The 115343-nt window shown below is 44.3% G+C and carries 104 protein-coding genes, 1 tRNA gene and 2 riboswitches (1 of these 107 running past the window's edge); of the genes, 70 read left to right on the top strand and 35 right to left on the bottom strand.

Translation table 11 applies throughout. The annotated features are described in order from the left end of the window. A protein-coding gene (locus tag B3S93_RS07615; protein WP_292357371.1) for a PFL family protein crosses the window boundary here: on the top strand, positions 1-83 show its 3' portion. It extends 1291 nt beyond the left edge of the window; 83 of the gene's 1374 nt are visible here — the last part of the coding sequence; its start codon lies beyond the left edge, outside the window; the stop codon is at positions 81-83. Between the two features lie 73 nt (positions 84-156). Here B3S93_RS07615 and B3S93_RS07610 read toward each other — a convergent pair whose 3' ends face one another. After that, the gene (locus tag B3S93_RS07610; protein ID WP_292399186.1) at positions 157-762 is read right to left on the bottom strand and encodes a VPLPA-CTERM sorting domain-containing protein; all 606 of its coding nucleotides are present in this window, start codon (positions 760-762) and stop codon (positions 157-159) included. A 15-nt stretch (positions 763-777) separates the two neighbouring features. After that, positions 778-855, bottom strand: a riboswitch (cyclic di-GMP riboswitch). A 122-nt stretch (positions 856-977) separates the two neighbouring features. Here B3S93_RS07610 and B3S93_RS07605 point away from each other — a divergent pair. From B3S93_RS07605 to B3S93_RS07595, 3 genes are all read left to right on the top strand, one after another. Further along, positions 978-1457, top strand: coding sequence for a hypothetical protein (locus tag B3S93_RS07605; protein WP_292399183.1), 480 nt, complete (start codon positions 978-980; stop codon positions 1455-1457). 404 nt (positions 1458-1861) lie between these two features. Then, positions 1862-5188, top strand: coding sequence for a bifunctional diguanylate cyclase/phosphodiesterase (locus tag B3S93_RS07600; RefSeq protein WP_292399181.1), 3327 nt, complete (start codon positions 1862-1864; stop codon positions 5186-5188). A gap of 329 nt (positions 5189-5517) precedes the next feature. Further along, positions 5518-6801, top strand: a complete 1284-nt coding sequence (locus B3S93_RS07595; protein WP_292399179.1) for a GGDEF domain-containing protein — start codon at positions 5518-5520, stop codon at positions 6799-6801. Between the two features lie 5 nt (positions 6802-6806). Here B3S93_RS07595 and B3S93_RS07590 read toward each other — a convergent pair whose 3' ends face one another. Together B3S93_RS07590 and B3S93_RS07585 are read right to left on the bottom strand one after the other, a co-directional pair. Further along, positions 6807-9722, bottom strand: coding sequence for an EAL domain-containing protein (locus tag B3S93_RS07590; protein WP_292399176.1), 2916 nt, complete (start codon positions 9720-9722; stop codon positions 6807-6809). 179 nt (positions 9723-9901) lie between these two features. Then, positions 9902-10366 (bottom strand): DUF3592 domain-containing protein, encoded by a 465-nt coding sequence (locus tag B3S93_RS07585; RefSeq protein WP_292399173.1) that lies wholly within the window; start codon positions 10364-10366, stop codon positions 9902-9904. 465 nt (positions 10367-10831) lie between these two features. Between B3S93_RS07585 and B3S93_RS07580 the strand changes: the two genes are divergently transcribed. Then, on the top strand, positions 10832-12940 hold the full coding sequence (locus B3S93_RS07580) for a TonB-dependent receptor (protein WP_292399171.1): 2109 nt from the start codon (positions 10832-10834) through the stop codon (positions 12938-12940). A gap of 121 nt (positions 12941-13061) precedes the next feature. On the opposite strand, the gene B3S93_RS07575 is transcribed toward B3S93_RS07580, so the two are convergent. Together B3S93_RS07575 and B3S93_RS07570 are read right to left on the bottom strand one after the other, a co-directional pair. Beyond that, complete coding sequence (locus tag B3S93_RS07575; protein WP_292399168.1) at positions 13062-13514, bottom strand: SRPBCC family protein; 453 nt, start codon at positions 13512-13514, stop codon at positions 13062-13064. Positions 13515-13958: 444 nt separating this feature from the next. Beyond that, a complete protein-coding gene (locus B3S93_RS07570) occupies positions 13959-15581 on the bottom strand; it encodes a L,D-transpeptidase family protein (protein ID WP_292399165.1) in 1623 nt (540 codons plus the stop codon). A gap of 240 nt (positions 15582-15821) precedes the next feature. Between B3S93_RS07570 and B3S93_RS07565 the strand changes: the two genes are divergently transcribed. Next, positions 15822-16559 carry a murein L,D-transpeptidase catalytic domain family protein gene (locus B3S93_RS07565; RefSeq protein WP_292399162.1) on the top strand — a complete coding sequence of 246 codons (738 nt, stop codon included), beginning with the start codon at positions 15822-15824 and terminating at the stop codon, positions 16557-16559. A 227-nt stretch (positions 16560-16786) separates the two neighbouring features. On the opposite strand, the gene B3S93_RS07560 is transcribed toward B3S93_RS07565, so the two are convergent. After that, a complete protein-coding gene (locus B3S93_RS07560) occupies positions 16787-18550 on the bottom strand; it encodes an autotransporter outer membrane beta-barrel domain-containing protein (protein WP_292399159.1) in 1764 nt (587 codons plus the stop codon). 533 nt (positions 18551-19083) lie between these two features. On the opposite strand from B3S93_RS07560, the gene mltF reads away from it, so the two are divergent. Beyond that, entirely contained in the window at positions 19084-20451 is a 1368-nt protein-coding gene (gene mltF, locus B3S93_RS07555) for a membrane-bound lytic murein transglycosylase MltF (protein WP_292399157.1), read from the top strand. 373 nt (positions 20452-20824) lie between these two features. Continuing rightward, positions 20825-21406 carry a type 1 glutamine amidotransferase domain-containing protein gene (locus B3S93_RS07550; RefSeq protein WP_292399154.1) on the top strand — a complete coding sequence of 194 codons (582 nt, stop codon included), beginning with the start codon at positions 20825-20827 and terminating at the stop codon, positions 21404-21406. Between the two features lie 203 nt (positions 21407-21609). On the opposite strand, the gene B3S93_RS07545 is transcribed toward B3S93_RS07550, so the two are convergent. The 4 genes from B3S93_RS07545 to B3S93_RS07530 form a co-directional block, all read right to left on the bottom strand. Then, positions 21610-22050: a YqaA family protein gene (locus B3S93_RS07545; protein ID WP_292399151.1), complete on the bottom strand. Its 441-nt coding sequence runs from the start codon at positions 22048-22050 to the stop codon at positions 21610-21612. A 422-nt stretch (positions 22051-22472) separates the two neighbouring features. Then, positions 22473-23291, bottom strand: a complete 819-nt coding sequence (gene hutG / locus B3S93_RS07540; RefSeq protein ID WP_292399148.1) for an N-formylglutamate deformylase — start codon at positions 23289-23291, stop codon at positions 22473-22475. A 318-nt stretch (positions 23292-23609) separates the two neighbouring features. Then, positions 23610-24185, bottom strand: a complete 576-nt coding sequence (locus tag B3S93_RS07535; RefSeq protein ID WP_292399145.1) for a DUF1415 domain-containing protein — start codon at positions 24183-24185, stop codon at positions 23610-23612. 183 nt (positions 24186-24368) lie between these two features. Then, positions 24369-25463 (bottom strand): hypothetical protein, encoded by a 1095-nt coding sequence (locus B3S93_RS07530; protein WP_292399142.1) that lies wholly within the window; start codon positions 25461-25463, stop codon positions 24369-24371. Positions 25464-25875: 412 nt separating this feature from the next. On the opposite strand from B3S93_RS07530, the gene B3S93_RS07525 reads away from it, so the two are divergent. Then, positions 25876-27879, top strand: a complete 2004-nt coding sequence (locus tag B3S93_RS07525; protein ID WP_292399140.1) for a tetratricopeptide repeat protein — start codon at positions 25876-25878, stop codon at positions 27877-27879. Positions 27880-27906: 27 nt separating this feature from the next. On the opposite strand, the gene B3S93_RS07520 is transcribed toward B3S93_RS07525, so the two are convergent. Further along, a complete protein-coding gene (locus tag B3S93_RS07520; RefSeq protein WP_292399137.1) occupies positions 27907-28461 on the bottom strand; it encodes a Smr/MutS family protein in 555 nt (184 codons plus the stop codon). A gap of 89 nt (positions 28462-28550) precedes the next feature. Further along, positions 28551-28656: riboswitch (TPP riboswitch) on the top strand. A 106-nt stretch (positions 28657-28762) separates the two neighbouring features. On the opposite strand from B3S93_RS07520, the gene thiC reads away from it, so the two are divergent. The 5 genes from thiC to thiE are packed head-to-tail and all read left to right on the top strand — an operon-like array spanning position 28763 to position 34135. Continuing rightward, positions 28763-30574, top strand: coding sequence for a phosphomethylpyrimidine synthase ThiC (gene thiC, locus B3S93_RS07515; RefSeq protein WP_292399134.1), 1812 nt, complete (start codon positions 28763-28765; stop codon positions 30572-30574). 21 nt (positions 30575-30595) lie between these two features. Then, entirely contained in the window at positions 30596-31666 is a 1071-nt protein-coding gene (locus B3S93_RS07510) for an NAD(P)/FAD-dependent oxidoreductase (RefSeq protein WP_292399131.1), read from the top strand. After that, positions 31656-31877, top strand: coding sequence for a sulfur carrier protein ThiS (thiS, locus tag B3S93_RS07505; RefSeq protein ID WP_292399128.1), 222 nt, complete (start codon positions 31656-31658; stop codon positions 31875-31877). Before B3S93_RS07510 ends, thiS begins: the two co-directional genes overlap by 11 nt. 1 nt (position 31878) lies before the next feature. Then, entirely contained in the window at positions 31879-32676 is a 798-nt protein-coding gene (locus B3S93_RS07500; protein WP_292399126.1) for a thiazole synthase, read from the top strand. Beyond that, positions 32669-34135 carry a thiamine phosphate synthase gene (thiE, locus tag B3S93_RS07495; protein WP_292399123.1) on the top strand — a complete coding sequence of 489 codons (1467 nt, stop codon included), beginning with the start codon at positions 32669-32671 and terminating at the stop codon, positions 34133-34135. Before B3S93_RS07500 ends, thiE begins: the two co-directional genes overlap by 8 nt. Here the strand turns inward: thiE and B3S93_RS07490 are convergent. Both B3S93_RS07490 and B3S93_RS07485 read right to left on the bottom strand, forming a co-directional pair. Continuing rightward, positions 34124-34966, bottom strand: coding sequence for an OmpA family protein (locus B3S93_RS07490; protein ID WP_292399120.1), 843 nt, complete (start codon positions 34964-34966; stop codon positions 34124-34126). The genes thiE and B3S93_RS07490 overlap by 12 nt on opposite strands. After that, positions 34966-35481, bottom strand: a complete 516-nt coding sequence (locus B3S93_RS07485) for an adenine phosphoribosyltransferase (RefSeq protein WP_292357324.1) — start codon at positions 35479-35481, stop codon at positions 34966-34968. Before B3S93_RS07485 ends, B3S93_RS07490 begins: the two co-directional genes overlap by 1 nt. Before the next feature lie 109 nt (positions 35482-35590). Between B3S93_RS07485 and B3S93_RS07480 the strand changes: the two genes are divergently transcribed. From B3S93_RS07480 to B3S93_RS07445, 8 genes are all read left to right on the top strand, one after another. Continuing rightward, positions 35591-36232 carry an ABC-type transport auxiliary lipoprotein family protein gene (locus B3S93_RS07480; RefSeq protein WP_292399116.1) on the top strand — a complete coding sequence of 214 codons (642 nt, stop codon included), beginning with the start codon at positions 35591-35593 and terminating at the stop codon, positions 36230-36232. Between the two features lie 150 nt (positions 36233-36382). Continuing rightward, positions 36383-38962, top strand: coding sequence for a DNA gyrase subunit A (gene gyrA, locus B3S93_RS07475; RefSeq protein ID WP_292357320.1), 2580 nt, complete (start codon positions 36383-36385; stop codon positions 38960-38962). Positions 38963-38967: 5 nt separating this feature from the next. Continuing rightward, complete coding sequence (serC, locus tag B3S93_RS07470; RefSeq protein ID WP_292399113.1) at positions 38968-40047, top strand: 3-phosphoserine/phosphohydroxythreonine transaminase; 1080 nt, start codon at positions 38968-38970, stop codon at positions 40045-40047. Between the two features lie 2 nt (positions 40048-40049). Next, on the top strand, positions 40050-41138 hold the full coding sequence (pheA, locus tag B3S93_RS07465) for a prephenate dehydratase (RefSeq protein ID WP_292399111.1): 1089 nt from the start codon (positions 40050-40052) through the stop codon (positions 41136-41138). Continuing rightward, on the top strand, positions 41139-42101 hold the full coding sequence (ispH, locus tag B3S93_RS07460; RefSeq protein WP_292357315.1) for a 4-hydroxy-3-methylbut-2-enyl diphosphate reductase: 963 nt from the start codon (positions 41139-41141) through the stop codon (positions 42099-42101). Positions 42102-42109: 8 nt separating this feature from the next. Further along, positions 42110-43519, top strand: coding sequence for an ABC transporter permease (locus tag B3S93_RS07455; protein WP_292399108.1), 1410 nt, complete (start codon positions 42110-42112; stop codon positions 43517-43519). Continuing rightward, complete coding sequence (locus B3S93_RS07450) at positions 43516-45549, top strand: ABC transporter ATP-binding protein (RefSeq protein ID WP_292399105.1); 2034 nt, start codon at positions 43516-43518, stop codon at positions 45547-45549. Before B3S93_RS07455 ends, B3S93_RS07450 begins: the two co-directional genes overlap by 4 nt. Further along, on the top strand, positions 45527-45772 hold the full coding sequence (locus B3S93_RS07445) for a DUF1244 domain-containing protein (protein ID WP_292357309.1): 246 nt from the start codon (positions 45527-45529) through the stop codon (positions 45770-45772). The genes B3S93_RS07450 and B3S93_RS07445 overlap by 23 nt, the downstream gene beginning before the upstream one ends. Positions 45773-45805: 33 nt before the next feature. On the opposite strand, the gene B3S93_RS07440 is transcribed toward B3S93_RS07445, so the two are convergent. Next, positions 45806-46045, bottom strand: a complete 240-nt coding sequence (locus B3S93_RS07440) for a zf-HC2 domain-containing protein (RefSeq protein ID WP_292357307.1) — start codon at positions 46043-46045, stop codon at positions 45806-45808. A 1-nt stretch (position 46046) separates the two neighbouring features. Then, positions 46047-46667 carry an RNA polymerase sigma factor gene (locus tag B3S93_RS07435; RefSeq protein ID WP_292357305.1) on the bottom strand — a complete coding sequence of 207 codons (621 nt, stop codon included), beginning with the start codon at positions 46665-46667 and terminating at the stop codon, positions 46047-46049. Positions 46668-47003: 336 nt separating this feature from the next. Between B3S93_RS07435 and B3S93_RS07430 the strand changes: the two genes are divergently transcribed. From B3S93_RS07430 to B3S93_RS07385, 10 genes are all read left to right on the top strand, one after another. Then, positions 47004-47297, top strand: a complete 294-nt coding sequence (locus tag B3S93_RS07430; protein WP_292357303.1) for a low-complexity protein — start codon at positions 47004-47006, stop codon at positions 47295-47297. Positions 47298-47366: 69 nt separating this feature from the next. Beyond that, a complete protein-coding gene (locus B3S93_RS07425) occupies positions 47367-48002 on the top strand; it encodes a DoxX family protein (RefSeq protein WP_292357301.1) in 636 nt (211 codons plus the stop codon). After that, a complete protein-coding gene (msrP, locus tag B3S93_RS07420) occupies positions 47989-48945 on the top strand; it encodes a protein-methionine-sulfoxide reductase catalytic subunit MsrP (RefSeq protein ID WP_292357299.1) in 957 nt (318 codons plus the stop codon). The genes B3S93_RS07425 and msrP overlap by 14 nt, the downstream gene beginning before the upstream one ends. Further along, positions 48945-49547, top strand: a complete 603-nt coding sequence (locus tag B3S93_RS07415; RefSeq protein WP_292399102.1) for a sulfite oxidase heme-binding subunit YedZ — start codon at positions 48945-48947, stop codon at positions 49545-49547. Before msrP ends, B3S93_RS07415 begins: the two co-directional genes overlap by 1 nt. 179 nt (positions 49548-49726) lie before the next feature. Continuing rightward, on the top strand, positions 49727-52381 hold the full coding sequence (aceE, locus tag B3S93_RS07410) for a pyruvate dehydrogenase (acetyl-transferring), homodimeric type (protein WP_292357295.1): 2655 nt from the start codon (positions 49727-49729) through the stop codon (positions 52379-52381). A gap of 3 nt (positions 52382-52384) precedes the next feature. Beyond that, the gene (gene aceF / locus B3S93_RS07405) at positions 52385-53710 is read left to right on the top strand and encodes a dihydrolipoyllysine-residue acetyltransferase (RefSeq protein WP_292399100.1); all 1326 of its coding nucleotides are present in this window, start codon (positions 52385-52387) and stop codon (positions 53708-53710) included. Then, on the top strand, positions 53707-55500 hold the full coding sequence (lpdA, locus tag B3S93_RS07400; RefSeq protein WP_292399097.1) for a dihydrolipoyl dehydrogenase: 1794 nt from the start codon (positions 53707-53709) through the stop codon (positions 55498-55500). Before aceF ends, lpdA begins: the two co-directional genes overlap by 4 nt. A gap of 111 nt (positions 55501-55611) precedes the next feature. Then, positions 55612-56397 (top strand): DNA adenine methylase, encoded by a 786-nt coding sequence (locus B3S93_RS07395; RefSeq protein WP_292399094.1) that lies wholly within the window; start codon positions 55612-55614, stop codon positions 56395-56397. A 50-nt stretch (positions 56398-56447) separates the two neighbouring features. After that, on the top strand, positions 56448-57659 hold the full coding sequence (locus B3S93_RS07390; RefSeq protein WP_292357288.1) for an argininosuccinate synthase: 1212 nt from the start codon (positions 56448-56450) through the stop codon (positions 57657-57659). Between the two features lie 25 nt (positions 57660-57684). Then, entirely contained in the window at positions 57685-58722 is a 1038-nt protein-coding gene (locus B3S93_RS07385) for a GGDEF domain-containing protein (RefSeq protein ID WP_292357287.1), read from the top strand. Here the strand turns inward: B3S93_RS07385 and B3S93_RS07380 are convergent, their stop codons facing one another. The 4 genes from B3S93_RS07380 to purB are packed head-to-tail and all read right to left on the bottom strand — an operon-like array spanning position 58723 to position 61995. Then, positions 58723-59325 carry a nitroreductase family protein gene (locus B3S93_RS07380; RefSeq protein WP_292399091.1) on the bottom strand — a complete coding sequence of 201 codons (603 nt, stop codon included), beginning with the start codon at positions 59323-59325 and terminating at the stop codon, positions 58723-58725. Positions 59326-59341: 16 nt separating this feature from the next. Further along, positions 59342-60124 (bottom strand): secretin N-terminal domain-containing protein, encoded by a 783-nt coding sequence (locus B3S93_RS07375; protein ID WP_292399088.1) that lies wholly within the window; start codon positions 60122-60124, stop codon positions 59342-59344. Next, on the bottom strand, positions 60121-60627 hold the full coding sequence (locus B3S93_RS07370) for a hypothetical protein (protein WP_292399085.1): 507 nt from the start codon (positions 60625-60627) through the stop codon (positions 60121-60123). The genes B3S93_RS07375 and B3S93_RS07370 overlap by 4 nt, the downstream gene beginning before the upstream one ends. After that, on the bottom strand, positions 60628-61995 hold the full coding sequence (purB, locus tag B3S93_RS07365) for an adenylosuccinate lyase (RefSeq protein WP_292399082.1): 1368 nt from the start codon (positions 61993-61995) through the stop codon (positions 60628-60630). A gap of 138 nt (positions 61996-62133) precedes the next feature. Here purB and acnB point away from each other — a divergent pair, with 138 nt between their 5' ends. Continuing rightward, positions 62134-64671 (top strand): bifunctional aconitate hydratase 2/2-methylisocitrate dehydratase, encoded by a 2538-nt coding sequence (gene acnB / locus B3S93_RS07360; protein WP_292399079.1) that lies wholly within the window; start codon positions 62134-62136, stop codon positions 64669-64671. 76 nt (positions 64672-64747) lie between these two features. On the opposite strand, the gene hflD is transcribed toward acnB, so the two are convergent. Genes hflD through B3S93_RS07340 form a run of 4 tightly spaced genes read right to left on the bottom strand, consistent with a single transcriptional unit; the run spans position 64748 to position 67479 of the window. Next, positions 64748-65380 carry a high frequency lysogenization protein HflD gene (gene hflD, locus B3S93_RS07355; protein WP_292357273.1) on the bottom strand — a complete coding sequence of 211 codons (633 nt, stop codon included), beginning with the start codon at positions 65378-65380 and terminating at the stop codon, positions 64748-64750. Next, positions 65377-66480 carry a tRNA 2-thiouridine(34) synthase MnmA gene (gene mnmA, locus B3S93_RS07350; RefSeq protein ID WP_292357271.1) on the bottom strand — a complete coding sequence of 368 codons (1104 nt, stop codon included), beginning with the start codon at positions 66478-66480 and terminating at the stop codon, positions 65377-65379. Before mnmA ends, hflD begins: the two co-directional genes overlap by 4 nt. Before the next feature lie 2 nt (positions 66481-66482). Continuing rightward, positions 66483-66848: an NUDIX domain-containing protein gene (locus B3S93_RS07345; RefSeq protein ID WP_292748603.1), complete on the bottom strand. Its 366-nt coding sequence runs from the start codon at positions 66846-66848 to the stop codon at positions 66483-66485. Beyond that, positions 66781-67479 (bottom strand): pseudouridine synthase, encoded by a 699-nt coding sequence (locus B3S93_RS07340; protein ID WP_292357268.1) that lies wholly within the window; start codon positions 67477-67479, stop codon positions 66781-66783. The genes B3S93_RS07345 and B3S93_RS07340 overlap by 68 nt, the downstream gene beginning before the upstream one ends. Positions 67480-67536: 57 nt before the next feature. Here B3S93_RS07340 and icd point away from each other — a divergent pair, with 57 nt between their 5' ends. From icd to B3S93_RS07325, 3 genes are all read left to right on the top strand, one after another. Further along, entirely contained in the window at positions 67537-68790 is a 1254-nt protein-coding gene (gene icd, locus B3S93_RS07335; protein ID WP_292357267.1) for an NADP-dependent isocitrate dehydrogenase, read from the top strand. A 9-nt stretch (positions 68791-68799) separates the two neighbouring features. Further along, the gene (locus tag B3S93_RS07330; protein ID WP_014707250.1) at positions 68800-69282 is read left to right on the top strand and encodes an FKBP-type peptidyl-prolyl cis-trans isomerase; all 483 of its coding nucleotides are present in this window, start codon (positions 68800-68802) and stop codon (positions 69280-69282) included. Between the two features lie 70 nt (positions 69283-69352). Beyond that, the gene (locus B3S93_RS07325; protein ID WP_292357265.1) at positions 69353-70261 is read left to right on the top strand and encodes a D-hexose-6-phosphate mutarotase; all 909 of its coding nucleotides are present in this window, start codon (positions 69353-69355) and stop codon (positions 70259-70261) included. A 47-nt stretch (positions 70262-70308) separates the two neighbouring features. On the opposite strand, the gene B3S93_RS07320 is transcribed toward B3S93_RS07325, so the two are convergent. From B3S93_RS07320 to purM, 4 genes are read right to left on the bottom strand one after another with little or no spacing between them, the layout of a single operon-like run. Beyond that, positions 70309-70911, bottom strand: coding sequence for an NUDIX domain-containing protein (locus B3S93_RS07320; RefSeq protein ID WP_292357264.1), 603 nt, complete (start codon positions 70909-70911; stop codon positions 70309-70311). 25 nt (positions 70912-70936) lie between these two features. Continuing rightward, the gene (locus tag B3S93_RS07315) at positions 70937-71647 is read right to left on the bottom strand and encodes a DUF3108 domain-containing protein (RefSeq protein WP_292743999.1); all 711 of its coding nucleotides are present in this window, start codon (positions 71645-71647) and stop codon (positions 70937-70939) included. A gap of 39 nt (positions 71648-71686) precedes the next feature. Then, complete coding sequence (purN, locus tag B3S93_RS07310) at positions 71687-72274, bottom strand: phosphoribosylglycinamide formyltransferase (protein WP_292357262.1); 588 nt, start codon at positions 72272-72274, stop codon at positions 71687-71689. After that, on the bottom strand, positions 72271-73332 hold the full coding sequence (gene purM / locus B3S93_RS07305; protein ID WP_292357260.1) for a phosphoribosylformylglycinamidine cyclo-ligase: 1062 nt from the start codon (positions 73330-73332) through the stop codon (positions 72271-72273). The genes purN and purM overlap by 4 nt, the downstream gene beginning before the upstream one ends. A gap of 58 nt (positions 73333-73390) precedes the next feature. Between purM and B3S93_RS07300 the strand changes: the two genes are divergently transcribed. Genes B3S93_RS07300 through recJ form a run of 6 tightly spaced genes read left to right on the top strand, consistent with a single transcriptional unit; the run spans position 73391 to position 79395 of the window. Further along, entirely contained in the window at positions 73391-74431 is a 1041-nt protein-coding gene (locus B3S93_RS07300; RefSeq protein WP_292399076.1) for a DUF2066 domain-containing protein, read from the top strand. After that, positions 74428-74985, top strand: coding sequence for a CDP-alcohol phosphatidyltransferase family protein (locus B3S93_RS07295; RefSeq protein ID WP_292357257.1), 558 nt, complete (start codon positions 74428-74430; stop codon positions 74983-74985). Before B3S93_RS07300 ends, B3S93_RS07295 begins: the two co-directional genes overlap by 4 nt. Continuing rightward, a complete protein-coding gene (locus B3S93_RS07290) occupies positions 74982-76028 on the top strand; it encodes an AI-2E family transporter (protein ID WP_292357256.1) in 1047 nt (348 codons plus the stop codon). The genes B3S93_RS07295 and B3S93_RS07290 overlap by 4 nt, the downstream gene beginning before the upstream one ends. A 10-nt stretch (positions 76029-76038) precedes the next feature. Then, positions 76039-76743 carry a DnaA regulatory inactivator Hda gene (gene hda / locus B3S93_RS07285; protein WP_292357254.1) on the top strand — a complete coding sequence of 235 codons (705 nt, stop codon included), beginning with the start codon at positions 76039-76041 and terminating at the stop codon, positions 76741-76743. Further along, positions 76736-77674: a hypothetical protein gene (locus B3S93_RS07280; protein WP_292399074.1), complete on the top strand. Its 939-nt coding sequence runs from the start codon at positions 76736-76738 to the stop codon at positions 77672-77674. The genes hda and B3S93_RS07280 overlap by 8 nt, the downstream gene beginning before the upstream one ends. After that, positions 77671-79395, top strand: coding sequence for a single-stranded-DNA-specific exonuclease RecJ (gene recJ, locus B3S93_RS07275; RefSeq protein WP_292399071.1), 1725 nt, complete (start codon positions 77671-77673; stop codon positions 79393-79395). Before B3S93_RS07280 ends, recJ begins: the two co-directional genes overlap by 4 nt. On the opposite strand, the gene B3S93_RS07270 is transcribed toward recJ, so the two are convergent. Then, positions 79392-80342, bottom strand: a complete 951-nt coding sequence (locus B3S93_RS07270; protein ID WP_292399069.1) for a 1-phosphofructokinase family hexose kinase — start codon at positions 80340-80342, stop codon at positions 79392-79394. The two genes, recJ and B3S93_RS07270, sit on opposite strands and share 4 nt — an antisense overlap. An 83-nt stretch (positions 80343-80425) precedes the next feature. On the opposite strand from B3S93_RS07270, the gene B3S93_RS07265 reads away from it, so the two are divergent. Both B3S93_RS07265 and dinG read left to right on the top strand, forming a co-directional pair. Beyond that, entirely contained in the window at positions 80426-81427 is a 1002-nt protein-coding gene (locus B3S93_RS07265; protein WP_292399066.1) for a 2-hydroxyacid dehydrogenase, read from the top strand. Continuing rightward, entirely contained in the window at positions 81428-83506 is a 2079-nt protein-coding gene (gene dinG / locus B3S93_RS07260) for an ATP-dependent DNA helicase DinG (RefSeq protein ID WP_292399062.1), read from the top strand. It abuts the gene before it with no gap. A gap of 43 nt (positions 83507-83549) precedes the next feature. On the opposite strand, the gene B3S93_RS07255 is transcribed toward dinG, so the two are convergent. Next, the gene (locus B3S93_RS07255; RefSeq protein WP_069295382.1) at positions 83550-83831 is read right to left on the bottom strand and encodes a peptidylprolyl isomerase; all 282 of its coding nucleotides are present in this window, start codon (positions 83829-83831) and stop codon (positions 83550-83552) included. A gap of 33 nt (positions 83832-83864) precedes the next feature. Next, on the bottom strand, positions 83865-84542 hold the full coding sequence (locus tag B3S93_RS07250) for a type 1 glutamine amidotransferase domain-containing protein (RefSeq protein ID WP_292357241.1): 678 nt from the start codon (positions 84540-84542) through the stop codon (positions 83865-83867). 172 nt (positions 84543-84714) lie between these two features. Between B3S93_RS07250 and B3S93_RS07245 the strand changes: the two genes are divergently transcribed. Continuing rightward, on the top strand, positions 84715-85986 hold the full coding sequence (locus tag B3S93_RS07245) for an O-acetylhomoserine aminocarboxypropyltransferase/cysteine synthase family protein (protein ID WP_292399059.1): 1272 nt from the start codon (positions 84715-84717) through the stop codon (positions 85984-85986). 38 nt (positions 85987-86024) lie between these two features. On the opposite strand, the gene pyrC is transcribed toward B3S93_RS07245, so the two are convergent. Next, the gene (pyrC, locus tag B3S93_RS07240) at positions 86025-87071 is read right to left on the bottom strand and encodes a dihydroorotase (RefSeq protein ID WP_292399057.1); all 1047 of its coding nucleotides are present in this window, start codon (positions 87069-87071) and stop codon (positions 86025-86027) included. Positions 87072-87241: 170 nt separating this feature from the next. Between pyrC and B3S93_RS07235 the strand changes: the two genes are divergently transcribed. The 10 genes from B3S93_RS07235 (at position 87242) to argF (ending at position 96952) form a co-directional block, all read left to right on the top strand. Continuing rightward, positions 87242-88984 carry an acetolactate synthase 3 large subunit gene (locus B3S93_RS07235; RefSeq protein ID WP_292399053.1) on the top strand — a complete coding sequence of 581 codons (1743 nt, stop codon included), beginning with the start codon at positions 87242-87244 and terminating at the stop codon, positions 88982-88984. Continuing rightward, positions 88984-89481: an acetolactate synthase small subunit gene (gene ilvN / locus B3S93_RS07230; RefSeq protein ID WP_292357234.1), complete on the top strand. Its 498-nt coding sequence runs from the start codon at positions 88984-88986 to the stop codon at positions 89479-89481. The genes B3S93_RS07235 and ilvN overlap by 1 nt, the downstream gene beginning before the upstream one ends. Positions 89482-89509: 28 nt before the next feature. Beyond that, entirely contained in the window at positions 89510-90520 is a 1011-nt protein-coding gene (ilvC, locus tag B3S93_RS07225) for a ketol-acid reductoisomerase (RefSeq protein WP_292399453.1), read from the top strand. Positions 90521-90637: 117 nt separating this feature from the next. After that, positions 90638-91381, top strand: coding sequence for a CDP-diacylglycerol--serine O-phosphatidyltransferase (pssA, locus tag B3S93_RS07220; RefSeq protein WP_292357232.1), 744 nt, complete (start codon positions 90638-90640; stop codon positions 91379-91381). A 165-nt stretch (positions 91382-91546) separates the two neighbouring features. Next, positions 91547-93079: a 2-isopropylmalate synthase gene (locus tag B3S93_RS07215; RefSeq protein ID WP_292357230.1), complete on the top strand. Its 1533-nt coding sequence runs from the start codon at positions 91547-91549 to the stop codon at positions 93077-93079. Continuing rightward, positions 93079-93573 carry a DNA polymerase III subunit psi gene (locus tag B3S93_RS07210; RefSeq protein WP_292399051.1) on the top strand — a complete coding sequence of 165 codons (495 nt, stop codon included), beginning with the start codon at positions 93079-93081 and terminating at the stop codon, positions 93571-93573. The genes B3S93_RS07215 and B3S93_RS07210 overlap by 1 nt, the downstream gene beginning before the upstream one ends. Beyond that, positions 93566-94045: a ribosomal protein S18-alanine N-acetyltransferase gene (gene rimI, locus B3S93_RS07205; RefSeq protein WP_292357226.1), complete on the top strand. Its 480-nt coding sequence runs from the start codon at positions 93566-93568 to the stop codon at positions 94043-94045. Before B3S93_RS07210 ends, rimI begins: the two co-directional genes overlap by 8 nt. Before the next feature lie 62 nt (positions 94046-94107). After that, positions 94108-94689, top strand: a complete 582-nt coding sequence (gene sodB / locus B3S93_RS07200) for a superoxide dismutase [Fe] (RefSeq protein WP_014707224.1) — start codon at positions 94108-94110, stop codon at positions 94687-94689. Positions 94690-94854: 165 nt separating this feature from the next. Continuing rightward, positions 94855-96054, top strand: a complete 1200-nt coding sequence (locus tag B3S93_RS07195) for an aspartate aminotransferase family protein (RefSeq protein WP_292399048.1) — start codon at positions 94855-94857, stop codon at positions 96052-96054. Between the two features lies 1 nt (position 96055). Beyond that, the gene (gene argF, locus B3S93_RS07190; protein ID WP_292399045.1) at positions 96056-96952 is read left to right on the top strand and encodes an ornithine carbamoyltransferase; all 897 of its coding nucleotides are present in this window, start codon (positions 96056-96058) and stop codon (positions 96950-96952) included. Between the two features lie 6 nt (positions 96953-96958). Here the strand turns inward: argF and murU are convergent, their stop codons facing one another. Both murU and B3S93_RS07180 read right to left on the bottom strand, forming a co-directional pair. Then, a complete protein-coding gene (gene murU / locus B3S93_RS07185; protein WP_292399043.1) occupies positions 96959-97633 on the bottom strand; it encodes an N-acetylmuramate alpha-1-phosphate uridylyltransferase MurU in 675 nt (224 codons plus the stop codon). Then, positions 97630-98619, bottom strand: a complete 990-nt coding sequence (locus B3S93_RS07180; protein ID WP_292399040.1) for an aminoglycoside phosphotransferase family protein — start codon at positions 98617-98619, stop codon at positions 97630-97632. Before B3S93_RS07180 ends, murU begins: the two co-directional genes overlap by 4 nt. Before the next feature lie 165 nt (positions 98620-98784). On the opposite strand from B3S93_RS07180, the gene B3S93_RS07175 reads away from it, so the two are divergent. Then, positions 98785-99189, top strand: a complete 405-nt coding sequence (locus B3S93_RS07175; RefSeq protein WP_292399037.1) for a hypothetical protein — start codon at positions 98785-98787, stop codon at positions 99187-99189. Between the two features lie 7 nt (positions 99190-99196). Here the strand turns inward: B3S93_RS07175 and B3S93_RS07170 are convergent, their stop codons facing one another. After that, on the bottom strand, positions 99197-99790 hold the full coding sequence (locus B3S93_RS07170; protein ID WP_292399033.1) for a Maf family protein: 594 nt from the start codon (positions 99788-99790) through the stop codon (positions 99197-99199). Between the two features lie 14 nt (positions 99791-99804). Next, entirely contained in the window at positions 99805-101439 is a 1635-nt protein-coding gene (locus tag B3S93_RS07165) for an alpha-D-glucose phosphate-specific phosphoglucomutase (RefSeq protein ID WP_292399450.1), read from the bottom strand. 88 nt (positions 101440-101527) lie between these two features. Here B3S93_RS07165 and B3S93_RS07160 point away from each other — a divergent pair, with 88 nt between their 5' ends. From B3S93_RS07160 to rpmF, 14 genes are all read left to right on the top strand, one after another. After that, positions 101528-102436, top strand: a complete 909-nt coding sequence (locus tag B3S93_RS07160; RefSeq protein WP_292399029.1) for a cation diffusion facilitator family transporter — start codon at positions 101528-101530, stop codon at positions 102434-102436. Between the two features lie 36 nt (positions 102437-102472). Next, a complete protein-coding gene (locus tag B3S93_RS07155; RefSeq protein WP_292357210.1) occupies positions 102473-103060 on the top strand; it encodes a nuclease-related domain-containing protein in 588 nt (195 codons plus the stop codon). Positions 103061-103062: 2 nt separating this feature from the next. Further along, entirely contained in the window at positions 103063-103986 is a 924-nt protein-coding gene (locus B3S93_RS07150) for a 5'-nucleotidase (RefSeq protein ID WP_292399026.1), read from the top strand. Then, positions 103983-105425, top strand: coding sequence for an HDOD domain-containing protein (locus B3S93_RS07145; protein ID WP_292399024.1), 1443 nt, complete (start codon positions 103983-103985; stop codon positions 105423-105425). The genes B3S93_RS07150 and B3S93_RS07145 overlap by 4 nt, the downstream gene beginning before the upstream one ends. 67 nt (positions 105426-105492) lie before the next feature. Next, a tRNA-Leu gene (locus B3S93_RS07140) sits at positions 105493-105577 on the top strand. A 63-nt stretch (positions 105578-105640) separates the two neighbouring features. After that, positions 105641-106939 (top strand): trigger factor, encoded by a 1299-nt coding sequence (gene tig, locus B3S93_RS07135; protein WP_292357204.1) that lies wholly within the window; start codon positions 105641-105643, stop codon positions 106937-106939. 89 nt (positions 106940-107028) lie between these two features. Beyond that, complete coding sequence (gene clpP / locus B3S93_RS07130; RefSeq protein WP_292357202.1) at positions 107029-107664, top strand: ATP-dependent Clp endopeptidase proteolytic subunit ClpP; 636 nt, start codon at positions 107029-107031, stop codon at positions 107662-107664. Between the two features lie 29 nt (positions 107665-107693). After that, entirely contained in the window at positions 107694-108965 is a 1272-nt protein-coding gene (gene clpX / locus B3S93_RS07125) for an ATP-dependent Clp protease ATP-binding subunit ClpX (RefSeq protein WP_292399022.1), read from the top strand. A gap of 145 nt (positions 108966-109110) precedes the next feature. Further along, complete coding sequence (gene lon / locus B3S93_RS07120; protein WP_292399019.1) at positions 109111-111546, top strand: endopeptidase La; 2436 nt, start codon at positions 109111-109113, stop codon at positions 111544-111546. Between the two features lie 27 nt (positions 111547-111573). Continuing rightward, positions 111574-112299, top strand: a complete 726-nt coding sequence (locus B3S93_RS07115) for an SPOR domain-containing protein (protein ID WP_292399016.1) — start codon at positions 111574-111576, stop codon at positions 112297-112299. A 111-nt stretch (positions 112300-112410) separates the two neighbouring features. Further along, positions 112411-112902, top strand: a complete 492-nt coding sequence (locus B3S93_RS07110; protein WP_292357195.1) for a CvpA family protein — start codon at positions 112411-112413, stop codon at positions 112900-112902. Positions 112903-112922: 20 nt separating this feature from the next. Beyond that, a complete protein-coding gene (gene purF, locus B3S93_RS07105) occupies positions 112923-114431 on the top strand; it encodes an amidophosphoribosyltransferase (RefSeq protein WP_292357193.1) in 1509 nt (502 codons plus the stop codon). Positions 114432-114499: 68 nt separating this feature from the next. Then, positions 114500-115057 (top strand): YceD family protein, encoded by a 558-nt coding sequence (locus B3S93_RS07100; RefSeq protein ID WP_292399013.1) that lies wholly within the window; start codon positions 114500-114502, stop codon positions 115055-115057. A 34-nt stretch (positions 115058-115091) separates the two neighbouring features. Then, the gene (gene rpmF / locus B3S93_RS07095) at positions 115092-115271 is read left to right on the top strand and encodes a 50S ribosomal protein L32 (protein ID WP_014707203.1); all 180 of its coding nucleotides are present in this window, start codon (positions 115092-115094) and stop codon (positions 115269-115271) included. The last annotated feature ends 72 nt before the right edge of the window (positions 115272-115343 follow it).

Below are 115343 nucleotides of genomic sequence, written 5' to 3'. Positions count from 1 at the left end.
CTGTCAATATGGGGAATCAGGAAAACCGCTTTGTTCGCTTAGGTGGCCGTATTCCTGCTCCGATTCAAAGCTTGGTTAATTGATCATCTTATGCTAACAATTAAAAAGCCGTGACAGAAACTGTCACGGCTTTTTTAGATAAAATAAGCGTCAAAATTACTGGCTTTTCGCTCTTCTACGCATTGCTAAAAAGCCCATCAAACCTGAACCAAATAACCAAACTGCTGCTGGTATTGGAACGGCTGAAACCCGGATGTTATCCAGCATCGCTCCAACATTATCCCCCCCGAAGTTTCTAAAAGATAATTTATCCCCATCAACCAAATCAACCAGGAAACTATAGGTATGCCAATTTTCATCCCAATCCAAGAGAAGATGATTAACAAGTGCACCTGCTCCAAACAACACCGAAACTTGGTCAGCAGGACCATTACGTTGATTACCAGATAAATCAAAACTCACTTTGTATTTACCTGCAGAAAAACCATTTTTAGAAGACAAAATCCCTGCGTCACCAGTTGAGCCGTCCAGATCTACGCAAAAGCTACCAACTGAACAAACGATTCCCCATTGATTACCGTTTTTGATCAAATCAACCGTACCGTTTGATACATCCCAATTAACGAAGCTGTTATAGTTTAAGACAGAACTCGCTTGACCTTCACCTTCAAAGCTATCATATAGGCTATTAATGGTTGCAGCAAAGGAAACTGGAGCAAAACATAATGCAGATATTGCTAAAATTTTTGTTAAGTTTTTCATAGATATATCCTCAATTTTTGTAGTTCAGCAATCTCAACTTTGAGACCGGAAACTTTCCGTCCTTAATTCGCATTAAGTTTGGCAAAAATTAAAAATAAATGTGTCTTATAAAGTTCGACACAGATTCAAAATAATCCTTATTTAGACGTTTTTTAATTGTACTTTGGTACAAATACACTTAATAAATCACTTACGGTTAGTCCGGTAACTTATTAATGCAAAAACTCGTTGTACAAATTATTATCTTTCAGTGGGATAAATCTCAGCTTTCTGATGCGCACAAAAAAGCAAGGGCAGGATTACCTGATCGCTATCCGCTAAAATCCTCCTCTTCTGTTTTGTCTAATAAGCAAATATTGCTTGATAAGCATGGGGATGATATTTCTGGAAATCGCATTCGCTATCAAATGACAGATGATTATTTTTTAATTGATCGTTATCGTGTTGGTTTAAAAGCCAAAAAAGTGGAGTTCAAACCACGATTACAGGCCGATGAACCACCGATATTACTTACTTCGCTCGAAGAAGGGTGGGTACAGTGTCAGTACCAGTGGCGTTACCGGATGGATGAAGGCGGTTATATTTACTGGCTTTATGAAAATGTGATCGTAAATGTCTGCTTCGCAGAAAAAAACGATCCAGGTGTTTTTGTAAACTCACCTCCCACCCAACGTTTTACATCTCTACTGACCTGACTCACCAAACGCTCACAAAAACCATAAGTCCACTTGCTTTTAGTTCATGCTTGAGGATGAGATGGAGAGCACAGGTTTTTGGAGAGTAAATCTCTATAATCGCATTAAATTTCTACGGGACAAATTATTTTCTTTCCTTGGAGTCAATATATTACGACCAAGGTAAAAGTCCCTGGTTTTAGTGAGAATTATCCCTTGTAATGAAAAGGTAATATGCCTAAGATGCCCCGGCATTTTAAGATCGTTAAAATCAATTAACAGTTCTGTTTAAATATTTTTAATTGCCTGTTATGAATCAGTAAGTCCTTGAAATTATTTCAACTTAATCGCTAAGTAAAAACAGACGGGGTATTGACCATCTATCTAATGACCACCTCAGCCAAAACAAAGCCAAAAAGCCTCTCGTGAACAGCTATGTAGCCGATACCTCACCGGTTGCCATAGTGAAGTTTTGTCTGCAGTCTGAGCGGCAGATAGCAATTCTCGACAGTACAGCTTCCATCGTTGATATTTTTGGTTTTACCGCAGCACAAATTATTGAAGATTCCTCGTCTGCATGGATGAGCATTGATTCAGATGATCGTGGCATTATTCTGCAGAAAATGGCTGAGTCAGCTCAAACGATGCAACCTCTGAATCTGGGTTGGCATGTGTTACACCCTCAGAAAGGTAAGGTTTTAGTGGATTGCAAAGCCATGCCTGAAGCGGATTCAGAAAACGGAATGGTATGGCATGGCTATTTTCAAAATATCACCGACCTGAAACGTACAGAGCAGGAAAATCAGTCTCATTTGTGGTTTCTTGAATGTCTGGATCAGGTCAACCGGGCTATTCAGGGCACCAATGATCTTGAGCAGATGATGAGTGATGTTCTGGCAGCGATATTGTCGTGTTTTGCATGTGACAGAGCATGGCTTTTATATCCTTGTGATCCAGCAAGTGCCACTTGGCATATCCCCATGGAGCAGACCACTCCTGACTACCCTGGTGGTCTGTCTGCTGGAACAGATTTCCCGATGACCGAAGAGGCAGCCCGAGGTCTGGAAGCCTATCTGGCCAACAGTGAACCAGTAACGCTGATTACCACTATAGAAAGTCCTGATGCACCCGAATTTCTGAGAGAGCATCATATTCGCTCAATCATCGGTACGGCCATCTATCCAAAAACCGGTAAACCCTGGGTGTTTGGTTTGCATCAATGTTCGTATGAGCGAGAGTGGACTAACGACGAAAAACGTTTATTCAGTGAAATCGGTCATCGTTTATCTGATGGCTTGACCAGCTTGCTGATATATCGTGAACAACGTGAGAGTGATGAACGCTTTCGGCAGGCGTTTGAATTTGCTGCGATTGGAATGGGGGTGTTGTCCTTGAGTGGGCAGTGGTTAAGAGCCAATCATTCCATTTATGAAATGTTCGGCTATTCCGAAACTGAACTACTGCAAATGACCTATCAGGAAATGACCCATCCCGAGGATTTGCATAAAGGACAAGCGGAGCTTGATCGGCTGATTGCTGATCAAATTCCCTATATGCAGATTGAAAAGCGCTATCGTCATCAAAATGGGGACTATTTCTGGGCAAGACTCACAACCAGCATTGTCAGAGGAAGAAACAACCAGCCGCTGTATTTCGTTTCGCAGATAGAAGATATCGAAGAGCGTAAAAAATCAGATCAAAGTATCGCCCTGTTAAATTTTGCTATCAATCAGGTAAAAGAATGCATTTATCTGCTGGATGGAAAAGGGCGCATCAGATATGTCAACGATGAAACCTGTCACACCATGGGATACAGCCGTGACGAATTAATGGCTATGTCCGTTCCTGAAGTTGACCCAGATACCTCTCAGGAGGTTTGGAACGAACATTGGCAAGAACTTAAACAAGAACGTTCCGTTCGTTTGGAAACTCGCCATAAAACAAAAAACGGCAGGATCATTCCAGTCGAGGTGAATGCCAACTATTTTGAGTATGGCGGAATTGGCTACAATCTGGCACTAACGCATGACATCACTGAGAGAAAAGCGGTTGAAATTGCTTTGCGGGAGCAGGAAGAACGTTTCCGGCAACTTGCCGATAATATTGAAGAAGTTGTCTGGCTGACCGATCTTGCTATGGGGCATCTGCTTTATATCAGTCCAGCCTATCAAAGCATCTGGGGACGCAGCTGTGAAAGTCTTTATGATAAGCCGTCGTCCTGGTTGGAAACGATTCATCCTGAAGACATAAATAATGTCAGTCAGGCTGTTGTTCAAGGCAAGATAACTGGCGAATACGATATTGAATTTCGCATTATCCGCCCGGATAGCACCATTCGTCATATTCACCAAAGAGCCTTTCCGATATTGAATGAAGCGGGCGATGTGTATCGAATTGCCGGCACTGCCCAGGATATAACGGAACGGAAAGAGCAGGAAGCACATATTGAATATCTTGCCTATCACGATTCATTAACCGCTTTACCAAACCGTTTATTGACGATGGATCGTCTGGGGCATGCGATTACCCATGCTACACGTCATGCCGATGTATTGGCCGTTTTGTTTCTGGATTTGGATCGCTTCAAAACCATCAATGATTCACTTGGTCATCAGGCAGGTGACTTGCTGTTACAGCAGGTTGGTTCACGCCTGCTTGGGGTATTACGTGAAGAAGATACCATCGGCCGGGTGGGAGGTGATGAATTTCTGATTTTGCTCCCCAGTATTAATACACCTGACGATGCGGCACATGTCGCCCAAAAGCTACTCGACATTTTATCTCCACCCTTTATGGTAGTAGGTCATCAATTACATGTTAATGCCAGCATTGGGATCAGTTTGTGCCCCCGAGATGCAGTCAATGCTGAAACATTAGTGAAATATGCTGATACAGCGTTATATCTGGCCAAAGAGCAAGGCCGAGGCGTTTTCCGTTTCTTCAGTCCCGAACTGGATGATCGTGTTCATGCACGACTGCAATTGGAAAATGATTTACGAAATGCGATGCATACAAACCAGCTGTATTTGCATTATCAGCCGTTAATGGATTTAGCGACCGGAGAATGCATAGGTACAGAAGCGTTACTAAGATGGTCTCATCCTAAAATTGGCTTCATCTCTCCAGCCACTTTTATCCCGGTTGCGGAAGAAACAGGTTTGATCTTACCGATTGGTGATTGGGTTTTACGGACCGCCTGCCTGCAGGCAAAAAAATGGTTCGAGGCCGGTAAAACGAATTTTCGGATGGCAGTTAATCTGTCACGCAGACAATTGGACTATGTCGGGCTGGCTACAGATATAAGACGAATTCTTGATGAGACAGGTTGTCCTGCACATCTATTGGAACTGGAAGTCACCGAATCCAGTGCCATGCAGAACCCTGAACAGGCTATTGTTATCTTAAACTCGCTTCATGAAATGGGCATTTGTCTGGCAATTGATGATTACGGAACTGGCTACTCAAGTCTAGCGTATTTAAAACGTTTCCCATTTGATCGACTTAAAATTGATCGATCATTTATTGATGGTATCCCAGATGATGCTGATGATATGAGCATTGTGCATACAACCATTATTCTGGCGAGACAATTGCGTTTAACGGTTATTGCCGAAGGCGTGGAAACCCAGGCACAGTGTGATTTTCTCAAGAAACATCAATGTGATGAAATTCAGGGCTATTTGTTCGCAAAACCAATGTCGAGTGAAGATGTCGAAAACCGGTTTGGATTCATCAACTCATCTTCGGCGTGATTTGAATTCTGGAGCGTTGTTTCATCCATCATTAGACGAAAATAAGGTGATCTTTAGCGCAATTGGCCAGGCCAATAAATAAAATGGCAAAAATTATAGTGGTTAACCACAGCTACGTAGCGGCCCAAAGGCTGATAAAAACTAAAACAGCAAAACCAGGACGATGCTATCAATGAATGACCGCAAGCGGTTTTTCCTGACGTTTAAGTGAATAATTCCGACGGTTCATGAATAACTGCACAGATTGATAGCACGAACAGGTCGATAGTTTGGTAGTTACAGACTGGTGAGATGCTTGTCAGATGCCCGACAACACGTAAGAATATGTTATGGATAAACCTCTTCTTGATTCATTTAGCGAATACGTAGACTTACTGCTCGACGCCATTTGTGCTGTGGATGAAGACAGCCGGATTATCTATATCAGCAATGGAGCGCATCGCGTTTTCGGCTATCCAGCCGAAGAATTGATAGGTAAAAGAATGCTGGATCTGCTTCATCCCGAAGATCACGATAAAACCCAGCAAAGTATTGATAGTGTTATGCAGGACAAACATGTCCTGGATTTTGAGAACCGCTATATACGAAAAGATGGTCAGGTGGTGCATCTGCTGTGGTCCACCAGCTGGTCAGACAAGCACAAAATGCGATTGGGCGTTGCCCGTGATATCACTCGTATTAAAGCCGCAGAGGAAATGCAAAATTCGCTGATTGCGATATCAGACACTGCGCACCGAACCAACGGCATCAAACAGATCTGCCAGCAAATTCTCTTTCATCTCGACTCTCATATCTCCATCGCGACCTTCGGTGTTGAAGTCTCGCCCATAAATGATTCTAAATGGCACACCATTTTTGAGAGTGTGGGCGGATGCATGCATATGCTGAAAAATGAGGTGAAGCTTCGCATTGCCAGTGATAATCAAATCGCGCTCGAAAAAATTGATGACAAATTAATGTTACTGGTGCCGCTGGTGTTTGATGAAGAGTCTCACGGCATTATTGGCCTGGCTTTAATGGAACAAGATTATTCGCTGAATGAAAACGATAGAGCGTTATTGACCTTCACGGCATTACAGGTTGCCACTGCAATTGAACGCCATCAACGATTTGAACGACTACAACATCTGGCTTTATATGATGCGTTAACCGGCTTGCCCAATCGGGAATTATTTCAGGATAGGGTGCAACGTTCATTATTAAGAGCCAAGCGTGAACAAAACCATTTTGCTCTGATGTACATGGACCTGGATAAATTCAAAGAGGCCAATGATACCTATGGCCACGCAGCCGGTGATCAACTGTTAAAAGAATCAGCAAGACGCATTTCGGATTGTGTGCGAGAAACCGATACCGTCGTAAGATTTGGTGGAGACGAATTTGTCGTGCTGTTGGATACTGTGGAAAACCGCAAAGGTGCATTGGGAGTAGCCGAAAAAATCCGTTTGTCACTGTCAGAACCCTATGAATGGCAAGAACATGAAATAGAACTTTCTGTCAGTATTGGTATCGCTTTGTTTCCCGAACAGGGAGAGCAAATTACCCAACTTATCGCTGCCGCCGATGAAGCCATGTACAAAGCCAAAAAGCGTGGCAAAAACTGTATTCGTTGAACAGTTCAACGATTGTTTAAGTTGCCCCTGGAAGTGCGATTTTGTTTTATCCATTTCTCTTCGAACTCACTAATGGTGAGAGGGTAGGAGAAGAAATAACCCTGAGCATAATCACAGCCTAAGATTTTTAATTCATTCGCTGTTTCTTCATCTTCAACACCTTCAGCCAAGGTTTTCATACCAAAAATCTGTGCCGTTGAAATGATGGTTTTAACGATCGCCATATTTTTACTGTCATTGAGCATATTGCGGATATAGAACATATCGATTTTGAGAATGTCAGCCTCAATGTTTCGCAGGTAGCTGAGCGAAGAATGTCCCATCCCAAAATCATCAATCGCCAGAACAAAGTTTTCCTGTTTGAGTTTTTTAATGATTTCTATCGCAGTTTCGGGGTCATACATGATTCCGGTTTCGGTCAGTTCCAGCTCAAAATCCGCCGGGCTTAAACCCGATTGTTTTACCTCGGCAATAAATTCATCAATGAAAACCAAATCATCAATACTTTTAGCAGAAATATTGATTGCCATGCGAATCCCCTGAACCGTAAACAAAGTATGACCTTGTTTTTTCCAGGCGTTCAGGGCACGAGCCGTTAACTGTAAAACCAGTTTAGTGACTTCATTGATTAAGCCGCGTTCTTCGGCAATAGGAATAAATACACCGGGTGGAACACTACCCAGAGTGCTGTCATCCCAGCGTAACAGTATTTCGGCACCGGTAAGTTGATGGGTCTGAGCATTAACTTGAGGTTGAATTCGGATAGAGAAACTATCGGGATCAAATTTCAGTGAATATTCAATCCGTTTCGCGATGAGGGAGCGGCGTTGGATTTCTTCGCCAAGTTTTACGTTAAAAAAGTAACTGGGTTGTGATTTTTCTTTAGCAATATCCAGGGCGATTGCGGCACCACGGGTAAGCGTTTCAAAGGTCTCTGCATCTTGTGGAAATAAAGCAATACCAGTTCGGGTATTCACCATGACTTTTGAGTCTGCAATCGTGAAAGGTGCCTTTAATGTATCCTGCAATCGTGCCACCATCATTGCTGCGGCATCTGCAGATTTCACTACCGCTGCCAAGGCAAAGACTTCACCATTGATTCTGGCAAGCGAATCAAATTCCCGATCAATTGCTCTTTGATCGATATCGAAATTTCTGTGGTCATCGCTAAAAACATAACGTATCAAGGTATCGGCACTTCTGATGGTACTGGCAATACGTCGGCCGACAGCGTGCAACAAATCATCTCCGGCGATATAACCAAGTGTTTCTTTCACATCTTCGTGATTGACCAAATCGAGGTAAACAACTGCGATGGTGTAGTTAAAGCGTTTAGAGAGTTCCAGCAGATGTTTGACACGATCACTAAACAGATTTTTGTTGGCAAGCCCGGTTAATTCATCAAAATACGCCAATTGTTTAATTCTATTTTCTTTGGCCCTTATTTCAGTCAAGTCGCGCCACACCACCTGAATGCAAGCCTCTCCATGAAAGATAACTGGGGTCAGGGTTACCTCGGTAGGTGTATTCTCACCATGGATGGTGTTTTGCAGCCATTCAAAGCGTTGATAGCCCTCAGTCAATGCTTTGGAAATATAATGTTTGGCAAGATTTTTACTGGATTCCCTACTTTGGTTTGCAGAAGAAATCTTTAATGGAGATAGACCGATCAAATCCTGACGTGATGACACGCCATAAAGCTTAACGGCGGCATCATTACATTCGGTAATGACCATATCTTTGTTAATGATCCCGATCGCATCAGCTGATTTTTGCAATAAAATCGCAATCTGTGTTTCATTTTGCTGACGTAATTCATCGTTTTCATGCAAAGTTTCGGTTAATTGATCACGTAGTTTCCGTGCCTCATAGAGGCTTTCCAAGGTTTCCAGAATGGGCGTCAGACGTTTTACTGTCTTCTCGGTGTAACCTTCTTCGGCATTTGCCAGCCCTATCATGCCGACAATATTGCCATTGTGATAGAAGGGGAGACCCAGATAGGAGTTCAATGTGGGATGCCCTTCGGGAACGCCCCCAGAACGGCTATCTGAATTTGGTGAGTTGGCAATAACCGGTTTACCGGTGGTCATAACGCTGCCAAGCAAGTTATGGTGGTTATGAAACTCCAGTCCATTAGCCTGATTGGATTCATACAACGCCCGGGTTTCATCATTCCATGCAATATTAGTCAGCGCTCGAAGCTTCAGGTATGGGGCATCATTCTCGTCATGTAGTACATCGCCAATCAAACCAAAAGCGCTATTGGTGAATTCGATGAGCTCGTTTAACAGCAACTCCAAAGCACTGTCATACGATGCATTCAGAATAAAAGCCTTTTGAATACGATCGATGGTTTGTTGCAGATTTAATTGATCCTCATATTTATCAGAAACTTCTTGTCTGGCAGCATGGATCGACTTATGACTTGCATACATGTATGCATCAAATGCCAGAGTAATATCTAATAAGGCAACTTTGTATAACGCGTTGATGGAGGGTTCAATTAAAGCGGGCGTTTGTGAGAGAATTTTAGCAATGTAATGGCAGGTCAGTTCTAGGTAAACGGCGTAAGAGCCAATGTACCACTGCGTTGTCAGACCCACTCGTTCATGGGCAATACCAACACGAATACGATCCTTGGCGTAATCCAGATCATATTCACCAGCAGTCAGTCTACGAAAATAAGTTTTTTGGGTGGATTGTAGTCGGGCTCGGACTTCAGGATCTGCCAGTAACTCCTGAGCAAAATCGAATGACATCAAATGGTCGTAAAATGCGTTAATCAGCTCGGTTTCATAGATCTGCAGGGGCACATGCAAGGCAAGAAGTAGCTCAATGTCTTCAGTACGTAGGCGGATCAAATCCTTGCGGTTGTGAAAACTCGTCTCATTGAGCGATATATGTCCAAATATATCTTCCATCGCGTGCATCATCCTTAACATCCATTTTTCTAAGAGCCGCTTTGCAGAGCTAAAGTTTCAACTTTTTAATCAATTGATGACTAATTTAGTCAACTATTTATGCGGTGTTTAAAATATACTGCTTTTACGTGAAAATGCATAATCCGCTATTGGGTCTGATTTCCCAGCGCCAGTTAGCGCTAGCCTATAATGCCCCTCCAACTTAGAACAGCAATGGCAACGCCGATAATGACACCTAACAAACCCAGAATTAAGTCACTGTAAGGTTTGTCTTTTCTGGGGCCAGGGATCAATACTGATTCAGATGGATTTTTCGGGTTGTAATAAATTTTGATATCACTATTAACTGGGTATTGATCGGCAAACTCTAGAGTTTCCGGGTACATCATCGTATAAAAGGCGGGTAATGTTCCAGTGTAGTTCTGGCCATTAATTTGGTAGTTATATTCTACATTCAGCTTTTCAACTTCTTTTATTTGCCCACCTAAATTTCGTGAACCCCAAAGCAGCACTTCAGTCAGTTGTCCAGTAACGCTGGGCCAACGTTGGCTTGCCACTGCTTTCTGATAACTGGTCACAGAATGCTTTAACAAATAAATGCCAAATAGGGTTAACGCCGATCCTGCTAATAAAGCTATGTTCATTGCTTTAACTCTTTAATGTCAAACGCCATGCTCAGCCTGGATTTTTAATAAAAACATCATAAAAAATATAATGTTAATAAACATAAGGCCTCGCACTAGCTTTTATCCAGATTGTTGTTAATTTTGTTCATGAATCACTACAACAATATCTTCAGCATCACCAAGAATTACCGTGGTTTTATCGAGCCGTTCAGCACCTTGGGCCCAACTGCTTATCAGTTGTAATGAGAAAATCTTTTTAAACTTTTATCTTTCCATGATTAATTGAGTAGCTCTCAGCTAATCCACGTTGAGGGTATAAACGAATTTCCACTTCCACAAATTCACCCTTTAGCAATTTTTTTTGAAAGGTAGCAATCCTTTATGGTCTGTGCAAATTTGCTAATCATCCTCTTTATATGCAATTGATAACGATTTAGATTAAGGTTAACATGTTGGGCTTTTAAAATTTAAATGGAGAAATTGATGCCACGGAAAAAGCTCTCACAACAAATGTTGTTTTTGTTACCAACGCTATCCTTATCGCTCGGGGTAATGGCCGATGAAGACGCTGTTAAACTGGACGAACTAACCATCACTTCAACCCGCTCTGACACACTGCTAAAAGATTCTCCACAGGTCGTTACCGTTATAAGCCAGGAAGAAATTCAGCAGCAAATGGAATTCTCCAGCGATACCTCTCAGGTGCTCAGCAGTTTGCTCCCATCTTTTTCTCCCAGCCGACAAAAATTGAGCAGTGCAGGGGAAACCTTTCGTGGTCGCTCTCCTCTGTTCCTGATAGATGGTGTTCCACAATCGAACCCATTAAGAGACTCTCAACGTGATGGGCACACCATTGATTTATCAATGGTTGAGCGTATTGAAGTGATTCATGGGGCAAGTGCCATTCATGGTTTGGGTGCTACCGGTGGCATTATAAATTTTATTACCAAGCGACCTACGGCCAATACACTAAAGCAACGTATGTCGGTTTCAACCACCATGCCGACCAACAAAATTGATGCTGAAACCATGGGCTATCGGGCTGATTACAGCTTGCTGGGAAGCCAGAATAATTGGGAATACAGTCTGGGCTTGAGTTATGAAACGCAAGGCCTGTATCTGGATGATGACGAGGATCCTATCGGCGTCGATAACACACAGGGTGATCTGATGGATTCACGCAGCTATGACGTCTTTGCCAAATTGGGTTACTGGTTTGATGATAATCAGAACCTGGAATTGTCCATCAACCGTTTCCAGTTGGAAGGGGATAATAACTACACCAGTGTCGATGGCAATTTGGCCAACGGTACCCCCACAACCTCCATTAATGCGACCCCAATGGGGGATGCACCGAGAAACCGGGTATTAACTACCAGCCTGACCTATAAAAACTTTGATTTGGCGGGAATGGAATTTACCGCCCAGGCTTATCGGCAGGAATTTGAAGCATTATTTGGTGTTACAGACTCCACAAGTTTTGTTGACCCGGTTCTGGCCCCGGAGGGTTTTGATCAATCACAAAATGAATCCGATAAAAACGGCGCCAAATTCACCTTAATGAAAGATGGCTTATTTGATGACAAGCTCAAACTTACAACCGGTATCGATATCCTTGAAGACACCACCGAACAGCGTTTAATGCTGACCGGTAGAAGTTATGTGCCAGAGACGCAATTCAAAAACTACGCACCCTTTATTCAAGCGCAATTCAAGCCAATGGAATCTGTAGTATTCAATACCGGTTTACGTTACGAAAAAGCCAAGTTGAATGTCGATACCTATCAAACCGTGGCAAGTAAAAATGGTGTGACAGTGGAGGGCGGTAATCCTGAATTCAGTGAAACATTATTTAATATTGGTACGGTAGTCAGCCCAACCTCCTGGTTGAGCCTGTTTGCTAACTATTCTGAAGGTTTCGGTATGCCAGATGTAGGCCGGGTTTTACGTGGAATTGATACACCAGGACTGGACGTCGATAATTTTCTCGATTTAAAACCGATAGTGACAGAAAACAGTGAAATTGGCCTTCGTATTGATTGGCAGCAAGTCAACTTTGAAATCAGCTATTACCAATCAGATTCTGATTTGGGTTCCCGACTGCAACAAGTTGGTGATGATTTTTTCATCCAACGTGAAGAAACTGAAATTACTGGTGTAGAAACGACTTTGGGGTATCAAGTAAATAAAGCCAACCATCTGCAACTCAGTTATTCACATATCAATGGTCGCTCAGATAGTGATGGGGATGGTCAGGTAGATAGAGATCTGACCGGTGCTGATATTCCACCAAATCGTTTAATCGCCAGCTGGTCAGCAAACTGGTCACCTAAAGTAAGCTCTTTTATTCAGGCTAGTCACAACTTTACTCGCCGGTTTGATGAGAACCCTGAACTGGATTTCGACAGCTATACCCTGGTCGATGCTTCAGTCGGCTATAAACTACCAGCCGGTAAACTCAACCTGGCGTTTGCTAATCTGTTGAATAAAGATTACTTCACCTACTATTCACAGTCTGCACAGGCCAATCCAACCCGTTATTTTAAAGGTCGTGGCCGGACGGTAACGTTGGGTTACTCACTGGATTTTTAACAGCAGATTATCTTGGGCTTCGTGCCTTAGTACCGACTTACCATAAACGCTCGTTCCCACGCTCTTGTGTGGGAACGCGCTTATACAAAAAATTCCAAACCTATTTAAGTCACTAAACTCTTTAATCAGGAATCTCTGCTTCAACCAGCTTGGCCAGTTGTTCAAGTGATTCTTGCCATCCCAGATAACACATTTCAACTGGAATGACCGCTGGAATACCTTCCTGAACAATACTCAATTCCGTTCCACAACTCACTGATTTTAAGTCGATTGAAACCACCATTTCACCGGGAAGATTTTCGTCATCAAAACGATCCGTGTGGCGAATACGTTCATTAGCCACAAGCTCTACAAATTCGACAGTGAAAGTATGACTGTTGCCAGTACCGAAGTTTGTGAAAGACATCCTGTAGCCACCACCAGCGCGAACATCAATTTCATGGACCGTCCCAATAAACCCATAGGGAGGGAGCCAATATTCTAAAGCGCTTTTCTCTGTAAATGCCTTATAAACTCGCTCGGCTGGAGCTCGCAAAACGCGGTGTAATCGAACTGTACCTGTTTCATTCAACATAACAATATCCTTAATTTTGATTTATTCAGATTAGGAATAAATCAGTTAGTAGCTGTAGTGGAACAGAATTTCCAACTTGAAGCTTTGGAAGACCTCTGTCTCTACTGGATTGTCGAACGAGACTTCACGAGATCGACACTGTGGGGAAAAATTACTACATAGGGGAAGGATATAAAAAGACTGAGTTGGCTAATCCACTGATTCTCAAGAACAATATTTACAATTCATATATAAATTTATAGTTGTTGAAATGCAGCAGGTTTTGACACTGTTCCACATAAGTTTTATTTGAATAAAGAATGCATGGTGGGGCGCAAAACGAATGATGATATTTCCGGAAGCAGCTGGCGCCTGCCGGCTGATAGTCGTCGATCCAATCAACCAGAATGCGCTTGTCGGTTTATAAAAACAGCTGATAATGGAAAATTCTGAACTGAAACCTGTTTACATAATTGCAGGATGTTCTTCTAATTCAGTGAAAAGGGTATTTATTATTATTCTTTGCTGTGCTTTCAAGGCTGCCATCAATTTTGCATCGCGATGATATACATCGGGTCTGAATTCCAACCGACCATCGTCTAATGCCCTAGCTGTCCAGTAGTCCATCAAGATCGGTACGCTGGCAGGCAAGGGGATATTGCGTGTCTGTTTATTAAGCAAGGCATCGTTTATTGCGTTTTGGGTTTTCTGACTTGCACCAACGAAAAGTTTGTCCGCCAGTTGTTTGGCCGCTTCCACACGTACACAGCCGGAGCTAAAGGTACGCTTGTGGCTCGCAAACAGACTCTGATAGGGAGTGTCATGCAGGAATACGGAAAAAGGGTTGGGAAAACGGAAGACCACCAGACCAAGCGCATTGCTTGGCCCCGGATCCTGACGAAGCTTAATAGGACCTGGGTTTTGCCAGTCAATAGTGGCAGGATTTAATTCACGTCCATCCCGATCCAGTACTCTGAGTCGATTTTTGGCTAGATACGCTATGCTCCGCCGAATCTCGGGCAGCTTGTCTTGACGGTAAATGGTGGGGGGCACTGTCCAAGTGGGACTGAAGGTGAGGTGGGTTATGGAGGATCGAAGGGTGGGGGTAGGGCGGCGGGCAGTCCCAACCTGCACCCTCCCTTGCCAGCCGATTTCCCCCTCATGAGTATAGGTAGCCTTTGCCCCGGCAATGTCAACCAGCAAAAGGGTGGGTGAGATTTCCCGCGCTAGCCAGCGCATACGCTCCAAGTTGATCTTTAACTGCTCCTCACGATAATTACGTGACAGATTAAGAGCGGCCAGCGTCTCGGGCCCCACAACTCCGTCTACCTTTAGGCGATGACGGGCCTGAAAATCCTTCACCATTTCCACCAGTTCTGCATCGTAGTGATCAGTGATATAAGAATGACGAACATTTTGCTGATCGAAGCCGTTGATCTGTGATGCCAATCGTTGGCGGAGAATAGAAACTCTGACATCCTCCATGCCGGGTTTCAGCAGGGGGCCAGGTGGTACGATAGGCCAACTTACCTCACTATGTAGCTCGTGCCAGTTCTTGTAAGCTGAGCGTAATTTTCGGTATGCAGGTAATTTGGGCCGGGCGCTATCAAAACTGGCGCGGATGTACTGCAGCCCCCGGCGAGCCACAACACCAAGGTTCTCAAGAGACGCGGCTTCGACCCCGCTGCTTTTATCCTCAACGAGTCGCCAGAGGGGGGCAATATCTGAACGATCGAGTAAACCATACTGCAAGTGGTAGAGCGCTGCCAGATAGGCCGTAGACGCCAATAGATCACGGCAGGCAAAGGTTTCGCCATCTGCACTGCTGATTGATCGCCATTCTTCCAGCTGCAAGAGGCCATACATCTTTGGATCCAGGCCATCCCATTTTACATCCGCAAGGGCAGCAAGCAAGGCATCATAGCGCTCAATATCCGACCACAGTGGAGCTGAGAAACTGTTACCGTATAAACTTTGCAGCCAGACCGCCTGGTACTGTGACTTGCTAGAATCCGGGACACGACAAAGTCCGCCGTCAGACATAATCGGAGCAAGATTGCTGGCAAAACCTCCTAGTGAATTATTCACCGCCAACACCTGACAGGACCATACCGAGATAGCGAAAAAGCATGCAGTTAAAGCACACCACTTTGGTAACAAAATGTACAACCTTCTTGCTCCCTTCTCCAAGCCTGTTAGAATCCCTTAACCATAACATTGTTAATTCGGGATGCGAACGAATTGTGCTGTTCGCACCATTATTGCGGTTCTGACATATTGACTCAGCCCTGATAGGGGGCACCAGAGCACTATTAGGGGAAAACATTGATGCACAAGCCCTCATCCCGGCGCCATACGACAGCTTTTATCTTTAGCCTGATGCTGCTCCTTTCCGTTCCATCTCTTGCCGCAGATAAAGCCCCAATGCTTTCGCCACTAACGGAAGACTTGGCCATTCAGGCCCCCAACATGAATCGAGCCGTACTGGACAAAGCCATTTCCGCGATGAGGTGTGCGGTCAATCATGGTGCTGACCAGGCGGACCGACTGGCGGTCATCGATTTTTCTTTACCTTCAACCGAACCACGCTTGTGGATATTTGATTTGAACAGCCGTTCACTGATTCTCGAGGAGCTGGTGGCCCATGGTCGCAACTCAGGTGACAATGTAGCGACCAAATTTTCCAATGAGGAAGGCAGCCATCAGTCCAGCATCGGTCTGTTCCGGGCTTCAGAGAGCTATATAGGCCGGCACGGTTATTCCCTGCGTATGGATGGCTTGGAACCTGGCATCAATGATCGCGCTCGAGAACGGGCAATCGTTATTCACGGTGCTGACTACGTGAACAATCAATGGATCAAACGCCATGGCCGCATCGGCCGAAGCCATGGATGCCCTGCAGTAAGCCGGGATGTTGCCGATCAGGTGGTGGATACACTTAAAGACGGCCAGTTTGTCTTTTCTTATTACCCTGATGATCATTGGCTTGCGACTTCCCCTTATCTCAACTGTCAACCCAAACGGGTGGCGGCAATTCTGCCACCAATCAACAATAAGGGTAGTTGATAGAGTCATCAGCGCGCACAAAACCAGTTTACTTGTGTACAAGCGATAACCAGTCCTGATGTCCTTAACCGTCTCATAAAGTTAGTGCTGAGATGATGTATTGTTAATGCTTCAACTTACCCCTTGATTTTCATAAAATTTAGAGTAAGCACGCATCGTTTCAATGTTCTTAATGCACTCATTAAATAAGTTTTACGCTACCAACATAATTAACCATCCAGCATTAATTACAAACCGAGTGTGTAATTCACATAAGCAGTGGCTGAGCCAGTACTTTGAAAAGGTAATTGTTGGTAGTAAAAATCTACTGCAATTCGTTGATTACTGGCGGGGCTGAAATAAGCACCAATGCTTGCCACAGGACGCGTGCGATTAAGACTGTCGTTAAAATTTTCACTGGTTAAGCCACTGACGCCCGTCGCTGTTAAATCATCTACGGAGTGAGAAAGGTCGTGTTCAATACCCACGCTACCAGTGAGATTCACTTTGTCTGTCAGTTTTTGATTGAGCTTCATACCCACTAAAGCAACGGTTGAACGGTCTTCAAGAGCTGCATAGGTTAAAGGCGAAGAGATAGAACCTTCTTCTGTATAGGCATCCTGTTTGATTCGGGTATAACGCAAAGCGGCATATGGCCTGACTAATGTTCTCGCTTGATTCACTAGGAAGCTGTAACTCAACTCACCCACATAACTTTGTGTATTGATGGACGTGTCACCAACACCGGCTTCTGAGGTATTCAAGATTTCGCGGGTGGTTGTTAAATTTTTATCTTGGTAGGCATTGGCGATTTTAAATTGATAACCCAAGTGGTCAGCATTTTGATTCCAGACTATAAATATTCCCATCAGTGGATTTGCATTTGAAATATCCACACTGTCGACGGTATCAGTATTGAAATTGTGGTTTAAAAAGCCACCAAAGCGAATGGTTGGTGTGGCTTTGTAGCCCACTACGATTACGGCAGAAGTCTCATGCGTGCTGGGATTATCCACATAGGTCTGTTGACCACCCACAGAGACACAAAAACCTCTGGTATCAAATAAATCACAGTCATAAGTGTTCATGTTGGCAAAGTTTGTAGCGATAAGCTGCTGTGAAAATCCGCCGCGTAGGTCTGATGCTAGAGATTGAACAGAGGCTTGGGTATCAACAACGGATGGACCGGCAAATTCAAATAATAGATCCCAGGCATTTAAAATGGACTCATTCGCTACCAGACTGTAGTTATAGCTGCCATAAGTACCTGTTGTGCCCGATATATCGGCTATAGACGTAAATTCTTGCAGGACATTCACATATCTTCCTTCGGAGACGACTGATGCATCGACACCGGGAACAAGTGTGGTTCCCTTATTACCATATATATTAAGGGCCATACTGCCAGAGGAACGTGTACCGTAAAGCTGACCATAATCCGTAGGGCTATTGATAATGATGTTGTAACTTTCGGGCAAATTACCCACGATTTTTATCGGGTTAGAAAGTCGTGCACCTTGTAAATTATTAAAAACCTTTATCGAGGCATTAACGTTGTTGATGCTTCCGAAAATACCGTTATAGTTGCCAAAATCACCCGTAATACGACCGACATTGGTTAATGAGTTGATGGTTGCTGCATTAGTAATACCGTATCTTACCGAACTCGACATTTGGCCAAAGTTAATCACCTCAACGTTGCCAGGCGAACTATTCCATAATCCCCATTGGTAATAGGTATCGATGGTTCCGTAATTGACTACTCTAGCTGATGTGGCGGTGGCCAAAATCACCACAGATCGACCCTTGACACCAGAAAACGCATCATTATATACCGTAACACCGGAGGCAATCGTGACATCCGCTCCGGTATCAAGGGTTAGTCCTTTTACATTATCTCCATTACAACTGGCTGTCACTTCCAGGGGAGTTGTGACTGTCACGCCGCCATTACACAGGGCAAAAGCAGGTCGGGTAAACAACACCAATAAGATGGAAATAATTAACTTCAACTCTGTTACTCCAGTGAGCAAGCATTAATACTGCAAATTTTTTGGTTGAGCAGCGGAAAGTAAAACTACGTTTTTTTATTGAGATTACTAATCGCTTAGAGTCGAAGTTGATAAGTAACTTATTATTTCAATTGATTAAATTTATTTTGCTAAATGCCTTTGGACTTCATTCTTGAGCACTTCAATTACGGCACTCAGACCAAGACTTTAGGAATTTTTCACAGGTTATCACTTTTTAAATGACGTGGTTAAAATTGTTTATAAAGTATTCCAAATTCAGCATAAAAAATAATTAAATAAGGGGGATTTGTTTTTCACTTCTTCTGTAACTTAAAAATATAATTAATGCATATAGAGAAAGCTACATATTAATAGCCATGTTTATATTTTTATCTTATAAATAGAAATCAAAACAAATTCATTGGTCGAAGACAAATTTGAGTGATAGCGGTAAACCCATTCCTAAATTTTTCTGAACGATTTACTCAATTAGTGTCAAAACATTAACTGACTAATCAATCAGAGGAGTTATTTTGTTGATTAAGGATATGCGTCCACTGCTGTTTGGTGTGCTCACCTTTTCATTAATCCCTGCCTGTTCCAGCGAATCTCAACGGGCCAAGCAAAATCTGGCAGCACCATCTGAAAGTGGTGTTTTACACGTTGCTACACGTAACGGTTCAACTACCTATTATTTAGACCGTCATGAAAATCCTGCCGGACCTGAATATGCGTTAATAACAGATTATGCTGCCGCACGTGGTTGGGAAGTGGAGTGGACAATGTATGACTCCACCTCAGCGGTAATTAAAGCACTTGACAATTCGTCAGTACATCTGGCCGCAGCAGGCCTTACTCTTAACTCACTTCGTAATGCAAAATACGCTAAGGGACCAGCACATACCGAAGTGACCGAACAACTGGTTTGTCATCGGGAACTGCGTCCATTACCTGATTCATACGATGGTTTAACTGACTTTGAGATTGTGGTGACGGAAGATTCCAGCTACGTAGACACTCTCAAAGAAATTAATGCTAATTATGCTGACATACAGTTTCGTGAAGATTCACGAACCAGTGAGTTGATTCTTACTGCGGTGGCAGAAAAAAACATCCCATGCACAGTGGCTGACGCCAATATCGTCAATATTATGCAACGGCATTTTCCCTATCTGGAAGTTGCCATGGATCTCACCGATGGCCGTAATCTCGGCTGGTATGCACCTAATAAATTCAGAGACATTGCTAACGATGCTCATGAGTGGATGAACAGCCGTGAAGGTGATGAAGCCATTGGTCGGATGGAAAGTCGTTATTACAGCTATATCAGCGAGTTTGATTTTGTTGATTTACGTGCGCTCAATCGTAGTATTGATAAACGCCTCAAACGTTATATCGATGAATTCGAAACAGCAGAAGAAAGCACTGGCATGCCTGCAGACCTGCTGGCCGCCCTGGCGTATCAGGAATCAAACTGGAATCCAAAAGCGGTATCCCCAACGGGAGTGCGTGGCATCATGATGCTAACCCAGGCAACAGCAGAAGAACTAGGCGTGGAAGATCGCACTGATCCTGAAGAAGCTATTGATGGAGGCGCGCGCTATCTTGCTGATCGCCATCAGCGCTTACCTGAATCAATTCCTGAACCCGATCGAACATACCTGGCACTTGCCAGCTACAACATTGGTCGAGGACATTTATTAGATGCCCGGCAGCTAGCCCGTGATTTAGGTAAAAATCCGAATTCCTGGTCAGATATGCGTGAGGTCCTGCCATTGAAAGCGGACAAACGATATTACCCCAGCACCCGTTATGGTTACGCTCGAGGTTATGAACCTGTTCATTTTGTGCAACGTATTCGTAACTATCGTGATGTGATTAAGCCGGTTTTTACAGATTAACATCACAAAGAAAACGGGTAGGTTGGGTTGAGTTTACGAAACCCAACAATTCCATACATATCCTGTTGTCCTGTTGAACTTGTAACGTTTAAGAGAATTGTTGGGCTTCGTACCTCAGCGCCAACCTACCATACACCTCGTTCCCTTGCTCCTGCGTAGGAACGGACTTAAGCTGTAAATCTTACTGGCAAAGTTGTAAAAAGTTCATTTCCTGAGAATCTGAAATGTTGGGCTAGAAACCAACAGGCACGGCCAGTAACCATCTCCGAGGTATATTTTCAACTGGCATTGTCCTTGCGTTAATTGCTGGTAGACAACTTAAGCGCTTAGACCATAAGTAAGGTTAGCGCTCAACTTATCAGGAGGACAACCAATGCAAAATTCAGCGAATAATAGTAAATCTCTGCAAGGCAAAAAAATTGCGTTTCTCGTGACCGACGGCTTTGAGCAAATCGAATTGACTACGCCTTGGGAGCAAATCAAGCTTGCCGGCGCCGAAACAGAGTTGATAGCGCTCGAAGAAGGCAAAGTTCATGGCTTTAACCATCTCGACAAAGGGGATGCGTTTCAAGTAGATAAAAGCGTCGCAGATGCATCAGCCGATGATTATGATGGTCTGGTTTTACCTGGTGGCGTAGCTAATCCGGATGCACTGCGAACCGACGAAAATGCGGTTGATTTTGTCCGTGCTTTCTTCACTGAACAAAAACCTGTGGCAGCAATCTGCCATGCTCCATGGACGCTAGTCGAAGCAGACGTTGTTCACGGAAGAAAACTCACATCATGGCCAAGCCTGCGGACCGATATTAAGAATGCCGGTGGCAACTGGGTAGATCAGGAAGTAGTGGTGGATCAAGGGCTGGTGACCAGCCGGAAACCAGACGATTTAGAAGCTTTCTGTAGCAAAGCTATCGAGGAATTCGCCGAGGGTAAGCATGACCGCCAGCGGGCCTGATTAGACAGATTCGAGATCGAAAAGGGGGCGGGTTTATTTTAGTTAAATAAATCCGCCCCTTTTTTTTAGTTAATTGACACCTGGATTTTCAAAATAGGGTAGGTTGGGTTGAGTCTACGAAACCCAACAATCTCTTAAATAATAAAATAAGCGTGGATTTTTAATTGAGTCTGACCTCTTTGATCATTAAGCACGGTATCAGTTCAATTTACTTTCAATACCATGTAACTAATGACGATATATCGCAGAAATTTACCTGCAGTAACCAATATAAGAAACCACTTTAAGCGAACCCGCAAAACACCTGCCATAACGGTTAATGGGTCACCGATTATTGGAACCCAAGCAAAACACAACGCAAACATGCCGTATTTAACAAAGCGCTGTTCTGCTCGCACGAAATCAACTTCTGACATCCTTAACCACTTTTTTACCACAACCAAGCTACCCCAGTAACCTAGAGCGTAGTTTGTGAGTGAACCCAAAACATTTCCTGTTGTTGCAATGATGACTAGCGTAGTGGGGGATAAACCATTCAGCAATAAAGCACTCAAAACAATTTCTGAGCTTAAAGGTAAAATCGTCGCGGCTAAAAATGCAGAGATAAAAAGACCAATATGTCCGAGTTCTGATAAATATTCCATGATGCTTAATGTCTGTAGCACGGACAAAAATTGAAATAAATGGGGTCAGTTACCATTGATAGTTGTGAAGCAAATTTCAATCGACTCTGACCCTATTGTTCCACATGCTGATTAGTGGCAGTGATAAGGTTTTGAACCTGCATGGCAACATTTTCCCGGAGGGCTGTCTTTACGGCAGCCACCGCTATGAGCTAGAGCTGTTGATGTGAAGACTACAATTGAAAGAAGTAGCAAAAACTTTTTCATGGGTATTCTCCGATATAGTTATTGGCATATATCTAAACCTCCATGTTTAGTAAAAACACAATATCACCAGAACTATGATTTAGCTCACTTTTTGGCCGGTGTTGCCAGTTTTGCACTCCGACCATATTGATCTGCATTAGCAGGTGATGTGAATTTCAATTGAATTTTCAAGTTGGCTAACCCCTTGATACACAGGACTGAGCCCAGTTCAACAGCTTAACAAACAGACCTTTCAGTTCTGACTGCAATGCAGCAGCACGGGCAGCAGAATATGGAGCAGGAGAGTCACCTTGAACTTCGTGCATGTAGCTTTGCTGAGCTATTTCCAACTGCAACCCGTGAACCTGACTGGAAGGCTGGCCATAATGACGGGTTATCCAGCCACCTTTAAACCGACCGTTATGCACGAAAGAAAAATTACCACCGGATAAATGCTTTTCGACCAGAAGGGCAAGGTCTGGTGCGCAGCTTCGACCACTATTCGTACCCAGGTTCAAGTCGGGCAAAGTGCCGTCGAACAGTCGTGGACATTGTGAACGAATCGAGTGGGCGTCAAACAGAATGACAATGTCGTGATCCAGCAACAACCGCTCCAACTGGCCCCGAATAGCGGCATGGTAGGGTTCAAAATACTGCTTTTTACGACGTTCAACCTCTGCGTCGTCAAGAGGCGCTGAATACAGCGGCTGACCATCAAAACGGGTTGTTGGGCAAAGCTCTGTAGTGGCCTGTCCAGGGTACAATGACTGACCGGAAGGATCGCGGTTTACATCGACCACGCAGCGGGAAATAGTAGTACGAACAGTGGATATTCCCATTGAGCTGACAAAATCGTACAACTGGTGCACATACCAGTCGGTATCTGTCAGGGCTTGTTCGGTCGAACAGGCAAGCTGAGATTGGATAGAGTCGGGGATTTGCGTTCCGGTATGCGGTAAGCTCACCAGTACGGGGGCGCTACCCTGATTGATTTCAAGCCATTCGGTTGTCATCATTGAAGCTCCAAAATAAAACTTTGAGTTGTGTCCTTTCTCAGACCGTAAGCCAAAGGTGGGAGAGAACCTTGCAACCAAATCGTGCATCAATGGGGTCAGACACCATTGATTGTTGCTTGGAGCGACTAGATTTGAAGTGAATTTCAATCGAGTCTGATCCCTTTGATCTCTCTGAATTTTTAAAAATAGGGTAGGTTGGGTTGAGTTTACGAAACCCAACAATCTCGTGAGTAATTAATCAAGCGTGGAATATCAATTGAATCTGAACCTTTTGATTTGCATATTTTCAAGTTTGCAACCCCCTTGATTTACTGCTCCCTACAGCTTAAATAAGCTCTCAAATAGTGCCTGCAGCTTATTGTGTCCCAGACTATTCATTAGCGCCACGTTTCGTATTGGAACTTGATCGACATCAGGATATTCCACAATAGCTCGCTCAAGACTCGCCTCCCGAATTAGATGCAACAAGGGGTAGGGAGAGCGGTTTGTATAATTCTCTGCATCCTCCGGATTTGTTCCACCAAATTGGTAATCTGGATGAAAACTGGCGATCTGATAGGTACCTTCCAGTCCCATTTCCAAAAGGAGGTTATCGGCATTACTCAAAAACTGATTGTAGTCATAAAAGTCCTGCAATACATTTGAGTGTATCAGCAGCGTAGTTTCAACTGACGGATCACTATTGAGCAGTTCCAGCTCGTCTTGCAGTGACATCAACAATTGTTCTTCCGTTATCGCTCTTGTGGTAGCAAAGCGCACCCGATTGTTCAGCATCTCATACTTAGCAAACGGGCAAAGATTCATTTCCATCACAAAAGTGTTAACCCACTGCCGGACCGATAGAACAATTTCCTCGTCATTTCGGATCTCACTTGGTCGTGATAATTTCTTCATTTGTCTTTCATATATCGTTACCCAAAATAAAACACTCTGACCCTATTGATTCACTGACCCCATTGATTCATTGTCTGTAGCAAGGGCAAAAATTGAAATAAATGGGATCAGATACCATTAATTGTTGTGAAGTGAATTTCAATTGTTTCTGACACCTTTGAAATGCCACCTTTTATGTCCACCTTATACTAAAGTCTCTAAGAATTTCGAAGCGCCATCAAAACTGAAAGTTACTTCCCTATTCCCGAAAAATTTTAACCAGTGCTGTTTTAATCCATCTTGCTCAATTGGATTGAGAAAATCAACGACATGAATTTTGGCATTTTTACGGGTCATTCTCGACAGTAATTGGCGCATCTCGAAATCGGCATAAGGCAATGAATAACCAATAAAAACAATTTGATCTGCTTCGGAAATCTCTATCCCAGCATTTTGCCAAATAATCCTGTATTGAGGATTAGATAGGTCTTTTAAATAGGTGGGCATTATTAAGTTGGCTGTTAGTAGATGTTTGCCTTTCTCTTCTGGAAAATTAGTATCGCAATGACGACAAGATGTTGGATCGAAGAAATTATCCAAAGTTTGCTTTATAAAAAACTTGGTATAAAGCCTAGAACATCTAGGACATTGCAACCAATTCAGTGAACCATGCAGTTTCAATAATTTAACATTAAATCCACCTTGCCCTAGCTTTTCTAAACCGGGTTTTACAGTATCATCATTTTTATCTATAGAGCTTATGTAACAACAATAATCTACAACACCATTGTATTTATGGTTTGATTGCAATACCTGATAGATTGAGTTATCTAGAAGAATATCCCAGTTAGTACTTATAACACTTACTGGATCCTCATTCCTGTATTGGTCACTAGCTCTAGTCGATGATTTTTCAGCTAAAAATTTGGCAAAGGTATCTATGTATTTTTTTGATTTATTGGGTTCGTTTAATAAAAGTTGTATCGTTCGGCCAATAACGAAGAAGACTGACTCTCTGACTTGCATTATTTTGCCGAGACCAATACCTCTAAACTGGGCACTTTCGCTTAAACATCTATCTAATGGTGTAAAGATATCCTCTAAATCAACAGTTGAAAATTTGTCTTCTGATACATTTAATTGTTCACTGATAAAATTGGTAAATTCTTCAAATCGTTTATCATCAAAATTTGCCTTGTCAGCATCACGAAGTCTAAAGGCTTCACTTATGATTGATCTCTGGATCGGGGCGCCTGCTTCTACAGAAAATCCTGCACCTAATATATAGACCGTTTTCATATTTCCCTATACCTGTTTAGTTAGAAAAAAACTAACAATACACTAATGCCTTTTCACATGTTTTTGGACTTTATTGCAGGGGGGGGGCAAAACAGGACAGACACTATTGAGAATAGATGATGCATTTTGTTATGAAGATTATTTACTTACTCTGAGTCATCCAAGTCAAGAGATGCAACATATAAATCAGCAAAATCAAATTCAATCGACTCTTACCCATTTATTGCAATCTATGTGAAGAGTGATTGGATTAAAAAATAAGGTTATTACTCGCTCTTAACTCTTATAGAACTTAAACTTAAGCAGACTAGTAGAACTAAAGTGCTAGGATGAAAAAGCTTAATTCATGATTGCTGCACTTGTGAAGATAGACTAAGGTTAGATCCTTCAATATTCAGCCCTTAAAAAATAGATGAAAAAAAGAAAAATAAAAGTTTTTATTGCCACGCCATCGGATCTGACGGAGGAAAGAGAGGCTTTCCGAAATATTTTAGAATTACTAAACGAGGGATTTGGAGATGGAGCTAATATCGAGTTCGAAGCTCTAGGCTGGGAAAATGAATATGCTTCAACTGGTCGTCGTGTTCAATCATTGTTTAATAAAATGATTGATGAATGCGATGTTTTTATTTTAGCTATACATACAAGGTGGGGACAAACTGCCTCAGACGCTGCTCCATACTCTTCGTATACCGAAGAAGAGTTTTATCGAGCTTATGATAGATTCAGAGAACAATCGAAACCTGAGATTTTTGTTTTTTTTAAACAAATTGAGCGGGCTTTAGAAGCTCATCCAGACGAGCAACTTCAAAAGGTGTTAGATTTCAGAAAAAAATTAGAAGAATCTGGTGTCGACTTTTATAAAGCATTCAAAGATGTACAACAATTTAAGACTTTAATAGGTCGTCATCTTCGTGCCTATGTTAAAGGAGACCTTACATCTCTTAAACAAGGTCTTCATCCGATTATCTTACCTCTTGATGTAGTAAAAGAAATTGAAGCTCAAAAAAAGGAAGTTCAGCTTGAAGTACAAAATGCGTCTATGGAAAAAGATCAAGCATTATTACAGTTAGAGCTTAGAGATCTTAAGATGGCAGAATTTGCAGCTGCTTTATCGTTTGAGGGAAAAATAGAATATGCGAGACAAATGTTTTCGATTGTTAGTCTAGAATCTAAAAATTTAAAAATTCTTAACCTAAGCTTTTTGTTCTATCAAAGAACTGGTGATTTAGACGCTGCCGATGCGGTACTCCAAAAATGGGATGATTTACTAGTAGATAACAAAAATACTATTGAGGGAGCTGCCGTAACTGGAAATAAAGGAATTATTTTACTGAACAGAGGAAAAACTGACGAAGCTCAAAAATGTTTTCAACATGCTTTATCTATTTATGAAACGGAAAATTTTTTACCAGGTTTAGCACAGCAATTTGGGAATTTAGGTGTCGTGAACCAGATTCAATCAAAATATAAGCTATCTGAAAGGTTTTTTTTTAAGGCTTTGGATATACACAAATCTCTGAATCAACAGAGGTTCATTGGTGCTGATTATTTAAATTTGGGGGATGTTTACTCTGAGCTTGGACAGCTTGATATGGCAGATAAAATGTACCTTAAGGCTGAGAAAGTTTTTAAAGAAATTAATTCTCAGGAAGGAATAGCTAAAGTTAAAAGTAATCACGGCCACGTGTACAAAATCAAAGGTGAATACCTAAAAGCCATAGCTATGTATGAAGAGGCGGCAATAATCAATTCTCAATTGGGATCCATACAAGGAGAGGCAATTCAGTACTCAAGCTTAGCAAACATATACCGAAAAATGCGGGACTTTAAAAAATCAAAGTTTTATTTCACGAAAGCAATAGAAATAAATGAAAAATTTGGTTTTATAGAAACTCTGGCTTCAAATTATGGAAATCTTAGTCTTCTTAATAAAGATATGGGTTTAATTGATGAAGCAGAGGAATTAGCTCTTTTAGCACTAACTTTACACCGAGAAGTTAATAGTCAATCTGGTGTTGCTGCTCAATATAGCAATTTAGCAGTTTTAAGTGAAAAACGTGAGGAAATTAATAAAGCAATGGAATTTCATCATATGTCTATGGAAATAAACTCATTAATTGGACATAGACAAAATTTAGCAGTGAATTATGGAAATTTGGCAGGACTCCATCTTAAAAAAAATGAATTAGTTATTGCTGAAGAATTTTATAAGAAATCAATCGATTTAGCTTTATCAGTTGGAGACAAAGAAAATTTAGGGAATCAATATTCAAACTTAGGTGATTTATATTTATTGACAGAAGATATTGATAATGCAATTAAAATGTTCACGAGTTCAAAACAAGCTTTTTTTGAATTAAATTCATCAAAATTTGAAACAGTTGATAAAAAGTTAAAGTTTTTAACTAGTTGACTATATTAAGCATAAATTAAAATTTATTTATTTTTCAAACTGCCTCTTCAACAAAACATACAAAGCCCCAGTCCCACCATCCTCTATCGTTGCACTGCAAAATGCCAGTACGGCATCACTTTGTCTAAGCCAGTGATTGAGTTTGCTTTTTAATACCGGTTTGTTATCGCGTGAACCCCAGCCTTTGCCGTGAATGATTCGCACGCAGCGAATCTTCTGCTCTTGGCATTGTTCGAGAAAATGGGAGAGGGTGGGTTCAGCTTTGGCGAGGGTGAGGCCGTGTAAATCGAGTTCGGCTTCCAGATGTACTCTGCCACTTTTGAGTTTGGCGAATTGGCGGTTTTGAATGCCGTCACCTCGGTATTCCAGATATTCTTCGTTACCCACGGTTTCGGGGGCGAAAAGACTGGAAAACTCGCTGGTGTCATGGGGGAGTTCGGCTGCGGAGGGTTTTCTGACCGTTGGCGGAGGTGGTGGTTTTCGATGCACCAGGCGGTCGTGTTTGATGGGCTCGGCGTCGCTCATTTCATTACGAAACAAGGAAAACTCGTCGTCATCATTTTTATTTTTGTTATCTGCCATGGCCGATGTTGCCTGATTTCATGCCGTTTGATGTGACCCATTGTGCCAGATGATGCTTGTGTAAAAAATCATTTTTAGTTTAGGATGATTTCCACTTGTCGGGGTGCCCCCTCTGAATTATCAGAAAGGGCTGAGATGAAACCCGTTGAACCTGAAGAGGCTAGAACCTCCGTAGGAAACAAGCCGGAATGCCGGTACGTCTGATTGTCTGACTGTAGCCGCCGTGTATCTCCATCACCTTGTTCGCGAAAGCGCAACGTCTTCATTTCCCCGACTTTTTTATTCAAAAAGGGGAAATCAGATGTCAGCAGCCAATCCAAAAGTCATTGATATTAAAGACCGTAGTGGCATTACTACTCAGCCATTACCGGGTTCTGAAAAAATCTATATTACCGGCAGTCGTGATGATCTCCGGGTGCCATTTCGTCAAATTTCTCTGACTGATACACCGAACCGTGATCCCAGTCTGCCGGGTGAGCCGAATGCGCCGGTGATGGTTTACGACACCTCTGGTATTTACACCGATCCCACTGAAACAATCGATCTGGAAAAAGGCTTAACGCCGATTCGTCAGCAATGGATTGAGGAACGCGACGATACCGAAGTATTACCCGCATTCAGTTCCAACTTTACCCGTGATCAGGATGGTCTGGAATTTGATATTCCACTGTTCACCAATCGTCGTCTGCCACGCAAAGCCAAACCCGGCAAAAACGTCAGCCAGATGCACTATGCGCGTCAGGGATTGATTACCCCGGAAATGGAATATATCGCCATTCGTGAAAGCATGGGTCGAGCAGCGTTGCAGGCCAAAGGCGAATTACCAGCTGATAAACCCAATCACATCACCCCGGAATTTGTCCGTAAGGAAGTCGCCGAAGGTCGGGCGATTATTCCAGCCAATATCAATCACCCTGAAGCTGAGCCGATGATTATCGGTCGTAACTTTCTGGTCAAAATCAACGCCAATATCGGTAACTCTGCCACCACGTCTTCGATTGAAGAAGAAGTGGAAAAAATGGTCTGGAGCACCCGTTGGGGCGGCGACACGGTAATGGATTTGTCGACTGGTAAACATATTCACCAGACCCGTGAATGGATTATCCGTAATTCACCGGTGCCAATCGGTACCGTGCCGTTGTATCAGGCATTGGAAAAAGTAAATGGCATTGCCGAAGATCTGACATGGGAAGTATTTCGCGATACGTTGATTGAACAGGCCGAGCAGGGCGTCAGTTATTTTACGATTCATGCCGGTATACGTCTGGCGCATATTCCACTCACCGTAAATCGCACCACAGGCATTGTCTCCCGTGGTGGTTCGATTATGGCGGCATGGTGTCTGGCACATCATGAAGAAAGCTTTTTGTACACGCACTTTGAAGATATCTGCGAAATCATGAAAGCCTATGATGTGTCGTTCTCGCTGGGTGATGGTTTACGTCCAGGTTCACAAGCGGATGCCAACGATGAGGCCCAGTTTGCCGAACTGCGAACCTTGGGTGAATTAACCCATATTGCCTGGAAGCATGATGTGCAGGTGATGATTGAAGGACCGGGTCATGTGCCGATGCACAAGATCAAGGAAAACATGGATCTGCAATTGGAAGTCTGCCACGAAGCGCCTTTCTATACCTTAGGGCCATTGGTTACCGATATTGCACCGGGTTATGACCATATTACCTCGGGTATTGGTGCGGCGATGATTGGCTGGTTTGGTACGGCAATGCTGTGTTACGTAACACCTAAAGAACATCTGGGCTTGCCGAATAAAGATGACGTTAAAGTTGGCATTATCACTTACAAAATTGCTGCCCATGCCGCCGATTTGGCGAAAGGTCATCCGGGTGCACATGAACGTGATGATGCGATTTCCAAAGCACGTTTTGAATTCCGTTGGGAAGATCAATTTAACCTTGGTTTAGACCCGGATACTGCTCGGGCTTTCCATGATGAAACCCTGCCAAAACCGAGTGCCAAAGTGGCGCATTTCTGTTCAATGTGCGGGCCGAAATTCTGCTCAATGAAGATTTCACATGATGTGAAAGAAGCCTTTGCCGAGAAGTCGGAAGAGTTTAAGGCCGGTGGCAGCAAAATCTATCATCAGGTTTGATTGGACCGGATCTCGATCGCTATGAAGCATTATCTGATTATCGGTAGCGGTCTGATTGGACGCCTGACAAGCTGGCGCCTGATTCAGGCCGGTCATGCCGTGACGATTCTGTCATCAGACGATAAAGCTGGTACCGACAGTGCCGGTTTTATTGCGGCTTCAATGATCGCGCCGTTTACCGAAGCGGTGACGGCAGATCGGTCGATTCGTGATCTGGGTATTCAAAGTAAGGCGTTGTGGGATAAATGGCTGGCTGAGTTTGAACAGCCAATATTTAATCCGCAGAGCGGCACGTTGGTCGTCGCGCACGAAGGGGATAAGGCTGAACTGGCACGTTATCAACGTCGTGCAATACATATTCTGGATGCAACTGATTATCAGCAGATTGACGCTCAGCAGTTACAAAACCTGTCTCCTGAACTGGCCGAAAATTTTCGGTCGGCGTTGTATTTCCCGCAAGAGAGTTGTCTGGATAATCGCCAGTTTTATCAGCAGGTTGGTGAGTTTCTAACCGAACATGCCAACTGGCAAATAATTGACCCGATTGAAACGTTAACTAACGCCACATTGGAACAGTTGTGCCAGCAAACGCTCGGTCATTCGCTGGATAATTTTACCTCGGTGATTGATTGCCGGGGTAATGGCAGCAAAGTTGATTTGAAAGACTTGCGTGGGGTTCGTGGTGAAGTACTGCGTGTTCATGCGCCGGAAGTGAATCTGCAACAGTGCGTACGCTTAATGCATCCACGTTATCCGCTGTATCTGGCCCCCAGACCGGATCAGCAATATGTTATTGGGGCGACGGTAATTGAATCCGAAGATCGGTCACCAGTGAGTGTACGTAGTGCTATGGAATTGTTATCGGCGCTTTACAGCATTCATAAAGGTTTTGCCGAAGCCCGAGTGTTGGAAATGCGGGCGCATTGCCGTCCGGCATTACCTGATCATTTACCCATGATTCGCCAGCAGGAGTGGGGTTATCAAATCAATGGCCTGTATCGGCATGGTTATTTGCTGGGGCCGGTAATGGTCGATCAATTACTGACAACATTATCAGAACACACAGATTCGGGAGTGCGTTATGCAAGCTGAGTCGATTCAACCCATTTCACTTATTTTGAATGAACAGCCCATAGAAACCACAAGCTTTAATTTGCAGGCGTTTCTGGCTGAGCATGGCTGGATAGAAGGCCGGTTTGTGGTGGTGATTAACGACAATATTATCGCCAAATCAGCACATCCAACCTATCAATTATCAGCAGGCGATCGCATTGATGTGCTATCGCCGATCAGTGGAGGCTGACATGCAAGCATCTGACTGGACCGTTTACGGCCAAACCCTTAGTAGTCGTTTATTTATCGGCACGGCGCTTTATCCTTCACCGCAGGTTATGTGTGATGCCATCAAGGCTTCAGGTGCTCAGGTGATTACTGTGTCATTGCGTCGGCAAAGTGCCGGGCAGGCCAATAGTGGTCAGCAATTCTGGAACATGATTGAAGCGCTGGGCTGTCATTTATTACCTAATACCGCGGGTTGTTACAGTGCAGCCGAGGCAATTAAAACAGCCCATATGGCTCGTGAGTTATTTGAAACTGACTGGATCAAACTCGAAGTCTTAGGCGACAGTTTTAACTTGCAACCGGATCCGTTTGCTTTATTGGAAGCGACCAAAACCCTGATTGCTGATGGTTTTAAAGTGTTTCCCTACTGTACTGATGATTTGGTGCTGTGCCAGAAACTGGCTGATGCCGGATGTGAAGTTTTAATGCCCTGGGGGGCACCAATCGGTACTGGACAAGGATTACTCAATCCTTATGCATTGAGAACATTGCGAGAACGCTTACCGGAAATAACGTTACTGGTCGATGCGGGCATCGGCAAACCTTCTGATGCAGTGCAGGCTATGGAACTGGGTTATGACGGCATTCTGTTGAATACCGCCGTGGCCGAAGCACTTGAACCGGCACTTATGGCCGAAGCGTTTAAACAATCCATCAATGCAGGACGACTGGCATTTGAAGCGGGCATTATGCCAAAACGTGATTCCGCCAAGCCCAGTACACCGACGTTAGACCAACCAATCTGGCAGCAACATGGCTGATCATTCACAAAAAGCTATTTTATTAATAGGTGGCATGGATCCTCAAGGTTGTGCTGGTCTGACAGCAGATATTCAAACCGTGAGCCATCATGGCTTTCATCCTGTTCCGTTAATTACCTGTGTAACTGAACAGACACAAAGCGGTATGCGTGCATTAAATCCACTAACGGCTGAGAAATTTCTCAAACAATACGAAAGCTGTATTGTTGATTTTGACATTGCTGCTATCAAAATTGGTTTGATACCTGATTTGGAGATAGCCGAGGCGATTGAACGTATTCTTAAACGTCATGATGTGCCAATAGTGATGGATCCGGTGATGGCGGCTACGAGTGGGGGAAAGCAGGCTACGCCGGAAGTATTGGAGTTTGTGCGTAAATCAGTATTACCAAAAATTACCTTGCTGACACCTAATTTACCTGAGATAGAGTATCTCTCTGAGAATGTCACCGGCTCGGTGGAGAAGCAGGTCCGCCATTTAATTGAAGAAGGATTGTCAGCGTGTCTGGTGAAAGGCGGGCATGGCGATCAAAGTTTTGTCTCGGATTATTTTGCCAATGCGTTTGGCCATTTCTATTGCTATCAACCACGGTTGAATAAAAATGTTCGCGGAACCGGTTGTGTGCTGGCATCCAGTCTGGCGTGTTATCTGGCACAAGGCGAAGATATCCGTGATGCGGTGATTTTATCGCGTAGTTATATCAACCGCGGGATTCGGGAATCGCAGACATTGGGGCCGTATCAGCTGTTTTCTCATCAACAGCAACCGTTTGAACTTCGAGATATTCCACGATTGAGTTATACCCCGGATCTGATTGGAAAAAGTTTTAGTTTTCCCGAATGTCCGGAACGATTGGGAATCTACCCAGTGGTGGATAGTGCGGATTGGGTCAATCGTTTATTAACCATTGGCATCAAAACCATTCAATTGCGGTTGAAACAAACGGATAAAGCTTTTCTGAATGCTGAGATTGCCAGTGCGGTGGATATCTCTCATCAACATAGTGATATTCAGTTTTTTGTGAATGATCACTGGCGTATGGCGATTGATAACGGTGCTTACGGTGTGCATTTGGGACAGGAAGATTTACATGATGCTGATTTGCTGGAAATCGAGCAGTCCGGATTGCGATTAGGGATTTCAACCCATTCGTATTGGGAACTGGCCAGAGCCTTAGCGGTAAACCCCAGTTATATTGCCTTGGGACCGATATTTGAAACTGACAGCAAACAAATGCCATGGCAACCCCAAGGGTTTGATCGGTTAGCAGAATGGATACGCTTATTAGATGGGCATACGCCACTGGTTGCCATTGGCGGGATTGATCTGCCGCGTGCAACGGCGTTACATAAAACCGGGGTGGGGTCAGTGGCAATGATTTCGGCGATTACCAAAGCAACTGATTATCAAAAAGTCACCCATGATTTACTGACGTTATGGCGTCATTCAGCGAATTAAACGTAATTCCGTGCGGCGGTTTTGGGCACGACCTTCAGGTGTTTTATTACTCGCAACAGGCTTGTTATCACGATAGGAATGCGTTTCGATAATACCTTCGTCGATTTCAGCCTGTTCAATCAGAAAGGTTTTCACCACTTGCGCGCGTTTATCTGACAGCTCGGTATTCAGTTCTCTTCGACCAAAACTGTCGGTGTGCGATTCGATAATAATGCGGGTGATGCTGTCATCCACTTTCAGATACTCAGCCAATCGTTTCATCCGTTGAGATGCACTGTTGTCGAGAATGGCTTTCTCCGATTCAAAATACACACTGAATTGCTTTAAATCGTTAAAACTATCCGGGTGCATTTTGTCTGAACATTCCTGAAACTCGCGCATGGCGGGCAGAAATTGCACATTGGATAAAATCACGCTGACCGGTTGAATGCTGGTTTGCGAGGCATATTGCAGTTGAACGAATTGACCTTGTTGCAAAGCTGCCAGCGCTTTTTGCGCCGCATTACCTTCCACCCTGAATTCACGCTGTCCATAGGTGATGGGCAGAGTCACTAACTTTTGTCTGACCTGATCGAACTGCCAGGGCGTGTTGATGATCATCAGTTCAGCAGTGTTTTGCGAAGCGGGATGATCTGCCGTGGAAATAGTAAGCTGCAGCGGCTCACCATTTTCGCGATGAAAAAGGATATCCCCAAAATCCGTAACGTCATGGCTTAAGCTGCAGGAAAGCGGTGATTCTTCAGTCTGCCATTTTGCTTCGTGCACAGCTGATTGATAAACCGTGTCAGCAAAAACGGGAGAGGTAAATAATAAAAATAGTAAAAACTTCATTAGTATTGGATTACGCTGTGTACGTTAACGTCAGTTAGTAAGGAACGGCCATTCAGCCCGGTGATTTCCATCAGGAATGCACAGCCAACCACATTACCACCCAATAACCGGATTAATTCGCAACTGGCCTTGGCGGTGCCACCAGTGGCGAGCACATCATCAACGATTAAAATATTGTCATTTTCTGCCAAGGCATCGGCATGAATTTCCAGGCTGGTTTCACCATATTCCAATTGGTATTCGACCTTATGGGTAGTGTGAGGAAGTTTGCCGGGTTTGCGCAGTGGAATGAATCCGACCTCTAGCATTGAGGCGGCGAGTGAACCAAAAATAAAGCCCCGGGCTTCCATACCAGCGACGGCAGTTATATTAGATTTTCGATAGGGTGCAATCAGCAATTCAACGGCCTGACGCAGTAAGACAGGGGATTGCATTAACGGGGTGATGTCTTTGAATAAAATGCCGGGTTCGGGAAAATCTGCGATATCGCGGATCTTGGTTTTTATCTCGTCCATCTGACGCCTAAATTATTTGAGAAGGAATGGTCACCACCAGTATTATAACGACACTAATTACAACAACTGTAATGCAATTTCCCAGAAATCTTTAGGAGTACAACATTTCGTGATTCACAGATGGCAGAGAGTGCTGGTTTTCGTTCTGTTCAGTTTATTGACCGGTTGTTTTGGCTTTGGTGGTGGAGATAAAGAAGCTGACGATATGCAACCGCGTTTTTATATCGTCGATGTTGATCGAGGTAATGTTGCTGCGGAGTTTGCCCAGAACCGGGTTTTACGCATTAAACCTGTTCGTATAGCACCCCATTATCGCACCGAGAATATTGTGTTTCGTATTGGCGACAATGAATATCAACCGCAGGCAGGACATGTATTGCTTACTGATCCGCAGGTGATGTTTACCTCACAATTACAACGCTGGTTGTCTAAAAGTGGTTTATTCAGTGCTGTCATTACCGATGATTCTCAACCAGCAGATTTAGTGTTGGAAGCGGCAGTCACCAAACTTTATGGTGAAGAGCGCGCCGAGTATCCGCCGCAGGCTGTTTTAGAAATGCAGTTTTTTATGAGTCCGGGCGATGCTGATCGTAGCAAGATGCTGTTTCAAACCGGTTTTCGTGTTGATGCATCGATTGATGAAACAAACCCGCAAACCGTTGTAACTGGCTGGCAAAATGCGCTGGAAGAAATTCTCGCGACGTTGGAGCAGGATTTGAGCGATTATTTTGATAAAGCTGGTACACCCTAGCAGTATCTTATAAACGTGCAGGAAATCGCTCAGAGTGGTAGGATTACTCCTTTGTTATGGTTAGCATCTGTTCGGGTTTTGGCAGCAGAAATTTTTGTCTGAAACTTCAACAAGCTAGGCTTGCTTTTGTTCATTTTGGAAGAATATTAAATGTCTGAGATTGCTCTGGAACTGGACTCGATCAGTATCGAAGATGAAATGAAACAGTCCTACCTCGATTACGCAATGAGCGTTATCGTAGGACGCGCCTTACCGGATGTCCGGGACGGTCTGAAACCTGTTCACCGTCGTGTTTTATATGCCATGCGTGAATTAGGAAACAGTTGGAACAGCCCATACAAAAAATCTGCTCGTATCGTCGGTGACGTTATCGGTAAATATCACCCTCATGGTGATACTGCTGTTTATGACACGATGGTACGTATGGCCCAGCCGTTCTCAATGCGCTATATGCTGGTTGATGGTCAAGGTAACTTTGGTTCAGTCGATGGTGATCCACCTGCCGCGATGCGTTATACCGAAGTGCGTATGGCGAAAATCGCCCATGAAATGCTGGCCGATCTGGACAAGGAAACTGTTGATTTCATCCCTAACTATGATGAATCCGAATCTGAGCCAGCTGTTTTACCCACTAAATTTCCAGCGTTATTGGTCAATGGTTCCTCCGGTATTGCCGTGGGCATGGCGACCAATATTCCGCCACATAACCTGACTGAAATTCTTAATGCCTGTATTGCGATTATTGATGATCCGAGTGTTACTACTCGTGATTTGATGGAATTCGTTCCCGGCCCGGACTTTCCGACTGCCGGTATTATCAACGGTGCCAACGGTATTGCTGAAGCCTATGAAACTGGCCGTGGTCGTGTTTACATGCGTGCTCGCGCCGAAATCGAAACCAATGAAGCCACTGGTCAGCAAAGTATCATTGTCCACGAGCTGCCATATCAGGTTAACAAAGCACGTTTGCTGGAAAAAATCGCCGAGCTGGTCAAAGAGAAAAAAATCGAAGGTATTTCTGCCCTGCGTGATGAATCTGACAAAGATGGCATGCGGATGGTGGTGGTCATTAAACGTGGTGATGTGCCGGAAGTTATTCTGAACAATCTTTATCAGCAAACCCAGTTACAAACGGTGTTTGGTATCAATATGGTGGCGATCGTTGATGGTCAGCCACGTACATTGGGTCTGAAACCGATCCTTGAAGCCTTTATTCGTCATCGCCGTGAAGTGGTTACCCGTCGTTCGATTTATGAACTGCGTAAAGCCCGTGATCGTGCCCATATTTTGGAAGGTCTGGCCACTGCACTGGCCAATATCGATGAAGTTATTGAGCTGATTAAAGCTTCACCTAGCCCGTCTGAAGCCAGAGAAGCCTTGTTATCTCAAGGTTGGCGCAGCGAAATGATTCTGGAAATGCTTGGCGCTGCGGGTGCACAGGCTTCACGTCCAGAAGATTTGGCCGCTGAATTTGGTCTGGTGGAAGGACAATATTATTTATCGCCAGTTCAGGCCCAGGCTATCCTGGATATGCGTCTGCATAGACTGACCGGTCTGGAACAAGACAAAATCCTGCAGGAATACCGTGAAGTTCTCGATCAAATTCGTGACTTGCTGGCTATTTTGAGTGACCCAGACAATCTGATGGCTGTTATCCGTCAGGAATTAGTAGCAATTAATGATGAGTATGGTGATAACCGCCGTACCGAAATTCTGGATACTCATCTGGATCTGACATTGGAAGATCTGATCACTGAAGAAGAGATGGTGGTCACTTTATCGCATGCTGGTTATGCCAAAACACAGCAGTTGGATACCTATCAGGCGCAACGCCGTGGTGGTAAAGGTAAAGCAGCCACTTCAATGAAAGATGAAGATTTCATTGAACATCTGTTTATTGCCAATACGCATGACACTTTATTGTGTTTCTCCAGTACCGGTAAGGTTTACTGGAAGAAAGTTTATGAATTACCACAAGGTGGCCGTACGGCCCGTGGTAAACCGATTGTGAACTTGCTGCCTCTGGAAGAAAACGAACGTATCAATGCGGTATTGCCTATTCGTGAGTTTGAAGCCGATAAATTTATCTTTATGGCAACTGCTAGTGGCACGGTCAAGAAAACGCCATTAGTCGATTATTCTCGTCCACGCGCCAACGGTATTATTGCGGTCGATCTGAAAGACGATGACAAACTGGTTGGGGTGGCATTAACGGATGGTGAGTCCGATGTCATGCTGTTTAGCAGCAATGGCAAAGTTATCCGTTTCCCTGAAACCGATGTTCGCTCAATGGGCCGTGTATCCCGTGGTGTTCGTGGTATGCGTCTGGCCGATGGTGAACAGATCATTTCGTTGATTATTGCTCAGCAGGAAGGTGCCATTCTGACCGCAACCGAGTTCGGTTACGGTAAACGCACCAACCTGGAAGAATATCGTGTCCAGGGTCGTGGTGGTCAGGGCATTATTTCAATCCAGACTTCTGCACGTAACGGTCAGGTCGTCGGTGCAGTACAAGTCTGTGACGAAGATCAGATCATGTTGATTACCAATGGCGGTACGCTGGTCCGTACACCTGTTAAACATGTTTCTCTGGTAGGACGTAATACTCAGGGTGTACGTCTGATTAATCTCAGTAATGAAGAAAAACTGGTGGGTCTGGAACGCGTTATTGAAGATGAAGATCAAGATATCGACGATCTGCCACACACTGATGATTTAACGGAAGAATAAGCACTTTGAGAGCCTATAACTTTAGTGCCGGCCCAGCGATGTTGCCGGACGATGTAATGCTGACTGCTCAGCAGGAAATGCTGGACTGGCATGGTACCGGTATGTCGGTGATGGAAATGAGTCACCGAGGTCCTGAATATACCTCGATCGCTGAACAGGCTGAAGCCGACTTACGTGAATTGATGGGGATTTCGGATGATTATGCCGTGCTGTTTTTACAGGGCGGTGCGTCCAGCCAGTTTTCGATGATTCCGATGAATCTGCTTAATGGCAAATCACATGCGGATTACTTTAATACCGGCGCCTGGTCGGAAAAAGCCATTACCGAAGCCGGTCGTTACACTAAAGTAAATGTGGTTGCTGATGCCAAACCATCGCATTACCGGACCATACCCGATGAGTCTGAATGGCAGTTATCGGATAATGCCGCTTATGTGCATTACACGCCAAATGAAACGATTCATGGAATCGAGTTTGCAGATATTCCTGAAGTAGGGGATACCCCATTAATTGCGGATATGTCGTCAACCATTCTGTCGCGTCCGGTTGATGTGAATCGTTTTGGGCTGATTTACGCTGGTGCTCAAAAAAATATTGGTCCTGCAGGACTGTGTATTGTTATTGTACGTAAAGATTTGATTGGTAAAACCTTGCCGGGAACACCTGTGATGTTTGACTACAAAGTTCATGCGGACAATGGCTCAATGTATAACACACCGGCAACTTACAGCTGGTACCTTGCTGGTTTAGTTTTTCAGTGGCTGAAAAAGAAGGGTGGTTTAGAGGGCATGGCTGAAATCAATCAGCGAAAAGCCACTAAACTCTATGCCGCGATTGATGGCAGTGATTTTTATGCCAATCCGGTTGATATTCGCTATCGCTCATGGATGAATATTCCCTTTACACTGGCAAACAGCGATCTGGATAAACAGTTTCTAGCGGATGCAGCCAAAGAAGGCTTGCTCACACTTAAGGGGCATCGTGATTTGGGCGGAATGCGTGCCAGCATCTATAACGCTATGCCTGAAGCCGGGGTTGATAAACTGATATGGTTTATGTCTGAATTTGAGCGCAGGTTTGGTTAAACATGTCCGAGAAAAAAGCTCTTCAAGCCGTTCGTGAGCAGATTGATAAAGTCGATAAGCAACTTCAGGACTTATTAAACGAACGCACGGCACTAGCGCATCAGGTTGCAGAAATAAAACAGCAATCCGGCGAACAAGCAGATTTTTATCGCCCTGAACGTGAAGCGATGATTTTACGTCAGGTAATGGAACGTAATGTAGGCCCGCTATCTGATAAAGAGATGGCCAGATTATTCCGCGAAATCATGTCAGCTTGTCTGGCCGCAGAAAAACCATTACGTATTGCCTATCTTGGACCGGAAGGCTCGTTTACTCAGGCCGCTGCTTTAAAACATTTTGGCGGATCTGCAGAACTTCATCCGGTGAGTACTATTGCCAACGTTTTCAGTGCTGTTGAAACAGAATATGCCTGTTACGGAGTGGTGCCAGTTGAAAATTCTACTGAAGGTATGGTCAATCATACTTTGGACAGATTTGTCAGTTCACCCTTAAAAATCAATGGTGAAGTGACACTTCCGATACATCACTACCTGTTGAGTAATGCTGCACAGCTTGCTGATATTAAAAAGGTTTATGCCCACCCACAGGCGCTGGCTCAATGCCGTCAGTGGTTAGGTGATCAATTGGTCCAGGCTGAACTGATTCCTCTGGACAGCAACTCCGAAGCAGCAAAACGTGTTGCTGAAATGAATCATGATAGTGCAGCAATTGCGGCCAGCACGGCAGCAGAAATTTATGGATTAAAAGTCCTGGCCAGCAATATTGAAGATGAAGCGGGCAACACAACGCGGTTTCTGGTCATTGGTCGTCAGCATGTGGGACCGTCAGGTGTGGATAAAACCGCATTGTTGGTCTCCACAAAAAATAAACCGGGTGCATTACAAAACTTACTGAAACCTTTAGCTGACAAAGGCATTAGTATGAGTCGAATTGAATCCCGACCTTCACGTAAGGGCATCTGGGAATACGTCTTTTTTATTGATATTGACGGTCATTGTGAGGATCCGACGGTTGCCAGTGCATTACAGGAACTGGAGTCGGAATCTTCTGTTTTCCGCGTTTTAGGTTCTTATCCAAAGGCAGTGTTGTAAATGACCAAACTGGTATTAGCCAATCCACGAGGTTTCTGTGCCGGAGTCGATCGGGCCATTGAAATTGTAGAGCGTGCTCTGGAGTTGTTCGGAGCACCGATCTATGTTCGCCATGAAGTTGTGCATAATCGTACCGTGGTCGAAGACTTACGCAACAAAGGTGCAATTTTCATTGAAGAATTAGCCGATGTACCAGATAACAGTACATTGATTTTCAGTGCACATGGTGTTTCCAAAGCCGTTCAGGAAGAGGGCAAACAACGTGGCCTGAAAGTGTTTGATGCAACTTGTCCGTTAGTCACCAAAGTTCACCTTGAAGTCGCCAAACATGAAAAAGTTGCCCGTGAATGTATTCTGATTGGGCATGCCGGTCATCCCGAAGTCGAAGGTACAATGGGTCAATATACTGCTGATCCAACAGCGATGTATCTGGTTGAATCACCAGAAGATGTCGCTAAATTAACAGTCAAAGATCCCAATAACCTTTCGTTTGTCACTCAAACCACTTTATCGGTTGATGATACCAGGCTGGTGATTGATGCTTTGCGTGAACGCTTTCCAAACATCACTGGTCCTGGTAAAGATGATATTTGCTATGCGACACAGAATCGTCAGGATGCAGTAAAACGTCTGGCCGAAAATTGCGATCTGGTGCTGGTAGTAGGGTCCATAAATAGTTCAAACTCTAACAGACTCAAAGAGTTGGCGACGAAACTTGGCACAGAATCTTATCTGATTGATGATGCCAATGAAATTGATGAAAACTGGTTAAAAGATAAAAAACAAATCGGTTTAACTGCTGGAGCTTCAGCCCCGGAATCGTTGGTTCAGGCTGTGGTGGATAAGCTGAAAATGTTGGGTGTTGACGCGATTATTGAAGATAAAGGTCAAATCGAAAATATTGCTTTTTCTTTACCGAAAGCACTTAAAGTAGATATTTCCAGCCTCAGAAAATCAACTTAAGGACAGCCATGCCCTTTCTGCCGGTATTCCTGTGGACCGACATTCTGATTTTTCTTCTGCTCGCTGTTATTACTGCCGGCATATTCTATCTTCGTAGCAAACCACATTTACGTTCCCCCTGGATAACGGTAATGCAACGTAAGCGTGGTGTTATCTCGATAATTATTCTGCTCAGTTACGTCACCATTGGCTTTCTGGACTCATTACATTTTCGAGTCGCACTGGATTCGGAAACAACCGAACAGCAACATTATTCAACTGAAGTGCTCAGTGTGCTTGACTGGATGGTTACGCCGATTCGCACCCAGGTTGAAAAAACCTATTCTGCCCCGTTTGCTACGCATTTATTTGTCAAAGAAATGCAGATTATTCAGGGAGGGCAGCTGGAATACAGCTATCCAGAACTGAAATACTCCGCAAAGCATCTGCAATCTGAATCTGAAAAGTGGACAGATATCGCTTCAAGCGTAGCCAAGAGTACAGCCGCAGCGATTTTGTTAATGCTGCTGATCATGGCTATTTACATTTTCTATCGGAAAACACGTTACCAACAAGATATATTTGCCGAGCTGAAGCGAGTAATACGCGGCGATTCGGATTATCCGATACGTACCTTTTATCTGATGCTTTTTATGCTTATCTGGCTGAGTATCACCTTAATTGTTTTAAGCCAGAATTATCATGTATTTGGAACAGATAAAGTTGGTCAGAGTGTGCTTTATCAGGCTTTGAAAAGTATCCGAACGGGGCTGGCAATTGGCACTTTGACCACCTTGATAATGTTGCCGCTGGCGATTTTTTTAGGCATCAGTGCCGGCTATTTCAAAGGCTGGATTGATGATCTCATCCAGTACATTTACACCACATTGAATTCCATACCGGGAGTGTTATTGATTGCTGCAGCCGTTTTGATGTTACAGGTTTATATCAATAACCATCCTGACAGTTTTGCCACCGTGGCCGAGCGGGCCGATCTGCGGTTACTGTTTCTCTGTCTGATTCTTGGCGTCACCAGCTGGACAGGTTTATGTCGAATTCTGCGTGGTGAAACATTAAAACTGCGTGAAGCAGAATATGTACTGGCAGCCAGATCATTGGGTGTAAGTGGTTTCAATATCCTGCATCGACATATTCTGCCCAATCTTATGCATATTGTGTTGATTACTGTGGTACTGGATTTCAGTGGTCTGGTACTGGCTGAAGCGGTGTTGTCATATGTTGGTGTAGGTGTTGATCCTTCCATGATTAGCTGGGGCAATATGATTAACAGTGCCCGACTGGAAATGGCTAGAGAACCAGTGGTCTGGTGGTCGTTAACTGCCGCCTTTATCTCGATGTTTATACTGGTGCTGGCAGCTAATCTATTTGCTGATGTGGTACGCGATGCCTTTGACCCACGAATGCAGAAAGCACGATGACCTCGCCAGTCTTATTAGAAGTTACTGGCCTTAGAACCTGGTTTGATAGCAAAGATCAGCCTTATAAAGCCGTTGATGGTATTGATTTTCGTATTCATCAGGGTGAAACCTTCACCTTATTAGGTGAGTCAGGCTGTGGCAAATCCATCAGTGCATTATCTTTAATGCGGTTAAATCCCTACCCTGCCAGCCGAATTGTGGCCGGTGAAGTCAAGTTAGATGGAGAGGATCTGCTTAAACTTTCTGAAGCGAACATGGAATCCATTCGCGGCAGACGTGTTGCGATGATTTTTCAGGAGCCGCAAAGCTCGTTGAATCCGGTATTAACAATTGGTCAACAAATCGGTGAAACGCTGCGTTGGCATTTCAAACTCTCTTCACAAGAAGTACAGAAGAGAAGCCTTAAATTACTGGATTCGGTAGGAATTCCAGATCCATTACGCCGTTTGAAAGATTATCCGCATCAATTATCCGGTGGGATGAAACAACGGGTGATGATTGCGATGGCGCTGGCTGGCGAACCCGAATTACTGATTGCTGACGAGCCAACAACGGCATTGGATGTGACAATTCAGGCGCAGATCCTGGATTTACTCAAACAAATTCAGCGTGATACGGGTATGGCGATTTTGCTCATCACTCATGATCTTGGTGTGGCTGCCCAAATGGCCGATCAGATTGCTGTTATGTATGCCGGACAAATCGTTGAACAGGCTGACAGGCAGACGTTTTTTGACAGTCCTCAGCATCCTTATTCACAGAAATTATTTGAAGCATTACCTAGTGAGCAGAAACGTGAACAGCGCCTGACGGTGATTAAAGGCAATGTTCCGCCGTTGAATCAGCATTTTGTCGGCTGTCGTTTTGCTGATCGATGTGATCATGCCTGGGATCATTGTCAGCAACATGAACCACGGTGGATTGAGAGCAATCAAGCCGGGGTTCGATGTCACTTATACGACTCTGCTGTAGTGTCATCGAAAGTGGAGACTAAAAAACCATTACATGCATCCCATCTGTCGGATGTGGTTCCTTCACAGGTACATGCGCTTGATGTCAGAGGGTTGAAAGTTCATTTCCCCATTCGCAAAGGCATCCTGCAACGTCAGGTAGGCCAGATTAAAGCTGTGGATGGGGTTAATCTCAGCATACATAACGCTGAGACACTGGCGTTAGTCGGAGAGTCTGGTTGTGGCAAAACTACGGTAGGAAAGGGCATTCTGCAATTGGTCAGGGTGACCGCGGGTGAAGTACGTTTTCAGGGAAAAGTCTTAAACAGACTCTCGCAACGTGAATTAAAACCTTATCGTGGTGAACTGCAGATCATTTTTCAGGATCCATTTTCCTCAATGAATCCACGGATGACCGTTGAGCAGATTATTGAAGAGGCGATCAGTGCTACTGAGATTCGAAAAGATCCGAAAGCAAAGTCCAGTCACATTGATTCCTTGCTGGAACGTGTTGGTTTAAGGCCTGATATTCGCCATCGTTATCCACATGAATTTTCTGGTGGACAACGCCAAAGAATATGTATTGCCCGGGCTTTGGCGACAGAGCCTGAACTGATTATCTGTGATGAACCTACCAGCGCACTGGATGTATCTGTTCAGGCACAGATCCTGAATTTACTACGCGATATTCAGCATGAATTTGGCCTGTCATTTCTGTTTATTACCCATAATATCGGTGTAGTCGATTATCTCGCCCATCGCGTTGCCGTAATGTATCTGGGTAGAATAGTGGAGCAGGGCAGTCGTCAGCAAGTACTGGATTCGCCGAAACATCCTTATACGCAGGCTTTATTGGCAGCGGTTCCGGACATTGGCAAGCAGGCCATACAGGTTGCGGTAAAAGGTGAATTGCCTTCACCTGCCAACCCTCCTGCAGGATGTCACTTTCATCAGCGCTGCCCACATGTAATGCCCATTTGCCATGAGCAATATCCCCCAACTACCGTGCTGGAAAATGGGCATCAGGTGAATTGTTTTTTATATGAAGAGAATGAAGATGGACAAACAGACCCAAACTGAACTTGAAGCTGCCGCTTTTCGCAGATTAGTTGCGCACTTACAGGAACGAAAAGATGTGCAGAATATTGATTTAATGAATCTGGCCGGGTTTTGCCGTAATTGCCTTTCAAAATGGTATCTGGCAGCGGCAGAAGAGCAGGGCGTGGCCATGGACTATGATGCAGCCCGTGAGCATGTTTATGGCATGTCTTATGAAGAATGGAAACAGAAATATCAGAAATAAAGTTTAGAACAAGGCAAGTTGCCAGCCAACATATTACTGTTTGCTGGCATTTTCTCTAAGCACTTTCGCCAGTGCTTTGGTTTTGTCATCCACAATGATTTGGTTTGCTGGCATCAATTTGATGCTGGTGATAGTTATCTTGAGCTGGCGCACGTAATTACGGCAGTTATGACAAATAAATAAATGCAGCTTGAATGCCATACGTTGCCGAAATGACAGATCTTTATCCAGATAGTCACTGGCAAGTTGTTCAATTTGGCGGCATTTAAGCATGTTAATCATTATCCTGATACTGAGCGATTTTCTGTTGAATTGCAGAGCGTGCACGATGTAGCAACACTCTTGCATTAGACGCAGAGAGGTCGAGAATATTACAAATTTCCGACATTGATTCACCTTCCAGATCATACAAGCTCAATACTGCTTGCTGTTGTGGTGGCAGTTGTTCAAAAGTCTTGCTGATGATATCGCTGAGTTGGTCGTTGGCCAGAATGGCTTCAGGTGTTTCAAGTTCCCACTGCGAAACCGGTTCTTGCCAATGACCAGTATGATCAAAACGATCTGCGGTTTCTTTTTCCTGCCAGTTTTCATCCAGCGAAACCTGACGTTTTTCTCTGCGAAGTCTGGTTTTGGCGGCATTGGCTGTGATTTGAATCAGCCAGGTATTCAGGCTGCTGCGACCGGCAAATTCACTCAATGACCGAATGGCTGACATCCAGGCATCCTGAGCAATCTCTTCTGCGAAGGCTTCCCCTATAATAGCTTTGGCAATGGTTACCATTCTTGGATGATAGAGTGCTACAGCTGTTTCAAAAGCGGTTGAGTCACCTTCAAGCATGGCATCAATTAATGCGGCATCATTTTCGTAGAAGTGCGAATCACGCTTGTCTGTCATGTTTGTTAATGAATCCTGACGCCAGCAGCCTAGTCTAATGCCTCAAATGTATAGGCCTTACGAAACAGCTGATATTAATAACGGATGCATCTTGTGCCTGCAAGTAAAAAAGTTTGTGGTCGATCATTCGAAGTGCATTTTATGTATGGTGATCGACTTAGTGAATTCGATAACGAAAGGCAGCAATCAAAAAATGTTTTTTGACTAAAAAGACAGGTGTTTTTCAGAAAATCGCATAAAAGTTTGTAACAAATGATTTGCTGGTCAGTCTATGTCAACAAGCCCGGTTATGAAAGTCGGGTTAATCATGTGACTCAATACATAAGGAATTTAAACATGGCTATGAACAAAAAAACTTCTATCGCATTGGCTGCCAGTGCAGCGATGACTGCAGGTCTGGCTTTTTCACCAATTGCTGCTGCAGATAGCAATCCATTCCAATCAACCGAATTAAGTCATGGATACATGCAATTGGCTAAACATCACGAAGAAGGGAAATGTGGCGAAGCCAAGTGTGGTGAAGACAGTAAAAAAGATGCTGAAGGCAAATGCGGTGAAGCCAAATGTGGCGAAGACAGCAAAAAAGATGCTGAAGGCAAATGTGGTGAAGCAAAATGCGGTAATAAATAATCCGGTATTTGTGATTCATATTAAAAACAGGGGCTGCAAGCCCCTGTTTTTCTTCTAGGGACAACCACTATGATCCAGTTGTTAAAAAACTTACAGTGGTCATTGAATACCACGCGTAAAGTGGACTTTTTGGCGCCTTTATTATTGAGAGCTTACCTGATACCGGTTTTCTGGGTAGCTGCCAATAACAAATGGAATCCATTCAATCCCGAGAGTTCATTACAAAGCACCATAGACTGGTTTGCTAATCCGGACTGGGGATTGGGGTTACCGTTTCCTGAGCTGATGGCTTATATGGCTTGGGGAGCAGAGTATTTTGGCGCTATTTTATTATTGTTGGGACTTGCCGTGCGCTGGGTCAGCATTCCATTGATGATTACCATGCTGGTTGCTGCGTTCAGTGTGCACTGGAAAAACGGCTGGCAAGCAATTCATGATCCGATGAGTGCATTTGCTGCTGAAAACGCGGCGGAAGCGATAGATCGTTTGGACCGGGCCAAATCAATCCTTCAGGAATATGGAAATTATAGCTGGCTGACGGAACATGGCAGCTTTGTTGTACTCAATAATGGTATAGAGTTTGCCGCAACCTATTTTGTGATGTTGCTGGCATTGTTCTTTATCGGGGCTGGTCGATATATCAGTATTGATTACTGGTTAGCCAAACGTTATATGGCAAATGAGGTGCATCATGTGGATTCGTAAAAAACATTCGTGGGATATTCCTGAGTCAGAAGTCACGGACTATCAGGTCTATTTGAACCGTCGACAATTTATTAATGGTGCAGCGGGATTGGCTGCAGCAAGTGCAATGCCACTGAGTTTCGCTGCTAAAGCACCAACCGGAGAAGCTTTTACTGATTTGCAGCAAAGCGATTTTTCCACTGAGGAAAAAACAACGACATATGAATCTATTACCACCTATAACAATTTCTATGAATTTGGCACTGACAAGGAATCACCCTCGGCATTAGCTGCCGATTTTCCTGATCGCAGCGAGCCATGGATGATTACTGTGGATGGTGAGTGCGATAAACCAGGTAAATATGATTACAGTGAGCTAATCAAAACCCAGACATTGGAAGAGCGTATTTATCGTCTGCGTTGTGTTGAAGGCTGGTCGATGGTGATTCCCTGGGTAGGTTTTCCGTTAGCCGAAATCCTTAAACAGGCTCAACCCAACTCCAAAGCCAAATTTGTTGAGTTTACCACGTTGTATGATCCTGAGCAGATGCCGGGACAACGTCGTCGCGTGTTAAATTGGCCTTATCGTGAAGGATTGCGCATGGATGAAGCCATGCATCCTCTAACGTTGCTGGCTGTTGGTTTGTATGGCCGTGAAATGCCGGGGCAAAACGGGGCGCCGATCCGTCTGGTGGTACCGTGGAAATATGGTTTTAAAAGCATCAAATCCATCGTGCGGATCCGTTTTGTTGAAGAAATGCCATTAACCGCCTGGGTTCAGGCTAATGCCGGTGAGTATGGTTTTTATTCAAATGTAAACCCGGATGTGAACCATCCACGCTGGAGCCAGCGACGGGAAAGACGCATTGGTGAGTTTCTTAAACGAGAAACGCTGATGTTCAATGGCTATGGAGACGAAGTCGCAGAGCTGTATAGCGGCATGGATCTTAAACGATATTTCTGATGCAAAAACATATCACCAGTCTGAAACGGCTGGTTTTTATCATTTCGTTATTACCGCTTAGCTGGCTGATCTATGCATTGCTGACCGATCAGCTGGGTGCTAATCCTATAGAAGCGGTAACTCGGGACACCGGCGTATGGGCATTGCGCTTTATTATGGTGACTTTGTTGATATCACCGCTACGTAAACTGACGGGTATCAATCACTTTATCCGCTTTCGCCGAATGCTGGGACTTTTTGCTTTCTTTTATGCCAGCGTGCATATGCTGCTGTATCTCGGACTGGACCAGTTTTTTGATGTACAGGAGATATGGCTGGATATTGTTAAACGTCCTTTTATAACCATTGGTTTTATCAGCTTTGTCTTGCTGATTCCATTAACGGTTACCTCTACCGACAAGATGATGAAACGCCTTGGTGGTCGTCGCTGGAAAAAATTACATTATTTAATTTATCTTATTGTCGTGCTTTCTTGTGTGCATTTTTATATGCTGGTCAAGCAAGATAAAACTGAACCATTAATTTATTTTTTCATTGCTATCCTGTTGCTTGGCTTCAGGGTATTCAGCCAGCGCAGGCGTAGTCAATCAACCGCTTCATAAAGCTTATTTAACCGGCTTTTACAGCAGTTTTTTGTTATAAATTTTTTCCACAAGGTTTTGATTTTCTTGTCAGAATGGCGCTGTAGCACGCTTTTGTCGGCGTGCTGCAGTGTGAATTAAACAAAAACTGTTACAATGTGCGGCTGTAATTTATCGCGTTGAGATTTAAGAAGGTATATATGACTGATTTTGTCGATCACGATCCACAAGAAACGCAAGAATGGTTGGACGCTCTGGAATCTGTGCTGGAAGCGGCCGGTGACGAAAAAGCCCATTTCATTATTGAAAAACTTATTGATAAGGCCCGCCGTAGTGGGGTAAACCTGCCATACAGTGCCAATACTGCATACGTTAATACCATTCCGGTGGACCAGCAGGAACGTATCCCCGGTGACCAGGCAATGGAGCATAAACTACGCTCTTATATCCGTTGGAACGCGATGGCGATGGTGGTTAAAGCCAATATGAAACCTGGCGCAGTCGGTGGACATATTGCGAGCTTCTCATCAGCCGCAACACTTTATGATGTCGGTTTTAATCACTTCTACAGAGGTAATGATCATGAAGACGGCGCCGATATGGTGTTTGTTCAAGGTCACTCTGCACCGGGTATTTACGCCCGTTCTTTCCTTGAAGGTCGTCTGACCGAAGAACAACTGGATAATTTCCGTTTTGAAGTCGATGGCAAAGGCCTGTCTTCCTATCCACATCCATGGCTAATGCCTGATTACTGGCAATTCCCGACAGTATCAATGGGACTTGGACCGATTCTGTCGATCTACCAGGCACGATTCATGAAGTACATGCATCATCGTGAAATTGCCAAAACAGCAGGCCGCCATGTGTGGGCTTACTTAGGCGATGGCGAGATGGATGAGCCGGAATCTTTGGGTGCAATCACCCTGGCCGGTCGTGAAAAACTCGACAACCTTATCTTTGTAGTGAACTGTAACCTGCAACGTCTTGATGGTCCGGTTCGTGGTAACGGCAAGATTATTCAGGAACTGGAAGCCTTATTCCGTGGCGCTGGCTGGAATGTATTAAAAGTCATCTGGGGCAGCGGCTGGGATCAATTGCTGGCTCGTGATACCGATGGCTGGTTGCTGAAACGCATGGAAGAAGTGGTTGACGGCGAATATCAGAATTACAAAGCCAAAGACGGCGCCTATGTGCGCAAGCACTTCTTTGGTAAATATCCGGAATTGCTCGATATGGTCTCAGACATGACCGACGAGGATATCTGGCACTTGAGTCGTGGTGGTCACGATCCACGCAAGATTTACGCAGCATATAAACAAGCAGTAGATCATGTCGGCCAACCAACTGTTATCCTGGCTAAAACCGTTAAAGGTTATGGTCTGGGGCAGGCGGGTGAAGGTCAGAACACAACGCATCAGCAGAAAAAAATGGAACTGGAGCACATGAAACGCTTCCGTGATCGTTTCAATATTCCTATTCCTGATGATGAAATTGAAGAAATTCCATATATCAAACTGGATGATGACAGCGCGGAGAAAAAGTACCTGCTGGAACGTCGTAAAGAATTAGGTGGATTTATCCCTAAACGGAATCACAGTGCCCCTGCATTGGAAATTCCGCCATTAAGCATTTTTGATGCAGTACTGAAAGACAGTGGTGATCGTGAGTTATCTACCACCATGGCCTTTGTCCGGATATTAACCGCATTAATTCGTGATAAGAAAATCGGTAAAAACATCGTTCCAATCGTGCCCGATGAAGCACGTACCTTTGGTATGGAAGGCTTGTTCCGTTCGATTGGTATCTATTCATCTTCCGGCCAGATGTATGAACCAGAAGACTCAGGCAAGGTCATGTGGTATCGCGAAGACACTAAAGGCCAGATCCTGGAAGAAGGTATTAACGAAGCCGGTTCGATGTCTGAGTGGGTTTCTGCAGCAACGGCTTATTCCAACTACAACGTGAATATGGTGCCGTTCTATATTTACTACTCAATGTTTGGTTTCCAACGGGTAGGTGATTTGTGCTGGTTGGCTGGTGATATTCAGGCCAAAGGCTTCCTCATCGGTGGTACAGCAGGTCGCACGACATTAAATGGTGAAGGCTTGCAGCATCAGGATGGTCACAGTCTGATTCTGGCTAATACCATTCCTAACTGCCTGAGCTACGATCCGACTTATGCCTATGAAATGGCTGTTATCGTTCATGAAGGTATGCGCCGGATGTACGAAAATCAGGAAGGTGTGTTCTATTACATTACTGCGATGAACGAAAACTATACTCATCCGGCAATGCCTGAAGGTTCGGAAGAGGGCATCATAAAAGGTCTGTATAAGCTTAAATCTGGCGGAAAACACAAAGTTAAAGCGCAATTGATTGGTAGCGGTACCATTTTGCGTGAAGTTGAAGCCGCGGCTGAAATGCTTGAGAAAGACTGGAATGTCTCTGCCAATGTATGGAGTGCGACCAGTGTGAACGAACTGGTTCGTGAAGGCATGGATGTTGATCGTTATAACCGTCTGCACCCAACTGCTGAGAAAAAACGCAGCTACATTTCACAATGCATGGATGAGCAGGATGGGGTTGTGGTGGCTTCCACAGATTATATGCGTCTGTATGCTGAGCAATTACGTCCCTGGATCAAACAACGTTATGTTGTTTTGGGTACTGACGGTTTTGGCCGCAGTGATACCCGTGAAAGATTACGTAGCTTCTTTGAAGTGGATCGTTATCATGTGGTTGTTGCCACGCTCAGCGCGCTGGCTGATGAAGGCACTATTAAATATGATGTGGTTGCCAAAGCCATCAAACAGTACAAGATTGATGCTGACGCAACGAATCCAGTGAAGGTTTAAAACATGGCAGATTTAATCGAATTAAAAGTCCCGGACATTGGTGATTTTGACAGTGTCGAAATTATCGAAGTGTTAGTTGCTGAAGGTGATTCAATCAATGCTGATCAGGAAGTGATTACCATTGAATCCGATAAAGCGATGATGGAAATTCCATCATCGTTAAGCGGCACCATTAAGGAAATGAAAGTCAAAGTGGGTGATAAAGTCAGTGAAGGTTCAGTTATTGCCTTGATTGAATCTTCTGATGCCGGTGCTGAAGAAAACGAAAAGCCGGCTGAAAAAGCAGCTGAGAGCAAACCAGCAGAGAAAGAAAAACCTGCTGCGGCTGAGAGTAAACCGGCGCCAACTCCTACTCCTACAGTAGCGAATCCTGAGCCAGAAAGAACTGAAACATTACCTTATGCACCGGATACCGGTTCAGCTAAAAAACCTTCACATGCATCACCTTCAGTACGGCAGTTTGCACGTGAATTAGGTGTTCCTTTGGCTGCAGTTGTCGGCAGTGGTCAAAAAGGCCGTATTACCAAAGAAGACGTGCAGAATTTTGTTAAACAGGTGATGAATGCACCTGCACCAAAAGCTGCTGAAGGCACTGGTATTCCATCGGTTCCAGTCATTAACTTTGAACAGTTTGGCGAAATCGAAAGCAAAGAATTATCACGGATCAAGAAAATTTCCGGCAAACATCTGCATGCATGCTGGTTAAATATTCCACATGTCACACAGTTTGATGAAGCTGATATCACCGAATTGGAAGAATTCCGCCAAGAAAACAAAGAAATGGCTGCCAAGAAAGGTGTCGGCCTGACACCATTGGTATTCATTATGAAAGCCGTTGTTGCTTGTTTGAAACAGTATCCGGAATTTAATGCTTCGTTAAGCGAAGATAAACAAAGCCTGATTTACAAAAAGTATTACAACATTGGTGTGGCTGTTGATACGCCAAACGGTTTGATGGTGCCGGTGATTCGTGACGTTGATAAAAAAGGCTTTCTCGAACTTGCCGGTGAACTGGGCGAAATCAGTTCCCGGGCCCGTGAAGGAACATTAACAGCCAAGGATTTACAGGGCGGAACATTCTCTATTTCCAGCCTTGGCGGTATCGGTGGTCAATTCTTTACCCCGATTGTGAATGCTCCTGAAGTCGCCATTCTTGGCGTCAGTAAACACCAGATGAAACCAATCTGGAACGGAAAAGAATTTGAACCACGACTGATGTTGCCATTGTCGATTTCATATGATCATAGAGTGATAGATGGCGCTGCCGGTGCACGCTTTACGGTGATGCTGAATAACATGTTGTCTGATATCAGAAAGGTCTTGTTATGAGTTTGATTGAAGTCAAAGTACCGGATATCGGCGATTTTGATGCGGTTGAAATTATTGAAATCCTGGTTGCTGAAGGTGATTCAGTTAGTGAAAATCAGGACATTATTACGCTTGAATCTGACAAAGCCGCGATGGAGATTCCAAGTTCAGCTGCCGGCATCATTAAGTCTATCAACGTAAAAGTGGGTGATAAGGTCGCTCAGGGTGATGTCATTCTCTCTGTTGAAAGCGAAGCGGATTCTGCAGCTGAAGAAAAACCTGAAGCACCTAAAGCAGAAACTGCTCAGTCAGAACCCGCTGAAACAGAAAAGCCTGCTGAAAAACCCAAAGCAGCAGCTGTAACTAAATCTGAAGTACCTACCGATGCTGATATGCATGCTGAAATAGTTGTATTAGGTTCCGGTCCCGGTGGTTACACGGCAGCATTTCGTGCTGCTGATTTAGGCAAGCAGGTGATTCTGATTGAACGTCACCAACGAATTGGTGGGGTGTGTCTGAATGTTGGTTGTATTCCTTCAAAAGCTCTATTGCATACCGCCCACGTAATTAATGAAGCAAAACATATTGCTGAAAATGGGGTGACCTTTGGCGCACCGAAAATTGATATTCGCAAAGTCGCAGATTGGAAAGACGGAATTGTTGGCAAGCTGACGGGAGGATTATCAGCGTTGGCCAAGCAACGTAAAGTAACTGTAGTACATGGTGAAGCACAGTTCTCCGGTACCAACGTAATGCAGGTCAAAACGGAAGATGGCGATAAAACCATCAGTTTTGAAAACTGCATTATTGCTGCGGGTTCACGTGTCACGAAAATCCCGGTATTTCCCAATGATGATCCACGAATGATGGATTCTACTGATGCACTGGAGCTCGAAGATATTCCTAAGAAGCTACTGGTCATTGGTGGCGGCATTATCGGTCTTGAAATGGCGACCGTATACAACGCTCTGGGTTCTGAAATCAGTGTAGTCGAATTACAGGACAGCCTGATCCCCGGTGCTGATAAGGATCTGGTTAAACCGTTACATAACCATATCCAGAAACAATACAAAGCGATTTATCTGAAAACCAAAGTCAGCAAAATCGACGCGTTAAAATCTGGTCTGAAGGTCACCTTTGAAGGTGATAATGCACCGGACCCACAAACCTACGACAAGATTCTGGTCGCAGTGGGCCGTTCACCCAACGGTAAACTGATTAATGCAGAAGCTGCTGGTGTGGATGTAAATGATTATGGCTTTATTGAGGTCAATCAGCAGATGCAGACCAATATGCCGCACATCTATGCGATTGGTGACATTGTCGGTCAACCGATGTTGGCTCATAAAGCAACACATGAAGGTAAGGTTGCTGCTGAGCATATTGCCGGTAAAAAAGTGGCCTTTGATCCGATGACGATACCTTCAGTTGCCTATACTGATCCTGAAGTTGCCTGGATGGGTCTCAGCGAAGATGAAGCGAAAAAACAGGGCATTGATTACGTTAAAGGTGCTTTCCCATGGGCTGCCAGCGGTCGTAGTTTGAGTGTCGATCGTGATGAAGGTCTGACCAAAGCCTTGTTTGATAAGGAAACCGGGCGTTTATTAGGTGCAGGTATTGTAGGGCCCAATGCTGGTGAATTAATCGCTGAAGCGGTATTGGCACTGGAAATGGGGGCTGATGCAGAAGATATCGGATTAAGCATTCATCCACATCCAACCTTGTCGGAAACGTTTGCCTTTGCTGCGGAAATGGCTGAAGGCAATATTACGGATTTGATTCCACCTCGTAAAACATTACATTCCAAGTAATATCAGTCTATCCGTTCGAGACTTTTTGTCTCGAACGGATAAATAACCTCATATAGTAATCAGTAATGAACTGCTTTTCATGCAGCGGAACCGAGCGGTGATAAATCAGCTATGACCAGAGAAGCTTCTTTGCTTAAACCTCCGCTAAAATGGGCTGGTGGCAAACGCTGGTTAATTCCCAGACTGTTGAAATTATGGAAACAGTTTCCGGAACATCGACTGGTCGAGCCTTTCTGCGGTGGATTGTCTGTAGCGTTGGGATTAAATCCCGACAAAGCATTGTTAAATGATCTGAACCCGGCTTTAATCAATTTTTATCAGCAACTGCAGCAAGGTCTGACAATTGATTTGCCACTGGCCAATGATGAGCAGCTCTATTACCAATATCGTAAACAGTTCAATGATATTTCAGCACATACAGACGCTGAACGTGCTCAATTATTTTATTACTTGAATCGCACTGGTTATAACGGCCTATGTCGTTTTAATAAAACGGGTGGTTACAACGTGCCATTTGGTCGTTACAAAACAATCAATTATGTAAGTGATTTTGCGCCTTACCAATCGGTATTAAATCAGTGGGAATTCAGCAATATGGATTTTGCCCAGCTGGATATCCGACAGAATGATTTTATTTATGCTGATCCGCCCTACGATGTGCCATTTCGGCAATATTCCCAGCAGGGGTTTGACTGGGATGACCAGGTTCGATTAGCCGAGTGGCTGGCAAATCACGACGGACCAGTGGTACTGTCAAATCAGGCAACGGATAAAATCAAAAAACTCTATCGTGACTTAGGGTTTACCCTGAAATTTCTTGATGCACCTCGGACAATAAGCTGTAAAGGCGATAAACGGCAGGCTGCAAGAGAAGTGCTTGCTTTACGTGGATTTTGATACAATAACGCACCAATTTTTAATTTCTTCGATACAGGATTTCTTCCCCCATGTCTGACATCAAAAAAGTCGTTCTTGCCTATTCTGGCGGTCTGGATACTTCCGTTATTCTTAAATGGCTGCAGGATAAATATCAATGTGAAGTAGTGACCTTTACAGCTGATCTGGGTCAGGGTGAAGAAGTTGAGCCAGCACGAGCCAAAGCAAAATCGTTGGGCATTAAAGAAATTTACATTGAAGATTTACGTGAAGAATTTGCTCGTGATTATGTGTTCCCAATGTTTCGTGCCAATGCCATCTACGAAGGTGAATATCTCTTAGGTACATCGATTGCACGTCCTTTGATTGCCAAACGTCTGGTTGAGATTGCGGCTCAAACCGGTGCAGAAGCTGTCTCGCATGGCGCGACTGGTAAAGGCAATGACCAGGTGCGTTTTGAACTTGGGGCGTATGGTCTGAACCCGAACATTAAAGTGATTGCTCCGTGGCGTGAGTGGGATTTGTTATCACGGCAAAAACTGTTGGATTATGCTGAACAACACGGTATTCCAGTTGAAATGAAACAAGGCAAAAAATCGCCTTATTCCATGGATGCCAACCTGCTGCATATCTCTTACGAAGGCGGTATTCTCGAAGATCCATGGGCTGAAGCCGAGGAAAGTATGTGGCGTTGGTCTGTTTCACCGGAAAATGCCCCTGATAAAGCAACCTACCTTGAACTGAGTTATGAAAAGGGCGATATCGTTGCCATTAATGGCGAGCGTATGACGCCTGCTCAGGTGATGATTTATCTGAACAAAGTCGCTGGTGAAAATGGGGTAGGTCGACTGGATATCGTTGAAAACCGTTATGTGGGTATGAAATCACGTGGCTGCTATGAAACACCTGCCGGAACGGTTATGCTCAGAGCGCATCGTGCGATTGAGTCATTAACACTGGATCGCGAAGTCGCTCATTTGAAAGATGAACTGATGCCACGTTATGCCAGCATGATTTATAACGGTTACTGGTGGGCACCGGAACGGCAGATGATGCAGACAATGATAGATGCATCACAGACATCCGTGAATGGTGATGTCAGAATAAAACTGTATAAAGGCAACGTCATAGTTGTTGGCAGACAGTCAGCCACCGACAGTCTGTTTGATGAATCCATCGCCACATTTGAAGATGATGCTGGTGCCTACGATCAGAAAGATGCAGAAGGTTTTATCAAACTTAATGCGTTAAGGTTAAAAATAGCAGGGAAGAAGAAAAGATAGGCATACGGATTTTGTCGGAGTACTTATGAAACATAGCGAATATGAAGAGCGGACTGCCGAATGGATGCGGCTTGCGCTTTCAAAAATGAACCAATATAAAATCGCTCCAACTCCGGCAAATTATGCGCTTTGGTTTGAGTACGTTTCCGGTACGAATATGGCTTTGGTAGAGGCCGTAGATAATGAAATCGAACTGACGGGAAAAATTACTGAACAGCAAATCCGTTTATTACACGAACAGTTCTTTGACGAGGATAAAGATAGAGCTGCGATGTTTGAGATGCGTCAGGAATTGGCACGTCTTCTTAAACAGACCTTGAACTATATCTATACGGGCGTCACAACTACCGATCGAAGCAACAGTCATTTACAAAGCATGTTGAGTCGCCTGCAACCGGACTTAAACCGTCAGCAACTGCATACGCTGATTGAAGAAGTGCTTATTGAAACCCGACTGGCCGTTTCGTCTGGGGAATTGCTCAACGAGCAGTTAAACAGTGCGATGGCAGAAGTTGCTGCATTGAAAAAAGAGTTAAGTGATTCCCGACGTGAATCGATAACCGATAGTTTGACTGGATTAGCTAATCGTAAACATTTTGATGAGCTAATCAACGAGATGACCCGTGATGCAGATATTAACGGCATGGATGTGTCGGTCATTTTCTGTGATATTGATTTGTTCAGTGTTATCAACGAAAAACATGGCCAGCTAGTGGGAGATCAAGTGCTCAGAGTGATTGCTGAGTTGTTGAGAAAATCATTAAAAGGTCGTGATTTGGTTGCCCGCTATGGCGGTGAGGAATTTGCTGTTATTTTGCCTAATACCAGTGTGCAAAACGCCCGTCAGCTGGCTGAGAGCATTCGTCAGGATATTGCCAGCAAACGAATCCAACGCAAGGATACCCGTGAACCACTTGGTGCAATCACCATGTCTTTTGGTGTGGCGCGGTATGTCCCTGGTGAAGGCGTTGACAGTTTCCTGCAGCGTGTTGATCGGGCGGTTTATCTGGCAAAACGCAGCGGACGCAACCATGTTTCTGATGCGCCGCCGCCAATTATCTGATTAAAAACTATCAGTAAAAAACACTTCTTCGAGTGGTAACTGGCCCGCTCGAGGACGTGCATCTTCAAGCTTTTTCCCAACGGTAATCATCATCACAATAATATGATCATGCGGTAAATTGATGATGCGGGCGACTTTATCAAAGTCAAAGCCATCCATCGGGCAGGAATCATATCCCATGCCTCTTGCCATCAACATAATATTCATGGCTGCAATGCTGGCCGAGCGAACGCACTCATCACGCTGGCCTTGATGATGGTTGGTATAATAATTTTCGATCGCTGGCAGTATGGCATTCTGTGCTGACTTTGGGGCGTGTTGCCAATAGCGTTCAGGCTGTTTTTCCCACGCATTCAAATCAGCGCACAAAACCAGCAGTAAAGAGGAATCAACTACTTGGGCCTGCCCCCATGCGGCTTCCAAAATTTGCTGGCGTTTTTCAGCATCTTTTACCCGGACAAATCGCCAGTGTTGAATATTAAACGCAGTAGGTGAGAGGATGGCATGTTCCATCAACTCATTCACTTCTGCTTCAGTCATTTGATGTGCCGGGTCATAGTGTTTGACCGAGCGACGAGTTTGAATCGCTTGTTTTATATCCATTGTTTTGCAGGGGTACTCAGTTAAGTTCAATTTTGAGATACAGCCATTGTTGTTCATCCTGATGACTGCGATAGGTTTTTGTATTTGTTTGCTGGCGTTGTTGTTCACCAATCTGGCCAATTAAAATCCATTGATTTAGCGGACCATTGACCGTGGTCAGTAAGCTTGTTGTTGAGATATCACCATTACGCTGCATCTTAGAGAATAATGGCAGGATATCGACCCGGGCCTGTTGATTGCCGAGAATATTCACTCTTGCCTGAAAGCCATTATCCAGTTGAATGTACTGGGTCGTTTCCTGAACTGCAATACCACCATGAGGGTAAAAAATAAGCTGTTGCTGATTATCAGCGACAGCGCGGCCCATTTGTATATCAATAGGCTGACCGGCAATACCCCTTGCCTGGTACTGCTGATCCCGTTCTCGACTGTTTTTGGTGGACCAGCGATTTATTTCCACGGATGAATTTTTCGGGTTCTCTAAATCAATATTAAGTTGATCATCGGCAAAATGTTCATCATTTAACTGTTGCTGGGTTCGCAGCACTGTGACTGTAAGGCTCTGCTGCCTGCTATCGAGCTGTTTGACCAAACGCTCTATTTCCTGAAAATTTTGTGTCGAACTTTTGATAATCAACAGATTGTCATGGCCACTAATGGTTGTGTAGTTGTCTATCATGGGTTCGATCATGGGCAGTATTTCCGCCGCAAGTCGATGTTGCAATTCAATGGTGCGTATTTGATCGGCGTGGGCGGGTAATGCCAGCAAGAAAAACACTAGCGAAAAGATGATTTTCATAAATTTAACCGCCTTGTCGCAACATCTGCAGTGCTGTGATTCCAGCATTCTTCAAATTGTTGTTTGAGTTCCCGGACTGTCAAAGGATCATGCAGATTAGCCTGACCTTGATAGCGTTGATTGTTGAGACAACGTAAATAGCCGGAATGATCCACCAACATCACTATATTTTTTGGTCGTTGTTGTTTTTCTGAAAGAATATTCACGCTGATCGAACTGGTGAGTTTAGCTATTAACGGTAGCAGTCGATGGGAATTAATGATGCTACTTTGGGTTTCATCTACTAATATTCTTATCTGCGTGCGGCGACTATTGATGCAAAGTTGTTTCAAACAGTCGATTACTGACGGATGATCAAGCAGAACCATATCCATCTCACTGCCCAGAAAACAGATTTCCCGATGGGCAGTTTCAACCAAAGCCAAGGCAGCCGCAGCTGCCTCATGTTTTCCATCAAATGCGATGATTTGATTAGTGTCGGCCTGGTTAGAATTATCAGTCATTTAACAGTTTCTTGCCTGTTCAACAGCGTTACCGATATAACTTGCAGGTGTCATTTCTTTTAACGCAAATTTAGCGGCATCTGGCAAATCTAGAGTATCAATAAATTCATGCATGATTTGTTTGTTGACTCTCTGTCCACGAGTTAATTCTTTGAGCTTTTCATAAGGATTCTCAATTCCATATCGACGCATAACCGTCTGGATAGGTTCCGCTAACAACTCCCAGTTGGCATCTAAATCTGCAGCCATTGTTTCAGGAGCAGCTTCCAATTTGCTAATACCTTTCAGTGCAGAGCTGTAAGCCAGCAGGGAGTGAGCAAAACCGACGCCGATATTGCGTAAAACGGTGGAGTCAGTCAGATCGCGCTGCCAGCGGGAAATAGGCAGTTTCATTGCCATATGATCAAAAGTCGCATTAGCAATACCCAGATTACCTTCTGCATTTTCGAAATCAATTGGGTTAACTTTATGTGGCATGGTGGATGAACCGATTTCACCTTTAACGGTTTTTTGTTTGAAGTAACCAATGGAGATGTAACTCCAGACATCACGACAGAAATCAATCAGCACGGTATTAAAACGAATCATTGCCTGAAACAGTTCAGCAACATAGTCATGCGGTTCGATCTGGGTGGTGTATTTGTTCCAGCGCAGTCCCAGTCCAGTGACAAACGCATTGGCCATCATTGGCCAGTCCACATTAGGATAAGCCGCATAGTGGGCATTGTAGTTACCGACTGCACCGTTCATTTTCCCGTAAAGTAAAACCGCGGCGACGTGAGTGCGTTGCAGTTCAAGACGTTTTACAACATTGGCTAATTCTTTACCCAGTGTGGTGGGAGAGGCCGGTTGACCATGAGTGCGAGACATCATTGGTGTTTCAGCCTGTTCCTGTGCCAGTTTCTTCAGCGCACCTATTAAGGTGTCCATTTCCGGCAGAATAACGTTTTCCCGGGCATTTTTAAGCATAATGCCGTAAGCAGTATTATTGATGTCTTCCGAGGTGCAGGCAAAATGCACAAACTCATTTACCGCATCAAGCTCGGCATTGTTTTTGAATTTACGTTTAATGAAATATTCAACCGCTTTCACATCATGGTTGGTTTCACGTTCGATAGCTTTAATCTCAGCCGCGTCTTCTACCGAGAAATCATTCATCAAATCGTTGAGGAATTTTTCAGCGTCTTCACTCAGTTTAGGTACTTCCTGGATATCTGCATTGGCGCCGAGTAAATGTAACCAGCGGCATTCCACTTCAACACGGGCTCGCAGCAGACCATACTCACTGAAATAGGGGCGTAAAGCCTTTGTTTTATCGGCATAACGACCATCAACTGGCGAGATGGCAGTAAGAGCAGTTAATTCCATGAAAACTCCATTAAAAATAAGCTGAAAATTGGCCGAAATTATAGCAGAACTCAGTCCTGATTCTGGATTTGATTCAGTTTGCTTTGTGAATTTGCGTTAAAATAACGGCCATCTTAGTTTCAACTTCGGAGCGTTTTCGTGCTGCAAGAATATCAAAAACATGTTGAAGAGCGTGCCGCAGAGGGTTTACCGCCTCTGCCGTTAGATGCAAAACAGGTATCTGACATCATTGAAGGGCTTAAACAACCTCAAAATACCGATAGAGAAGCACTGCTTGAGCTACTGATTCACCGCGTTCCACCCGGCGTGGATAAGTCAGCTTATGTAAAAGCAGGTTTTCTGGCGGCGATTGCCAAACAGGAAACACAATGTGATTTGATAACACCGGTTTATGCGACTGAACTGCTCGGTACCATGATGGGGGGATATAACATCCAACCCCTGATTGAGTTACTGGATTATGACGCAACCGCAGAGGCAGCAGAAAAAGCGCTTTCCAAAATTGTTATGGTATATGACGCCTACCATGATGTAGTGGAAAAGGCTGAAACCAACCAATACGCCAAGCGCATTTTGCAATCCTGGGCTGAAGCTGAATGGTTTTTATCCCGACCACCGTTAGCTGAAGCGATTACGCTTTCTGTATTGAAAGTCCCGGGTGAAACTAATACCGACGATTTATCACCAGCAACAGAAGCCTGGAGTCGTCCTGATATCCCGTTACATGCCAAAGCGATGCTGGTCAGCAAAATGCCTGACGCGCTGGATACCATTATCTCGCTGAAACAAAAGGGTCATCCCATTGCATATGTCGGTGATGTTGTTGGTACCGGATCTTCGCGTAAATCTGCGATCAATTCAGTGCTCTGGCACATGGGGCACGATGTGGCCTATGTCCCGAACAAACGCCAGGGCGGTGTGATATTAGGGAATAACATTGCGCCTATTTTCTTTAATACCGCGGAAGACTCTGGTGCCTTGCCAATCGAATGTAATGTCGATCAACTGGAAACAGGTGATGTCATTACGATCAAGCCATATGAAGGTAAAATTTATAACGAAGCAGGTGATGTCGTTTCTGAATTCACTTTACGGCCAACCACTATTGCTGATGAAGTACGTGCCGGTGGCCGTATCCCTTTGATTATAGGTCGTGGTTTAACCGATAAAGCTCGCGAAACATTAGGTATGCCACCATCAGATGTTTTCAAACGCCCTGTAGAACCTGTTCATAGTGATAAAGGCTTTACGCTGGCGCAGAAGATGGTCGGTGTGGCCTGTGGTGTGGAAGGTGTGCGTCCAGGTGCCTATTGTGAACCTAAAGTCACCACCGTCGGCTCGCAGGATACAACTGGGGCAATGACCCGTGATGAGTTGAAAGAATTAGCCTGTCTGGGGTTCTCGTCTGATTTGGTGATGCAGTCTTTCTGTCATACCGCGGCTTATCCAAAACCGGTTGATATCAAATTACAGCATGAATTACCGGAATTTATCAGTACCCGCGGTGGTGTGTCATTACGTCCTGGTGACGGGGTTATTCATTCCTGGTTAAACCGGATGATCTTACCTGATACCGTTGGTACCGGTGGTGATTCGCATACCCGTTTCCCGATTGGTATCAGTTTCCCTGCTGGATCAGGTTTAGTAGCGTTTGCCGCTGCGCTTGGCGTAATGCCATTGGATATGCCGGAATCAGTATTAGTCCGTTTTAAAGGCGAAATGCAACCCGGTATCACGTTACGTGACCTGGTGAATGCTATTCCCTATGCGGCTATTCAGGAAGGATTGCTGACGGTTGAAAAGAAAGGTAAGAAAAATATCTTTAATGGTCGTGTTTTGGAAATTGAAGGTTTACCAGATCTGAAAGTCGAGCAGGCATTTGAACTGTCAGATGCATCGGCAGAACGTAGTGCTAATGGTTGTACTGTCAGATTAAATAAAGAACCGATCATTGAATTTTTGAATTCCAATATCTCATTAATGGAATGGATGATTGCAGAAGGCTATGCCGATGCCAGAACACTGCAACGTCGCATAGATGCCATGCGTGCATGGCTGGCTGATCCTCAATTGCTTGAGCCGGATGCTGATGCAGAATACGCTGCGGTTATCGAGATTGATTTGAATGAAATCAAAGAGCCATTGCTGGCCTGTCCGAACGATCCGGATGATATCAAACCCTTATCCGAAGTCGCTGGTGCTCATATTGATGAGGTGTTTATTGGTTCCTGTATGACCAATATTGGTCACTATCGTGCCGCCGGTAAAGTGCTGGAGAAAATGGGTAATCTGCCCGTTAAATTGTGGGTTGCTCCGCCGACCAAGATGGATCAGCATCAATTAACGGAAGAAGGTATCTACAGTATCTTTGGTCGTGTTGGTGCCCGCACTGAAACGCCGGGTTGCTCGTTGTGCATGGGTAACCAGGCACGGGTGGCTGATAATGCCACAGTTGTCTCAACTTCTACCCGTAACTTCCCGAATCGTCTGGGTAATGGAGCCGATGTTTATTTATCATCTGCAGAACTCGCGGCGGTAGTGGCCAGTTTGGGGCGTATTCCAACAGTTGCCGAATATCTGGAGAAAGTTGCCGGTATTCAGCCAATGGCTCATGAGATCTATCGTTATCTGAACTTTAACGAGTTGGAGCACTATCAACGTGCTAAAGCTAGTTAAATTGGTAACTCACAGAAACCAAAAAGGGCTGTTTTCACAGCCCTTTTTTTATGACTATTATTGGTAACGAGCTTTATTAGGTTTGAGCGTGTAAATCTGTCGCTGCCTGTAATAATTTATTGCTCTGCAATAAGAACTGCCAGCGTCTGCCACCTTTCTGTTGCCATAACACTGCAGCGCGAATTCCAGACAGCAGCAGAGCACGAATACGATTAACGTTATCAGCTTGTTGCAGATAAGTGGAATCACCAAACACCTGAATACGCGGCGTGAGTTCACTGACGGTACGCTGATAGATATCGGCGAAACGGGCAATTACCTGCGGACTGGTGATGCTGCCAAAGTATTCAATCTGTTGCGGAATCTGATCCAGTTCACGGGTAATCAGATCCAGCATTGCGGGGCGCTTTGCCAGTTTGCGTTGCAAGTGCAAAATTCCGATTGCATAGCGCAACACCACAATATCGCCAGGTTGTTTACGTTTCGATAGCTGATTATTGAACTGACGGATCCCCGTTGTTAATTTACTGATTTCACCATAAACCGATTCAGTATCAGGCGCATCCATCACCAGTAAACTCTGCAGCATGGTCTGCATATCATCGTTATCGACCTGACCGGTTTCAGCAATCTGCTGCACTAAAGTCACGGATTGCATCAAAGCGGAGAGAGCAATGACACGATCATGAATAATTGTTCTCTGACTCATGGATGCATCCCCGGAGCGTTGGTATCGATAATAATGCCACCGCCCAAACAGACATCATCCTGATAAAACACAACAGATTGTCCTGGTGTGACGGCGCGTTGTGGCGAGTCAAATTCAACCTGAATATTGCCTTGTTCATCCTGAGTGATGAGGCAGGGCTGATCTGGTTGACGATAGCGGGTTTTTGCACTGGCACGACATGGCAATTCCGGGGCTTCGCCAGCCACCCATGAAAGTTGTTCAGCGGTAAGTTTAGTGCTGTAAAGCCATTCATGTTCACCTTGAACAACATATAAAATTCGCTTTTCCATATCCTTGCCAGCCACAAACCAGGGCTCACCGCTGCTGTTTTTACGACCACCAATGCCAAGGCCCTGGCGTTGGCCGAGGGTGTAATACATTAACCCTGAATGTTCACCAATTTTTTCGCCTTCCGGGGTGCGCATTTCACCGGGTTGAGCCGGAATGTAACGCCCCAGAAACTCGCGAAAACGTCGCTCCCCGATAAAGCAGATACCGGTGCTGTCTTTTTTGTCGTGATTGATAAAGCCAGCTTTTTCGGCAATCTGACGCACTTCGGTTTTTGGTAATTCGCCCAGCGGGAAAAGAGTACGGGATAATTGCGCCTGACCAAGGGTATACAGGAAGTAACTCTGGTCTTTGCTGTTATCCAGGCCTTTCAATAACTGAAATTTACCTTCATGTTCGCGCACTCGTGCGTAATGACCGGTGGCAATCAGATAGCCACCCAATTCCATGGCGTGATCTAAAAAAGCTTTAAATTTGATTTCACGATTACACAGAATATCGGGATTCGGCGTGCGGCCCGCTTTGTATTCATCCAAGAAATGTTTGAATACATAATCCCAGTATTCCATAGCGAAATTGGCTTCATGAAAAACGATGCCCACTTTATCAGCAACTGATTGGGCGTCTTTGCGATCATCCTCAACAGTACATTCGCTTTCATCCGCATAGTCGACCCAGTTTTTCATGAACAGACCTTCAACATCAAAGCCTTGTTGTTTAAGTAACAACGCTGAAACAGAGGAGTCCACGCCGCCGGACAGACCGACAACTATTTTTTTGTGTTCAGACATAATTAATCAGTTAATAAATCAAGTGGATAGCGTTTTCCAGCGAGGTAATCCTGTAAACATTGCTCGACTAAAGGACTGCGAAACTGTGATCGACGCTGTTTGATAGTGTCAGCATCCAGCCAGACAGCCTGATGAATGTCAGTATCCAGTGGTCTATCCAGCTTTTCCCCCACGCTTCCGCTAAAACAGAAACGAATATAGGTATTTTCAGTTTGCTGATGTCGCCAGCGATAGATACCAATCAACGACTCAGGCGTAAATTGCCAGGCTGTTTCTTCCAGTGTTTCCCGGATAACCGCTTCAATCAGGCTTTCTCCGTCTTCGAGATGGCCGGCTGGCTGGTTGAGTTTGAGTTCGCTGCCGATCATTTCCTCGACCATCAGAAATTGCTGGTCGCGTTCTATTACGGCGGCTACGGTGGTTCTTGGAGTCCAAATCATCGGCGTATTTTATCACGGTCTGAAAATTAACTTCGCACCATTGTCCGGGTTGCAGATCATTTAATTGCCAGGGGCCAATCGCTACGCGGATCAATCTTAATGTTGGATGGCCGACTGCAGCAGTCATACGGCGTACCTGTCGGTTTTTGCCTTCACTGATTTGCAATTCCAACCACTGGGTTGGAATCGATTGTCGAAATCGTACCGGCGGAACTCTTTCCCACAAATCAGGTTCATTGATAAGTCTGGCATTAGCCGGTTTGGTCAGACCATCTTTTAACATGACACCCTGTTGCAATTGTTCAAGCGCAGCAGCATCCGGAATGTTTTCCACCTGAACCCAGTAAGTTTTGCTTAATTTATGTCGTGGATCGCTGATATGATGTTGCAATTGACCATCGTCGGTCAGCAATAATAATCCTTCACTGTCCCGATCTAACCGACCTGCCGGATAGATGTCCGGTATATCTATGTAGTTCTTCAGTGTCTTACGACCGTCGCTATCGCTGAATTGAGTCAGCACGTCATAGGGTTTATTAAATGCAATTAGTCTGGTCATGGTTATATCAACGCCATAGATCATGTAAAATGCCACTTTTAACTTCAGGAGCCGTGCATGGCATATCAACACATTAGTGTACCGGAACAGGGTGCAGCCATCGGCGTTAATGCCGATTATTCATTGAATGTACCTAATCAACCGATTATCCCTTTTATCGAAGGTGATGGCATCGGTATCGATATCACACCGGCCATGATTGATGTGATTGATGCGGCAGTGAACAAAGCCTACAACGGCGAACGCAAAATTTCCTGGATGGAAGTCTACGCTGGCGAAAAAGCCACACAGCTTTATGGTGCTGAAACCTATTTGCCAGAAGAAACCATTGATGCGTTGAGAGAATATTCGGTATCGATCAAAGGTCCGTTAATGACGCCAGTGGGAGGCGGGATTCGCTCTTTGAATGTGGCATTACGTCAGACGCTTGATTTATATGTCTGTCAGCGCCCGGTACGTTATTACCCTGGTACGCCAAGCCCGGTTAAAGCACCCGAAAATATCGATATGGTTATCTTCCGCGAAAACTCAGAAGATATTTATGCCGGTATTGAATGGGCTGCCGGTACACCTGAAGTTCAGAAGGTCATCGACTTTCTGCAAAAAGACATGGGTGTCAGCAAAATCCGTTTTCCTGAAACCTCGGGGATAGGCATCAAGCCGGTTTCCAAAGAGGGAACAGAGCGACTGGTACGTAAAGCCATTCAATATGTTATCGACAATGACCGTGATTCATTGACCCTGGTACATAAGGGTAACATCATGAAGTTCACCGAAGGGGCTTTCAAACAATGGGGCTATGACCTTGTTGAAAAAGAGTTTGGTGCTACGCCGCTGGATGGTGGGCCCTGGAAAACCTTTAATAATCCAAATACCGGTAAAAAAATCGTTATCAAAGACTCGATAGCCGATGCATTTTTACAGGAAATTTTATTGCACCCTAAAGATTATGATGTGGTTGCCACATTGAATCTGAATGGTGATTACATTTCTGATGCCCTTGCTGCACAGGTTGGGGGAATTGGCATCTCACCGGGTGCAAATTTAGCGGATGCCGTTGCGATGTTTGAAGCAACACATGGCACAGCACCGGCTTTGGCTGGAAAAAATAATGCGAATCCGTCATCATTAATCCTATCGGCCGAAATGCTTTTAAGACATTTAGGTTGGGGCGAAGCGGCAGATCTGGTCGTTTCCGGCGTCTCAGGCGCCATTTCTAATGCGCGTGTCACCGGTGATTTAGCTCAGGCTATTGGCGTCGATGCGTTGAGTTGTAGTGATTATGCTGCAGCTGTTATTCAAAACATGTAAGGAGTTTCCATGAAAGTTGCAGACAACAAAGTAGTCGTGATCGACTACACGCTCACCGACAACAGCGGCACAGTCATTGATAGCAGTGAAGGTGCCGGCCCGCTGGCGTATCTGCATGGCGCTGGCAATATTATCCCTGGTTTGGAAGATGCCCTGGCGGGCAAAGAAACTGGCGATAAAGTCCAGGCCAGTATCGAACCAGCAAATGCTTATGGCGAACGCCATGATGCGCTAAAACAGGATGTACCTGCTGAATTATTCAGTGGTGTAGAAAAAGTTGAAGTGGGTATGCAATTTCAGTCCGAAACCGAGCAAGGCCCGGTTTTGGTCACTGTAGTAGCAATCAATGATGAAACTGTTACCGTCGATGGAAATCATCCTCTGGCTGGCGTACATTTGAACTTTGACGTTGAAATCCGTGAAGTTCGTGAACCAAGTGCAGAAGAGCTTGAACATGGACATGTTCATGGTGAAGGCGGTCACCAGCACTAAAAACTAAAACTTAGATTTAGTCTCAAAGACGGGCATTGTGCCCGTCTTTTTGTTTCAGACGTAGAATTTAATGCAAACTATAGAACAACTAAAACAACAATTTGCTATTGCTGATCGCCTGGATTTTTCAATGGGGCCGTCAGAATGTGTAATGATAAATATCAATACGCCTCATGCCAAGGCACGTATAACAACTCAGGGTGCGCAGGTATTATCTTACCGCTCTGCACATGCATTACATGATCTATTGTTTTTGAGTCGAATGAGCCGTTATGGTGATCGGCGGGCAATTCGAGGAGGTGTCCCGGTCTGTTGGCCATGGTTTGGTGTTGATCCCAGTGGTAAAGGCCGTCCTGCTCATGGTTTTGCACGTAACCGTGTTTGGGATTTGATTGATGTGCAACAGACTGAAAATGATGGCATTAAATTGACTCTGTCATTATCACCGGATCCTAAGGACGAACCGCTTTGGCATTGTGCTTATAGTTTGAAAATGGTGATTGAGATCAATGAACAGCTAACATTATCCTTAACTACTGAAAACCTTGATCAAGAAAGTTTTGTTATCTCACAGGCATTGCATACTTATTTTGCAGTGGGAAATATCGAAAAAACTCAGGTGAGGGGGTTGAGCAATCATCATTATCTCGACAAGGTAGAAAATTTTCGTGAGAAACTTCAGGCTGGTGAGATCGTTTTTAACGGCGAAACAGACAGAGTGTATTTGAACAGTCCTGACAAGCTATTTATTGAGGATTCTGACTGGGCACGCCGCATTGTGGTAGAAAGTTCAGGTTCAAATACCACAATAGTATGGAATCCTTGGGATAGGGTGGCAACATTAAAAGATATGACTGATGACTCGTATCAGTACTTTGTCTGTGTTGAAACGGCCAATGCCGCCAATAACAGTATCAGTTTGGCACCGGGTGAATCGCATACGATTTCAGCTGGTTACAGAATCATGCCATTGGGTTAGAAAGTGACATTTCAATCTCAGCTGTTCAACAACGATATAGAGTGTGCTTAAGTCCAGCGTTGACGTAATTCTTCACGATGTAAAGCCAGCCATTGGATAGCAATAATCGGAATCGCCGAGATAATTTTACCTGTTTCCAGCAAGGCATAGACTTCATCGAATGATAATACACTGACTGAGATATCTTCATCTTCCTCATCCAGGCCATGTAATCCACCAATATGGGTGCTATCTATGCGTCCACAAAACAGGTGTAATAGCTCGGATGTACCGCCCGGAGAGGTGAAAAACTCACTTATCTTGATCATTTCCAGTATTTCACATCCTGATTCCTCAACGGCCTCGCGATAGGCCACGGATTCTGGTGTTTCGCCAGGTTCAATTGCCCCAGCCACAATCTCAAGAAGCCACGCACGCTCATCATTTAGTTGTATGGCGCCGGGACGAAATTGTTCGATAATAACCAACGCATCTTTTTGTGGATCATAAAGTAATACCGCAACACAGCTTCCACGATGAAAGACTTCTCGGGTTAGCGGTGCACTCCAGCCACCTTTGTATAATGTATGTTTTAAAGAGACAACTTTTAAACTAAAAAAACCGCTATAAGCGGTTGTTTCTTCAATGATTTCAAACTGTTTTTTGCTCATCAGTTTTCCTTACATTTCAGGGATGTTATTCGACAGGGGTAAATGCTGATTTTGATATACCCTCTACACGACGCAATACCGCAGTAAATTTGGTGCCATCTTTTTCAATGTGCTCCAGTTTGACCGGCAAATAATTCAATTCCGGTGCACACCACAAAGTGGTTTCCCGATCCTTGTCGCTGTCTCTATCACGTTGTCTTTTGAATTTAACAGTGTTTATGCTGCCAAGTGGTGTAGTTATCGTTTCCTGCTCAAGTCTTTTGATCTGATAATGTTTTAGACGGCCGCCATCTGCAATTAAATAATTAAAGGTTTTCTGTTTGGGATTCTGCAGCAAATCCAATCTCAGTTGTACCTGATAAACATGTTTTTCCAATGTACTATCTTCAATTTCAAGATCCCATGGATGAACCCTGTCATCTATATGTACGGAGCGATTACGCCAATCAAAGTCCATGCGTAAATATTTATCTTTTTTGCCACCATTGCGTTGATAAAGATATTGACGGGGCTTAATCTGCTGTTGGGAGAGGGTCCATAAGCTGGTTTCCTTGACCGTATCGCGTTTGAATAAAGCAACTACACCTTTGGCCTTAGTCGCTGAACGAAAGCGATGCAAACCATCTGTTAAGGTTTCCAGCTGCTGGTTCAGCTCGCCAGCCTGCAAACCATTCATATTGATTTCATATTGTGCAGAATAATCAGCTAGGTCTTGAGCACAAACCGTAGCAGACATAAACAGCAACACCAGGTAGGAAAAATAGCGCATGAATAATCAGTTCTGTTGTTGAATCAGCAACCTTAAGGCATCAGGATAAAGCTTATGTTCCTCAATCAACACTCTGGCTGCCAGAGTGTCTTCAGTATCATTTTCCAGAATAGGTACTTTAGCCTGTAATATTATCGGTCCGGCATCCAGTTCCTCGGTAACAAAGTGTACCGTCGCACCATGTTCTTTTTCACCGGCTTCGATGGCTCGTTTGTGCGTATGCATACCTTTGAATTTAGGTAACAGCGATGGATGAATATTGATTAATTTATTCGCATAGTGCTTAACAAATCCTGCGCTCAAAATCCGCATAAAGCCAGCTAATACAACATAATCCGGAACAAAAGAATCAATCAGCTTCATCAGCTGTTCATCAAACGCTTCACGACTTGTAAAAGCCTTGTGATCCAGTATTCGGGTGGCAATGTCAGATTGCTGAGCAAATTCCAATCCAGCTGCATTGGGACAATTACTGATTACGGCAGCAACCTCCGCATCCAACTCATTTACCTGAATCGCTTTAACAATTGATTGCATGTTGCTGCCACGTCCTGAAATCAGGATGACCAACTTGGGTTTCAAGGCAGTAGTCATTTAATAATGACTTGTTCTTCGGTGTCACTATTTTCAATATGGCCAATACGCATAGCCGTCTCACCCAGTGCAGTCAGAATCTGTACGGTTGCATCGGCATCCTGCTCAGCTACACAAACCACCATGCCAATACCATTATTAAAAGTGCGATACATCTCACGATCGACCACATTTCCCTGCTGTTGCAGCCAGTCGAAAACGGCCGGTCTTTGCCAGCTTTTACTATCAATAATTGCCGTTACATTTTCTGGTAATACGCGGGGAATGTTTTCCAATAAACCACCACCGGTAATATGAGACAATGCGTGAATATTAATTTTTTCATGTAGTTGTAGTAATGACTTAACGTAGATTCTGGTCGGTGCCAACAGTTTTTCACCTAATGTTGCACCATCAAATGACATATTCAGATCAGCTTTGCTGACTTCAATAATCTTGCGAATCAATGAATAGCCATTTGAGTGTGGTCCGGAAGACGCGATCCCGATAATGGCATCACCAGCTTTTACCTGAGATCCATCAATAATGTTGTCTTTTTCTACAATGCCGACACAAAAACCTGCTAAATCAAAATCACCTTCCTGATACATGCTTGGCATTTCAGCTGTTTCGCCGCCTACCAATGCGGCCCCTGATTGAAGACAGCCTTCAGCAATACCGCTGACAACATCCGTTGCTACATCAATATTAAGTTTTCCGGTGGCATAATAATCAAGGAAGAACAACGGTTCCGCGCCAAGAACTGCGATATCGTTGACGCACATGGCAACTAAATCAATACCAATGGTGTCATGTATTCCAGCCTCGATTGCCAGTCTTAATTTGGTGCCAACACCATCTGTTCCTGAGACCAAAACCGGTTGTTTATATTTATCGAGCGGTAGTTCAAACAGGCTGCCAAATCCACCCAGTCCAGCCATGACACCAGGACGACGGGTTTTGGCTGCTAAGGGTTTGATACGCTCGACAAGCGCATTTCCGGCTTCAATATCAACACCGGCATCGCGGTAGCTGAGAGCTTGGTTTGATTGGGTAGGTGGAACGACTGGATCGGTCATGCTGGCTTCCTGATTATTTGGACATCACACACAAAAAACAGCGTGTTAGAATACCACAATGCCTAGATTATTTTTCTCACTGATTTTCGTTTTCGCTGCGTCGATTGTCTCCGCCGCGGAAGTTACTGATTTATATCAAGCTCAAGCACCTGTTGCTTCGCAGAGTGAAGAAGATCGTCAGCGACTCGCGCCGGAATTGCTCAAACAGGTGGTAGTAAAAGTCGTTGGTGACCGTCGCGCGGTGGAGCAGGCAGATATTTCTGCTCTGATAACCGATGCAGACCGGTATGTCGATCAATATTATTATCAGCAAATTCCAAATTCTGACAGCGATGTTGCGGAACAACAATTAGCTTTAATGCTCGAATTTAATGCTGAAGGCATCAATAACGCCTTACAACGAATCGGGTTGCCAGTATGGGACAAAATCCGACCTGAGACACTGTTCTGGGTGGCTATTGAGTACGCAGGGAAACAACAATTGATTGGGGAAGGTGATGAAGATTCATTACTTTTTCATATCGAACAGGCAGCAAAAAAACGCGGTATTCCGTTATTGTTGCCATTGATGGATCTTGAGGATCAGACTCAGCTGACTTTTAACGATGTTGCCACGGGTAATAATACTGCTGTAAAACAGGCCTCCGAGCGATATGGTTCTTCTGTCATTGTGTCAGCTCGTTTACGGGGTAATGAGGAATCTGTCGAAATAAGTTGGCAGGCATTGCTTGGTGAAGAGGTTGAGCGCTGGTCAAGTCAGGGTGATGTTAAAACAGCGATTCAAAACGGGGTGGATGAGTTTGCTGATCGGCTGGGTAGACGGCTGAATATCTCATTCAGTGAATCAGGTAATACCGAAATGGAAATTCATGTTTCTGGTATTGAAGACTACGATGGCTACAGTCGACTAATGGATTATCTGGGAAGCTTACAGGTCGTTTCGGATATTAAAGTCGGTAGCTTGGGCAGTGAGAAGCTCGATTTGGTTTTACTTATTCAGGCTGAGCCGGAAAAATTCAGACAATTACTAGCGATGGGACGGGTAATTGAGCCCGATACCACTGATGATAGCGGCTCTCAATACAGGTTATTACCTTGAGTCCACGGGATATTCCCAACCTCATTTGTGTATTTCGAATTTTATTAGTTGGCCCTATTGTCTGGCTGATGATTGAAGAAAAGTTTTCCACTGCATTGATTCTGGTGGCCATCGCTGGTATTTCTGATGGTGTGGATGGTTTTCTGGCTCGTCATTTTCACTGGCAAAGTCGTCTGGGCTCTATTCTTGATCCACTAGCAGATAAATTTCTGCTGGTCGCAACATTTACCACATTAACCTATATGCAACTATTACCCTTGTGGCTATTATTGCTGGTGTTTGGTCGAGATTTACTGATTGTTTGTGGTGCTTTGATTTATCATTTCAAATTCGGTGAATATGAACTGTCTCCGCTCTGGAGCAGTAAAATCAATACAGTTTTTCAGATTGCTTTAGTGTTGCTTGTTATTTTGCAGCAAGAATGGCTTCCGCAAGTAGCGACATGGAGTACAACCTTAATCTGGTTGGTGGTGGCAAGTGTCATCATTAGTGGTAGTGAATACATTGTGGTATGGGGGACAAACGCGTGGCGTCAGATGAAAAAAAGCTCATGAGTGATACCAATAAATTCCTGTTGCTAGGGCTATTGATTTTATCTGGCTGGCTAATGATGGAGTTATCTTCTGTTTTAACACCATTTTTTATTGCGGCATTATTGGCTTATCTGGGAGACCCACTGGCCGACAGATTGGAAAACTATCGTTTATCCCGCACTTTAGCGGTATGTGTTGTTTTCGCTATATTTGTGCTGACGGGAATGATTTTATTACTTATTTTTATTCCCATGCTTAGTGCTCAACTGGCATCTTTATTTGAAAAACTGCCAGCTTATCTGGATCAACTGCAAAACTCGCTGGAGCATGTGTTGCAAAGAGTCGGTTTATCAACAGATATGATCGACCTTAATACCGTTAAAACCGCTTTGCAGGATTATTGGTCGGAAGCGGGAAAAATGGCGGGTGATGTCTTTGGATATATGACCCGTTCAGGCCTTGTGATATTGCAATGGTTAACCAATCTGATCCTTATCCCGGTACTGACGTTTTATCTGTTGAGAGACTGGGACGATCTGGTGGCCAGGTTTCGCGAATTATTGCCGCGTAAACATGCAGACAAAATCATTAAGATTAGCGGTGAATGTGACGATATGCTGGCAGGCTTTTTACGCGGGCAGTTGATGGTCATGCTGGCCTTATCAATCATGTATTGTATCGGTCTGACATTGATTGGACTCGACCTGGCTTTACTAATTGGAGTGATAGCCGGTATTGTGAGTTTTGTACCATATCTTGGTTTATTTATTGGTATTCTGCTCGCCGGTCTTGCAGCCTATTTACAGTTTCAGGAATGGTTACCCATCCTATGGGTCGTTCTGACATTCGGTTTTGCACAGATGGTTGAAGGAATGTTTCTGACACCTCGATTTGTGGGCGAACGGATTGGTCTGCACCCCGTGGCAGTTATTTTCGCAGTGATGGCTGGTGGCACATTATTCGGGTTTGTCGGTGTATTGTTAGCACTGCCAGTGGCCGCTGTAGTGATGGTTTTGTTACGGCATGCTCACCACCGCTACCTGAACAGTCATCTGTATTCCTGAGCAGCAGGTGATGAATAAGCAGGAAATACAGCTGACGCTGCGGTTAACACCGCATGAAATCTTCACGATAGATAACTTTATCTTTGAAAGCGATGAGTTAGCCTCTGTTGTGGATGCGTTCTGCCTGGAAAAAAAACCTGATTTTCTCTATCTTTGGGGAGAGTCCGGGGTTGGCAAAACCCATTTGAATCTGGCAATTGCCGAACGCCTGCAAAATCAGGGGTATCCGGTGAGTTATATTAATCTGCAGGAACTTCGCGATACAGCAGATGCTGAGGTATTAGCTTCCCTAGTCCAGAGCCATGTTGTCTGTTTGGATGATCTGCAGGCAATCTGTGGCGATGCTGCATGGGAAGAGGCGTTATTTCACTGCTTTAACCGTTTACGTGAGAAAGAGCATAAATTACTGATTTGCGCTGATCAGAACCCGGCACAATTAGCCATTGAATTGCCTGATCTTCGATCCAGACTGGCAACGGGATTAATTTATCAATTGCCTTCAATGACTGATGCATTGAAACAACAGGCGTTGATCAGTCATGCACAGAGTAGAGGATTGATTTTGCCTGAAGAAGTAGCCCAATATCTATTACGCCATTACAGCCGGGATATGCCGTCATTGATGTTAGTATTGCAACGTCTCGATAAAGCGTCTTTACAGGCTCAGCGTCGATTAACCATTCCGTTTGTCCGGGAAGTTATACAACGTGGCTGAAAAGCCATCAGTGACAATTATTTGGCCTGGTTTAGCCACTGCGATGCAGGAAATTAATCAGTCTTTATTACCCGAAGAACTGAAACAATTATTAAAAAAAGCACATTTCACTGCTGACCATCACACGTTTGAAAAAGCATTAATTCAGCTTTTTAATGCCAAGCCCCTCACAGATGCTGATTTACCCGCTTCGGCATTACGAAATCCAGGTCAACTAAGTCTTTGCGCTGATCCGTGTTATCTGCATGCTGATCGAGATCGCCTTTTATTATTTTCAATTAATGATTTAACAATGGAAGAGGGCACCCAGCTTAGAGAATGCATTCAACCTTTATTGAATGATTTTGATGCTCAACTGGTGCCTAATGATTTAAACCATTGGTCAGTTTGGTTGGAAAATATGCCCGATATTTCCCTAACGGCAATGCCATCACTGATTGGTAAGTCGGTAGTCTCAGCGTTACCGACCGGACAGGAACAAAATGCCTGGTTACGTTTGAATAATGAAATTCAAATGGCTTTATTTGAACATCCGGTTAACCAACAAAGACAGTCAGCTGGCAAATTGCCAGTGAATAGTCTCTGGTTTTGGGGCAAGGGAGACTGGCAACCGTCTACCAATGGATGGGATAAGGTCTATGGCGATTCGACTTTATTAAAGTTACTGTCCTCTGCGTGTTCTGTCAGCCTTAACTCTTTTTCTGAGTGGAAACCTGAGCAGTTGGGAGGTGGAAATCAATTACTGCTGTTACCGGAACTGGATTTGCAGAATGATTGGCAGCAACGCTTGCAGCTTGTGACGGCACAACAAATTTTGCCTTTAAAACAAAAATTACGCCGTTATCAAATTCAACAGTTACGTTTAATCATTCCTGAACATGGCCAATATCAGTGGCGCTGCTGGGATGTATGGAAGCCTTGGCCATTATGAATATTCAACAGCGTAATATAGGTGATATCAGTGAATTACCTGAGGAATGGCCAGCATGTATTCGAAGAATCATGGCGGCGAGAGGTATTGTTAAAGCAGATGAATTAACCTTTGATTTAGCTGGATTGCCAAAACCCTCGGAAATGCTGGGGATGGAAGCAGCCGTAACATTATTGATCAAGGCATTACAGCAGCAATGGCGAGTAATGATTGTGGCGGATTTTGATAGCGATGGCGCTACCAGCTGTGCAGTAATGATGCGTGGTTTGCGCATGATGGGGCTGCAACATATTGATTTTATCGTTCCAAATCGATTCGTGCATGGTTATGGCTTAACCACAGAATTACTTAACGAAATTGATAGTGAAACCCAGCCGGATTTATTGATCACCGTGGATAACGGGATTGCCAGTCTGGATGGGGTTGCTCTGGCCAAACAACGTGGTATGCAAGTGTTGATCACTGATCATCATCTTGCCGCAGAACAATTGCCACAAGCCGACGCTATCGTTAATCCTAATCAACCCGGAGATAACTTTCCCAGCAAAATGCTGGCAGGGGTTGGGGTGGCATTTTATGTGCTGGTCGGTCTGCGGCAGGGATTACGTGATATTAACTGGTTTGAATTACAGCAACTGGCAGAACCTCGTCTGGTGGAATTGCTGGATTTGGTCGCATTGGGCACCGTCGCCGATGTCGTGCCTTTGGATAGGCTCAATCGCACACTGGTGGATCTTGGACTGAAACGTATGCGGCAGGGACGCGCCTGTGCAGGTATCAGCGCTTTATTACAAATTGCCGGTAAGGATATCAATCGATTATCTGCACAGGATTTGGGCTTTGCCATTGCGCCGAGGTTAAATGCAGCGGGCCGTATGGAAGATATGGGGTTGGGCATTGATACCTTACTGACGGATAACTTTGCTATGGCTCAGCAAGCTGCTCAGTTGCTGGATAAGATTAATATTGAGCGTCGCTCGGTTGAACAAGGCATGCAGCTGGAAGCTCTGGCGATGCTGGAAAAACTGCAGCTGAATGAAACCACTCAGGCAGCTGCTTATTGTTTATATGACGAAAGCTGGCATCAAGGGGTAATCGGATTACTCGCCTCTCGAATTAAAGAAAAACTGCATCGGCCAGTCATCGTGTTTGCATCGGGCGAACCTGGTGAAATCAAAGGTTCAGCGCGCTCTATAACAGGCGTTCATATTCGTGATGTCCTGGTTAATGTTGCGGCTAAATATCCTGATTTAATTTTACGCTTTGGCGGACATGCGATGGCAGCAGGGTTAACATTAAAGCAGAACGACTTTTCATTGTTTGAGCAGGCATTCAGGGAAGCTGTTCAGCTTTCAGCCGATCCCAGTGTATTTGAACGCGCTTTGTATTCTGACGGTGAATTATCGGCGCAGGAACTGAACCTCCAGCTGGCCGAGCAATTACCGGTACTGGCGCCATGGGGTCAGGCTTTTCCGGAACCACAGTTTCATGGACAGTTTGTGTTGCAGAATTATCGTCATGTCGGTCAGCAATCGGATCATTTGCGTTTAACCGTAAAACTGGATGATGGGCGGGAAATCACGGCAATGGCGTTTCGTCAAACAGCTCCAGTATGGCTCCAGATTGGACAGAAGGTTGGCTTGCACTACCGTCTGGATGTAAATGAGTTTCGACAAAGCAAATCACTACAGTTGCTGGTTGATAATCTGTTGCCGAGTTAAATATCCAGAGTTTGAATAGTTACCTGCTGTCTAAAATCGGCCAGTTCATCACCGTGAAATAATTCTGTTCCGGCATGCATGACGGTACCGGCTCCACAGGCAATACCATAACGCAGTGCTGTTTCGGGCTGATCATCAAGACTGAAACCGGCCACCAGCCCCGCGACCATTGAATCACCTGCACCCACAGTAGTATTCACTGGTACTGATAACGCTTTCGCATAAAAACTGTTGTTCGGACTGACTAATAAAGCTCCTTGATCACCTAAAGAAACACATACATGGTTAACACCGGACAACTGCAGTTTTCTGGCGCATGCAGCAATTGATTCTATAGTGTCGAGTTTTATTTGTAGCAGGGTTTCCAGTTCATACAAATTAGGTTTAATTAAAAATGGTTTCGCCTCAATTGCCAAACGCAATATGTCACCATGACTATCGACGACAGTTCGTCCACCATGTTGCTGGATTTTATGCACCAAATCAGCATACAGAGAGGTTGGTACAGTGGGCTGGCAGGATCCGGTAAGAATGCCATAACCATTCCCTACAGCATTGGCAAAATTTTCCACCAGTTGAGTTAACTGGGCTGCCGGGACAGGTGTGCCAGCATCAGTGATTTGAAATTGAGATTGTGTATCAAGCTCAATAATCGTGCTGTTAATACGCGTCTGTCCTGAGACATGATGGAACAGAACATTGGGTAGTTGTTCATCAAGCATGTCTTGCAGAATCTCACCAATGGAGCCGGCAATGACACAATAAGTTGTTGCCTCTACCTGCATACGAAACAAAGCCCGGCCAATATTGATACCATTACCCCCTGGATCATGACGGGCAGCATCGGAACGTGATTTTTGGTCGGGGATTAACTTTTTGACATGGTAAGTCACATCCAAAGCGGGGTTTAAACATAAAACATGAATGTTTCCCGATGACGACGTCATTACTGTCTCCATTAATAAGATTTGTTCGATAAAATGATGCTCAGCAGACCAATAGTAAACTGCATTTCTGATAAAGGCTCCAAATGAAACCAACTCATGTCGCGGTATTCAGCGCAAAACCTTATGATCAGGCCTATCTCACGAAAATGGCTGATGAGCAAGTATCATTATGTTTTTATGAAATGGCGTTGAATCCAATGACTGCAGCATTGGCCAAAGATGCTGAAGTGGTCAGTGCGTTTGTAAATGACGATATTTCGGCTGAAACGCTTAACATTTTGGCAGAAAACGGCATTCGTTTAATTGCGTTACGCTGTGCCGGGGTTAATCAGGTGGATTTAACGGCGGCTAACAAGCTTGGTATAACTGTCGTCAATGTCCCAGCCTATTCACCTTATGCGGTCGCTGAACATACCATTGCACTGATGTTGGCATTAAGTCGGAAGATACCGCGGGCCTATAATCGAGTTCGCGATGGTAATTTTTCTTTGGATGGTTTGCTGGGTTTTGATTTCTTTGGTAAAACCGCGGGCATTATTGGGGGCGGTAAAATAGGTTTGTTAGTCGCTGAGCGATTGCGGGCATTTGGTTGCCAGGTTTTGATTTATGAACCGCATAACGCTATACCAGCCAAACAATCAGGCTTTGAAGTGGTGACACTCGACAGCTTGCTCGGTCAAAGCGATATTATCAGTCTGCATTGTCCATTAAATGATGAAACACATCATATTATCAATGCGGCCAGTCTCGGGCTGACCAAACCCGGCGTGATGCTGATAAATACCAGTCGCGGAGCCTTATTGGATACAGTGGCTGTATTGGATGCCCTGAAAGCGCTGCATATTGGCTATTTGGGAATAGATGTGTATGAACAGGAAGGCAGTCTGTTTTTTGAAGATCATTCCACCGATATTATTCAGGACGATATATTCCAGCGTTTATTGACCTTTCCAAATGTGCTGGTCACCGGGCACCAGGCCTATTTCACCCGGGAGGCATTACAGCATATCGCTCAGACAACGTTGCAGAATATTGATGATTTTATGGCTGGTAAGGCACTGAAAAACCGCGTGGAAATACGTTAAGTGTTTGATGAAATATTTACCTGTATCAATAAGTTGATGCCGGATTTTAAAGCCAGACCGCAACAAGTTGAAATGAGTCGATTTATTCATCAACGGCTGCAACAGTCGCAAAATAGAATGGCGGTAGTGGAAGCTCCAACCGGCGTGGGGAAAACGCTGGCATATCTCAGCGGTGCAATTGAAACAGCTTTGAACAGTAAAAAATTGCTGGTGATCAGCACTGCAACAGTCAATCTGCAACAGCAATTAATTCAGAAAGATCTGCCACAGTTTTCAGCGGCTTTGCCACAACCGATACGGTTTATGCAAATCAAAGGTCGCCGCCGCTATGTCTGTCCCAGCAAACTGGCACAACTGGCAACCACTCCCGAACAGCAGGATTTGACGCTGGATGTGGATCAGAAATATCAGCAAGTATTAAGACAGACTCAAGCAAAGAATCTGTTCCAGGATTGGGATGAACATCGCTGGGATGGTGATCGGGATAGTCGTACTGATGCCATTGATCCGGCGCTTTGGCATGAAGTATCTACTGATTCAGAAGGCTGTGCCGGTAAAAGCTGTAGGTATTTTTTGAGCTGCCCCTATTATTTGCTACGTAAGGAAATGCAGCTGGCACAGGTGGTGGTGGTGAATCATGATTTATTACTCAGTGATGCTGACTTGGGTGGCGGTTTGGTATTGCCCAATCCGGAAGAACTGATTCTGGTTTTTGATGAAGCACATAATCTGCCGCAAAAAGCGCTGGGACATGCCGCCAAAGCATTGAACTTTGCCCAGCTTTATCAAACCGTTGAAACCGCTGACAGTCTGATGAAAAAGCTGCCCACTGCTTTGGCTTTCCGGCAGCATGACTTTGGTTATATGTTTAAGGAAATTCGCCAGGATTTACCAGCCATCATCAATCTGTTGCAGCAATTGCTGGATATTCTGGGCAGTGATGCCACAGTAAATGAAATGCTGGAAGGCCGTACCAGTGAGCCACGGATTTTCTGGGGCAGTCCGTTACTTAATGCCTTGTTTATTCCCAGCCAGAACCTTTTACAACGAGCTAATTCCATCTATAAGCATTTCTCGCTGATTGGCAAATGGATTAAAGAAGGGCTGGAGAAAACCCAATTAAGTAATAAGGTTGGTGAAGCATTATTACCGCAAGTGGGAACGGTACAGAATATTTTTGGTTATCTGATTGATTTTATGGCGCTGTTTCTCGATGAGGATAAAGCCGAGCGCCCACCTAATGTGCGCTGGCTGGCACAGGAACAGTTTGCCAAACAGCAAACGCTGGTGATTCATGCCGGGCCGATGACAGCGGCAGGTTTTCTGGATCGCAGTTTATGGCAGCGGGCTTATGGGGTGGTAATGACATCAGCCACGTTACGAGGCATGGGATTATTCCAGCGTTTCCGGGCGGATTGTGGCTTACAGCGTTACGATGAAAAACACTTTCTGGCGCTGCCTTCACCGTTTCGATATCAGCAGCAGGCTGTGCTAAAACTGCCGATGATGCAGTATTTACCCAATGAAAATCTGCCGCAATGGCAGCAGGAAGTGGTCGGCCAACTCAAATCAATTATTGATATTCAAGCGGCGACACTGGTGCTCTTTACCTCACGCCAGGTGATGCTACAGGTATATAAGCAATTGCCATTGTCATTGAAAAATTTGATTCTTTTACAGGGTGATCAGCTGTCGCCCAAAAATATGATCGTCAAACATATTCAGCGGATTGAAGCGGGGCGGGGCAGCATTATTTTTGGGATGGATCGGTTTGCCGAAGGCGTCGATTTACCCGGCAATTTATGTACCCATGTAATCATTACCAAACTGCCATTTCCGGTTTTTACCCGCCCGATTGAACAGGCACGTCAGGAGTGGATCATAAAACGCGGCGGTCAGCCATTTATCAGTTTGTCATTACCGGCGGTCAGCGTGAAGTTGATTCAGGCCTGCGGTCGTCTGTTACGAAAAGAAACTGATTCCGGCCAAATAACCATCCTGGATCGTCGGTTGTTAACCAAAAATTATGGCAAACAATTACTGTCTCATTTACCGGATTACCAGGTAATAACCGAATAAAAAAAGCCCGGCGAGACCGGGCTTTCAGGGTGTATCAACAAACTTATTCAGTACGGCTGGTAACTTCCAGCAAATGATAGCCAAATTGTGTTTTAACCGGACCCTGAACGGTGTTAACCGGGGCGGAAAAAACAACTTTATCGAATTCCGGCACCATCATGCCTGGGCCAAATTCACCCAGATCACCGCCTTGGCGGCTGGATGGGCAGGAAGAATTTTCTTTGGCGACGGCAGCAAAGTCTGCGCCTTCTTCGATTTCGCGTTTCAATTCCAGACAGATTTCTTCACTGTCCACCAGGATGTGTCGTGCGGTTGCTCTAGCCATAATAGTTCCGTAATTGATTTGTAAATTGCTGACTTATGCCAGCTGTTTTAACAGGGCCTTGGCCGTGGCTTCTGAAGAAGCCGGGTTTTGTCCTGTAATCAGTATGCCATCCGTAATCACGAATGAACTCCAGTCGTCACCTTTCTCGAAATTTGCGCCACGTTGTTTCAGGGCATCTTCAAGTAAAAATGGTACAACATCAGATAAGCCTACCGCATCTTCTTCACTATTTGAAAATGCAGTGAGCTGTTTACCTTTAATCCATGGCTCATCGCCAATGGTTTTGACATGTAACAAAACAGCAGGTGCATGACAAACTGCAGCTACTGGTTTATTGGCGAGCACGAAACTTTCAATCAGTGCAATTGATTTTTTATCTTCGGCTAAATCCCATAACGGACCATGTCCGCCTGGGTAAAACACTGCATCATAATCAGCGGCGTGTACGTCGGCTAATTTAACTGTGTTTGCTAATCGGTTTTTAGCTTCAGCATCATTTTCAAAACGCCGGGTAGCATCCGTTTGAAAGTCAGGCTGATTGCTTTTTGGGTCAAGAGGTGGTTGCCCACCTTTGGGTGAGGCCAGAGTTATTTCTACCCCAGCATCTTTCATTGCGTAATACGGTGCTGCAAGTTCTTCTAACCAAAAACCGGTTTTTTCACCGGTATTGCCAAGCTTATCGTGCGAAGTTAGTACCACTAATATTTTCATGGTTATGTCTCCTGAAATCTGTGGTTTTGAGGAATTATTCAATGTTGCCTACCTGATATGGGGATACGGCGATAAAATTCAAGCAATATTGCATTTCATTCTTATCGTCGTAAACTCGCATAATGCTCTGAAAGATCAGCAAACCCTAAAATAATAACAGCGAGAGAAAACTATGAAAAAAGAAACGATTTGTCTGCATGAAGGTTATGAAACTGATCCCGTTACAAAATCCTGTGCGGTGCCGATTTATCAAACAGTCGCTTATGAATTTGATAATGCCCAGCATGGAGCCGATTTATTCAATCTGGATGTGCCAGGCAATATCTACAGCCGCATTATGAATCCCACCTGGGATGTGTTGGAAAAGCGGGTAGCTGCTCTGGAGGGTGGCATTGCTGCTTTGGCCACGTCAGCCGGTAGTGCTGCGATTCATTATGCCATTATTACTATTGCTGAGGCCGGCGATAATATTGTGACAACACCGCAGCTTTACGGTGGAACCTATACCTTATTCGCCCATATGCTTCCTAAAATGGGGATTGAGGTACGCTTTGCCTCAAGCGATCAGGCCGCTGATTTGGAAAAACTGATTGATGACAAAACCAAAGCGGTTTTCTGTGAATCAATCGGTAATCCGGCCGGTAATATTGTGGATATTGAACCCATTGCCACAATGGCACATAAACATGGTGTTCCAGTGATCGTTGATAACACTGTGGCAACACCGGCGTTACTTAATCCAATTGAATATGGTGCTGATATTGTTGTGCATTCCCTGACCAAATACATGGGCGGTCATGGCACAACCTTAGGCGGTATTATTGTAGATTCTGGCAAGTTTCCCTGGGCTAAACACAAAGAAAGATTTCCGGTATTGAATCAACCAGAACCGGCCTATCATGGGGTGGTATACACCGAGCAATTTGCTGAAGCAGCTTTTATTGCCAGAGCGCGGACCGTACCTTTACGGAATACCGGTTCGGCATTGTCACCAATGAATGCGTTTCTATTATTACAAGGTATTGAAACGTTACCATTACGTATGGAACGACACTGTGACAATGCCATTGCAGTCGCTAAATATCTGCAACAGCATCCTAAAGTAGAGTGGGTGAACTATGCCGGACTGCAAGGAGATAGATATTTCGATCTGGCACAGAAATATTTCAATGGTAAACCTTCATCAATTCTCACATTCGGTATTAAAGGTGGCTTTGATAATGGCGTGAAATTCTATGATGCACTGAAGCTGGTCAAACGACTGGTGAATATCGGTGATACCAAGTCACTGGCCTGTCATCCCGCTTCGACCACTCATCGTCAGCTGGAAGAAGCCGAACTTAAAGCCGCGGGGGTCACACCGGAAATGCTTCGCTTATGTATTGGCATTGAGCATATCAGTGACATTATTGATGATCTGGAACAGGCCTTTTCAGCAGTTTGACTGGAAGATCCCGGCTCGATTAATTGAGCCGGGATTTTTTATACAAGTTTCCAGTGGATGGTCTCACCGGCACGCATAGGCACCAGTGTTTCATCTGCGAACTCCAGCGTGTCGGGAACCTGCCAGTCCGTTTTTTGCAAGGTGATTTTCTGTTCGTTTCTCGGCAGGCCATAAAAATCCGCACCGTAAAAGCTGGCAAACCCTTCGAGTTTATCCAGACATTCATAGCTGTCGAACACTTCGGCATACAGCTCTATTGCCGCATGGGCGCTGTAGATGCCCGCGCAACCACAAGCATTTTCTTTACTGTCTCGAGTATGTGGTGCACTGTCGGTTCCCAAAAAGAATTTCGGATTACTGCTGGTTGCAGCGGCAATAAGCGCTTTCTGATGGGTATTACGTTTCAGTACTGGCAGGCAGAAATGATGAGGCCGAATTCCCCCCACCAGCATATCGTTACGATTTAGCAGTAAATGATGTGGGGTTATCGTTGCTGCCACAAAGTTGCTGGCCTGAGCGACAAAGTCTGCAGCCTCTTTGGTCGTTATATGTTCAAAAACAATTTTCAGTTCTGGAAAGTCTCTTAACAGTGGAATCAGTTTTTCGTCAATGAATGCCTTTTCACGATCAAAAATATCGGTTTCGTGATGAGTCACTTCACCATGCAACAATAAAGGCATACCTGCCTTTTGCATTGTTTCCAGTGTTTTATAACAGTGAGTAATGTCCGTGACCCCAGCATCTGAATTTGTTGTTGCACCCGCCGGGTAGAGTTTGACGGCTTTAATGAATTCGGCTTGTTTGGCCGCCACAATATCTTGCGGAGTAGTATTATCAGTCAGATACAAGGTCATCAAAGGTTCAAAGCCAGACTGGGCTGGACGCGCATCCAGAATGCGTTGTCGATAAGCAGTGGCTTGTTCAACATTGGTCACTGGAGGGCGCAGGTTAGGCATAATAATTGCGCGTTTGAAACATCTTGCGCTATCTGTAACAGTACGCTTTAAGGCATTATTATCGCGCAAGTGGAGATGCCAATCGTCTGGTTGGCTAATGGTAAGAGAATTTAATGCTGATTTTTTCATAAAGCAGATTATGCCATAGCTGTTTAGCTTTGCAGTTGAAAAGTTGTTTCTGACAAATCAGCGATACTGCATCAGAAGGCGGTTTTTCTTGACCTTGACGGGCATTCACAGTAACTTTACCCGTTTGATATTTTGAAGCAGATCGCGTTAGCGATACGAGAGAGGAAGACGTGGAATTAAGCGGCGCCGAGATTCTGGTCCATTGTCTAAAAGACGAAGGGGTTGAGTATTTGTTTGGCTATCCGGGTGGTGCAGTGCTGCATATTTACGATGCACTGTATAACCAGGAAGAGGTCAAGCACATTCTTGTGCGCCATGAACAGGCGGCAACCCATGCTGCAGATGGTTATGCGCGCGCCACAGGTAATCCTGGTGTGGTATTGGTAACGTCCGGTCCTGGCGCAACCAATGCGGTAACCGGTATTGCTACAGCTTATATGGATTCGATTCCAATGGTGGTTATCACCGGTCAGGTGGCGACGGCCAATATCGGCAGTGATGCATTTCAGGAAGTTGATTCGGTTGGTATTACCCGCCCATGCGTTAAACATAACTTTTTAGTTAAAGATATTAACGATCTGGCAGAAACCATTAAAAAAGCTTTTTATGTAGCAACAACAGGCCGTCCTGGTCCAGTTGTGGTTGATGTACCGAAAGATATTACTGATCCCAATATCAAGATTCCGTACGTTTACCCGCAGAGCGTTCAAATGCGTTCTTACCAGCCTGTTACTAAAGGTCATCCTGGTCAGATAAAGCGTGCAGTTGAGTTGATGCTGAGTGCCAAAAAACCAATGATTTATACCGGTGGTGGTGTCGTGTTAGGTAACGCTGCTGAACCATTACGTAAGTTTGTCAGCACTTTGGGTTATCCGGTGACTTCCACTTTGATGGGACTTGGTTCTATACCTTGGGATGATCAACAGTTTCTCGGCATGCTGGGGATGCACGGCACCTATGAAGCCAATATGGCAATGCATGATTGTGATGTGCTGATTGCGATTGGTGCACGATTCGATGATCGGGTAACCGGAAAAATTGCTGAATTCTGTCCGCATGCCAAGATCGTTCATATTGATATCGATCCGTCATCCATTTCCAAGACAATTTCAGTAGATGTGCCGATTGTTGGTAATGTTGCCGATGTTCTGAATGACATGAATCAATTGCTTTCAGCCAGCAAGACCAAACCTGATCAAACAGCGTTGACTGACTGGTGGAATATCATTAACGGCTGGCGTGCTAAAAAATGTATGTCCTATGATCGCAATAGCGATCAGATAAAACCGCAGGCAGTTGTTGAGATGGTCCATGAAATCACTAACGGTGATGCTTATGTAACCTCAGATGTTGGTCAGCATCAGATGTGGGCGGCACAATACTATGGTTTCAGCAAACCCAACCGCTGGATTAATTCAGGTGGTTTGGGAACGATGGGCTTTGGTTTGCCTGCAGCGATGGGTGTTCAATTGGCATTTCCTGAGGAAACGGTCATCTGTATTACAGGTGAAGGTAGCATCCAGATGTGTATTCAGGAGTTATCTACCTGTCTGCAATACGGTTTGCCGGTGAAAATTGTAGCGTTGAATAATCGTTATCTTGGCATGGTGCGTCAGTGGCAGGAGTTTTTCTATCAGAATCGTTATTCACATTCCTATATGGAATCCTTGCCTGATTTTGTCAAACTGGCAGAAAGTTATGGTCACGTGGGTATTCGTATTGAACGGGTTGAAGATTTGCGTCCCAAACTGGAAGAAGCCTTTGCGATGAAAGATCGCCTGGTGTTTCTGGATATCGTGACTGATCAAACTGAAAACGTGTATCCGATGATCGCTCAGGGTAAAGCGCATAATGAAATGCATATGTCGCCCTATTGCGATCTACCACAAGATCCAGAGCGGGAGCTGTCATAATGCGTCATATCATCTCGATTCTGATTGAAAATGAAGCAGGGGCCTTATCGCGTGTTGCGGGGTTATTTTCTGCACGTGGCTATAACATTGAATCGTTAACTGTTGCGCCAACTGAAGATGCGTCGCTGTCACGGATGACGATTGTCACAACCGGTACTGATCGAATTATTGAGCAGATAACCAAACAGCTTAATAAACTTGTAGATGTTGTGAAGTTGATGGAGTTGTCTGAAGGTCCGCACATTGAGCGGGAAATGATGCTGATTAAGGTCAAGGCTGCGACCATGGATCAACGTGACGACGTCAAACGTCTGTCTGATATTTTCCGTGGACATATTATTGATGTGACTGCTTCGACCTACACGATTGAACTGACGGGGGCTGGCAGTAAGCTTGACTCGTTCATTGAAGCTCTATCTGAACATAAAATACTTGAAACCGTACGCAGTGGCGTCTCGGGCATTGCCCGCGGCGAAAAATGTCTGCAATTGAATTGATTTAAAAACGAAGGAATTGATAATGAGTTTGAATATCTATTACGACAAAGATTGTGACCTGTCGCTGATCCGTGGCATGAAAGTCACAATTATCGGCTATGGTTCACAAGGCCATGCTCACGCCTGTAACCTGAAAGATTCCGGTGTTGATGTAACTGTGGCGCTGCGTGCGGGTTCGTCTTCTATTGCTAAAGCGGAAGGTGCGGGTCTGAAAGTTGCCGATACCGCATCAGCTGTAAAACAAGCTGACTTGGTAATGGTGCTCACACCGGATGAGTTCCAATCTTCTTTGTATAAAGATGAAATTGAACCAAACCTTAAACAAGGTGCTGTTTTGGCTTTCGCTCATGGTTTTGCGATTGTTTATAACCAGATTCTGCCACGTGAAGATCTGGACGTCATCATGGTTGCTCCAAAAGCACCAGGTCATACCGTTCGCAGTGAATTTACCCGTGGTGGTGGTATTCCTGATTTGATCGCTATTGAACAGGATGCCTCAGGTAAAGCCAAAGCAATCGCTTTATCTTATGCCTCAGCTATTGGTGGCGGTCGTACCGGTATTATTGAAACTACTTTCCGTGATGAAACTGAAACGGATCTGTTTGGTGAGCAAGCGGTATTATGTGGTGGTGCAGTAGAATTAGTTAAAGCCGGTTTTGAAACATTGGTGGAAGCAGGATATGAGCCTGAAATGGCTTACTTCGAATGTTTGCATGAACTGAAACTGATTGTTGACTTAATGTATGAAGGCGGTATCGCCAACATGAATTACTCAATTTCTAACAATGCAGAATATGGTGAATACGTTACTGGCCCGAAAGTCATTAACGAAGAAAGCCGTTGGGCGATGCGTGAAGCGTTGAAAAACATTCAGGAAGGCAAATACGCCAAACAGTTTATTCAGGAAGGTCAGTCTGGCTATCCTGAAATGACGGCTATGCGTAGGCTGAATGCAGAGCACCCGATTGAAAAAACCGGTGCCAAATTGCGTGAAATGATGCCTTGGATTCAAAAAATCGTCGATAAAACCAAAAACTAATTAGTTTTTTGAGTTGTCCTCAAACAAGGGCAGGTTGCTTGGCAATCTGCCCTTGTTTTGTTTATGAAGGTACGGATGTCATAATGAAACTACTTCTTCTCTGAATACAGGACATTTATGGATAATCATGAAGAACAACAAAAACGCGGCATTTACCTTTTACCGAATCTATTTACCACAGCCTGCCTGTTCGCTGGTTTCTACGCCATTGTCGCTGCTATAAGAGGCGACTTTACCACTGCAGCAGTCGCAATCTTTGTTGCGATGATTATGGATGGGTTGGATGGACGCATTGCTCGTTTAACCAATACCCAGAGCGCTTTTGGAGCAGAGTATGACAGCCTTGCCGATATGGTTGCTTTTGGTCTGGCGCCTGCTTTGGTCATGTTTGAATGGGCTTTGAATGGTTTGGGTAAGTTTGGTTGGATGGTGGCATTTATTTACGCTGCCTGCGGTGCGTTACGTCTCGCACGCTTTAATACTCAGGTAGGAATTGCTGATAAACGCTATTTTCAAGGATTGCCAAGTCCTGCTGCCGCAGCCTGTATCGCTGGCTGGGTCTGGGTAGGACATAACAATCAACTGGATCCTTCATTGTTATCATTTGTAGGTGTGCCACTGACGTTTGCCACCGCAATCCTTATGGTCAGTACTGTGCGTTACCACAGTTTTAAAGAACTGGATTTGCGTGGAAAAGTACCCTTTATGGTGATGCTGGGCTTGGTGTTGGTTTTTGCACTAATTGCAACAGATCCGCCAATTGTTCTTTTCACCGCATTTTTACTTTATGCGATTTCCGGACCTGTTTTTACACTGATTCAATTACGTAAGCATCGTAACGAACGCGCACAATCAAAATAAACCAACGGATAGTAGTGAGACCAACCATTTCTCACATCAGTGCGAGAAATAGATGTTTATGAGGAAAAATAATCTTGCAATTCTTTCTGCAACCCTCATTTAACCTCATTATAATGACAATAAAAAATGTGCTCAGCGATGAGCAGAATGTTCGGAGCGAGCGAAATGAAAGACCAGTTAATAATATTTGATACCACGTTACGTGATGGGGAGCAGAGTCCTGGCGCATCGATGACCAAAGATGAAAAGGTGAGGATTGCCAAATCTCTGGAACGTATGCGGGTTGATATTATTGAGGCTGGGTTTCCAATTGCCAGTATAGGTGATTTTGAGGCCGTGCAAGCTGTTGCTAAAGCGGTTAAAGACAGTCGTATTTGTGGCCTGGCTCGTGCCCTGGACAAAGATATTGATCGGGCCGGTGAGGCGCTTAAATCAGCCAATGCGTCTCGTATTCATACCTTTATTGCCACCTCACCCATCCATATGCAGATGAAATTGCGGATGCAGCCGGATGAAGTGATTGAGAATGCTGTAAAGGCGGTGAAACGGGCACGACTTTATACTGATGATGTTGAGTTTTCACCGGAAGATGCCGGGCGCAGTGATCTGGACTTTCTCTGTAGGGTGCTGGAAGCTGTTATTGATGCCGGCGCTAAAACCTTGAATATTCCGGATACTGTTGGTTACAACCTGCCGCATCAATTTGGCGAATTAATCAAAAATCTGCGGGAAAGAATTCCAAATTCGGATAAAGCCATTTTCTCGGTGCATTGTCACAACGATTTGGGTCTGGCGGTGGCTAATTCGCTCTCAGCCGTTATGAATGGTGCCCGACAAGTTGAATGTACCATTAATGGGTTGGGTGAAAGAGCCGGCAATGCTTCTTTAGAAGAAGTGGTGATGGCCGTGCGAACACGTCAGGATATGTTTGATTGTGATACCCGCCTGGATACCACACAAATATTGGCAGCTTCACGTCTGGTTTCAGGTGTCACCGGTTTTGTAGTGCAGCCGAACAAAGCGATAGTCGGTGCCAATGCCTTTGCCCATGAGTCCGGTATTCATCAGGATGGTGTACTGAAAAATCGCGAAACGTATGAAATCATGCGAGCTGAAGATGTGGGCTGGAATACCAATCGTATGGTTCTTGGCAAGCATTCCGGACGCAACGCCTTCCGTTCACGATTAAAAGAGTTGGGAATAGAACTGGAGTCCGAAGAAGATTTAAATACAGCATTTATGCGGTTTAAGGAATTGGCAGATAAAAAACATGAAGTTTTTGATGAAGATATTCAAGCACTTGTCAGTGATACCTTGACGGAGGATAACGAGCGGATTCGCTTGATTTCAATGCGAGTATGCAGTGAAACTGGAGAGATTCCGGTAGCCAATGTCACCCTTGCGGTTGACGATAGCGAAGTTAAAACCGAGATGAAAGGCAGTGGACCGGTTGATGCCGCTTTTAAAGCGATTGAATCAATGGTACAGAGCCATACGGAATTGCAGTTGTATTCTGTAAGCAACATTACCAGTGGCACCGATTCTCAGGGAGAGGTCAGCGTCCGGCTGGAAAAAGGTGGTCGTATTGTCAGTGGTCAGGGTACTGACACTGATATTGTTATCGCTTCAGCCAAAGCTTACATCAATGCCCTCAATAAAATGTTATTGCCCTCTGATCGGGCGCATCCGCAAGTCTGATGAGTTTATCTGCTGAACAATATTTTGCACTTGAACAGATGGGTATTCCTGTCTGGGTGCAAAGACAAGATGACGCTGTTCAACCTGATTTAACCACTTCGGAAAGTGAAATTGTTAATCATCTTGACTATACAAATTCGTGGTTAGTTATTTCTGAAAATGCACTTACACCAGTGGAAAACCGACTGTTACGAGCCATTTTTGTTAGTATTGGTATTAGTCTGGACGATGTGACAGTGATGGATAAGCAGTATGTAAACGTTCTAAAGATGTTTTCGGCTGATAAAACCGTAGCATTGGTATTAGGTTCAGAATTGGCAGCGAAACTGAACGTAAAGCCCCATGAAGCATTATCCTGCCAGCAACTCGAAAATAATCTGCAAACGTTGGTCGGGCCAAGTCTGCGAACAATGCTGGAGCAACCACTGCTTAAGTTCGAGATGTGGCAAACTATCCAGAGACTTCGGAACTTAAGAGCATACCCGAGTGACTGAGTTAGCAATTAGTCATATGCAACTGGCAGATATAGAAAAAGTCTGGCAGATTGAAAAACAGTCAAATCGTTTTCCCTGGTCCAAAGGTAATTTTGAAGACTGTCTGAAAAGCGGTTATCGAACATTTCTCTACGCAATAGATAATGAGATAATTGGCTACAGCGTTGTACAATCTGTACTGGACGAAGTTCATTTACTGAATATTTGCGTCAAACCCGGTCATCAGGGTAAAGGCTTTGGTAGACAGATTCTGAATCATGTTATTGAGATTGCACTGGAGCAATCTGCTGCAATTATTGTATTAGAAGTTCGAGCCAGTAACTTCAGGGCTCAACAGCTTTATTTATCAACCGGTTTTAATGAAATGTCAGTACGTCGAGGTTATTATCCTGCTGAACAGGGCAGGGAAGATGGCGTTTTGATGGGACTGGAACTTGGCATGTTCGCGCAGCTTGGTCAAAACTTGCTATAAGACATGCCCTCACTTAGACTAACGTGTTTACGTTGGTTATTTTCAATCAAGGAGATTTTTTTATGGCTTTTGAATTGCCACCACTTCCTTATGCAAAAGATGCTTTGGAACCACACATCTCTGCAGAGACTCTTGAATACCATTACGGTAAACATCACCAAACATATGTAAATAACCTGAACAATCTGGTTCCTGGAACCGAATTTGAAGGTCAACCGCTGGAAACCATTATCACTAAATCCAGTGGTGGTGTTTTCAATAATGCTGCACAGGTTTGGAATCACACTTTCTACTGGAACTGCCTGACACCGAATGGCAAAGATGCTGTTTCTGGTGATCTGGCTGCTGCAATTGATGCCAAGTTTGGTTCATTTGCAGAATTTAAAGATCAATTTACCAAGTCGGCGACCACTAACTTCGGTTCAGGTTGGACATGGCTGGTAAAAAATGCTGATGGCAGCATTGAGATTGTGAATACCAGCAATGCTGGTTGCCCGCTTACAGCAGGCCAAACACCATTACTAACCTGTGATGTTTGGGAACATGCTTACTACATTGATTACCGAAATGCCCGTCCTAAATATCTGGAATCATTCTGGACACTGGTAAATTGGGATTTTGTTGCGGCTAATTTCGCAGCATAAACGTTAAGATTAGTCAGTAGTCTTATGACTGCTGACTGATTCGTTATATAATTTATGGTTTTTGGAATATGGCAGTTTTCTTTTGAAACTGCCATTTTTCGTTTCAATCCAGCAGAAATATCTGCTGATATGTCGCCTTGAAAAACAGGCAGGGAGATAAATGCCATGACCGAATCTGTCATGCCTACTTATGGACGTTTGGATATTACTTTTGCTAAAGGGGAAGGTGCTTGGCTGACTGATACCCGTGGCGAGCGATATCTTGATGCATTAAGTGGTATTGCGGTTTGCAATCTTGGGCATTGCCACCCTGCGGTGACGCGAGCGATTTCTGAGCAGGCTTCAACATTAATACATACCTCGAATATGTACCACATCGAAAAACAGCAGCTATTGGCAGATAAGCTGACACAAGTGTCTGGTATGGAACAGGTTTTTTTCTGTAATTCCGGTGCTGAGGCAAATGAAGCGGCCATTAAAATTGCCCGTAAATACGGTCACAGCAAAGGCATTGATAAACCGGTCATTATTGTTATGGATGGCAGCTTCCATGGTCGGACGATGGCGACCTTGACCGCAACCGGTAATGCAAAGGTTCAGGCTGGTTTTGAGCCATTGCTCCCTGGCTTTGTGAGGGTTCCTTACAATGACATCGATGCGGTACGCATGGCGGTCAGCCACTGGCCTGAAGCGGTAGCGGTCTTAGTTGAACCGGTTCAGGGTGAGGGCGGTATCAAGGTTCCCGACAGTGAATATTTGTCTGCTATTCGGGATCTCTGTACGCAGCGCAAATTATTGATGATGCTCGATGAAGTACAGACAGGTGTGGGTCGGACTGGAAAATGGTTTGCCTATCAACATAAAGCGGATTTATTGCCGGATGTCATGACGTTGGCAAAAGGTTTGGGCAATGGTATGCCTGTAGGCGCCTGTCTGGTTGCTGGTTTGGCTAAAGGCGTATTACAGGCCGGTAATCATGGTTCAACATTTGGTGGTAACCCGTTAGCCTGTAGTGCTGCTCTAGCCGTTTTGGAGACGATTGAAAAAGAACAGTTATTGGGTCATGTCAGCAGACTGGGTGAGCAGATGTTTCAGCAATTTAAACAACAGCTGGGCAAGACTGAAGGCGTGAAAGAAGTACGTCATCTGGGCTTTATGTTTGGTATTGAGCTCACCACGCCATGTGCAGAACTGGTTAAATTGGCTTTGCAGGAAAATATTTTGATCAACGTAACATCTGAAAAAGTTATTCGTTTATTGCCGCCAATGATTATTAATGCTGAGGAAGCGGTGTTGATCGTCAATAAGGTAAGTCAATTGATCAAAACCTTTCTTGCGACACGGCCTGTAGAGAGCGTAGCCTGATATGAGACATTTTCTTACGCTTAAGGATTTATCGCCAGCCGAACTGGGGCTGTTGATTGCACGGGCCACAGAACTGAAAAAGATGCACAAGGCGGGCGAAATCTACCAGCCATTGAAAAATAAAGTCCTGGCAATGATTTTTGAAAAATCTTCAACTCGTACCCGCGTATCGTTTGAATCAGCGATGGTGCAGTTTGGTGGTGGTTCAATCTTTTTATCACCCGATGATACCCAACTGGGCAGAGGCGAGCCGATTGAGGACTCCGCCAGAGTCATTTCCAGCATGGTTGATGCCGTCATGATCCGAACCTTTGAGCATAGCAAGATTGAAACCTTCGCTAAATATTCATCGGTACCGGTGATCAACGCCTTGACTGATGATTTTCATCCCTGTCAATTGCTGGCTGATATGCAAACCTATCAGGAACATCGTGGTGATATTCGTGGAAAAACGGTTGTGTGGATTGGTGATGGCAATAATATGTGTCATTCCTATATTAATGCTGCTCAACAGTTTGGTTTTAATTTAAATATTGCCACCCCTGAAGGCTATGAGCCCAAAACAGAGGTTATCGATGCGGTAGATGCACAGGTTCGCCTGTTTAATGACCCTATACAGGCTGCTGAGCATGCTGATTTAGTGGTAACCGATGTTTGGGCCAGCATGGGGCAGGAAGAGGAACAGCGAAAACGAGAAGCCGCATTTGCTGCGTTTCAGGTGGATAAAAAGGTCATGCAACATGCCGCTACCGATGCATTATTTATGCATTGTCTGCCAGCACATCGTGGTGAAGAAGTCACAGCAGATGTCATTGATGGCCAGCAAAGTGTCGTTTGGGATGAAGCTGAAAATCGACTTCATGCGCAAAAAGCCTTATTGGAGTTTCTCTGCGCCTGAAGGCCGTTAAATGTCGAGTTGCTTGGCCAGTAAAGTTAAGCGCTCGACCGTTCCAATATCAGACCACTGACCCTGATAATGTTGCCCAGTCGCTTTTTTCTGCTTCATAACCTCAACAAAAAATGGCTTTAAGGCACGTTTGGCAACCGGATGCTCTGCAAACATTTCCGGACGGTAAATTCCAATACCACTGAATGTCAGTTTTGGCTCACCTTCAAGTGATAGCAAACCTTCTGATTCAAGATAAAAGTCTCCGGCAGGGTTGTGCGCAGGATTATTCACCATAACCAGGTGACATAGTTGCTCAGTAGATAACTCAATCTTGGCGAGATCAGCAAACGGAAAATCTGTCCAGATATCGCCATTTACCACCAGAAAAGGTTCATTGCCTAGTATTGGTAATGCCTGAATTATTCCACCAGCGGTTTCCAGCCCGCCAGCGACTTCAGCTGAATATTCAAAATGAGCATGATAGCGTTCACCACTGCCCAATATTGGCTCAAATTGCTCACCAAGATGAGCATGATTAATCACAATATCATTAAGCCCTGCATCGACCAGTTTCTCAATCAGATATTCAATCAAGCGTTTTGGACCAGCATGCAGCAAAGGTTTAGGAGTGTGATCGGTAAGCGGTCTGAGCCGTTCACCGCGACCTGCTGCGAGAATCATTACTTTCATATTATGGCCGCAATTTTAGGTTGTTCAATAAGATATTGATAGAGATTTTGTAGCTCTGGATAGCGCTCACAAACTTGATAGACATAATTTAAAGTCAATGCTAAATCATTCATATAATTAGGTTTATTGTCGCGATAATTCAGGCGACAGAAGATCCCAAGTATTTTAAGGTGGCGTTGTAAGCCCATTAAATCAAACCAACGAGGAAATTTTTCTGCTTGCTCGGTTGTTAACAATCCATGTTGTTGTGCCTGTTCAATATAATATCCAACCCACTGCTGTTGTTCAGCCGAAGACCATTGGATATACACATCACGCAACAATGAAACTAAGTCATAACTAATGGCGCCAATCACGGCATCCTGAAAATCAATTATTCCCGGTTTTTGTCCCTGCAGGTACATCAGATTTCGTGAATGAAAATCCCGATGCACAATAACCTGAGGTTGCTCTAAAGCGTTTTGCGTTAAAAATTCGAATGTTGCAGCTAACCATTCGGGCGGATGTAATCCCAAATGGCGCTGCAAAAACCAGTCATCAAACAGTAGTATTTCACGTTGTAGTAATGCGGCATCATATTGAGGTAATGAATGGTTTTCGCAGGGAATCAGCTGCAGGGTTATCAGACTGTCAATGGCTTTTTTATAAAGCTCATCAGCCGTTTCAATGGATAGCTGTGAAAGGTAAGGGGTTTTACCCAGATCGCTCAGTATTAGAAACCCCTGCTGTAGATCCTGCTCGTAAATATGGGGTACATTCAGCCCGTATTGCTCCAGCAATGTCGCCACGTGAATGAATGCATGATTATTTTCATGCTCCGGAGGCGAATCCATAACAATAAAACTGGCATCCATTTGCTGTAATCGAAAATAACGTCGAAAACTGGCATCGCTGGAGGCAGGTGTTAACGAATAGTTTTTATCGGTCACAAAGTCTTGCAACCATTGTTGCAATTGTTGAAAGCGTATATCTTGTTTATGGTTCATCTGGGATGTGCGTTATTAAGTTTAAGAAATTATCCCAACAAGTGAGATAACTGCATTGAATTGGATGGCAGATTGTAGCGTATTCGCACTCAATGGGATAATTTGACCTATAAGCGCGGTCTCAGCATGGCAACAAAAAAACTATAAATATCTGGAGAGGATGTAATGATTAAGCACTATCTGGCTGCTGGTTCACTGGCAATTTTCAGTACTCTTGCAATAGCAGAAGAATCGATTCTGACCCCTTGGGATATGCCCCAGGAAGCCATTAATGAAATGACAAGTAATATCACCGCTTACAACAAGTGCATGATGGAGTCACGGTTAAATGCCAGTAAAACCGGCAACTCAGCTACACAAAATGCTGATGATATTCTGCAATCATGTGAGCCTAAACTCGACGAACTGAAAGAATTGTTGACGGCTAATAATGTGAATCCCGGTCTTACCGAAGGAATGGCAAGAAGTTTACGTTCAAAAGCAGCCCGTCAGTTGATGGGACAGACGATGAACAATTTGGCAGCTCAGGCTGCAGCAATGGAAAATGTTGAAAAAAGTAAAAAGCAATAAACGTGGTTTAATTGCACTGCTGTGCCAACACATCCACACCTTCGTTGGCCAGCAGTTCTATCAAGCGAATCAGTGGTAAACCAATCAAACTATTTGGATCCTGTCCGCGCAACTCCTTAAACAGGCTGATGCCAAATCCTTCCGATTTAAAACTTCCTGCGCATTGATAGGGCTGTTCAGTCGTTAGATAAAACTCAATCTGTTCGGCAGAAAGTGCTCTGAAAACTACTTCAAAATAATCGACTACAGATTGCATATTTCCCGTGGCAGCATTAAACAACGCCAGTCCGGTCATAAACGTTACGGTATTACCGGAAGCTGCAGAAAGCTGTTCAATCGCTTTGAGATGATTTCCTGGTTTACCCATCACTTGACCATTCAATACGGCGACCTGATCAGAGCCAATGATAAGGCTGTCAGGATACTGTTCAGCAATTTTACGGGCTTTGCTTTCTGCCAGTCGTCTTACCAAGTGGTCTGGTGTTTCATTGGGTTTTGGGCTTTCATCAATATCTGGTGAAGCTGTCAGAAAGCTCAAATGTAATTTAGCAAGCAGTTCCGCACGGAAAGGGGAGCTGGAACCTAAAATTAATGTTTGCATGCGTGGTAGTTAACCTAGGTAATGACAGTTGGAACATTGCGACCAGTAAGCGATTTGATTTTGGCAAGACTATCAGCAAGCTCAATCAAATCCTTCAGTCGTGTTTGGGTGTCCTCAAATAATTTATCCGGATTATCCTCGATAGCTTCGATATAAACCCTTAGAGTTGCCCCTTGGGTGCCGGTGCCGGATAGTCTGAAAATAATACGGCAACCATCAGTAAAGCCAATACGAATACCCTGGTTTTCAGCAATGCTTTTGTCGACTGGATCGTGATAACTGAAATTATCCGCATAATCGACGATATAACCATTCAGAGACTGACCCGCTAAGTCAGGCAATTTCTGCTGTAACCCTTCCATCAACTGATTGGCTATCTCGATTGGAATTTCTTCATAATCATGGCGAGTGTAATAATTTCGACCATACTTCTGCCAGTGCTGACGTACAATTTCACTGACAGATTGCTGTCTGATTGCCAGAATATTCAGCCAGAATAATACTGCCCATAAACCATCTTTTTCCCGGATATGATTAGAGCCGGTGCCAAAACTTTCTTCACCGCAAATAGTTGCCATATCAGCATCAAGAAGGTTGCCAAAAAACTTCCAGCCAGTCGGTGTTTCATGCATGGGGATATTTAAAGCATGAGCGACACGATCAGCGGCCTGACTGGTCGGCATGGAACGGGCGATACCTTTAAGTCCTTTTTGATAAGCCGGAATTAATTCTGCATTCGCTGCCAGTATCGCCAGACTGTCGGAAGGAGTGACAAATATACCGTGACCCAGAATCATATTGCGATCGCCATCGCCATCCGAAGCCGCACCAAAATCCGGACCAATATCGGCAAACAATTCTTCCACCAATTCTGCGGCGTAGGTTAGGTTGGGGTCAGGATGTCCGCCGGCAAAATCGGGTTGTGGAACACCATTAATGACCGTACCAGCTTCTGCACCCAGACGTTTTTCAAGGATTTCTTTTGCATAAGGGCCAGTTATGGCATGCATGGCATCAAAACGCATTTGGAAACGACCATTGCATAGCAGGGCTCTGATGGCCGGGAAATCAAAAATATCAGACATCAATTCAGCATAATCGGCAACCGGATCAATAATATCAATCTGCATATCCTGTAAATATTGTGTACCAATTTCTGTCAACGAAATATCTGCACATTCCAATATCTGGTAAGAAGAAATATGTTGACTGTTTTTGTAGATAGCTTCAGTAATACTCTCGGGAGCCGGTCCACCATTACGGATATTGAACTTGATACCAAAATCACCCTCCTGACCAGCAGGATTGTGGCTGGCTGAGAGTATCACGCCACCAAAGGCATGGTATTTACGAATGACACAGGAAGCTGCTGGCGTTGACAGCAGCCCATGCTGGCCGATAATCAGTCTTTTAAAACCATTGACTGCTGCCATTTTGACAATTGTCTGGATGGCTGTTTGGTTATAAAATCGCCCATCTCCGCCAATAACTAATGTCTGATCTTGAGTGTCACCAACAGAGTCAAACATTGCCTGTACAAAGTTTTCCAGATAATGTTTTTGCTGAAAAACCCGGACTCGTTTACGCAGTCCAGAGGTGCCAGGACGTTGATCATTAAACGGCTGACTATTGATGGTGGTCGACATGATATTTCCTGAAAATGGCGAATAATTTCTGATTGGTTAATACAATGTAATTTTGCTTTCCACTGTGATTGTGTCTCACTATACTGAGAACATGTTACGGTCTCAACACTTCAGTAATGCCGCTTTAATGCGAATAGCAAGTTATGCGTCGGTCATTACTGCATTAGCGCTTATTACTGCCAAGTTAACCGCCTGGTATATTTCTGATTCCATGAGTATTCTGGCTAGTCTTATTGATTCCAGTCTGGATTTGCTGGCGTCACTGGTGAATTTGCTCGCCATTCGGCATGCCCTTCAGCCCGCGGATAAAGAACACCGTTTTGGTCATGGTAAGGCCGAGCCTCTTGCTGCATTAGGTCAGTCCATGTTTATCACTGGTTCTGCGATAATGCTGTTGTTTCAGGCCAGTGGTCGACTGATAACTCCTCAACCCTTAACAACCGGTATTGAATTGGGAATAGCGGTGATGCTGTTTTCCATGCTTGCCACTATCGGTTTATTGTTTGTGCAACGCTTTGTCATCATTAAAACTAATTCGTCTGCCATTCGGGCCGACTCTCTGCATTATCGATCTGATTTATTAATCAATTTCAGTGTCATTATCGCGCTGTTTTTATCCCATTTTGGGTTAATTTGGCTGGATCCGCTCATGGCGATTTTCATCGCAATTTATGTTTTGTTCAGTGCCTGGAGAATATTAAGAGATGCTGTTGATCTACTAATGGATCATGAAATTACTGATAAAGAGAGACAACAGATAATCCAAACAGCCTTAACGCATTCTCAAGCAAAAGGTGTACATGATTTACGCACCAGACGCTCGGGTACCACTACCTTTATACAATTACATCTGGAACTGGATCCCGAACTGAGTCTGCAACAGGCCCATGATGTCAGTGTGGCAGTAAGTCAGGATATTCGGGGGTTATTTGATGAGTCAGAAGTTATAATTCATCAGGATCCAATCAACGATCAGTCAATTGAACAAAGCCCGGCTTAATCGCCGTATAATATAAATTTCGGGAGTACCATTCATTTGCTTGAAGAATTTTCTGTAGAGTTGGCCGTCGGGCTAAGCATTGTTGCAGTAATTATTATCTGTTTACTCTATCGGCTTTTTTTTCGTAGAAGTCCTTCACAGCTCCAAATCGAGCAAGTGTTAAAACCCTACAAACAGGATGAACTTAACAATGTCATTCTTCCAGACGGGGTCGGCGGTATACTGGAAATTGAAAAGCTTTTTCTGCTGGAACAAGGTATTTTGATTTTGCGGGACTATCCAATTAGTGGTCATTTATTCGGTGCAGAACAAATTGAACAATGGACGCAAATTGTGGATGGGCGGAGTTATAAATTTACTAACCCCCTGCATCATCTTGAAAATGCGCGGCAGGCCATCCGCTCTTTGATTCCTAAAATGCCGGTATTCTGTCATGTGGTTTTTACTGCAGAGAGTAATTTTCCCAAAGGTAAGCCCGCATCCGTTTCAGTATTGACGAGTTTTGAACAGGATATGCAGAGGTTGTTTAATAGCCCGAAACTGCCAAAAGAGAGCCGAGAACAAATGTGGAACGTGATTAAACAAAATATACGCAACGATGCTCAATCATTGATCAGGGAGTAAACGTGGAGACGGGGACAAAACCATTGGTAGTGGCTATTTCATCACGTGCTTTGTTTGATTTGGATGAAAGCCACCGTATCTACGAAGAGCAGGGCACAGAGGCCTATTGCCGCTTTCAGATAGAAAATGAAGATGTGCCTTTGGAACCAGGTGGGGCATTCAATCTGGTCAAAAAGTTACTTGCCTTAAACGACAATAACCCTAAAACACCGCGGGTTGAAATTATATTACTGTCACGTAACAGTGCAGATACCGGATTACGGGTTTTCAATTCAATTCAATATCATAATTTAGGCATCATTCGCGCCGTGTTTACCTCCGGCAGCAGTCCTTATCGGTACGTTGCACCATTTAGCGCCAACCTGTTTTTGTCTACCAGCCCGGAAGATGTTCGTATGGCCCTTGAGGCAGGTATTGCCGCTGCGACTATCCTGCCATCAAATCTGGGGCATAACTCTGAATCAGAACAATTACGCATCGCCTTTGATGGGGACGCTGTCATCTTTTCGGATGAATCTGAAAGAATATTTAAAGAACGCGGTCTTGAAGCCTTCACCGAAAATGAGCAGCAAACAGCCAGACAGGCGCTATCGGGTGGTCCCTTTAAAGACTTTTTAATGGCCCTGAATAAAATTCAAACTGAATATCCAGAAAACAGTTCACCGATTCGTACCGCCTTGGTTACTGCACGTTCTGCTCCCGCTCATGAACGGGTTATCCGCACCTTGAGAGAGTGGGGCATTCGTATTGATGAAGCCATTTTTCTGGGTGGGATGGAAAAAGGGCCTTTCCTTAAATCGTTTGGTGCTGATATCTTTTTTGATGATCAGGAACGACATTGCATTTCTGCAAGAGATCACGTGGCAACAGGCCATGTTCCGCATGGCATTGCCAATCAGCTTATATTGAAAGATAACAACGAATGACACCAATTCCTGTTGCCGCACAACGGTTTATCCATCAGCTGACCAATAAACACATGCCGGTATTTCCAAATACCATGTTGGAGATTAACCAGATTCTCGAGCAGGAAGATAGCGCGGCAGTTGATGTTGCGCAGGTCATTCTTCGTGATGCAGCATTAACCAGTCGTTTGCTGAAAATGGCCAACAGTGTTTACTACAATCCTCAGGGTCACCATATTAATACTGTATCGCGGGCATTGATGTTGTTGGGGTTTGAACAAGTCAAAGTTCTCGCGCTGACACTGGTGTTGATTGACTCTCTAAAGGCCACCAAACGCCACGACAAAGTACTTAAGGAAATGGCTGTTTCCCTGCATGCCGCTGTTCAGGCACAAAATATGGCAATCCTCTGTCATTCCGAAACGCCTGAGGATATTTTTATCGCTGCATTGTTATCACGTTTAGGACATTTAACTTTTTGGGCGTTTGCTGATGACAAAACCGTAACCGCGTTTGAAAACCAGGATTGCAGTGCTGCTGCCGAGAGTGACGTATTGGGTTTTACGCTTCAGCAACTGACTCAAGGCCTGGCAGAAGCCTGGTCGTTAAATGATTTATTAATCGATAGTTTTCGGCCGAATGTGAAATCCGAATCCGTTCTGATCATTAGATATGCTGGACAGTTGGCGATTGAAACCAGTAAAGGCTGGAATGCGGACAAACTTAACCCATGGTTTGAGAAAGTTGTCTCGTTGACACACCAAAAACTGGAAACCTTGAAACCCTCTGTATATGACAGTGCATTGTCGGCACAAAAGTTACTTAACCTCACCGGTAGTGAGCGGGTGAGAGGTTTGATACCGCTTCCTCCAGAATTAAAAGCTGAAGGAGAGCAGCAGGATTTTGTGAGTGATTTTGAAGAAACCTCAGATTATCCGGCACCCGACCAATCGATGCAGCTACGCATTCTGCAAGACATTTCACAAGCCATCCAGGAGCATTGTGGTATCAATTTGATACTGGAAATGGTGATGGAGGGTATTTATCGCGGCGCGGGAATGGATAGAGTGATTTTTGCCGTATTATCCGCAGATAAAAAGCAACTGAATTGTCGTTACGTACTAGGCAATCAAAACGAGCAGTTTTGCGAGTTGTTTCAGGTATCAATGGAGAGCAATGCTCAAACCCTTTTTAAAGATTTACTCGCTGCTGAAGATGCCGTATTGATCGACGACTCACAACCTGCGCTGTTAAAAAAACTGCACAGGGAAAGTAATCAACTAATGGCGGGCAAACCGATGCTGGCTATGCCGTTAAAAAAATCCAACAAACCGGTGGGGTTATTTCTGGCTGACAGACATGCTTCTGAGCGAGGATTAAATCGTCAGGATCTGATCGCTTTTCGTCAATTTTGCCAGCAGGCATCATTGGCATTCACCTTTTTGACAATACAAGGCTAGTTTTGGTTAGTTTATCTGGCTATAATGGCCGACTTGATTTGATATGAATGCATATTAATAACGATTTGCGAGAGTGGCGGAATTGGTAGACGCGCTGGATTTAGGTTCCAGTAGGGTAACCTGTGAGAGTTCGAGTCTCTCCTCTCGTACCATTTACAATTGTCGGCGCATAGACGCCAGCAATGCGCTTAATCCCCGTGTTTGAGGTTTAAAGAATGCAAGTAACTGTAGAAAATGTCAGCGAACTCGGTCGTAAAATGACCATCACCGTGGAAGATGCAAATATTGAACAGGCTGTTGAAAAACGCTTGGTTTCTATCCGCCCGACTGTTCGAATGGCTGGTTTCCGTCCCGGTAAAGTTCCGATGAAGATGCTGGTTAAAACGCATGGTCCCTCAGCACGCCGTGATGTGATTGATCAGATTGTTCAAGACAGTATGCGCGAAGCGTTCACTCAAGAAAATGTTAATCCTGCAAGCCCTCCTCATATCGATAGCATGAAAGAAGAAGATTCAACATTAATATATACGTTGAATTATGAGATCTTTCCTGAAATCGATGCAGTAAAGGTAGACGATATCAAGCTGGAAAAAACCGTTGCAGAAGTCAGTGACGAAGATGTCGACAAAATGCTTGAAACCTTGCGTGAGCAACGCATGACATGGGAACCATTAAAACGTGCCGCTAAAGAAGAAGATGGTGTCACCATCGATTTCGTCGGCAGTATTGATGGCGAAGAATTTCAGGGCGGTAAAGGTCAGGATGTTCTCGTTGTCATTGGTAATAACAGTATGCTGCCTGAATTTGAACAGCAACTGGTTGGCGTCAAACCCAACCAGGAACTGACTATTTCAATGACCTTCCCGGAAGATTATCGCGCTGAGCACCTGCGAGGTAAAAAAGCCGATTTTGCTGTCACTGTTAAACAGGTGGCCAAAAAGAAATTGCCAAAACTGGACAAAGAGTTTGCTGAAATGTGTGGCGTTGAAGGTGGCTTAGCCGCTTTGAAAAAAGAAGTCCGTTCAAATATGGAACGTGAACTTGCAGCGGCACTTAAAAATGTGAACAAGCGCAAAGCAATGGATAGTGTTGCAGCCAATAATGAAATTGCTTTACCTGAAGCACCGGTTGAGCGTGAAGCTAATTACTTGATGGAACAGGCTAAGAATAACCTGCGCAATCAAGGTGTTAACGTTGAAGGCTTACCTTTTGAATTAAGTAATTTCAAGGAAAATGCAGAAAAACGTGTCAAACTGAGTCTGCTTATCGGTAAGATTATTTCTGATAACAACATTCAACCTGAAGAAAAACGGGTTCGTGAAGCCATTGAAGCTATTGCTGCCAGTTATGAAGATCCTGAAGACGTTATGAACTATTACATGACCAATCAGGATAAATTATCTGAAATCCAAATGATGGTTGTCGAAGATACTGTTGTTGAATGGATCTACGATAATGTTAAAGTTGAAGAAAAAGCATCTTCATTTTCTGAAGTGATGAATGCTGTAGCCTAAAGGCACTAGCAAGTTTTTTTACAAAGACAGCCCGTGCTCAAACTTTTGGGCACGGGTTATTTTTTATTTGGCATTAAAACAGGACCGCTATGAGCACTAAATTTTCTGAGCAACTCAATCCAGTTCAAAATGCATTGGTTCCAATCGTAGTTGAACAAACTTCACGTGGTGAACGTTCTTACGATATCTATTCCCGTCTGCTAAAAGAACGTATTATCTTTTTAGTGGGTCAGGTTGAAGACCATATGGCGAACTTGATTGTCGCCCAGATGTTGTTTCTTGAATCTGAAAATCCGGACAAAGATATTCATCTTTATATCAATTCGCCGGGTGGTGCTGTGACCGCCGGTCTGGCAATCTATGACACAATGCAATTTATCAAACCCCAAGTCAGCACTTTGTGTATTGGTCAGGCCGCCAGCATGGGCGCATTATTGCTCACTGCGGGTGCTAAGGGAAAACGTTTCGCCTTGCCAAACTCACGCATTATGGTGCATCAACCTTTAGGCGGATTTCAGGGGCAGGCATCGGATATCGATATTCATGCAAAAGAAATTTTAAGCATTCGTGATCGATTAAATGGAATTATGGCCCATCACACTGGTCAGGATATTAAGAAAATTGAACGTGATACTGACCGTGATAATTTCATGAATGGTGAACAAGCAGCAGAATATGGTTTAATTGATTCTGTTATGAAAAGCCGACCTGAAGAAAAGTCTTGAGCAATCACAAACGTTAGGAAAGTAGTGCGATGAGCGATGACAAAAAAAACGACGACAAATTACTTTACTGTTCATTCTGCGGTAAAAGCCAACATGAAGTTAAAAAACTGATCGCTGGACCTTCAGTATTTGTCTGCGATGAATGCGTTGAACTTTGCAATGATATTATTCGTGAAGAGCTACAAGAAAAAACCGATGAGGCCGCTGATTCGAGATTGCCATCACCCCATGAGATTGATTCAGCGCTAAACAATTACGTTATCGGTCAGGCAAAAGCTAAACGGGTGTTATCGGTAGCGGTATACAACCATTACAAACGACTTCGTCACGGCACCAAAAACGATGATGTTGAGTTATCCAAAAGTAATATCCTGCTAATTGGACCTACAGGTAGTGGTAAAACGCTTCTTGCTGAAACCCTGGCAAGACAGCTTAATGTTCCATTCACTATGGCTGATGCCACTACATTAACCGAGGCCGGTTATGTGGGTGAAGACGTTGAGAACATCATTCAAAAGCTGCTGCAGAAATGTGAATACGATGTCGAAAAGGCTGAAACCGGTATTGTCTACATCGACGAAATTGACAAGATTTCTAAAAAGTCTGATAACCCTTCCATTACACGTGATGTGTCAGGTGAAGGTGTTCAGCAGGCTTTATTGAAGTTGATTGAAGGCACCATCGCTTCTGTACCACCTCAAGGTGGCAGAAAACATCCGCAACAGGAGTTTTTGCAGGTTGACACCAGCAAGATCCTGTTTATCTGTGGCGGTGCATTTGCCGGATTGGATAAAGTTATCCGTAACCGTACCCATAAAGGTGGCATTGGCTTTTCTGCTGATGTTAAGAGTGTCGATTCCAACTCACCGACAAGTGAAGCATTACGCGGCGTTGAGCCAGAAGATTTAATCCAATATGGTTTGATTCCTGAATTTGTAGGTCGTTTGCCGGTAGTTGCAACGCTTGAGGAGCTTGATGAGGCTGCTTTGGTGCAGATTTTAACTGAGCCGAAAAATGCGCTGACCAAACAATATGAAAAACTGTTTGAACTGGAAAACTGTGAGCTGGAATTCAGAGCAGATGCGCTAAGAGCGATTGCCCGCAAAGCAATGGAGCGTAAAACAGGTGCTCGCGGTTTGCGTTCCATTATTGAAAATGTCCTGTTGGACACCATGTTTGACCTGCCGTCTTTGGATAATGTGACCAAAGTGGTTGTTGATGAGAGTGTTATCAACGGTGAAAACACGCCTATTTTGATTTACGAAGATCATCCTGCTGATCTCGCTTCAGGTGATAAATAATTTCCCACCTGTTGGATCTTTAAATTTTTGGCTGATATCGACGCGTCCGGTTTCTCCGGACGCTTGATTTCTTGATTCCTGTCCCCATATTGTTTTCACGAACACAATTACTGTGTCAGTTGACTCCCTTAAGAGGTCCGCATTGATGGAAAAAGAATTTGAAACTACATTAACTGATGGCAATGCACTGCAAAAAGTGCCTGTGCTGCCTCTTCGTGATGTTGTTGTATATCCTCACATGGTTATTCCTTTGTTTGTTGGACGTGAAAAATCCATCAAAGCACTTGAACATGCTACCGATGAAAACAAGCAAATCCTGCTGGTCGCTCAAAAAGATTCCGGTGAAGATTCACCTGCGCCCGAAAATCTGTATGAAACCGGAACGCTTGCCAATATTCTGCAATTGTTAAAATTACCTGATGGTACCGTGAAGGTATTGGTTGAGGGAACGCAACGTGCCAAAGTTGCTTTGTATGATAATAGCAACGCATTTTGCGAGGCAGAAGTTGCCAGTTTTATCGATGAACATCCTGATCAGCGTGAAGCTGACGTTTTAATGCGCACGTTGCTAAGTCAATTTGAGCAGTACGTCAAACTCAACAAAAAAATTCCACCTGAAGTTATTGCTTCTTTATCGAGCATTGAAGACCTCGCGCGCATGGCGGATACCGTTGCTGCGCATATGACGTTAAAACTTGAAGATAAGCAGCTGTTATTGGAAATGGCGGATGTAAAAGACCGCATTGAAAAATTAATGGCTTTTCTGGAATCGGAAATCGATATTCAGCAGATTGAAAAACGCATTCGTAATCGCGTCAAAAAACAGATGGAAAAAAGTCAGCGCGAATATTATCTGAACGAGCAGCTTAAAGCCGTGCAGAAAGAGCTTGGCGAGTTGGATGACACTGGTAATGAAGTCGAAGAATTAGCGGAAAAAATTGCCAATGCGGGCATGAGCCCTGAAGCACGTGACAAAGCTGAATCTGAGCTGAAAAAATTAAAAATGATGTCGCCGATGTCTGCTGAAGCCACAGTGGTTCGCAACTATATCGAATATCTACTCGAAGTGCCGTGGAAAAAACGTTCACGTGTCACTCTGGATCTGGATCACGCTCAGAAAGTGCTGGATGAAGATCATTATGGTCTGGAAAAAGTTAAAGAACGCATTATTGAATATCTCGCTGTCCAGAAACGGGTAAAAAAACTGAAAGGCCCGATTCTTTGTTTGGTTGGACCGCCTGGTGTTGGTAAAACATCGATTGCTCAATCAATTGCGCGTGCGACTAATCGTAAATTTAGCCGAATGGCGCTGGGTGGGGTACGTGATGAAGCTGAAATCCGTGGTCATCGTCGTACATACATTGGTTCAATGCCGGGTAAAGTGATTCAGAATATCTCCAAAACTGGTGTGCGGAACCCATTGTTTTTGCTAGATGAAATAGACAAGATGGCTCAGGATTTCCGAGGCGACCCCGCTTCGGCATTGCTGGAAGTCCTTGATCCTGAACAGAATTCAACATTTGCCGATCATTACCTGGAAGTTGAATATGATTTGTCTGATGTGATGTTTGTTTGTACTGCAAATACACTTAATATTCCGGATGCATTGCGTGACCGGATGGAAATCATTCGACTGGCGGGTTACACCGAAGATGAAAAACTGAATATTGCCTTACAGTACCTGCTTCCAAAAGTTATTAAAGACAATGGTTTAAAGGCCGGAGAAATTGAGATTACCGAAGCTGCAGTGATGGAAATCATTCGCCGTTATACACGCGAAGCGGGTGTTCGTAATCTGCAACGCGAAATCTCGAAAATCTGTCGCAAACTGGTTAAACAGATTCTTCGTGAATCACCTAAAGAGACAGTGGTTGTAACAGCGGATAACCTGGAAGATTATCTTGGTGTTTACCACTATCAATATGGTGTTGCCGAGGAAGATGATCGCATCGGTCAGGTCACTGGTCTGGCCTGGACTGAAGTCGGTGGCGAATTACTGACTATTGAATCTGCGGTGATGCCAGGTAAAGGTAAAGCGAGTTATACCGGTAAACTGGGTGATGTGATGCAGGAATCTATTCAGGCAGCAACCACTGTTGTTCGTTCAAGAGCAGTAGAGTGGGGTATTGCTGAGGATTATCTTCAAAGTCACGATTTGCATATCCATGTTCCTGAAGGTGCTACACCAAAAGATGGTCCTAGCGCGGGTATCGGTATGTGTACGGCGCTGGTATCTGCGATTACCGGAATTCCGGTTAAATCCAATGTGGCGATGACTGGTGAAATCACGTTGCGTGGTGAGGTCCTGGCAATCGGTGGTTTGAAAGAAAAATTGCTTGCTGCACATCGCGGTGGTATTGATACGGTTTTAATTCCCAAAGATAACGTCAAAGACTTACGGGAAATTCCAGATAATGTAAAATCCGGTTTGGAAATTATTCCGGTACGCTGGATTAATGAAGTTCTGGAAAAAGCCTTGCAACATATGCCAACAAAAGTGTTACCGACTCCGGATACTGCAACTGTTCTGCCGCCAGAACAGGCCAGTTTTCACGAAGTTAATACACAAAACCGGCACTAATCTGATAAAAGCGAGTAGCGGAGATTTATGATGACCCAAAAACAACAACAGCGTTTAATCGGGACGCTATTGCTTGTCTTTTTCATCGCCGTGCTCGCTTATATCGTTTTATCCAAAGTTAGTCAGACAGAATCCGGCAGACAGGAAGTCGAAGAAGAACCCATTCAGTTTTCATCGGTGATTGAGCCTTTACAGGAAAAGGTAGATGATGACTCAGAGTTGGAAACAGCTATGTCTTCCTCCGAAGCTTTTGTCGATATTGATCCTAAAGTTAAAGACAATACTGCTCCGCAGCTACCTGACGCTTTTGTGTCAGAACCTGTCACACCTGAAACTGTAGCACCAGCTCCTGTAACACCTGAACCTGAAACTGTAGCACCAGCTCCGGTACCTGAGGCTCCCAAACCTGCTCCCGCGCCAAAAGCTCCCGAACCTGAACCGGTAGTAGAAGCTCCAGCTCCCAAGATAAGTCAACCCGAGCCTAAAACAGAATCGACTCCTGCTCCGGCAGAAGCAAATTCGCGCTGGATTCTTCAGTTAGGCAGTTTTTCAATGGAAGCGAATGCAATCAGTCGGAAAAAGCAGTTGGAAGAGCTGGGTTATAAACCTACGATTGAGCAAACCCGTTCAGGTGGAAACGTTATTTATCGAGTGAGATTGCAACCGAGTGCAGATCGATCTGCTCTGGAAAAAACTGCTGAGTCAATACGTAACCAATTGAATATAAATACCCAGGTTTTCCCATATCAGTAATGCATCACAAACAACTCAATTAACTAGTTATTTAAAGTAAATATATTGGGTTCGTTTGTGCAATTCTGATAAAATTCTCCTTTTAACACGCTCGCTCGACGCGGAGTCATAATGAACTGGGTAGATTATTTAATAATCGGCATTATTTTGATTTCGTCGGGCATCAGTATCGTTCGCGGTTTTATAAAAGAAGTACTTTCGTTAATTAGCTGGATAGTGGCGATTTGGGTTGCATTCATGTTTTTTGCAAACTTCGCCAGTTTGTTAACGCCCTATATTGATACAGCTACACTACGTCTATTTATTGCATTCTTTGTCTTATTTGTTGTCACATTAATACTCGGGGCACTGGTTAATCATTTGATTTCACAATTGGTTGAAAAAACAGGTCTCAGCGGCACTGACCGTGCTCTGGGAGTGATTTTTGGTATTCTTAGAGGTGCAGCAATTGTCACTATATTAGTGTTGGCTGCCGGAGTAACACCCATGCCATCTGACAGTTGGTGGCAAAATTCTTTATTGTTACAACACTTTGAAGATCTGGCGATTTGGGTCAAACAGTTTTTACCAGCTGATGTCGCCGAACACGTTAACTTCAACTAATCCTGACAGGGTCTTAATATATGTGTGGAATTATCGGAATCGTAGGTCATTCAGAAGTCAACCAGGCACTTTATGACGGACTGACCGTTCAACAACATCGTGGTCAGGATGCCGCGGGAATCATGACGTGTGACCAGAACGGACGGTTTTATCTTCGCAAAGATAATGGACTGGTAAAAGATGTTTTTCATACCCGTCATATGATTCGTCTGAAAGGTTCAATGGGCATTGGCCATATACGCTATCCTACCGCGGGGTGTTCCAACTCAGCTGAATCCCAGCCATTTTATGTCAACTCGCCTTTCGGTATTGCACTGGCCCACAATGGTAACCTGACCAACACACAGCTGTTATCAGATCAATTGTTTAAAAGTGATCGTCGTCACCTTAATACCGGTTCAGATTCCGAAGTGTTATTAAATGTACTTGCTCACGAATTGCAGACTTCCGGAAAGCTCAAACCACAACCCGAAGATATTTTCAAAGCGGTTTCAGAAGTACATAAACGTTGTAAAGGTGCATATGCTGCAGTAGCGATGATTGCTGGCGTGGGTATGTTGGCTTTCCGTGATCCCTATGGTATCCGTCCTGCCGTTATTGGCAAGCGCGACTCAGAGCAGGGTACCGAGTATGTTGTGGCTTCTGAAAGTGTCGTGATGGACACGCTGGATTTCGAATTTATGCGTGATGTCCAGCCGGGAGAATGTATCTTTATTGACATGGAAGGCAGTTTCCACAGCCAGCAATGTGCAGAGAACCCTGTTAAATCACCCTGTATCTTTGAATACGTTTATTTTGCCCGTCCTGATTCAATGATGGACGGTATCTCTGTTCACAAAAGCCGTATGCGAATGGGCACTAAACTGGCAGAGAAAATCAAGCGCGAATTTCCTGATCATGACATTGATGTGGTCATTCCAATTCCCGATACCAGTCGCAGCGCTGCATTACAACTTTCATATGATTTAGGTGTGGTTTACCGCGAAGGCTTTATTAAAAACAGATATATCGGCCGGACGTTCATTATGCCCGGACAACAGCAACGTAAAAAATCAGTGAGACAAAAGCTCAATGCTATTGACCTGGAGTTTCGTGATAAAAATGTGTTGCTGGTCGATGATTCAATCGTCCGTGGTACAACTTCCCAGCAAATCGTGCAAATGGCTCGAGATGCTGGCGCGAAAAAAGTCTATCTTGCTTCCGCCGCACCACCAGTTCGTTTCCCTAATGTGTATGGTATTGATATGCCTTCACCCTCTGAATTTGTTGCGCATAATCGCAATGTTAAGCAAATTGCAGAAGAGCTGGGTGTAGACTGGTTGATTTATCAGGATTTAAACGATCTGGTTGAAGCCATTAACAAGAAAAGTGATGTTAAACGCTTTGATACGTCCTGTTTCGATGGTGATTACATTACCGGCGATATTGATGAAACCTATTTGTATTACATTGATGCGCTGCGTAATGACATGTCCAAACAGACTGAAGAAGAAGGTAACGTTACTATTGAGCTACATAATGACGTTTAAATTGCACAGTCATCGTACTAATTTCAAACGTTTGATTCCTGCTGAAATCAGCAGGAATCAACAGCTTTTTGCTGTTTGATACCAATTCTTATATAATCCCGTCGATTATGCATCAGCAATTGCCAAAAGAGATTGATCCGTTTCGTTTTGCTCACAGCGGTTTACAGATAGCGGGGGAAATCCCGGTCAGTAAAATGTCGCGGTTGAGCGAAATGTTGCACGACAATTCAGGAACAGTGTCGGTCGATATGCAGTTTGATATTGATACAACCGGCACGCCCTATATGCGTGGACAGTTTGCTGTAACGGTTAATCTGTTATGTGAACGTTGTATGGAGCCGATGGCTCATTCAATGAACATTACAACGATATTGGCACTGGTTCGGCACGAAGGGAAAATTGAAGGTCTTGCCGAACAATACGAGCCATGGATCTTGAATGATGCAAAACAAGTTGATCCGGCACAGATTGTGGAAGATGAGTTAATACTTGCCTTACCAATAGTGCCAAAACATGATTATCCATGTTTGCCAGAAGAATTATGGCAAGCAGGAGATGAAGAAATTGAGCCTGAAAAACCAGTCTCACCGTTTGCCGTTTTATCTTCGTTGAAATCGAAGAAATAATTTATTTGTCGTTTTGGGTTTAGGAGTTTAAGCCATGGCTGTTCAAAAGAGTAAAAAGAGTCCTTCACGTCGCGGTATGCGTCGTTCACATGATGCATTAACCGAGTCAACATTAGCAGTTGATTCGACTTCAGGTGAATTACACCGTCGTCATCATGTTACTGCTGACGGTTACTATCGTGGCCGTAAAGTCATTGCTGATAAGAGTGAATAAGGCTTAACAGAAATTGACTTTAACAATTTCGATTGATGCTATGGGCGGGGATCACGGACCTCAAGTCGTGAT

It is taken from the genome of Methylophaga sp. UBA3613 (genome assembly GCF_002375415.1).
In the GTDB taxonomy this organism is placed as follows: Bacteria; Pseudomonadota; Gammaproteobacteria; order Nitrosococcales; family Methylophagaceae; genus Methylophaga.
This window is presented reverse-complemented; position numbering and strand designations above follow the sequence as displayed.

What these genes read in the sequence shown, in the direction of transcription:
- B3S93_RS07550 (WP_292399154.1), top strand. Translation starts at nt 20,825, where the DNA reads ATGCAAAATTCAGCGAATAATAGTAAATCTCTGCAAGGCAAAAAAATT.
- B3S93_RS07175 (WP_292399037.1), top strand. Translation starts at nt 98,785, where the DNA reads ATGATTAAGCACTATCTGGCTGCTGGTTCACTGGCAATTTTCAGTACT.
- B3S93_RS07575 (WP_292399168.1), bottom strand. Translation starts at nt 13,514, where the DNA reads ATGTTGAATGAAACAGGTACAGTTCGATTACACCGCGTTTTGCGAGCT.
- recJ (WP_292399071.1), top strand. Translation starts at nt 77,671, where the DNA reads ATGAATATTCAACAGCGTAATATAGGTGATATCAGTGAATTACCTGAG.
- purN (WP_292357262.1), bottom strand. Translation starts at nt 72,274, where the DNA reads ATGACTACTGCCTTGAAACCCAAGTTGGTCATCCTGATTTCAGGACGT.
- lpdA (WP_292399097.1), top strand. Translation starts at nt 53,707, where the DNA reads ATGAGTTTGATTGAAGTCAAAGTACCGGATATCGGCGATTTTGATGCG.
- purM (WP_292357260.1), bottom strand. Translation starts at nt 73,332, where the DNA reads ATGACCGATCCAGTCGTTCCACCTACCCAATCAAACCAAGCTCTCAGC.
- B3S93_RS07585 (WP_292399173.1), bottom strand. Translation starts at nt 10,366, where the DNA reads ATGAACATAGCTTTATTAGCAGGATCGGCGTTAACCCTATTTGGCATT.
- B3S93_RS07580 (WP_292399171.1), top strand. Translation starts at nt 10,832, where the DNA reads ATGCCACGGAAAAAGCTCTCACAACAAATGTTGTTTTTGTTACCAACG.
- icd (WP_292357267.1), top strand. Translation starts at nt 67,537, where the DNA reads ATGGCATATCAACACATTAGTGTACCGGAACAGGGTGCAGCCATCGGC.
- hflD (WP_292357273.1), bottom strand. Translation starts at nt 65,380, where the DNA reads ATGAGTCAGAGAACAATTATTCATGATCGTGTCATTGCTCTCTCCGCT.
- B3S93_RS07110 (WP_292357195.1), top strand. Translation starts at nt 112,411, where the DNA reads ATGAACTGGGTAGATTATTTAATAATCGGCATTATTTTGATTTCGTCG.
- thiC (WP_292399134.1), top strand. Translation starts at nt 28,763, where the DNA reads ATGTCAGCAGCCAATCCAAAAGTCATTGATATTAAAGACCGTAGTGGC.
- B3S93_RS07520 (WP_292399137.1), bottom strand. Translation starts at nt 28,461, where the DNA reads ATGGCAGATAACAAAAATAAAAATGATGACGACGAGTTTTCCTTGTTT.
- B3S93_RS07565 (WP_292399162.1), top strand. Translation starts at nt 15,822, where the DNA reads ATGCACAAGCCCTCATCCCGGCGCCATACGACAGCTTTTATCTTTAGC.
- B3S93_RS07320 (WP_292357264.1), bottom strand. Translation starts at nt 70,911, where the DNA reads ATGAGCAAAAAACAGTTTGAAATCATTGAAGAAACAACCGCTTATAGC.
- B3S93_RS07415 (WP_292399102.1), top strand. Translation starts at nt 48,945, where the DNA reads ATGCAAAAACATATCACCAGTCTGAAACGGCTGGTTTTTATCATTTCG.
- B3S93_RS07450 (WP_292399105.1), top strand. Translation starts at nt 43,516, where the DNA reads ATGACCTCGCCAGTCTTATTAGAAGTTACTGGCCTTAGAACCTGGTTT.
- B3S93_RS07290 (WP_292357256.1), top strand. Translation starts at nt 74,982, where the DNA reads ATGAGTGATACCAATAAATTCCTGTTGCTAGGGCTATTGATTTTATCT.
- B3S93_RS07210 (WP_292399051.1), top strand. Translation starts at nt 93,079, where the DNA reads ATGAGTTTATCTGCTGAACAATATTTTGCACTTGAACAGATGGGTATT.
- aceF (WP_292399100.1), top strand. Translation starts at nt 52,385, where the DNA reads ATGGCAGATTTAATCGAATTAAAAGTCCCGGACATTGGTGATTTTGAC.
- argF (WP_292399045.1), top strand. Translation starts at nt 96,056, where the DNA reads ATGAGACATTTTCTTACGCTTAAGGATTTATCGCCAGCCGAACTGGGG.
- B3S93_RS07340 (WP_292357268.1), bottom strand. Translation starts at nt 67,479, where the DNA reads ATGACCAGACTAATTGCATTTAATAAACCCTATGACGTGCTGACTCAA.
- B3S93_RS07245 (WP_292399059.1), top strand. Translation starts at nt 84,715, where the DNA reads ATGAAAAAAGAAACGATTTGTCTGCATGAAGGTTATGAAACTGATCCC.
- B3S93_RS07500 (WP_292399126.1), top strand. Translation starts at nt 31,879, where the DNA reads ATGCAAGCATCTGACTGGACCGTTTACGGCCAAACCCTTAGTAGTCGT.
- B3S93_RS07345 (WP_292748603.1), bottom strand. Translation starts at nt 66,848, where the DNA reads ATGATCGGCAGCGAACTCAAACTCAACCAGCCAGCCGGCCATCTCGAA.
- B3S93_RS07375 (WP_292399088.1), bottom strand. Translation starts at nt 60,124, where the DNA reads ATGAAAATCATCTTTTCGCTAGTGTTTTTCTTGCTGGCATTACCCGCC.
- B3S93_RS07270 (WP_292399069.1), bottom strand. Translation starts at nt 80,342, where the DNA reads ATGACGTCGTCATCGGGAAACATTCATGTTTTATGTTTAAACCCCGCT.
- B3S93_RS07440 (WP_292357307.1), bottom strand. Translation starts at nt 46,045, where the DNA reads ATGCTTAAATGCCGCCAAATTGAACAACTTGCCAGTGACTATCTGGAT.
- B3S93_RS07525 (WP_292399140.1), top strand. Translation starts at nt 25,876, where the DNA reads ATGAAAAAAAGAAAAATAAAAGTTTTTATTGCCACGCCATCGGATCTG.
- B3S93_RS07385 (WP_292357287.1), top strand. Translation starts at nt 57,685, where the DNA reads ATGAAACATAGCGAATATGAAGAGCGGACTGCCGAATGGATGCGGCTT.
- B3S93_RS07315 (WP_292743999.1), bottom strand. Translation starts at nt 71,647, where the DNA reads ATGTCTGCTACGGTTTGTGCTCAAGACCTAGCTGATTATTCTGCACAA.
- B3S93_RS07535 (WP_292399145.1), bottom strand. Translation starts at nt 24,185, where the DNA reads ATGAAGAAATTATCACGACCAAGTGAGATCCGAAATGACGAGGAAATT.
- purB (WP_292399082.1), bottom strand. Translation starts at nt 61,995, where the DNA reads ATGGAATTAACTGCTCTTACTGCCATCTCGCCAGTTGATGGTCGTTAT.
- B3S93_RS07610 (WP_292399186.1), bottom strand. Translation starts at nt 762, where the DNA reads ATGAAAAACTTAACAAAAATTTTAGCAATATCTGCATTATGTTTTGCT.
- mnmA (WP_292357271.1), bottom strand. Translation starts at nt 66,480, where the DNA reads ATGTCTGAACACAAAAAAATAGTTGTCGGTCTGTCCGGCGGCGTGGAC.
- B3S93_RS07250 (WP_292357241.1), bottom strand. Translation starts at nt 84,542, where the DNA reads ATGAAAATATTAGTGGTACTAACTTCGCACGATAAGCTTGGCAATACC.
- pyrC (WP_292399057.1), bottom strand. Translation starts at nt 87,071, where the DNA reads ATGAAAAAATCAGCATTAAATTCTCTTACCATTAGCCAACCAGACGAT.
- B3S93_RS07180 (WP_292399040.1), bottom strand. Translation starts at nt 98,619, where the DNA reads ATGAACCATAAACAAGATATACGCTTTCAACAATTGCAACAATGGTTG.
- B3S93_RS07370 (WP_292399085.1), bottom strand. Translation starts at nt 60,627, where the DNA reads ATGACTGATAATTCTAACCAGGCCGACACTAATCAAATCATCGCATTT.
- B3S93_RS07430 (WP_292357303.1), top strand. Translation starts at nt 47,004, where the DNA reads ATGGCTATGAACAAAAAAACTTCTATCGCATTGGCTGCCAGTGCAGCG.
- rpmF (WP_014707203.1), top strand. Translation starts at nt 115,092, where the DNA reads ATGGCTGTTCAAAAGAGTAAAAAGAGTCCTTCACGTCGCGGTATGCGT.
- hutG (WP_292399148.1), bottom strand. Translation starts at nt 23,291, where the DNA reads ATGATGACAACCGAATGGCTTGAAATCAATCAGGGTAGCGCCCCCGTA.
- hda (WP_292357254.1), top strand. Translation starts at nt 76,039, where the DNA reads ATGAATAAGCAGGAAATACAGCTGACGCTGCGGTTAACACCGCATGAA.
- B3S93_RS07115 (WP_292399016.1), top strand. Translation starts at nt 111,574, where the DNA reads ATGATGACCCAAAAACAACAACAGCGTTTAATCGGGACGCTATTGCTT.
- msrP (WP_292357299.1), top strand. Translation starts at nt 47,989, where the DNA reads ATGTGGATTCGTAAAAAACATTCGTGGGATATTCCTGAGTCAGAAGTC.
- B3S93_RS07265 (WP_292399066.1), top strand. Translation starts at nt 80,426, where the DNA reads ATGAAACCAACTCATGTCGCGGTATTCAGCGCAAAACCTTATGATCAG.
- B3S93_RS07325 (WP_292357265.1), top strand. Translation starts at nt 69,353, where the DNA reads ATGCAAACTATAGAACAACTAAAACAACAATTTGCTATTGCTGATCGC.
- clpX (WP_292399022.1), top strand. Translation starts at nt 107,694, where the DNA reads ATGAGCGATGACAAAAAAAACGACGACAAATTACTTTACTGTTCATTC.
- B3S93_RS07595 (WP_292399179.1), top strand. Translation starts at nt 5,518, where the DNA reads ATGGATAAACCTCTTCTTGATTCATTTAGCGAATACGTAGACTTACTG.
- B3S93_RS07425 (WP_292357301.1), top strand. Translation starts at nt 47,367, where the DNA reads ATGATCCAGTTGTTAAAAAACTTACAGTGGTCATTGAATACCACGCGT.
- B3S93_RS07300 (WP_292399076.1), top strand. Translation starts at nt 73,391, where the DNA reads ATGCCTAGATTATTTTTCTCACTGATTTTCGTTTTCGCTGCGTCGATT.
- B3S93_RS07255 (WP_069295382.1), bottom strand. Translation starts at nt 83,831, where the DNA reads ATGGCTAGAGCAACCGCACGACACATCCTGGTGGACAGTGAAGAAATC.
- purF (WP_292357193.1), top strand. Translation starts at nt 112,923, where the DNA reads ATGTGTGGAATTATCGGAATCGTAGGTCATTCAGAAGTCAACCAGGCA.
- ilvN (WP_292357234.1), top strand. Translation starts at nt 88,984, where the DNA reads ATGCGTCATATCATCTCGATTCTGATTGAAAATGAAGCAGGGGCCTTA.
- sodB (WP_014707224.1), top strand. Translation starts at nt 94,108, where the DNA reads ATGGCTTTTGAATTGCCACCACTTCCTTATGCAAAAGATGCTTTGGAA.
- B3S93_RS07435 (WP_292357305.1), bottom strand. Translation starts at nt 46,667, where the DNA reads ATGACAGACAAGCGTGATTCGCACTTCTACGAAAATGATGCCGCATTA.
- B3S93_RS07195 (WP_292399048.1), top strand. Translation starts at nt 94,855, where the DNA reads ATGACCGAATCTGTCATGCCTACTTATGGACGTTTGGATATTACTTTT.
- B3S93_RS07145 (WP_292399024.1), top strand. Translation starts at nt 103,983, where the DNA reads ATGACACCAATTCCTGTTGCCGCACAACGGTTTATCCATCAGCTGACC.
- B3S93_RS07160 (WP_292399029.1), top strand. Translation starts at nt 101,528, where the DNA reads ATGTTACGGTCTCAACACTTCAGTAATGCCGCTTTAATGCGAATAGCA.
- murU (WP_292399043.1), bottom strand. Translation starts at nt 97,633, where the DNA reads ATGAAAGTAATGATTCTCGCAGCAGGTCGCGGTGAACGGCTCAGACCG.
- pssA (WP_292357232.1), top strand. Translation starts at nt 90,638, where the DNA reads ATGGATAATCATGAAGAACAACAAAAACGCGGCATTTACCTTTTACCG.
- B3S93_RS07590 (WP_292399176.1), bottom strand. Translation starts at nt 9,722, where the DNA reads ATGGAAGATATATTTGGACATATATCGCTCAATGAGACGAGTTTTCAC.
- thiS (WP_292399128.1), top strand. Translation starts at nt 31,656, where the DNA reads ATGCAAGCTGAGTCGATTCAACCCATTTCACTTATTTTGAATGAACAG.
- B3S93_RS07485 (WP_292357324.1), bottom strand. Translation starts at nt 35,481, where the DNA reads ATGGACGAGATAAAAACCAAGATCCGCGATATCGCAGATTTTCCCGAA.
- B3S93_RS07605 (WP_292399183.1), top strand. Translation starts at nt 978, where the DNA reads ATGCAAAAACTCGTTGTACAAATTATTATCTTTCAGTGGGATAAATCT.
- B3S93_RS07490 (WP_292399120.1), bottom strand. Translation starts at nt 34,966, where the DNA reads ATGAAGTTTTTACTATTTTTATTATTTACCTCTCCCGTTTTTGCTGAC.
- B3S93_RS07390 (WP_292357288.1), top strand. Translation starts at nt 56,448, where the DNA reads ATGTCTGACATCAAAAAAGTCGTTCTTGCCTATTCTGGCGGTCTGGAT.
- B3S93_RS07215 (WP_292357230.1), top strand. Translation starts at nt 91,547, where the DNA reads ATGAAAGACCAGTTAATAATATTTGATACCACGTTACGTGATGGGGAG.
- aceE (WP_292357295.1), top strand. Translation starts at nt 49,727, where the DNA reads ATGACTGATTTTGTCGATCACGATCCACAAGAAACGCAAGAATGGTTG.
- B3S93_RS07330 (WP_014707250.1), top strand. Translation starts at nt 68,800, where the DNA reads ATGAAAGTTGCAGACAACAAAGTAGTCGTGATCGACTACACGCTCACC.
- B3S93_RS07395 (WP_292399094.1), top strand. Translation starts at nt 55,612, where the DNA reads ATGACCAGAGAAGCTTCTTTGCTTAAACCTCCGCTAAAATGGGCTGGT.
- clpP (WP_292357202.1), top strand. Translation starts at nt 107,029, where the DNA reads ATGAGCACTAAATTTTCTGAGCAACTCAATCCAGTTCAAAATGCATTG.
- B3S93_RS07380 (WP_292399091.1), bottom strand. Translation starts at nt 59,325, where the DNA reads ATGGATATAAAACAAGCGATTCAAACTCGTCGCTCGGTCAAACACTAT.
- ispH (WP_292357315.1), top strand. Translation starts at nt 41,139, where the DNA reads ATGACCAAACTGGTATTAGCCAATCCACGAGGTTTCTGTGCCGGAGTC.
- gyrA (WP_292357320.1), top strand. Translation starts at nt 36,383, where the DNA reads ATGTCTGAGATTGCTCTGGAACTGGACTCGATCAGTATCGAAGATGAA.
- pheA (WP_292399111.1), top strand. Translation starts at nt 40,050, where the DNA reads ATGTCCGAGAAAAAAGCTCTTCAAGCCGTTCGTGAGCAGATTGATAAA.
- B3S93_RS07455 (WP_292399108.1), top strand. Translation starts at nt 42,110, where the DNA reads ATGCCCTTTCTGCCGGTATTCCTGTGGACCGACATTCTGATTTTTCTT.
- thiE (WP_292399123.1), top strand. Translation starts at nt 32,669, where the DNA reads ATGGCTGATCATTCACAAAAAGCTATTTTATTAATAGGTGGCATGGAT.
- B3S93_RS07170 (WP_292399033.1), bottom strand. Translation starts at nt 99,790, where the DNA reads ATGCAAACATTAATTTTAGGTTCCAGCTCCCCTTTCCGTGCGGAACTG.
- lon (WP_292399019.1), top strand. Translation starts at nt 109,111, where the DNA reads ATGGAAAAAGAATTTGAAACTACATTAACTGATGGCAATGCACTGCAA.
- B3S93_RS07510 (WP_292399131.1), top strand. Translation starts at nt 30,596, where the DNA reads ATGAAGCATTATCTGATTATCGGTAGCGGTCTGATTGGACGCCTGACA.
- B3S93_RS07445 (WP_292357309.1), top strand. Translation starts at nt 45,527, where the DNA reads ATGGACAAACAGACCCAAACTGAACTTGAAGCTGCCGCTTTTCGCAGA.
- B3S93_RS07530 (WP_292399142.1), bottom strand. Translation starts at nt 25,463, where the DNA reads ATGAAAACGGTCTATATATTAGGTGCAGGATTTTCTGTAGAAGCAGGC.
- tig (WP_292357204.1), top strand. Translation starts at nt 105,641, where the DNA reads ATGCAAGTAACTGTAGAAAATGTCAGCGAACTCGGTCGTAAAATGACC.
- B3S93_RS07545 (WP_292399151.1), bottom strand. Translation starts at nt 22,050, where the DNA reads ATGGAATATTTATCAGAACTCGGACATATTGGTCTTTTTATCTCTGCA.